This window comes from Acidovorax sp. FG48, assembly GCF_057809085.1.
Genome location: NZ_JBMDJH010000003.1, coordinates 57,672 through 169,885 on the forward strand (window position 1 = coordinate 57,672; position 112,214 = coordinate 169,885).

General features: G+C 62.1%; 109 protein-coding genes and 3 tRNA genes (2 of these 112 cut by a window edge). 83 read left to right on the forward strand and 29 right to left on the reverse strand.

Going from position 1 to position 112,214, the window contains the following annotated elements:
• The 9 genes from ACODSU_RS05125 to ACODSU_RS05165 all read left to right on the forward strand — a co-directional run.
• On the forward strand, positions 1-761 hold the final stretch of the coding sequence (locus tag ACODSU_RS05125) for an acyltransferase family protein (RefSeq protein ID WP_488840619.1). It extends 1,303 nt beyond the left edge of the window; only the last 761 of its 2,064 coding nucleotides appear in the window; its start codon lies off the left edge, out of view; it ends in the stop codon at positions 759-761.
• A gap of 32 nt (positions 762-793) precedes the next feature.
• Complete coding sequence (gene cysD / locus ACODSU_RS05130) at positions 794-1,684, forward strand: sulfate adenylyltransferase subunit CysD (RefSeq protein ID WP_488840621.1); 891 nt, start codon at positions 794-796, stop codon at positions 1,682-1,684.
• Entirely contained in the window at positions 1,684-3,558 is a 1,875-nt protein-coding gene (cysN, locus tag ACODSU_RS05135; RefSeq protein ID WP_488840622.1) for a sulfate adenylyltransferase subunit CysN, read from the forward strand. The genes cysD and cysN overlap by 1 nt, the downstream gene beginning before the upstream one ends.
• Before the next feature lie 163 nt (positions 3,559-3,721).
• Positions 3,722-5,119, forward strand: coding sequence for an FAD/NAD(P)-binding protein (locus tag ACODSU_RS05140; RefSeq protein WP_488840624.1), 1,398 nt, complete (start codon positions 3,722-3,724; stop codon positions 5,117-5,119).
• 164 nt (positions 5,120-5,283) lie between these two features.
• Positions 5,284-5,358: transfer RNA gene (locus tag ACODSU_RS05145), tRNA-Thr, on the forward strand.
• Between the two features lie 144 nt (positions 5,359-5,502).
• Positions 5,503-6,330, forward strand: a complete 828-nt coding sequence (locus ACODSU_RS05150; protein ID WP_488840626.1) for a SapC family protein — start codon at positions 5,503-5,505, stop codon at positions 6,328-6,330.
• 16 nt (positions 6,331-6,346) lie between these two features.
• Positions 6,347-6,850 carry a hypothetical protein gene (locus ACODSU_RS05155; RefSeq protein ID WP_488840628.1) on the forward strand — a complete coding sequence of 168 codons (504 nt, stop codon included), beginning with the start codon at positions 6,347-6,349 and terminating at the stop codon, positions 6,848-6,850.
• A 17-nt stretch (positions 6,851-6,867) separates the two neighbouring features.
• Positions 6,868-7,083, forward strand: coding sequence for a hypothetical protein (locus ACODSU_RS05160; protein ID WP_488840630.1), 216 nt, complete (start codon positions 6,868-6,870; stop codon positions 7,081-7,083).
• An 81-nt stretch (positions 7,084-7,164) separates the two neighbouring features.
• A complete protein-coding gene (locus ACODSU_RS05165; RefSeq protein ID WP_488840632.1) occupies positions 7,165-8,307 on the forward strand; it encodes a hypothetical protein in 1,143 nt (380 codons plus the stop codon).
• Positions 8,308-8,485: 178 nt separating this feature from the next.
• On the opposite strand, the gene ACODSU_RS05170 is transcribed toward ACODSU_RS05165, so the two are convergent.
• The 3 genes from ACODSU_RS05170 to argC form a co-directional block, all read right to left on the reverse strand.
• Positions 8,486-10,354, reverse strand: coding sequence for a glycosyltransferase (locus ACODSU_RS05170; RefSeq protein ID WP_488840634.1), 1,869 nt, complete (start codon positions 10,352-10,354; stop codon positions 8,486-8,488).
• A 17-nt stretch (positions 10,355-10,371) separates the two neighbouring features.
• A complete protein-coding gene (locus tag ACODSU_RS05175; RefSeq protein ID WP_488840636.1) occupies positions 10,372-12,366 on the reverse strand; it encodes a tetratricopeptide repeat protein in 1,995 nt (664 codons plus the stop codon).
• Between the two features lie 220 nt (positions 12,367-12,586).
• Complete coding sequence (argC, locus tag ACODSU_RS05180) at positions 12,587-13,522, reverse strand: N-acetyl-gamma-glutamyl-phosphate reductase (protein ID WP_488840638.1); 936 nt, start codon at positions 13,520-13,522, stop codon at positions 12,587-12,589.
• A 101-nt stretch (positions 13,523-13,623) separates the two neighbouring features.
• Here argC and ACODSU_RS05185 point away from each other — a divergent pair, with 101 nt between their 5' ends.
• Positions 13,624-14,511 carry a LysR family transcriptional regulator gene (locus tag ACODSU_RS05185; protein ID WP_488840640.1) on the forward strand — a complete coding sequence of 296 codons (888 nt, stop codon included), beginning with the start codon at positions 13,624-13,626 and terminating at the stop codon, positions 14,509-14,511.
• 46 nt (positions 14,512-14,557) lie between these two features.
• On the opposite strand, the gene petA (ACODSU_RS05190) is transcribed toward ACODSU_RS05185, so the two are convergent.
• Positions 14,558-15,184 carry a ubiquinol-cytochrome c reductase iron-sulfur subunit gene (gene petA / locus ACODSU_RS05190; protein WP_488840642.1) on the reverse strand — a complete coding sequence of 209 codons (627 nt, stop codon included), beginning with the start codon at positions 15,182-15,184 and terminating at the stop codon, positions 14,558-14,560.
• A 361-nt stretch (positions 15,185-15,545) separates the two neighbouring features.
• On the opposite strand from petA (ACODSU_RS05190), the gene ACODSU_RS05195 reads away from it, so the two are divergent.
• Positions 15,546-16,925, forward strand: coding sequence for a sigma-54 interaction domain-containing protein (locus ACODSU_RS05195; protein WP_488840644.1), 1,380 nt, complete (start codon positions 15,546-15,548; stop codon positions 16,923-16,925).
• An 89-nt stretch (positions 16,926-17,014) separates the two neighbouring features.
• On the opposite strand, the gene ACODSU_RS05200 is transcribed toward ACODSU_RS05195, so the two are convergent.
• The gene (locus ACODSU_RS05200) at positions 17,015-17,722 is read right to left on the reverse strand and encodes a TetR/AcrR family transcriptional regulator (RefSeq protein ID WP_015012630.1); all 708 of its coding nucleotides are present in this window, start codon (positions 17,720-17,722) and stop codon (positions 17,015-17,017) included.
• Between the two features lie 182 nt (positions 17,723-17,904).
• Between ACODSU_RS05200 and ACODSU_RS05205 the strand changes: the two genes are divergently transcribed.
• From ACODSU_RS05205 to ACODSU_RS05230, 6 genes are all read left to right on the forward strand, one after another.
• A complete protein-coding gene (locus ACODSU_RS05205; RefSeq protein WP_488840646.1) occupies positions 17,905-18,054 on the forward strand; it encodes a hypothetical protein in 150 nt (49 codons plus the stop codon).
• Positions 18,054-19,403: an NAD(P)-dependent oxidoreductase gene (locus ACODSU_RS05210; protein ID WP_488840648.1), complete on the forward strand. Its 1,350-nt coding sequence runs from the start codon at positions 18,054-18,056 to the stop codon at positions 19,401-19,403. The genes ACODSU_RS05205 and ACODSU_RS05210 overlap by 1 nt, the downstream gene beginning before the upstream one ends.
• A gap of 43 nt (positions 19,404-19,446) precedes the next feature.
• Positions 19,447-20,760, forward strand: a complete 1,314-nt coding sequence (gene preA / locus ACODSU_RS05215; protein ID WP_488840650.1) for an NAD-dependent dihydropyrimidine dehydrogenase subunit PreA — start codon at positions 19,447-19,449, stop codon at positions 20,758-20,760.
• Between the two features lie 221 nt (positions 20,761-20,981).
• The gene (locus tag ACODSU_RS05220) at positions 20,982-22,439 is read left to right on the forward strand and encodes an NCS1 family nucleobase:cation symporter-1 (protein WP_488840652.1); all 1,458 of its coding nucleotides are present in this window, start codon (positions 20,982-20,984) and stop codon (positions 22,437-22,439) included.
• 80 nt (positions 22,440-22,519) lie between these two features.
• On the forward strand, positions 22,520-23,971 hold the full coding sequence (gene hydA / locus ACODSU_RS05225; protein WP_488840654.1) for a dihydropyrimidinase: 1,452 nt from the start codon (positions 22,520-22,522) through the stop codon (positions 23,969-23,971).
• 26 nt (positions 23,972-23,997) lie between these two features.
• Entirely contained in the window at positions 23,998-25,254 is a 1,257-nt protein-coding gene (locus ACODSU_RS05230; protein ID WP_488840656.1) for a Zn-dependent hydrolase, read from the forward strand.
• A 76-nt stretch (positions 25,255-25,330) separates the two neighbouring features.
• Here the strand turns inward: ACODSU_RS05230 and ACODSU_RS05235 are convergent, their stop codons facing one another.
• From ACODSU_RS05235 to ACODSU_RS05250, 4 genes are all read right to left on the reverse strand, one after another.
• On the reverse strand, positions 25,331-26,368 hold the full coding sequence (locus tag ACODSU_RS05235; protein ID WP_488840658.1) for a bifunctional nicotinamide-nucleotide adenylyltransferase/Nudix hydroxylase: 1,038 nt from the start codon (positions 26,366-26,368) through the stop codon (positions 25,331-25,333).
• A 227-nt stretch (positions 26,369-26,595) separates the two neighbouring features.
• Positions 26,596-28,296 carry an NAD+ synthase gene (locus ACODSU_RS05240; RefSeq protein WP_488840659.1) on the reverse strand — a complete coding sequence of 567 codons (1,701 nt, stop codon included), beginning with the start codon at positions 28,294-28,296 and terminating at the stop codon, positions 26,596-26,598.
• Positions 28,297-28,439: 143 nt separating this feature from the next.
• Positions 28,440-29,639, reverse strand: a complete 1,200-nt coding sequence (gene pncB, locus ACODSU_RS05245; RefSeq protein ID WP_488840661.1) for a nicotinate phosphoribosyltransferase — start codon at positions 29,637-29,639, stop codon at positions 28,440-28,442.
• A gap of 45 nt (positions 29,640-29,684) precedes the next feature.
• On the reverse strand, positions 29,685-30,527 hold the full coding sequence (locus tag ACODSU_RS05250; protein ID WP_488840663.1) for a cysteine hydrolase family protein: 843 nt from the start codon (positions 30,525-30,527) through the stop codon (positions 29,685-29,687).
• A 174-nt stretch (positions 30,528-30,701) separates the two neighbouring features.
• Here ACODSU_RS05250 and ACODSU_RS05255 point away from each other — a divergent pair, with 174 nt between their 5' ends.
• Complete coding sequence (locus ACODSU_RS05255) at positions 30,702-31,379, forward strand: NUDIX hydrolase (RefSeq protein WP_488840665.1); 678 nt, start codon at positions 30,702-30,704, stop codon at positions 31,377-31,379.
• Positions 31,380-31,538: 159 nt separating this feature from the next.
• Positions 31,539-32,780: a diguanylate cyclase gene (locus ACODSU_RS05260; protein WP_015012641.1), complete on the forward strand. Its 1,242-nt coding sequence runs from the start codon at positions 31,539-31,541 to the stop codon at positions 32,778-32,780.
• A gap of 28 nt (positions 32,781-32,808) precedes the next feature.
• On the opposite strand, the gene ACODSU_RS05265 is transcribed toward ACODSU_RS05260, so the two are convergent.
• From ACODSU_RS05265 to metK, 3 genes are all read right to left on the reverse strand, one after another.
• Entirely contained in the window at positions 32,809-33,267 is a 459-nt protein-coding gene (locus ACODSU_RS05265) for a hemerythrin domain-containing protein (protein ID WP_110959763.1), read from the reverse strand.
• Between the two features lie 38 nt (positions 33,268-33,305).
• The gene (locus ACODSU_RS05270; protein ID WP_010462162.1) at positions 33,306-33,491 is read right to left on the reverse strand and encodes a DUF1328 domain-containing protein; all 186 of its coding nucleotides are present in this window, start codon (positions 33,489-33,491) and stop codon (positions 33,306-33,308) included.
• A gap of 402 nt (positions 33,492-33,893) precedes the next feature.
• Positions 33,894-35,075: a methionine adenosyltransferase gene (gene metK, locus ACODSU_RS05275; protein WP_488840667.1), complete on the reverse strand. Its 1,182-nt coding sequence runs from the start codon at positions 35,073-35,075 to the stop codon at positions 33,894-33,896.
• Positions 35,076-35,207: 132 nt separating this feature from the next.
• Between metK and ACODSU_RS05280 the strand changes: the two genes are divergently transcribed.
• Positions 35,208-36,071: a lysophospholipid acyltransferase family protein gene (locus tag ACODSU_RS05280; RefSeq protein WP_488840669.1), complete on the forward strand. Its 864-nt coding sequence runs from the start codon at positions 35,208-35,210 to the stop codon at positions 36,069-36,071.
• Positions 36,068-36,949 (forward strand): lysophospholipid acyltransferase family protein, encoded by an 882-nt coding sequence (locus tag ACODSU_RS05285; RefSeq protein WP_488840671.1) that lies wholly within the window; start codon positions 36,068-36,070, stop codon positions 36,947-36,949. The genes ACODSU_RS05280 and ACODSU_RS05285 overlap by 4 nt, the downstream gene beginning before the upstream one ends.
• 48 nt (positions 36,950-36,997) lie before the next feature.
• On the opposite strand, the gene ACODSU_RS05290 is transcribed toward ACODSU_RS05285, so the two are convergent.
• Together ACODSU_RS05290 and yihA are read right to left on the reverse strand one after the other, a co-directional pair.
• Entirely contained in the window at positions 36,998-37,906 is a 909-nt protein-coding gene (locus tag ACODSU_RS05290) for an alpha/beta fold hydrolase (RefSeq protein WP_488840673.1), read from the reverse strand.
• 50 nt (positions 37,907-37,956) lie between these two features.
• On the reverse strand, positions 37,957-38,712 hold the full coding sequence (gene yihA, locus ACODSU_RS05295; protein WP_056747236.1) for a ribosome biogenesis GTP-binding protein YihA/YsxC: 756 nt from the start codon (positions 38,710-38,712) through the stop codon (positions 37,957-37,959).
• Between the two features lie 72 nt (positions 38,713-38,784).
• Here yihA and ACODSU_RS05300 point away from each other — a divergent pair, with 72 nt between their 5' ends.
• The 5 genes from ACODSU_RS05300 (at position 38,785) to msrQ (ending at position 44,964) form a co-directional block, all read left to right on the forward strand.
• Positions 38,785-39,414 carry a c-type cytochrome gene (locus tag ACODSU_RS05300; protein ID WP_015012649.1) on the forward strand — a complete coding sequence of 210 codons (630 nt, stop codon included), beginning with the start codon at positions 38,785-38,787 and terminating at the stop codon, positions 39,412-39,414.
• 146 nt (positions 39,415-39,560) lie between these two features.
• Positions 39,561-41,714, forward strand: a complete 2,154-nt coding sequence (locus tag ACODSU_RS05305) for a cytochrome c biogenesis protein ResB (protein ID WP_488840676.1) — start codon at positions 39,561-39,563, stop codon at positions 41,712-41,714.
• Entirely contained in the window at positions 41,711-43,060 is a 1,350-nt protein-coding gene (gene ccsB, locus ACODSU_RS05310; RefSeq protein ID WP_110959757.1) for a c-type cytochrome biogenesis protein CcsB, read from the forward strand. The genes ACODSU_RS05305 and ccsB overlap by 4 nt, the downstream gene beginning before the upstream one ends.
• Positions 43,061-43,241: 181 nt before the next feature.
• Complete coding sequence (gene msrP, locus ACODSU_RS05315) at positions 43,242-44,246, forward strand: protein-methionine-sulfoxide reductase catalytic subunit MsrP (RefSeq protein ID WP_015012652.1); 1,005 nt, start codon at positions 43,242-43,244, stop codon at positions 44,244-44,246.
• 61 nt (positions 44,247-44,307) lie between these two features.
• Positions 44,308-44,964: a protein-methionine-sulfoxide reductase heme-binding subunit MsrQ gene (gene msrQ / locus ACODSU_RS05320; protein ID WP_488840679.1), complete on the forward strand. Its 657-nt coding sequence runs from the start codon at positions 44,308-44,310 to the stop codon at positions 44,962-44,964.
• 65 nt (positions 44,965-45,029) lie between these two features.
• On the opposite strand, the gene ACODSU_RS05325 is transcribed toward msrQ, so the two are convergent.
• Positions 45,030-45,857 carry an oxygen-binding di-iron domain-containing protein gene (locus tag ACODSU_RS05325; protein ID WP_015012654.1) on the reverse strand — a complete coding sequence of 276 codons (828 nt, stop codon included), beginning with the start codon at positions 45,855-45,857 and terminating at the stop codon, positions 45,030-45,032.
• Positions 45,858-45,972: 115 nt separating this feature from the next.
• A complete protein-coding gene (lptM, locus tag ACODSU_RS05330; RefSeq protein WP_110959755.1) occupies positions 45,973-46,179 on the reverse strand; it encodes an LPS translocon maturation chaperone LptM in 207 nt (68 codons plus the stop codon).
• 12 nt (positions 46,180-46,191) lie between these two features.
• On the opposite strand from lptM, the gene cyaY reads away from it, so the two are divergent.
• Positions 46,192-46,521, forward strand: a complete 330-nt coding sequence (gene cyaY, locus ACODSU_RS05335; protein WP_110959754.1) for an iron donor protein CyaY — start codon at positions 46,192-46,194, stop codon at positions 46,519-46,521.
• Between the two features lie 50 nt (positions 46,522-46,571).
• Here cyaY and ACODSU_RS05340 read toward each other — a convergent pair whose 3' ends face one another.
• Positions 46,572-48,968 (reverse strand): penicillin-binding protein 1A, encoded by a 2,397-nt coding sequence (locus tag ACODSU_RS05340; protein WP_488840682.1) that lies wholly within the window; start codon positions 48,966-48,968, stop codon positions 46,572-46,574.
• 267 nt (positions 48,969-49,235) lie between these two features.
• Here ACODSU_RS05340 and ACODSU_RS05345 point away from each other — a divergent pair, with 267 nt between their 5' ends.
• From ACODSU_RS05345 to hisD, 25 genes are all read left to right on the forward strand, one after another.
• On the forward strand, positions 49,236-50,315 hold the full coding sequence (locus ACODSU_RS05345; RefSeq protein WP_015012658.1) for a pilus assembly protein PilM: 1,080 nt from the start codon (positions 49,236-49,238) through the stop codon (positions 50,313-50,315).
• Positions 50,312-50,932, forward strand: a complete 621-nt coding sequence (locus tag ACODSU_RS05350) for a PilN domain-containing protein (protein WP_488840684.1) — start codon at positions 50,312-50,314, stop codon at positions 50,930-50,932. Before ACODSU_RS05345 ends, ACODSU_RS05350 begins: the two co-directional genes overlap by 4 nt.
• Position 50,933: 1 nt before the next feature.
• A complete protein-coding gene (locus ACODSU_RS05355; RefSeq protein WP_488840686.1) occupies positions 50,934-51,599 on the forward strand; it encodes a type IV pilus inner membrane component PilO in 666 nt (221 codons plus the stop codon).
• Positions 51,596-52,138, forward strand: a complete 543-nt coding sequence (locus ACODSU_RS05360; RefSeq protein WP_488840688.1) for a pilus assembly protein PilP — start codon at positions 51,596-51,598, stop codon at positions 52,136-52,138. The genes ACODSU_RS05355 and ACODSU_RS05360 overlap by 4 nt, the downstream gene beginning before the upstream one ends.
• Positions 52,135-54,273 (forward strand): type IV pilus secretin PilQ, encoded by a 2,139-nt coding sequence (locus ACODSU_RS05365; protein WP_488840689.1) that lies wholly within the window; start codon positions 52,135-52,137, stop codon positions 54,271-54,273. Before ACODSU_RS05360 ends, ACODSU_RS05365 begins: the two co-directional genes overlap by 4 nt.
• 21 nt (positions 54,274-54,294) lie before the next feature.
• Positions 54,295-55,827 (forward strand): putative Ig domain-containing protein, encoded by a 1,533-nt coding sequence (locus ACODSU_RS05370; RefSeq protein ID WP_488840691.1) that lies wholly within the window; start codon positions 54,295-54,297, stop codon positions 55,825-55,827.
• 295 nt (positions 55,828-56,122) lie between these two features.
• Positions 56,123-57,229, forward strand: a complete 1,107-nt coding sequence (gene aroB, locus ACODSU_RS05375) for a 3-dehydroquinate synthase (RefSeq protein WP_488840693.1) — start codon at positions 56,123-56,125, stop codon at positions 57,227-57,229.
• Between the two features lie 53 nt (positions 57,230-57,282).
• The gene (locus tag ACODSU_RS05380; protein ID WP_488840695.1) at positions 57,283-58,449 is read left to right on the forward strand and encodes a deoxyguanosinetriphosphate triphosphohydrolase; all 1,167 of its coding nucleotides are present in this window, start codon (positions 57,283-57,285) and stop codon (positions 58,447-58,449) included.
• A gap of 110 nt (positions 58,450-58,559) precedes the next feature.
• Positions 58,560-59,192: a DUF1415 domain-containing protein gene (locus tag ACODSU_RS05385; protein ID WP_488840697.1), complete on the forward strand. Its 633-nt coding sequence runs from the start codon at positions 58,560-58,562 to the stop codon at positions 59,190-59,192.
• Positions 59,189-60,160 (forward strand): class I SAM-dependent methyltransferase, encoded by a 972-nt coding sequence (locus ACODSU_RS05390; RefSeq protein ID WP_488840698.1) that lies wholly within the window; start codon positions 59,189-59,191, stop codon positions 60,158-60,160. The genes ACODSU_RS05385 and ACODSU_RS05390 overlap by 4 nt, the downstream gene beginning before the upstream one ends.
• Positions 60,161-60,302: 142 nt before the next feature.
• The gene (locus tag ACODSU_RS05395; RefSeq protein ID WP_488840699.1) at positions 60,303-61,010 is read left to right on the forward strand and encodes an REP-associated tyrosine transposase; all 708 of its coding nucleotides are present in this window, start codon (positions 60,303-60,305) and stop codon (positions 61,008-61,010) included.
• A 170-nt stretch (positions 61,011-61,180) separates the two neighbouring features.
• The gene (locus tag ACODSU_RS05400; RefSeq protein WP_488840701.1) at positions 61,181-65,914 is read left to right on the forward strand and encodes a glutamate synthase-related protein; all 4,734 of its coding nucleotides are present in this window, start codon (positions 61,181-61,183) and stop codon (positions 65,912-65,914) included.
• 48 nt (positions 65,915-65,962) lie between these two features.
• Entirely contained in the window at positions 65,963-67,441 is a 1,479-nt protein-coding gene (locus ACODSU_RS05405) for a glutamate synthase subunit beta (RefSeq protein WP_488840703.1), read from the forward strand.
• Positions 67,442-67,739: 298 nt separating this feature from the next.
• Positions 67,740-68,558, forward strand: a complete 819-nt coding sequence (locus tag ACODSU_RS05410; protein ID WP_488840705.1) for an ABC transporter ATP-binding protein — start codon at positions 67,740-67,742, stop codon at positions 68,556-68,558.
• On the forward strand, positions 68,555-69,337 hold the full coding sequence (gene mlaE / locus ACODSU_RS05415) for a lipid asymmetry maintenance ABC transporter permease subunit MlaE (RefSeq protein ID WP_060986013.1): 783 nt from the start codon (positions 68,555-68,557) through the stop codon (positions 69,335-69,337). Before ACODSU_RS05410 ends, mlaE begins: the two co-directional genes overlap by 4 nt.
• A 35-nt stretch (positions 69,338-69,372) precedes the next feature.
• Positions 69,373-69,861, forward strand: a complete 489-nt coding sequence (mlaD, locus tag ACODSU_RS05420) for an outer membrane lipid asymmetry maintenance protein MlaD (protein ID WP_056060215.1) — start codon at positions 69,373-69,375, stop codon at positions 69,859-69,861.
• Positions 69,861-70,655 carry an MlaA family lipoprotein gene (locus ACODSU_RS05425; RefSeq protein WP_488840708.1) on the forward strand — a complete coding sequence of 265 codons (795 nt, stop codon included), beginning with the start codon at positions 69,861-69,863 and terminating at the stop codon, positions 70,653-70,655. The genes mlaD and ACODSU_RS05425 overlap by 1 nt, the downstream gene beginning before the upstream one ends.
• A gap of 149 nt (positions 70,656-70,804) precedes the next feature.
• Positions 70,805-71,452, forward strand: a complete 648-nt coding sequence (locus ACODSU_RS05430; protein WP_110959739.1) for an MlaC/ttg2D family ABC transporter substrate-binding protein — start codon at positions 70,805-70,807, stop codon at positions 71,450-71,452.
• A 13-nt stretch (positions 71,453-71,465) separates the two neighbouring features.
• The gene (locus ACODSU_RS05435; RefSeq protein ID WP_209817653.1) at positions 71,466-71,738 is read left to right on the forward strand and encodes an STAS domain-containing protein; all 273 of its coding nucleotides are present in this window, start codon (positions 71,466-71,468) and stop codon (positions 71,736-71,738) included.
• Positions 71,739-71,873: 135 nt separating this feature from the next.
• Positions 71,874-72,812 (forward strand): ABC transporter ATP-binding protein, encoded by a 939-nt coding sequence (locus ACODSU_RS05440; RefSeq protein ID WP_488840710.1) that lies wholly within the window; start codon positions 71,874-71,876, stop codon positions 72,810-72,812.
• Positions 72,809-73,564 (forward strand): ABC transporter permease, encoded by a 756-nt coding sequence (locus ACODSU_RS05445; protein ID WP_056060224.1) that lies wholly within the window; start codon positions 72,809-72,811, stop codon positions 73,562-73,564. Before ACODSU_RS05440 ends, ACODSU_RS05445 begins: the two co-directional genes overlap by 4 nt.
• A 104-nt stretch (positions 73,565-73,668) precedes the next feature.
• Positions 73,669-73,911: a BolA family protein gene (locus tag ACODSU_RS05450; protein ID WP_146869876.1), complete on the forward strand. Its 243-nt coding sequence runs from the start codon at positions 73,669-73,671 to the stop codon at positions 73,909-73,911.
• 95 nt (positions 73,912-74,006) lie between these two features.
• Positions 74,007-75,281 carry a UDP-N-acetylglucosamine 1-carboxyvinyltransferase gene (gene murA / locus ACODSU_RS05455; RefSeq protein ID WP_488840713.1) on the forward strand — a complete coding sequence of 425 codons (1,275 nt, stop codon included), beginning with the start codon at positions 74,007-74,009 and terminating at the stop codon, positions 75,279-75,281.
• Entirely contained in the window at positions 75,278-75,937 is a 660-nt protein-coding gene (hisG, locus tag ACODSU_RS05460; RefSeq protein ID WP_233584296.1) for an ATP phosphoribosyltransferase, read from the forward strand. The genes murA and hisG overlap by 4 nt, the downstream gene beginning before the upstream one ends.
• Before the next feature lie 22 nt (positions 75,938-75,959).
• Positions 75,960-77,342: a histidinol dehydrogenase gene (hisD, locus tag ACODSU_RS05465; protein ID WP_488840715.1), complete on the forward strand. Its 1,383-nt coding sequence runs from the start codon at positions 75,960-75,962 to the stop codon at positions 77,340-77,342.
• Here the strand turns inward: hisD and ACODSU_RS05470 are convergent.
• Positions 77,329-77,760, reverse strand: coding sequence for a DUF2917 domain-containing protein (locus ACODSU_RS05470; RefSeq protein WP_488840717.1), 432 nt, complete (start codon positions 77,758-77,760; stop codon positions 77,329-77,331). The genes hisD and ACODSU_RS05470 overlap by 14 nt on opposite strands.
• A gap of 151 nt (positions 77,761-77,911) precedes the next feature.
• On the opposite strand from ACODSU_RS05470, the gene ACODSU_RS05475 reads away from it, so the two are divergent.
• The 16 genes from ACODSU_RS05475 (at position 77,912) to tatC (ending at position 88,978) form a co-directional block, all read left to right on the forward strand.
• The gene (locus ACODSU_RS05475; RefSeq protein WP_488840718.1) at positions 77,912-79,366 is read left to right on the forward strand and encodes an aminotransferase-like domain-containing protein; all 1,455 of its coding nucleotides are present in this window, start codon (positions 77,912-77,914) and stop codon (positions 79,364-79,366) included.
• Positions 79,367-79,420: 54 nt separating this feature from the next.
• Positions 79,421-79,645, forward strand: a complete 225-nt coding sequence (locus ACODSU_RS05480; RefSeq protein ID WP_015012682.1) for a hypothetical protein — start codon at positions 79,421-79,423, stop codon at positions 79,643-79,645.
• 14 nt (positions 79,646-79,659) lie between these two features.
• Complete coding sequence (locus ACODSU_RS05485; protein ID WP_056060234.1) at positions 79,660-80,112, forward strand: PIN domain-containing protein; 453 nt, start codon at positions 79,660-79,662, stop codon at positions 80,110-80,112.
• The gene (gene hisC, locus ACODSU_RS05490) at positions 80,109-81,230 is read left to right on the forward strand and encodes a histidinol-phosphate transaminase (RefSeq protein WP_488840719.1); all 1,122 of its coding nucleotides are present in this window, start codon (positions 80,109-80,111) and stop codon (positions 81,228-81,230) included. The genes ACODSU_RS05485 and hisC overlap by 4 nt, the downstream gene beginning before the upstream one ends.
• On the forward strand, positions 81,227-81,865 hold the full coding sequence (gene hisB, locus ACODSU_RS05495; RefSeq protein WP_015012685.1) for an imidazoleglycerol-phosphate dehydratase HisB: 639 nt from the start codon (positions 81,227-81,229) through the stop codon (positions 81,863-81,865). Before hisC ends, hisB begins: the two co-directional genes overlap by 4 nt.
• A gap of 51 nt (positions 81,866-81,916) precedes the next feature.
• Positions 81,917-82,594 carry an imidazole glycerol phosphate synthase subunit HisH gene (hisH, locus tag ACODSU_RS05500; RefSeq protein ID WP_110959731.1) on the forward strand — a complete coding sequence of 226 codons (678 nt, stop codon included), beginning with the start codon at positions 81,917-81,919 and terminating at the stop codon, positions 82,592-82,594.
• Positions 82,595-82,659: 65 nt separating this feature from the next.
• Positions 82,660-83,400 (forward strand): 1-(5-phosphoribosyl)-5-[(5-phosphoribosylamino)methylideneamino]imidazole-4-carboxamide isomerase, encoded by a 741-nt coding sequence (hisA, locus tag ACODSU_RS05505; RefSeq protein ID WP_015012687.1) that lies wholly within the window; start codon positions 82,660-82,662, stop codon positions 83,398-83,400.
• A gap of 123 nt (positions 83,401-83,523) precedes the next feature.
• Positions 83,524-84,324 carry an imidazole glycerol phosphate synthase subunit HisF gene (gene hisF / locus ACODSU_RS05510; RefSeq protein WP_260666393.1) on the forward strand — a complete coding sequence of 267 codons (801 nt, stop codon included), beginning with the start codon at positions 83,524-83,526 and terminating at the stop codon, positions 84,322-84,324.
• Positions 84,325-84,448: 124 nt separating this feature from the next.
• Positions 84,449-84,847 carry a phosphoribosyl-AMP cyclohydrolase gene (hisI, locus tag ACODSU_RS05515; protein WP_082522382.1) on the forward strand — a complete coding sequence of 133 codons (399 nt, stop codon included), beginning with the start codon at positions 84,449-84,451 and terminating at the stop codon, positions 84,845-84,847.
• Positions 84,848-84,867: 20 nt separating this feature from the next.
• A complete protein-coding gene (locus tag ACODSU_RS05520) occupies positions 84,868-85,242 on the forward strand; it encodes a phosphoribosyl-ATP diphosphatase (RefSeq protein ID WP_056062032.1) in 375 nt (124 codons plus the stop codon).
• On the forward strand, positions 85,239-85,625 hold the full coding sequence (locus tag ACODSU_RS05525; RefSeq protein WP_476018547.1) for a DUF4870 family protein: 387 nt from the start codon (positions 85,239-85,241) through the stop codon (positions 85,623-85,625). Before ACODSU_RS05520 ends, ACODSU_RS05525 begins: the two co-directional genes overlap by 4 nt.
• Positions 85,618-86,655 (forward strand): patatin-like phospholipase family protein, encoded by a 1,038-nt coding sequence (locus ACODSU_RS05530; RefSeq protein ID WP_488840722.1) that lies wholly within the window; start codon positions 85,618-85,620, stop codon positions 86,653-86,655. The genes ACODSU_RS05525 and ACODSU_RS05530 overlap by 8 nt, the downstream gene beginning before the upstream one ends.
• Before the next feature lie 236 nt (positions 86,656-86,891).
• Positions 86,892-87,248, forward strand: a complete 357-nt coding sequence (locus ACODSU_RS05535) for a histidine triad nucleotide-binding protein (RefSeq protein WP_015012693.1) — start codon at positions 86,892-86,894, stop codon at positions 87,246-87,248.
• 116 nt (positions 87,249-87,364) lie between these two features.
• Positions 87,365-87,607, forward strand: a complete 243-nt coding sequence (gene tatA, locus ACODSU_RS05540; protein WP_015012694.1) for a Sec-independent protein translocase subunit TatA — start codon at positions 87,365-87,367, stop codon at positions 87,605-87,607.
• Positions 87,608-87,659: 52 nt separating this feature from the next.
• On the forward strand, positions 87,660-88,124 hold the full coding sequence (tatB, locus tag ACODSU_RS05545) for a Sec-independent protein translocase protein TatB (RefSeq protein WP_015012695.1): 465 nt from the start codon (positions 87,660-87,662) through the stop codon (positions 88,122-88,124).
• A gap of 59 nt (positions 88,125-88,183) precedes the next feature.
• Positions 88,184-88,978, forward strand: coding sequence for a twin-arginine translocase subunit TatC (gene tatC / locus ACODSU_RS05550; protein ID WP_488840724.1), 795 nt, complete (start codon positions 88,184-88,186; stop codon positions 88,976-88,978).
• Between the two features lie 345 nt (positions 88,979-89,323).
• Here the strand turns inward: tatC and ACODSU_RS05555 are convergent, their stop codons facing one another.
• On the reverse strand, positions 89,324-90,472 hold the full coding sequence (locus tag ACODSU_RS05555; protein WP_295937688.1) for a trypsin-like peptidase domain-containing protein: 1,149 nt from the start codon (positions 90,470-90,472) through the stop codon (positions 89,324-89,326).
• Between the two features lie 136 nt (positions 90,473-90,608).
• Between ACODSU_RS05555 and ACODSU_RS05560 the strand changes: the two genes are divergently transcribed.
• Entirely contained in the window at positions 90,609-91,382 is a 774-nt protein-coding gene (locus tag ACODSU_RS05560; protein WP_488840726.1) for a Nif3-like dinuclear metal center hexameric protein, read from the forward strand.
• Positions 91,383-91,505: 123 nt separating this feature from the next.
• Positions 91,506-92,534, forward strand: a complete 1,029-nt coding sequence (pdxA, locus tag ACODSU_RS05565) for a 4-hydroxythreonine-4-phosphate dehydrogenase PdxA (protein WP_488840728.1) — start codon at positions 91,506-91,508, stop codon at positions 92,532-92,534.
• Between the two features lie 184 nt (positions 92,535-92,718).
• Here pdxA and mscL read toward each other — a convergent pair whose 3' ends face one another.
• On the reverse strand, positions 92,719-93,147 hold the full coding sequence (mscL, locus tag ACODSU_RS05570; RefSeq protein ID WP_422848825.1) for a large conductance mechanosensitive channel protein MscL: 429 nt from the start codon (positions 93,145-93,147) through the stop codon (positions 92,719-92,721).
• A gap of 145 nt (positions 93,148-93,292) precedes the next feature.
• Here mscL and petA (ACODSU_RS05575) point away from each other — a divergent pair, with 145 nt between their 5' ends.
• From petA (ACODSU_RS05575) to ACODSU_RS05600, 6 genes are all read left to right on the forward strand, one after another.
• On the forward strand, positions 93,293-93,892 hold the full coding sequence (gene petA, locus ACODSU_RS05575; protein WP_015012701.1) for a ubiquinol-cytochrome c reductase iron-sulfur subunit: 600 nt from the start codon (positions 93,293-93,295) through the stop codon (positions 93,890-93,892).
• Positions 93,893-93,903: 11 nt separating this feature from the next.
• Positions 93,904-95,319, forward strand: a complete 1,416-nt coding sequence (locus ACODSU_RS05580; protein WP_488840730.1) for a cytochrome b — start codon at positions 93,904-93,906, stop codon at positions 95,317-95,319.
• A 17-nt stretch (positions 95,320-95,336) separates the two neighbouring features.
• Positions 95,337-96,098 carry a cytochrome c1 gene (locus ACODSU_RS05585; protein WP_060987277.1) on the forward strand — a complete coding sequence of 254 codons (762 nt, stop codon included), beginning with the start codon at positions 95,337-95,339 and terminating at the stop codon, positions 96,096-96,098.
• 101 nt (positions 96,099-96,199) lie between these two features.
• On the forward strand, positions 96,200-96,811 hold the full coding sequence (locus ACODSU_RS05590) for a glutathione S-transferase N-terminal domain-containing protein (protein WP_005794209.1): 612 nt from the start codon (positions 96,200-96,202) through the stop codon (positions 96,809-96,811).
• Between the two features lie 52 nt (positions 96,812-96,863).
• Positions 96,864-97,400, forward strand: a complete 537-nt coding sequence (locus tag ACODSU_RS05595; RefSeq protein ID WP_488840732.1) for a ClpXP protease specificity-enhancing factor — start codon at positions 96,864-96,866, stop codon at positions 97,398-97,400.
• 48 nt (positions 97,401-97,448) lie between these two features.
• Positions 97,449-97,524 (forward strand) — tRNA-Thr (locus tag ACODSU_RS05600).
• A 39-nt stretch (positions 97,525-97,563) separates the two neighbouring features.
• Here ACODSU_RS05600 and ACODSU_RS05605 read toward each other — a convergent pair.
• Positions 97,564-97,863, reverse strand: a complete 300-nt coding sequence (locus ACODSU_RS05605) for a hypothetical protein (protein WP_015012705.1) — start codon at positions 97,861-97,863, stop codon at positions 97,564-97,566.
• 32 nt (positions 97,864-97,895) lie between these two features.
• Here ACODSU_RS05605 and ACODSU_RS05610 point away from each other — a divergent pair, with 32 nt between their 5' ends.
• The 5 genes from ACODSU_RS05610 to ACODSU_RS05630 all read left to right on the forward strand — a co-directional run bounded on the left by ACODSU_RS05610 (position 97,896) and on the right by ACODSU_RS05630 (position 104,481).
• Positions 97,896-98,879: a M23 family metallopeptidase gene (locus ACODSU_RS05610; protein ID WP_488840733.1), complete on the forward strand. Its 984-nt coding sequence runs from the start codon at positions 97,896-97,898 to the stop codon at positions 98,877-98,879.
• Between the two features lie 137 nt (positions 98,880-99,016).
• Positions 99,017-101,773 carry a preprotein translocase subunit SecA gene (gene secA / locus ACODSU_RS05615; RefSeq protein WP_015012707.1) on the forward strand — a complete coding sequence of 919 codons (2,757 nt, stop codon included), beginning with the start codon at positions 99,017-99,019 and terminating at the stop codon, positions 101,771-101,773.
• Positions 101,774-101,869: 96 nt separating this feature from the next.
• Positions 101,870-103,099 (forward strand): bifunctional glutamate N-acetyltransferase/amino-acid acetyltransferase ArgJ, encoded by a 1,230-nt coding sequence (argJ, locus tag ACODSU_RS05620; RefSeq protein WP_488840736.1) that lies wholly within the window; start codon positions 101,870-101,872, stop codon positions 103,097-103,099.
• A 61-nt stretch (positions 103,100-103,160) separates the two neighbouring features.
• On the forward strand, positions 103,161-104,033 hold the full coding sequence (locus tag ACODSU_RS05625) for an ATP-binding protein (protein ID WP_488840738.1): 873 nt from the start codon (positions 103,161-103,163) through the stop codon (positions 104,031-104,033).
• Positions 104,011-104,481, forward strand: coding sequence for an NUDIX domain-containing protein (locus ACODSU_RS05630; RefSeq protein ID WP_488841015.1), 471 nt, complete (start codon positions 104,011-104,013; stop codon positions 104,479-104,481). The genes ACODSU_RS05625 and ACODSU_RS05630 overlap by 23 nt, the downstream gene beginning before the upstream one ends.
• 117 nt (positions 104,482-104,598) lie before the next feature.
• Here ACODSU_RS05630 and ACODSU_RS05635 read toward each other — a convergent pair whose 3' ends face one another.
• From ACODSU_RS05635 to ACODSU_RS05670, 8 genes are all read right to left on the reverse strand, one after another.
• The gene (locus tag ACODSU_RS05635) at positions 104,599-104,817 is read right to left on the reverse strand and encodes a DNA gyrase inhibitor YacG (RefSeq protein ID WP_488840740.1); all 219 of its coding nucleotides are present in this window, start codon (positions 104,815-104,817) and stop codon (positions 104,599-104,601) included.
• Positions 104,818-104,912: 95 nt separating this feature from the next.
• Complete coding sequence (gene zapD, locus ACODSU_RS05640; RefSeq protein WP_488840742.1) at positions 104,913-105,668, reverse strand: cell division protein ZapD; 756 nt, start codon at positions 105,666-105,668, stop codon at positions 104,913-104,915.
• Between the two features lie 85 nt (positions 105,669-105,753).
• Positions 105,754-106,374 (reverse strand): dephospho-CoA kinase, encoded by a 621-nt coding sequence (gene coaE, locus ACODSU_RS05645; protein ID WP_488840744.1) that lies wholly within the window; start codon positions 106,372-106,374, stop codon positions 105,754-105,756.
• A 9-nt stretch (positions 106,375-106,383) separates the two neighbouring features.
• Positions 106,384-107,256: a prepilin peptidase gene (locus ACODSU_RS05650; protein ID WP_488840746.1), complete on the reverse strand. Its 873-nt coding sequence runs from the start codon at positions 107,254-107,256 to the stop codon at positions 106,384-106,386.
• Positions 107,256-108,476 carry a type II secretion system F family protein gene (locus ACODSU_RS05655; protein WP_488840748.1) on the reverse strand — a complete coding sequence of 407 codons (1,221 nt, stop codon included), beginning with the start codon at positions 108,474-108,476 and terminating at the stop codon, positions 107,256-107,258. The genes ACODSU_RS05650 and ACODSU_RS05655 overlap by 1 nt, the downstream gene beginning before the upstream one ends.
• Before the next feature lie 20 nt (positions 108,477-108,496).
• Entirely contained in the window at positions 108,497-110,236 is a 1,740-nt protein-coding gene (gene pilB / locus ACODSU_RS05660) for a type IV-A pilus assembly ATPase PilB (protein ID WP_488840750.1), read from the reverse strand.
• 134 nt (positions 110,237-110,370) lie between these two features.
• Positions 110,371-110,447, reverse strand: a tRNA-Pro gene (locus ACODSU_RS05665).
• A gap of 34 nt (positions 110,448-110,481) precedes the next feature.
• Positions 110,482-111,411 carry a polyprenyl synthetase family protein gene (locus tag ACODSU_RS05670; protein ID WP_488841017.1) on the reverse strand — a complete coding sequence of 310 codons (930 nt, stop codon included), beginning with the start codon at positions 111,409-111,411 and terminating at the stop codon, positions 110,482-110,484.
• A 235-nt stretch (positions 111,412-111,646) separates the two neighbouring features.
• Between ACODSU_RS05670 and rplU the strand changes: the two genes are divergently transcribed.
• On the forward strand, positions 111,647-111,958 hold the full coding sequence (gene rplU, locus ACODSU_RS05675; RefSeq protein WP_005794184.1) for a 50S ribosomal protein L21: 312 nt from the start codon (positions 111,647-111,649) through the stop codon (positions 111,956-111,958).
• A gap of 15 nt (positions 111,959-111,973) precedes the next feature.
• Positions 111,974-112,214, forward strand: the 5' portion of a protein-coding gene (gene rpmA / locus ACODSU_RS05680) for a 50S ribosomal protein L27 (RefSeq protein ID WP_005794180.1). Its footprint extends 17 nt past the window's final position; only the first 241 of its 258 coding nucleotides appear in the window; its start codon is at positions 111,974-111,976; the stop codon falls past the right edge of the window.

The following is a 112,214-nucleotide window of genomic DNA, read 5'->3' on the forward strand; positions in this document are numbered from 1 at the left end:
CTGGGTGTGCCAAGCAGCCGCAAGGCCCGGTCAAGACGATACATGCCGTGGGGGATTCGCATAACCTGGGGTACGCGGCGCTGTACAAATTGACCACGCTGTTCACTGGCTGGCGTGTGCTCAGCTACGACAACGGTGGTTGTCCCATGCTCAGCCTGCAGCCTCAACGTGAGAGCAGTGCGCACTGTCAAAACAGTCAGAAGAACACGCTCGCCGCCATTGGCAAAGAGTTCAGGCCCGGTGATGTGATTTTTCTGCCCTCATTGCGTTTGCCAAGATACGCTGACCAATGGGTCCGGTTTGCAGACGCTCATGTCGAAGAGGGCATCTTTGCTGAGTTGTCCGTCAAGGCAAGGGCGCAAGCTGTGCAGGACGGGGGTGCTTTGCTGAGCAGTTTTATTCAGCAAGGAGCCCACATTATTTTTGAGGCACCCAAGCCTATTTTCAAATCGCCCACCTACCGCTGTGCGGCGGCATATCAGTACGGCAATCCGATTTGCAAAGATGGACCTGATGTAGACCGCTCTGAGCAGTTGCGGTTACGTGCGCCGGTGGTGGCTGCTTTGTCGGATTTGGCGGCCAGTAACCCTGAAAAGATCAGCGTGTGGGACCCTTTTCCCGTATTGTGCCCCGTGGGTGCGGTGTGCAGCAGTTACCAAAATGGCAAGCCACTGTTCTTTGATGCAGATCACATCAGTGCCTATGGAAGCTTGCGGGTGGCCCCTTCTTTTATTGCACATTTGCAAAACATAAAAAATTAAGCCCGTCCAATTCGCAAGACGGTGCATAAAAAATGAATATGGATGCTCTGGAAGCCGAATCGATTGAAATCATCCGTGAAGCGGTAGCCACTGCCCGTAACCCGGTGATGATGTATTCCATTGGCAAAGACAGCTCGGTCATGCTGCACTTGGCGCGCAAGGCGTTTTACCCGGCGCAACCGCCATTTCCGCTCTTGCATGTAGATACACGGTGGAAGTTCCAGGCGATGTATGCACACCGCGACCGGATGGTGGCCCAAAGTGGCATGCGGCTGATCTCTCACACCAATCCAAAGGGGTTGGAGGATGGGGTTGGGCCGTTTAGCCACGGCAGCAACTACCACACCGATGTCATGAAAACCCAGGCGCTCAAACAGGCGCTGGACGCCCATGGCTTTGACGTTGTATTTGGCGGGGCCCGCCGGGATGAGGAGAAGTCTCGCGCCAAAGAGCGGGTGTTCAGTTTTCGCGCCCCCGGCCATCGGTGGGACCCCAAAGGGCAGCGTCCAGAGTTATGGAATCTCTACAACACCCGTATTCAAGCGGGTGAAACGATCCGTGTGTTTCCGCTGAGCAATTGGACTGAGCTCGATATCTGGCAGTACATATACCAAGAAGATATTCCCATCGTGCCTTTGTATCTTGCAGCCGTGCGCCCGGTCGTCAACAGGGGCGGGCAGTGGATCATGGTGGATGACGACCGTTTTCCTTTTGCACCTGGCGAGCAGGCTGAGTTGCGCCGTGTGCGGTTTCGCACATTGGGCTGCTGGCCACTGACAGCTGCCATAGAGAGCGACGCGGATACGTTGGAGGCGGTGATAGCCGAAACCTTCAACGCCCGCAGCTCTGAGCGCCAGGGTCGATTGATTGACACCGACACCCCAGGCTCGATGGAGAAGAAAAAGCAGGAGGGCTACTTCTGATGAGCAATTTGCAAGCCAAAGACGTCGCATCCTTTCTGAACGAGCAGCGCAATAAAGGGTTGCTGCGCTTCATTACCTGCGGCAGCGTGGATGATGGCAAGAGCACGCTGATTGGACGCCTGTTGTTCGAGAGCAAGGCGATCTTTGACGACCAGTTGGCCAGTCTGGAGAGTGATTCGCGCTTGTACGGTACCCAAGGCGAAAAAATGGACTTGGCGCTGCTGGTGGATGGTCTGCAGGCTGAGCGCGAACAAGGCATCACCATCGACGTGGCCTACCGGTTTTTTGCTACAGACCGTCGTCGCTTCATTGTGGCCGATACCCCTGGACACGAGCAGTACACCCGCAACATGGCTACAGGAGCTTCCACCGCAGATTTGGCCGTGATTCTGGTGGATGCACGCAAAGGGGTACTGACGCAGACCCGGCGACACAGCCGCATTGTGGCGCTGATGGGCATCCGCCATGTGGTGCTCGCGGTGAACAAGATGGACTTGGTGGGGTTTGATCCAGCTATCTTCGACTCGATTGTTCAAGACTACCAGGCATTCGCCCAGGGTTGTGGCCTTTCCAAAGTGCAGGCGATCCCACTATCGGGGCTGGACGGCGACAACGTGGTGCAGCGCAGCGAGCGTATGCCCTGGTACGAGGGGCCCAGTCTTATGGACCACCTGAATCAGGTCGAAATGGGCGATGCGCATGGCAGGCAGGCCTTTCGCCTGCCGGTGCAGTGGATCAATCGTCCCAACCTGGACTTTAGGGGTATTTGTGGCCGGGTGGCTCAAGGGCAGGTCTGTGTGGGAGACAGCTTGCGCGTGTTGCCCTCTGGCGTGCAGGCCCGGGTGAAGTCCCTGTTCGCTGGTTTTCAGGAGGTTGAGGCCAGTCAGAAGGGCGACGCGATCATGCTGACCCTGGAGAGTGAGGTCGATGTCAGCCGCGGCGATGTATTGGTCGCGGCAGAGGCACCAGCCGAAGTCGCCGACCAGTTTGTCGCGCGCTTGTTGTGGATGCATGAGCATGCCATGACTCCGGGCAGGCAGTACCTGATGAAGCTTGCTTGCAAAGAGGTCACTGCCACGGTCACTGAGATCAAGTACCGCGAGGATGTGAACACGGGAGCGCATTTGGCGGCCAAGACGCTGGGGCTCAACGAAATGGCGGTGGTCAATGTGTCGGTCAGCGCGCCCTTGGTCTTTGAGCCCTATGGCGTGAACCGCGTGTTGGGCAGTTTTATTCTGGTTGACAAGCTGAGCTTCGAGACGGTGGGCGCTGGCATGATTGATTTTGCCTTGCGCCGAGCCAGCAATATCCACTGGCAGGCCCTGGAGCTGAACCAGGAAACGCGTGCAGCACAAAAGCACCAAAGCCCGCGATGCATTTGGTTCACCGGTCTGTCAGGGTCGGGCAAGTCAACCCTGGCCAATTTGCTGGAGAAACGCCTGCATGCCGAGGGCCGACACACCTACTTGCTGGATGGCGACAACGTACGCCATGGTTTGAACCGTGACTTGGGTTTTACCGAAGCGGATCGAGTGGAGAACATTCGCCGTGTTGCCGAGGTTGCCAAACTCATGGTGGATGCCGGCCTGATTGTGCTGGTCAGTTTGATATCACCTTTCCGAAGTGAGCGACGCATGGCGCGAGAGCTGTTCGCCGATGGTGAATTCGTGGAAGTCTTTGTCGATACGTCGCTCGAAGAGTGCGAGAAGCGCGATGTAAAAGGCCTGTACGCCAAGGCGCGACAGGGCATGCTGAAGAACTTCACAGGGATCGACAGCCCTTACGAGGCGCCGGAGATGCCCGAGGTGAGACTCCGGACAGCTGATACACCCCCAGAGGCGTGCGTCGACCAAATCTTGAAAGCGCTCGCGTAGCATTACACGGAAGCCTAGGGGCGTAGCCAAAGGCTGCAGTGGCGTCGTCAGAAATGGCCAGAGCCGCTGGTGACAGGCCTGCTGTCTCAGGGTCTTATGGGGCAACGGTGCCGTACGCCTATCGAAAATCGATGCTCACTGCACTGCAGGAACAGGTTAATGAATGATTAAAAAAAGTCAGACGCCAGGACGATCGCGTTGGGTCGTCGTGGTCGGTGGTGGATGCAGCGGAGTGCTGACTACATTGCAATTGCTGCGCCAGGCGCATGGCAGTCATTGCGGGGTGGTCTTGGTCGAGTCGAGACCTCGGTTTGGACGGGGCCTGGCATACAGCATTTGGGACGACAGCATGCTGCTCAATGTGCCCGCAGGCAATATGAGTGCTCTTGCGGATGAGCCTAACCACTTCATGGAGTATTGCCGTGAGATGGACCCCAGTCTCAATGGGGGCTCGTTTGTCTCGCGGCGAATCTATGGCGACTATTTAGAGCATGTCCTGGCGACCACCGCCGCTTCTTCGTACGTGGAGTTGCGCAGGATTCGTGGGCAGGTGGTGAGAATCCAGTCCGCACCAGATCGCGGCGGCTTTGAAGTGACGTTGGCAGACGGTGCAATCGTGATGGCTGGCGACGTGATACTGGCCTGCGGATTCTTGGGCGCGCAAAAATTGCCGTTCGCCCAAGGGCTAGCTGAGTCCCTACGTTACATCGAAAATCCTTGGAATTTCCGGGCCATGGACGCAATCCCCCCCGGAGAGGCTGTGCTTGTCATTGGCACGGGCCACACTGCCATTGATGCCCTGTTTCGCTTGAGCAGTCTGGATGACAGCCGCGAAGTGATTTTGTTGTCGCGGCGTGGGTTGCTACCAAAATCGCATCGGATCTTGCCGCAGCCGCCGGCACATACCGATTTCCCTGCCTATTTGACGGGCGTGTCAGCGACAGCTCTCGGGTTGATGCGGGCACTTCGCGCCGAAGTGCGCAAGCGAGAATTCGCAGGGGGAAACTGGCGCGATGTGCTGAATGAATTGCGCCCCCACACGCGGTTGATTTGGGAGCGTTGGCCACAGGCCGAGCGGCGCAGGTTTCTGAGCAAAATCCGCCCATGGTGGGACATTCACCGTCACCGTTTGGCGCCGGCGGCGGCTGCACGACTGAAGTCCCAACTAAGCTCTGGACATACCCAGGTTCTGGCGGGGCAAATCATGCAAATGCGTCCGGAAGATAACGCAGTCGCAGTGACCATCCGCATGCGGAATTCAGGCGAGGTCAACTCGGTGCGAGTGGCGGCAGTGATCAATTGCACGGGGCCCGACTATGATATTGATCGCGCATCCTCCCCACTTGTGGCTCAGTTGCGTAGCGAGGGATATATTCAGTCGGACCCCCTACGCTTGGGGTTGGAGGTGGATATGGACTACCGGGTGATCGGGCAAGGCGGTCAGGCTATTGAAGGTCTTTACTACGTAGGTCCCATGCTGCGAGCTCGTTATTGGGAGGCCATTGCGGTGCCCGAATTGAGAGTGCATGCAAAGCAGCTGGTCAAGCGGCTTCTTTCGTAGACAACCTGCCTGCAAAGAGGGTTAAAACGCTGACATTGTGAACCTGGCTTCAGTCAAGCGAGGTCTCGCGACGTATGGACCCTGATCGGCATGGTGTGAGATAGGCAGAGCCCACATGGTTTGGCGATATAGTACGGCCCCTTAGAGCGTCAACGCGCTCACATGCCCATGTGGCTCAGTGGTAGAGCACTCCCTTGGTAAGGGAGAGGTCGCGGGTCCGATTCCCGCCATGGGCACCACATTCAGCGCACTCTGTCCACCGGGGCTGACTGTTTCGCTGAGTGCAGCCACCAAGCTGTTTCTGTGACCGCTGTCCTTGGGACATATGCAATCAACATGGGTTGGGCGCCTAGTGCGCAAGCCTTCTCCTTAGGTGATCTTTTATGTCTCTCTACCAGCCCGTTTCGTTGTCCACTCATGCGAATTTGCAATGGCAGCGCTACGCTACCTATGCATTTGCCAAGCAGGATGCGCTGGTTTCGCTGGTGGCGCAGGAGATGACCAGAGCATGCACATGTTTGCCGATAGCTTTCGCCCGAGAGGGCGATGGCTTTGTACCGGTGGCGGTGCAGGGTTTTCAGCCTGGACAGAATTTGTGGGTGACCCCCGATGGGCGCTGGCTGGCGCAATATGTGCCGGCTGCGTACCGCGGATATCCGTTTGCGCTGGCGCGTACCGAGCAAGACCAGTGGGCGCTGTGTGTAGACATGGACAGTGGTTTGGTGGGCCAATTCACGGTTGGGGCGAACGCTCAACCTTTTTTTGACAACCAGGGGCAGGCGACTGAGCCGGTGCAGGAAGTGTTAAGGTTTCTGCAGCAGGTACAGGCCCAGAGGCAGGCGACAGTGCAGGCGTGTGCAGCGTTGCAATCCGAAGGACTGATTGTGCCGTGGGCGATCGGTGTGCGGGATGGTGCACACGAGCGTGAAGTGCAGGGGCTGTGGCGGGTGGATGAGGCCCGGCTGGACGGACTGGATGCCGCTGCTTTGTTCCGGTTGCAGCAGGCGGGTGCACTGCCGGTTGCCTTCTGTCAGCGTATCTCCATGCAACATATAGCTGCGCTGGGGCCATTGGCACAATCGCATGCACAAGCGGCGGCAAAGGCGGTCCAGCCCGTGCAGCCGGGACAAACCATTCCTCAGTTGGCGGACGGCGCGGGGCTGGGCGGGCTGGGCGCGTTGGTTCAGGGCGATACCCTGCGCTTTAGCTGATCACTGGGTGAATGCGATGATGGGATTGCAGCGCATCACCACCGTTTACTGCGAGGAACAAGACCGGCTGCGCCTGTCGGGTGAACAGGCGAAAGGCCAGGTGATCGTGCTGTGGATGACGCAGAGGTTGGCCAACCGACTGGTGGCCCATCTGTGCGAAGTTGCGGGTGCTGGGGCTGCAGATTCACTGGCGTCTCAGCTGCAGCGGAGCTTTGAGTTGCAAGTGGCAGCGGCGTCATTGGTGGAGCAACCAGCTGTGCAGCTGACTTGCGATGCGGCTGAGGCCTTGGTGTACAGCTTAGATGTGACCAGCTCGCAATCAGGGGCGCGGCTTGTGTTCAAGGGGTCGAGTCGCGAAGTCTTGGCCGAGTTGAGTTTGTCTCATGTGCTGTTACAGCAGTGGCTGGGCATTGTGTACGGGCAGTACCGAAGCGCTCAGTGGCCCATGGATGTTTGGCCTGCCTGGGTAGAGGAAGCGCAGTCCCCCGCGCCTCGGCCCTCCGAAACAGTGTGGCATTGAGTAGTCGTGAGACCGATATGGATACGAATCATTTACCGATAACCGATGAAGAGCTCCAAGCGGATTTGGATGCCTTGCAGGCGGAGGCATTGGGCTGGCTGCCGCTGGGGGATGGCGCATACCTGCATGCAGGGGGCCTTGCCGCTACCCGTGATGATGGCGTGGTAGTCATCGACGTGGTGGGAGTGCCAACCTCCGCCATGGCAGAAATGACAGTGTTGCTTCTTACCTGATGGACCGGCTTTTTCGCATGGTCTGAACCGAGGAATATGCTGCACCGGAGTTGTCCTTGACGTCACATTCGAGCGCAGCGGATGCATATTGTGGACAGCCAGCTGCACTGGCCCCCTTTGCTGCTACCCAATGAGCCACGCATTTCCTTTCCTGCTCTGCAAGCTGCGTTAACAACCCGCTACTTACTACCGGTACTGGCCGAGGTGCATGCTTGTATGCTGGCAGTTCGCCTGCAGCTAGATCCAGTGCTTGAGCGCCAGCAGCCTTTCAAGCTCTGCAAACCCTATCCGCTGGGGCAATGCTTGGAAATTGCCCAAGCGGTAGAAGCACGGTTGCGCTCAGTGGATGTATCCGGCCTTTCGACACAAGCCGCAGCGGGTCTGCAGGCCATTCGCGCTTTTCAGCGTGCGGGCGGTGCATTTCGGCAGGTGTGGGGCGACCTGCGCGGGCAGTATTTTCAGAATGCGTTTCAGGTGGGCACCTTGTATGTTGACGTTGCTAACGACTCAGTGACCCCCTGCAAGCCTAAAGTTGAAATACTGTCTTTCAACGCAGCCCGATTTGTGCCTGTGCGTGACTTCGTGCACTTTCGGCGATTGGCAACTAGCTATTGGGGACATGAGGTATTTCCCAATCATGTGTTGCCTGAGTTGGCTCCTCACTGCCCGCTGATCCATGTCACGGCTTCAGGGAGTATTCAGCTGCATGACGCGACGCAATATATGCTGGCCATGACTCGTGCGCAGGGTTTTGTCCCTAGCGAGGCCGTTTTGTCTGAGGCACCCATGCCCGTTTGGTTGTTTGAGCGTGCGCGTGAGTTGCTCCAAGACGCCGGTTACCAGCCAGCTTCAAGCCCTGGGCAAGGCCGCACGCATGCACTGCAGCAGTGTCGTCGACAACGCGCCCGTCGTGTGCATCAGCAGCCACATCAGGTGGTACAAACTATCCAAGAGGTGGTCCGTATCAATCGCCATTTGGCCTGCGGGTCTACCCCGCCGTTACCACATCCGTCAAACTCACGAGAACTTGCCGTGCCCCATATCAAAATTGACAATATCGATTACGACCTAGACAGCTTGTCAGCCGAGGCCCGGGCGCAGCTGCAGAGTATCCAGTTTGTAGATCAGGAACTCGCACGATTGCACGCGCACGTCGCCGCTCTGCGAACGGCACGTAACCCCTATGTCAATGCGTTGAAGGCAGCGCTCTCCCACAACCAATGAGAGGCGATTCACCTCCATGGCTCAAAGCCAGCAAATGGGCGCCGCCAAAGGCAGCATGACGAATGCCCGCTACCAGGCGCGAGCGTCTCAGAGTCGGAGGCTGGAATCCGTTAGAGATAAGAGCCTTCAGCTAGCCTCAGGCCATTTGATTGCCAAAAGGTTACGCTAACCGTCGACATCAGACCGTGCGGCGTTTGCGTATCTCCCATCGCGCAAGGCATAGCAATGTGGTGGCGGCCATGTATTTGGCCACACTGAACCAAGAATTGAAGATGCGCGACTGTCCCACCTCGCGCAGATTCATGGACACAGGGACCTCGGCTATCCGTAGTCCGGCACGGCGCACCAGCAAAAGGGCTCCCAAGTCTTGATAGTCCAGCAAAGTGGCTTCGCGCGAGGCCAGCACTTCCATGACTTCACGGTTGTAGAGCCGAAAGCCAGAGGTCAGGTCGCGCAAGTCAAACCCGGCCAGGCGTCGAAACCAGTTCCACGCCATTTGCCGAAGGGGGCTCGCGCGCTCCGGAAATGCACCTACGACGAGGTCTGCGCTCGCACGTGCTTGAAGCAGCACCGGGATTTCGTCTACCTCGTGTTGACCATCTGCATCCATGGTGATAACCGCTTGATACCCCTGCCGTAGGGCATAAGAAATGCCTGCTTGCATCCCTCCCCAGGCGCCGATAGGCAGTACTGGGCTGAGAACATTTGCTCCAGATGCGCGTGCGATTTCGCCAGTGGTGTCGGTGCTTTGGTCATTAATGACCAAGATGTCATGCCAGCCTTGGCTGCGAAGCCGCTCCAAAAGAGCACCGATGGTGACAGCCTCATTACGAGCCGGTATCACAATGAGTACGTCTTTTTGTGAAGGGTTGGAGGGCAGGGCATCCGGTGCTGCCAGGACATATTGCGTAGACACGTATTTCGCGCAGGCCTCCATGGAGAAGTGGGTGCTCAGAGCCTTTTTGCCTGCGGCGCCCCACTGCTTGCGCAGAGCGGGGTGGCGTTGAGCGTAGTCAATCGCGTTTTTCCAGGCTGTCACGTCTTCGGCAGGTACTGTGATGCCCGCACCTGCGGTCTCGACCACCCATGGCATGCCAGAGCCTTCCAGGGCTGAAACAATGCAGGGCCGAGAGTGGTGCATTGCCTCCAGCAGTACCATTCCAAAGGCCTCTGTGCGCTCGCGCGACGCCAGGCAGAATAGGTCGCAGCTTTCAAGGAGTGCATGCTTCTCGGCATCATCCACATTTCCCAGCAGACGGATATTGGGGCCGGCACCTGAAGGCGTAACTTTGCTGATTAACCTTTGTAGTTCGTCGCGAAGTTCACCGTCGCCCACAATCAGTAACTGTACCTCCGGCAAGCCTGCCACCGCTCTGATCAGGGTGGCAAAGCCTTTGTAGTAGGCGAGCCTTCCAATGGACAGAATACGGAGCCCGTGGGGTTGCCAGCCGATGGTGGTCGTGGCTAGGGGCGCGCCATTGATGGGTATTGGTGGAGTGGAAGGGATGCTGGCTGTGTTGAGTCCAAGGGGGATAACCACGCACTGAGTCCGCCAGTCGTTCAGTGGTTCGCTGGCAATCAGGTAAGGCGGTGAAGTGACAATGATGCGTGCAGCCCGTGCCAGTACGGCCTGTTCGAAAGGGCGATATAGCCGGTATGCCAGTGAAACAGCAGTTTTGATTCGCGATGCCACAACATCTGAATGCCAATGTACGACCCAAGGTATTCCTCGTGCTTTTGCAAGAGTTAACACCCACAGGGCGGAGTTGTTAGGCATGTGCAGGTGCAGTACGTCAGGCTGATGGTTTTTGATAGCTCTCGCAATAGCGGAACGAAAGCCCAGCGCAATAGGTGCAAAAATGACCTGCCACTGGACTGGTACCCGTGTGATCCAGGATGGGTCTGAAGTCTGGGGAGTGCCATGCACAACAGCGGCTGCATCGATGCCCACGGCTCGCTGAGCATTGATGAGGTCCGCAAGAAACACTTCTATCCCCCCTCGGTGTGGCGGATAGAACTTACCGATGTGCAACACGCGCAAAGTCACGGGATATCTTGTAGGTACTATTTCTTGCCGGCAGAAATGACAGCGCGCATTTGCGTGTATTGCGGATTTTTGGGGTCAAGTTGAATGGCCCGATCCAAATCACTCAAACTTGCCTTCTGTTGACCCATGCGGTACTTGGCTATAGCCCGGCCGTAGTAAACAGGCGCTCCAGGATGAGAGGATAGTAACTGGTCAAAGACTTGAATAGCCGTTTCATTATCTCCTTTGCCCACCATCGCCATGCCCAGTCCAAGCCGCAGGCGAGGGTCATTGGGATTGGTCTGTAGAAGTGTTTTGAATCCCGTGATGGCTTCGTCATAACGCTGAGCTGCCATGGCAGTCTCGACCAACCGGATTCGTATCGTGGGCACCACGCCCCGCTGTAGGGGGTCTGCCTCGGCCTGGGTGAGTGCCACCCTGAAGCTTTCGAGGGCGGGTTCCAGTTGCCCTAACGCAGCCAGAGATTCAGCCTTATGGAAATACAATCCAGGCTGTGAATAACCCAGTGCTTCAGCGGCGTCAAAAGATCGCAGTGCCTCGACGTGGTTCTTCTTCAGTTGCAGAATTACCCCTGAGTTGAACCGAGCACCACTACCTAACTCTCCACGGTCATTTAGTGCAACCGCTGTTGCGATGTTGCGCTCAGCTTGGTCGATCAAGCCCTTGCGGATGTAATAAGCACCGAGGTTCAGGAAAGGACGACTCCGCCCCACTGCATTGGCAGGAGCCTGGAGGTTGGTCTTTTCAGCCGCGTCCGTCCAGGTGACCACCTCTTCACTGAGTGAGAGATTGCGCTCTATTGCCAGAGCACCTAACAACGTGCCTACAACGATTCCGAAAATATAGATTGCACGCGGTTGAAAGCCTGTGAGTGCAATCGCCAGCAATCCAGGAAGAGCAATGCCCCAGAGGTAGCTGCGGTACAGCACGAACGGATCTTGAACCCAAACGGTGGAGAACTCAGTGACAAACCAAAGTAGTGGGAGCAGTAGCAGCAGTGCCACCAAACTCAATACACCCGAGCGCCGTAACAGCAGCCAAATGGAGCCCACAAGCATCACCACGTAACCCAGGGCCCCCACGATATGCCATGACGAAAATAAGCCCATGGGGAATGCGGGCCGTACGTCAATGGACATCCAGCCGACATAAGGCACTATCCATAGCAACCCATAGGAAAAAAATAGCGCGGCTTGGTTGAGGATGCTCAGCGGGTAAATCTGATGCGTGATGCCAGGCTTCAGTGCTTCGAGTTGCTGTGCAAATGCCTGTGATTGCGCGTCGAACAGCTGTCCAATCACATCGCCGTAAAAATGCAGCATGGAGGTCACGGCAACGCACAAAACTGTCAAAGTGCAGGCCACCAATATTCCAATTTTTCTCCAGCTAGGGCGAGAAACGTGGATGTACAAGGGAATGGCCAAGCCGACTGTCATTACCGCATGTTCTTTGGATAGAACAGCAAGCAAATAGCTTAGTAGAGCGCCTGCGAACCAAGCTGGGCTTCGGGTTTGCAGTCCTCGCACGAACGCCCAGCAAGCCAGCAGGGCGAATAGCGTTGCCATGAGGATGGAGCGCTGAATGAGGTATCCAACTGCATAGACAGCCAAAGGATGTAGCGCGAACAGAGTAACTGCTACTCGCAATGCCGCACGTTGAGACGTTGCAAAGTGCGGCTGATCTTCAATGTCTTGCGGAAAACGAGTGCTGGCCATCAGCGCTTGCAGCAGCGCATAGAGTGCCGCCACGACACCCAGGTGCAGCGCTATGTTGACGATGCGCTGCTTCCACCAACCCGACCCCACAAGTTGCTCGATCCAAACGAAGCTCCCATAGGAGATCATGCGTTGCTTGATATCGAGCAGGTTGCCGTAGGTTCCAAAAATGGAGCCATCCGTGAGCCGTAGGTCGTCGAACACTAGCTCGTTACGCAGCCCAGGTAAGTAAACGGCCAGCACTGCCAACAACACAATCAAGGCGAAAAAATAAGGTGCTTTGCCGGACTTGGCCATGAAAGGATTTCAGGGAGGAGGTGGGGTGACGCCGTCCGAACAGACAGCCTGAGGCAATACCAGTGTAGCAGAGCAAAAAGTACGATGTATTGTGAAAAAGTGTTTAAAAACAGAGGGTTTGTTCAAGTGACCGATCGCGATAGCGATCTCCTTGCGCACCCCTGTCGAGGTGTTTGGTTACTCATGGACAGAGGGTTGGTGGTTGTATTGGCGGGTCGATTTATGTGCGGCGCGCCAGCATCAGATCCAGGTTCTGCACCGCCGCCCCCGAGGCGCCCTTGCCCAGGTTGTCAAACACGGCGATCAGCAGCACCTGGCCGTGGCGGGCGTTGCTGAACACCCCCAGTCGCAGCTGGTTGGTGCCGTTCAGGGCCTGTGGGTCCAGATGCTCGGCCGCTTCGGTGGCGGCGGGGGGCATCACCTCGACAAAAGGGGCGTCGGCATAGTGCTGCTGCAGGCAGGCGTGCAGGTGTTCGCCTTGTGTGCCCGGCGCGAGCTGCCGCAGATGCAGCCCGATGGTCAGCACGATGCCCTGGCGAAAGGCACCGTACGAGGGCAAGAAAAACGGGCGCTGCGACAGCCCTGCGTGTTGCGTGATCTCGGGCGTGTGTTTGTGCTCCAGCTGCAGCCCGTAGACCTGGAAGGCGGGCGCATGGGCTGCCTCGGGGCCTTCGTGCGCTTGCACGCGAGCACGCCCTCCGCCGGAGTAGCCCGACACCGCATGGATGTTGAGCGCATGGTCGGCGGGCAGCAAGCCTGCCTGCACCAGGGGCCGTAGCAGGGCGATAGCGCCTGTGGGGTAACAGCCGGGGTTGCTGACGCGTTGCGCGTTGGCGATGCGCGCGGCCTGCGCAGCATCCATCTCTGGAAAGCCATAGGCCCATTGCGCGTCCGTGCGGTGGGCCGAGCTGGCGTCGATCACGCGCACGGCGGGGTTGTGGATGGCGGCCACGGCTTCGCGGGCGGCAGCGTCGGGCAGGCACAGGATGGCGATGTCGCAGCTGTTGATGGCTTCGGCGCGGCGGGTGGGGTTCTTGCGGTCGGATTCGGGCAGTGTCAGCACCTGCAGGTCGGTGCGGCCGTGCAGGCGCTGGTGGATTTGCAGGCCGGTGGTGCCTTGGTCGCCGTCAATAAAAACAATGGGCTGGGTGGTCATGGTGTGGATTCCTGGCATGGGGGGATGTGGAATCTTCCGCGCCGGTCTAAACTTTGAAAAGTTGAATTTCACAAACTTCAAGATCAGTTCTACTGAACGTCATGCGCGAACTCAATCTCGACCGGCTGCGCACTCTGGTCACCATCGTTGATCTCGGGTCTTTTGCCGAAGCTGCCCGCACGCTGCACCTGGCGCCGCCCACGGTCAGCCTGCACATTGCGGACCTGGAGGCGTTGATTGGTGCGCCGTTGCTGGTGCGCAAGCGGGGCGAGGTGCGGCCTTCCGGCGCGGGGGAGGTGCTGGTGGAGCGAGCCCGGCGCCTGCTGGCCGATGCCGACGAGGCCATGGACCTGGTGCGGCGCCAGGTGCAGGGGCTGGAGGGGCGAGTGCGCCTGGGCGCGTCCACGGGCGCCATCGCGCACCTGCTGCCCCAGGCGCTGGAGGTGCTGGGCCAACACCACCCCGGCATCGACGTGCAGGTGGTGGTGCTCACGTCGCAGGAGACCGTGTCGCGGCTGGCCCTGGGTACGCTGGACGTGGGTCTGGTGGCCTTGCCCATGGCCGCGGTGCGCGGGGTGACGGTGATGCCCTGGCGGCGCGACCCGGTGATGGCGTTCGTCCCTTCGGCCTGGGCGGCGCCCCGCAGGGTCACGCCCCAGTGGCTGGCGGGGCAGCCGTTGATCCTGAATGACGACGGCACCAGCCTGTCGCGCCTGACGAGCGAATGGCTGGCCCTGGCGGGCGAGCAACCCAAGGCGCGCATCCAGCTCAACTACAACGATGCCATCAAGAGCCTGGTGGCTGCGGGCTATGGAGCCACGTTGCTGCCGCACGAGGCCTCCACCGCCACGCCGCTGGACCTGCGCATCCGCATGCTGCCGGTGCAGCCCCGGCTGTGGCGCCCCCTGGGCATTGCCCACCGCGCGGGTCCGGTGGAGCGCGCCACCCAGCATGTGCTGGATGTGCTGTGGCAGCAGAAGCAGGTCTGACGCGAAGCGCAACCGGCATTGCGCGGCCCCAGGCGGCTGCCATCGCTCAGGCCGCGTCGTCCCCGATGAGCAACCGGGTGTCAGACACATAGCGGTGCGGCGGTACCTCCAGGTTGGTGGGCGCGGGCTTGTTCTTGAAGACGCGGCCTGCCAGGTCGAAGGTGGAGCCATGGCAGGGGCAAAAGAAACCACCCTGCCATTGGTCGCCCACGCTGGGGTTGCTGGTGCCTGCAGACACGGCGGTGGGGGAGCAGCCGAGGTGCGTGCAGATACCCACCGTGACAAACACCTCAGGGCGGATGGAGCGTTGCGGGTTGCGGGCGTACTCGGGTTGCTGGTCCTTGCGCGAGGCCGGGTCGGCCAGCGCGGCGTCTTGCTGGGGCAGGGCGGCCAGCATTTCGGGTGTACGTCGCATGACCCACACGGGCTTGCCTCGCCATTCCACCGTCTTCACGCCACCGGGCGCCAGGTCGCTGATATCCACCTCCACACCGGCGCCCAGGGCCCGTGCACGTTCGCTGGGGGCCAGGCTGGACACCAGGGGCACGGCGACCCCCGCCGCCGCCGCGCAGCCCGTGGCCGCTGTCAGCAGCACCAGCTGCCGACGCTCTGCGGAGGGATCGCCGTCGGTGCCTGGAAGGGAGCCATTGGGTGTAGCGGGGAAGAGGGCCATGGGGCGCTTTCAGAGAGAGGTAGGACTGGCCGTGGCGCCGAGAGGGGGCTCGACGGGGTGACGGCCACCGCCCGCAACGCTGCGGGCGGCAATGCTTTACCGCAAACGACGTGCCATCACCCGCAAGACCGGCCTGCCATGACGCGTCCCGCATGAAAAGCCTTTGAATTCAACAGGTTGCGCGCGCATATCGTGTGAGCGGGCGCGCTGCAGGTCCGGCCCCAGCCGGATGGACTGCCACTCCGTCTGCCAAATTAACTGCCAACTGCCATCCATTGCAGTCCCCATGGCATAGATCAAAGGCCCGTCGGCGAAACCGGAGCACCGTCAGGGCCTTTGCCTGTACCGAGGTTTTTTTGCCATGCCCCGTCTTCCCACGCCGCCCGCCGAACTGGTGTCCTTTCTGGAGGGCCTGCCCGATCCACACATCCTGCTGGACGACCGCTATCGCATCTTGGCTGCGAATAGCGCCTATCGCCGCCAGTTCGGTGCAGCGGGCGGTATGGAAGGTGGTGCAGAGGGCAGCGTGGTGGGGCGCACCTGCCATGCCGTGTCCCACCATGCCAGCGTGCCGTGTGACCAGGCGGGCGAGTCCTGCCCACTCGCGCAGGCGCGCGCCTCGGGGCAACGCGAACGGGTGCTGCATGTGCACCACACCGCCCAGGGCGAGGAATATGTACAGATCGAGCTGGCGCCGCTGGTGGGTGAAGACGGCAACACGGGGTTCTTTGTCGAAAAGATGGTGCCTTTGCCGGTGGCGGCGCAGCCGGTGCCGTCCGCGCAGGGGCTCATCGGGCGTTCGCCCGCGTTCCAGAAGATGCTGGGGCTGGTGGCGCGGGTGGCACCTTCGCGGGCAGCGGTGTTGCTGCTGGGAGAGTCCGGCACGGGCAAGGAGCTGGTGGCCCATGCCGTGCACCAGGGCAGCCTGCGCGCGCGGCGTGCGCTGGTGCCTGTGGACTGCTCCAGCCTGCCCGAGGCGCTGTTCGAGTCCGAGCTGTTCGGGCATGAGAAAGGGGCGTTCACCGGTGCGGCCCAGGCCCGGCCGGGGCTGGTGGAGGCGGCCGACGGCGGCACGCTGTTTCTGGACGAAGTGGGCGACATTCCCCTGCCGCTGCAGGTCAAGCTGCTGCGCCTGCTGGAGACAGGCACCTACCGCCGCGTGGGCAGCACCGAGCTGCGGAATGCTGACCTGCGCGTGGTGTCCGCCACCCACCGTAACCTGCAGCACATGGTGGCCGCAGGGCGTTTTCGTGAAGACTTGTACTACCGCCTGAGCACTTTCCCAATCCACCTGCCACCGCTGCGCGAACGCCAGGGCGATACCGCCCTGCTGGCACGCGCGCTGCTGGTGCGTGTGGCGCCCCCGCCCCGGGCACTGCAGCTGTCTGGCGCTGCGCTGGCCTTACTGGAGACCCGCCCTTACCCCGGCAATGTGCGCGAACTGCGCAACCTGCTGGAGCGCACCGCCTTGCTGTGTGATGGCGACACCATCGGCGCGGAGCATGTGCAGCAAGCGCTTGCCTGCGGCCTGCCGCCGCTCGCGGGGGCAGTGGAGGAGGGGGCCGGGGAGCCGCGTGCATCGGCGGCGTTGGCCGGGTCGTCACGCCAGCGGCGGTTGCTGGACGACCAGGCCCTGCAACAGGCTCTGGCAACCCACCAGGGCAGTCGCGCGGCGCTGGCGCGGCAGCTGGGCATCAGCGAGCGATCGCTGTACCGGCGGCTGAAAGCCTTGGGCGTTTGACGCCCATAGATGAAGAAATCGGCCCCAGGCGCATAGCTTGATTGCGTCAGCAGCTATTGTTTATATAGCGTCTGGCGTGCCGTGCCTGCCTAGACCACCGCATCGGGCGCCAGCGCGCTCAGCACCATGCGCACGATCAGCTCTTCGGCCTTTTCGTAGTCGCGCTCGGTCAGTGCAGGCTTGCCCAGCAGCAGGGCGAACTGGGCCTCCTGCTCCGCATACGCCTGGGTCACGGACCAGATGATGAACATGAGGTGCGTGAAGTTGACCTTGGCAATGCGGCCCTCGCGCGCCCAGCGCTCGAAGGTGCGCACCTCGGTCTTGAGCAGCGGCGCCACGCGTTCGGTGATGGCCGTGCCATACCGTGGTGCACCCGCAATCACCTCTTTGGTGAATACCTTGGCGCCCTGGGGGCGCGTGCGCGAGTAGTGCAGCTTGGCGCGGATGTAACGCCGCAGCGCTTGCTGCGGGTCGTCGCTGTGCGACAGGTCTTCCATGCCCGCCAGCCACTGGGTGAGCACATCGTCCAGCACCCGCTGGTACAGCGCTTCTTTGCTCGGGAAGTAATACAGCAGGTTGTGGCGGCTGATGCCGATGGCGGCGGCAATGCTCTCCAGCGAGGCGCCCTCAAAACCGAATTGCGCAAACTGGTTCTCCGCCTCGGTGAGGATGCCCTGCTCCTTGAGCAAGCGCGATGCTGTGGGTGCGCGGGGCGCGGCCTCGTCAAGAGTAGGCGGGCGGGCCACCTTGCGGGGGCGGGGGGCGGGGTTGGCAGGGGACGGGCGGGCTGCAGTCATTGCACCATTGTGGAACAAGCCGGGGCCTGAAAACTGGCAATTGGCTGGCTGGAGGCTGGCACGCGGTTTGCTGTAGGGATTTTACCAATTGGTAAATTTTTACGGGTTGGTAAATTGACCCACAACGCAGGGCAACGCCGCAACAAAGCAGCGGGCACCTGCACCCCACAGCGAGGACCACGATGAAACCTCCGAAGTTTGCGGGTGCCAGCATTCACGCTGGTGCCGCATTGGTTGGCGCCACTGGCTGGCGCTCCAACGCTGCGCGGCGTGCGCTTGCACGCCCCCAGGGCGCCCAGACCCCCACCCTCACCCTCTCGGAGGAAACCTGATGGACACACCCGCAAGCCGTGCCTGCGGCATTCATGCCGCACGCCTCAACCTGGCCGACTACGCCGTCAACTTCGGCGACGCCCACCCGCCGCTCACCCGGGCGCAGGCGCTGATCGAGGCCGAACGCTGCTACTACTGCCACGACGCGCCCTGCGCCACGGCCTGCCCCACGGGCATCGACATTCCCTCGTTCATCCACCGCATTGCGCAGGACAACAACCGGGGCGCGGCCCGTGCCATCCTGGAGGCCAACCCGCTCGGCGGCATGTGCGCCCGCGTGTGCCCCACCGAGGTGCTGTGCGAGCAGGCCTGCGTGCGCAACACCAACGAAGACAAGCCCGTGGAGATCGGCTCGCTGCAGCGCTATGCGACTGACGCCTTCTTTGCCCAGCCCGGTGCTCCGCTGTTCCAGCGTGCAGCCGCCACCGGCAAGCGCGTGGCCGTGGTGGGCGCCGGGCCTGCGGGCCTGGCCTGTGCGCATGGCCTGGCCGTGCGCGGGCATGAGGTGGTGCTGTTCGAGGCGCGCCCCAAGCTCGGCGGCCTCAATGAATATGGCCTGGCCAGCTACAAGACCACGAACAATTTCGCGCAGAAGGAAGTGGAGTGGCTGCTGTCCATCGGTGGCATCGAGGTGCGCACCGGCCAGCAACTGGGCCGTGACATCACGCTCGACAGCCTGCTGGGCGCCTACGACGCCGTGTTCCTGGGCCTGGGCCTGCAGGGCGTGAACGCGCTGGGCGTGGCCGAACCCACGGCCACCGGCCTGCGCAATGCGGTGGACTTCATCGCCGAGCTGCGCCAGAGCCCCGACCTCTCCACCCTGCCCGTGGGCCGCCGCGTGGTGGTGATCGGCGGCGGCATGACGGCGGTGGACGCCGCTGTGCAGTCGCGCAAGCTGGGCGCGGAAGAGGTGACCATCGTCTACCGCCGAGGCGCCGAGGCCATGCCGGCATCGGCTGTGGAGCAGCAATGGGCGCAGACGAACGGCGTGACCATTCGCCACTGGGCCGCACCCAAGGAGGTGCTGAGCGAAAACGGCGCGGTGAAGGGCGTGCGCTTCGCGGCCACGGCGCTGAGTGGCGGCAAGCTGGTGGAAACCGGCGAGACCTTCACGCTCGATGCCGACATGGTGCTCAAGGCCATCGGCCAGACCTTTGTGGCCGAGCCCGTGGGCAACCGTATAGCGCTGGAGGGCGGGCGCATTGCCACCGATGCCGAAGGCCAGACCAGCCTGCCGCGTGTGTGGGCCGGTGGCGACTGCCGCGTGGGCGGCCGCGACCTCACGGTGGAGGCGGTGGAGCACGGCAAGGTGGCCGCTGTCTCCATCCACGCCGCACTGATGGCCTGAAGTGGCCTGATCCCCTTCACCCCAGTTTTCACGGGAGCACCCCATGGCAGACATTCGCAGCAATTTTCTGGGCATTCAAAGTCCCAACCCCTTCTGGCTGGCCTCCGCACCACCCACCGACAAAGAGATCAACGTCACCCGCGCCTTCGAGGCGGGCTGGGGCGGCGTGGTGTGGAAGACGCTGGGCGAAGACCCACCAGTGGTCAACGTCAACGGCCCGCGCTATTCCACGCTCATGTCGCAAGACCGCCGCGTGATCGGCCTGAACAACATCGAGCTCATCACCGACCGGCCGCTGCACACCAACCTGGAAGAAATCAAGCGCGTCAAACGCAACTGGCCCGACCGGGCCATGATCGTCTCGCTCATGGTGCCCTGCGTGGAAGAGAGCTGGAAGAACATCCTGCCGCTGGTGGAAGACACCGGTGCCGACGGCATTGAACTCAACTTCGGCTGCCCGCACGGCATGAGCGAACGCGGCATGGGCGCGGCCGTGGGCCAGGTGCCTGAATACATCCAGATGGTCACGGCCTGGTGCAAGCACTACAGCAAGCTGCCCGTGATCGTGAAGCTCACGCCCAACATCACCGATGTGCGCCAGCCCGCGCGTGCGGCCAAGGCGGGCGGAGCCGATGCTGTGTCGCTCATCAACACCATCAACTCCATCATGGGCGTGGACCTGGACCGCATGGTGATGAGCCCGAGCACCGATGGCTGGGGCTCGCACGGCGGCTACTGCGGCCCGGCCGTCAAGCCCATTGCGCTCAACATGGTGGCGGAGATTGCGCGCGACGCGCAGACCGCCGGTCTGCCCATCAGCGGCATTGGCGGTATCACCACCTGGCGCGATGCGGCCGAATACATCGCGCTGGGCTGCGGTACGGTGCAGGTGTGCACCGCCGCCATGGTCTATGGGTTCAAGATCGTGCAGGACATGTGCGATGGCCTGTCCAACTTCATGGACGAGCACGGCTACGCCACGCTCGACGACTTCAAGGGCCAGGCCGTGCCCACGGTGAAGGACTGGAAGAACCTCAACCTCAACCACATCGAAAAAGCCGTCATCAACCAGGACGCCTGCATCCAGTGCGGCCGCTGCCATGTGGTGTGCGAAGACACCTCGCACCAGGCCATCACCTTCACCAAAGAAGGCGGCGTGCGCAAGTTCGAGATCAACGAGGCCGAATGCGTGGGCTGCAACCTGTGCGTGTCGATCTGCCCCGTGCCCGAGTGCATCACCATGCGCGCGCTGGAGCCAGGCGAAGTCGATGTGCGCACGGGCAAAAAGGTGACGGGCGAATACGCCAACTGGACCACGCACCCCAACAACCCGCAGCGCGTGTCTGCAGCCGCTTGATATGTGCCCCTGCGTGCGTTTGCCACAGGCCCCGCAAGGCGTTGCGGCAGCACCCGTTGTGGTGCCGATTTGCAACGCATGCTGCACTGCATCTGGTGCAGTTCTTGCGTGATCTCTAGCATCGCTCGCTTCCCTTTGCCCGCCATCTGCCAGCGTGAGGGCGCTGGAACAGACAGCGGGTTGTGTGCAACCCCAACGACGTCTTTGACAGGAGTACAGGCATGACCAACAGTACCGGCAGCGCGGCCCATGTGGCGGGGCTGATGCCCGGCGATGCATCCAACACGCTCGCCAATGAAGATCTGCTCCCCACCACCGCCGCGCAGCGACACTGGACGTGGAAGGACTTTGCCGCACTCTGGGTGGGCATGGTCGTGTGCGTGCCCACCTACACCATGGCCAGCTCCATGCTGGACCAGGGCTTCACCTGGCAGATGGCGGTGTGGCTGGTGTTCCTGGCCAACTGCATCGTGCTGGTGCCCATGGTGCTCATAGGGCGCGTGGGGCCCAAGTATGGGGTGCCGTTCCCGGTGCTGGCGCGTGCATCGTTTGGCGTCAAGGGCGCCAACCTGCCCGCCGTGCTGCGCGGCCTGGTGGCGTGTGGCTGGTTCTCCATCAACTGCTACTTTGGCGCGCTGGCGCTGCATGGGTTCCTCAACATCCTGGGTATGAATCTGGCGGGACCGGCCGATGGACAGACCATCAGCACCTCGCAGTTCATGTGCTTCCTGGCGTTCTGGGCGGTGCACATCTGGTTCATCTGGAAGGGGCCGGAGTCCATCCGCATGCTGGAGGTGATTGCGGCGCCGCTGATGATCATTGCGTCCATCGCACTGGTTGTGGTGCTGATGATGAAGGTGCCCTCGGGCCAGCTCTTCAACCTGCCCGCCAAGGTGGTCGAGGGTGGCCCCAAGACCTGGGCGGCGCTGACCGGTCTGGTCGGCTTCTGGGCCACGCTGGCGCTCAACATTCCGGACTTCACCCGCTTTGCCAAGTCGCAGAAGGACCAGGTGGTGGGCCAGGCCATCGGCCTGCCCATTCCCATGGCACTGTTCTCCATGGTGGGCGTGATCGGCTTCTCTGCCTCGGCCATCCTGTACGGCAAGGCCCAGCTGTTCCCTGATGGTCTGCTCACGCAGATGGGTAGCGTGGCCGCAGGCCTGGGTCTGCTGGTGATCTTGCTCGCCAACCTCACGACCAACGTGGCTGCCAATCTGGTGTCACCGTCGTATGACTTCAGTCAGTGCGCGCCGTCCAAGATCAGCTTCCGCATGGGCGGCCTGATCGCTGCGGGCATCGGCCTGCTGTTCATGCCCTGGAAGCTGCTGGCCACCTCGGGCGGCTACCTGTTCACCTGGCTGGGCGGCTACGGCACGCTGCTGGGCGCCATCGCGGGCATCCTGCTGGTGGACTACTACCTGGTGCGCAAGAGCGAGCTGAAGGTGGACGACCTGTACCGCCGTGGCGGTGAATATGAGTACAGCAACGGCTGGAACCTGCAAGCCCTGATCGCGTTTGCACTGGGCGTGCTGCCCTGCCTGCCCGGCTACCTGGCCGTGTCGGGCGTGGTGGACAAGGCGGGCATGCCTGCCATCTGGCTGTCGTTGTTCGACTCGGGCTGGTTCTTCAGCCTGGCGGTGGCTGGCACCTACTACTACCTGACGGCCAAGAAGAAGTGATGCCCCGGACCCTGCCTGGGCCTGGTGCCAGTGCAGGGTCCCTTTTTTTGAATTGATCTGTATCCCTGAAGGAGACCCCCATGAGCCAAGCCCTTGTGATCCGCGGTGGCACCGTGGTCAACGCCGACCGTGAACAGCGCGCCGATGTGTTGTGCGTCAATGGCCGCATCGTGGCCGTGGGGGAGGACGCTGCGGCGCAGGCCCCTGCGGGTGCAGAGACGTTGGACGCCAGCGGCCAGTACGTGCTGCCCGGCGGCATCGACCCGCACACGCACATGCAGCTGCCGTTCATGGGCACCGTCACCATGGACGACTTCTTCACCGGCACGGCAGCCGCGCTGGCGGGCGGCACCACGAGCATCATCGACTTCGTGATCCCCGACCCACAGGAACCCATCCTGGACGCCTACCGCAAGTGGCGGGGCTGGGCCGAGAAGTCTGCGGCGGACTATTCCTTCCACGTCGCCATCACCTGGTGGAGCGAGCAGGTGCGCGCCGACATGGGCACGCTGGTGCAGGAAGAGGGCGTGAACAGCTTCAAGCACTTCATGGCCTACAAGAACGCCATCATGTGCGACGACGAAACCCTGGTGAACAGCTTCAAGCGCGCACTGGAGCTGGGCGCCATGCCCACGGTGCATGCCGAAAACGGCGAGCTGGTGTACCTGCTGCAGCAAGAGGTTGCCAAGATGGGCATCACCGGCCCCGAGGGCCACCCGCTGTCGCGCCCGCCCATGGTCGAGGCCGAGGCCGCCAACCGCGCCATCGCCATTGCCGACGTGCTGGGTGTGCCCATCTACGTGGTCCACGTGAGCTGCATGGAGTCGGCCGACGCCATTGCCCGCGCCCGCGCACGCGGCCAGCGCGTGTACGGCGAGGTGCTGGCGGGGCACCTGCTGGTGGACGACAGCGTGTACCGCGACCCCGATTTTGCCAAGGCCGCCGCCTACGTGATGAGCCCACCGTTCCGCCCCAAGGGCCACCAGGAGGCGCTGTGGCGCGGCCTGCAGTCGGGCCAGCTGCACACCACGGCGACGGACCACTGCACTTTCTGCGCCGCGCAAAAAGCCATGGGCAAAGAGAACTTCGCCAAGATCCCCAACGGCACGGGCGGCGTGGAAGAGCGCATGGCCGCGCTGTGGGATGGCGGCGTGAACACGGGGCGCCTCACGCCCAGCGAGTTCGTAGCGATCACCTCGGCCAACGCCGCCAAGCTGTTCAACATCTACCCCCGCAAGGGCTACATCGGCGAAGGTGCCGATGCCGACCTGGTGCTGTGGGACCCCCAAGGCACCAAGACCTTCTCTGCCAAGACCCAGTTCAGCAAGGGCGACTTCAACATCTTTGAAGGCCGCACCGTGCGCGGCGTCCCCAGCCACACCGTGAGCCAGGGCCGCGTGGTGTTTGCCAACGGCGACCTGCGGGCAGAGCAGGGCAAGGGCCGCTACATCAAGCGCCCGGCGTTTGGCGCCAACTTCCAGGCGGTGCAAAAGCGCGCGCAGGACCTGGCCCCCACGGCGGTGGCGCGCTGACCGCTGCAATGCATCTGGAGAACACCATGGATACCAAAGTCAAACCCAACATCGACAACCTGCGCATCAACGGCCAGCGCCTGTGGGACTCGCTCATGGAGCTGGCGCAGATCGGCGCCACCCCCAAGGGCGGCGTGTGCCGCTTGACCCTCACCGACCTGGACAAGCAGGGCCGTGACTTGGTGACCCGCTGGGCGCGCGAGGCAGGCATGACCGTCACCATCGACAAGATCGGCAACGGCTTCATGCGCCGCCCCGGCCGCAACAACAACCTGCCACCCATCATGACCGGCAGCCACATCGACACCCAGCCAACCGGCGGCAAGTTCGACGGCAACTACGGCGTGCTGGCCGGCATCGAGGTGGTGCGCACGCTCAACGACCACGGCATCGAAACCGAAGCCCCCATCGAAGTCGCCTTCTGGACCAACGAAGAAGGATCGCGCTTTGTGCCCGTGATGATGGGCTCGGGCGTGTTTGCCAAAGCCTTCACGCTGGAGCACGCCTACGCCGCCACCGACACCGAAGGCAAGACGGTGAAGGGCGAACTCGAGCGCATCGGCTACATCGGCGACCAGGAGCCGGGCGACCACCCCATCGGCGCGTACTTTGAAACCCACATCGAACAAGGCCCGGTGCTGGAAGACAACGACAAGACCATCGGCGTGGTCAGCGGGGTGCTGGGCATCCGCTGGTTCGACTGCACCGTCACCGGCATGGAAGCCCACGCAGGCCCCACGCCCATGGCCTTGCGCAAGGACGCCATGCTGGCCGCCACGCGCATCATGCAAGACGTGGTGGCAGCAGCCCACCGCCACCCGCCGCATGGCCGGGGCACTGTGGGCATGGTGCAGGTGTTTCCCAACAGTCGCAACGTGATTCCGGGCCGGGTCAAGTTCAGCATTGACCTGCGCAACAGCACGGACGAACTGGTGGACGCCATGGCCGCCGAGGTCAAGGCCTTTGCCGACCAGGTGGCGAAGGAACATGGCGTGCAGGTGCACATCGAGATGGTCTCGAGCTACCCTGCGCAGCTCTTCCAGCCCGAGTGCGTGGAGGCCGTGGGTCGCGCTGCGGCCAAGCTGGGCTACAGCCACATGCCCGCTGTCTCGGGCGCCGGGCACGATGCGGTGTACATGGCCAAGCTCGCACCCAGCGGCATGATCTTCATCCCCTGCAAGGACGGCATCAGCCACAACGAGATCGAGGACGCCAAGCCCGAGCACATCGAGGCGGGGTGCAACGTGCTGCTGCATGCCATGCTGGAGCGCGCAGGGACGTAGTGCTATAGAAAATATAGCTTTTGGGCATGATTCTGTGGCGCTTGCACCCGTTTTTCTACCAAACGGGTGGAGCGGGTCAGTCCAGCTTCGTCAGCCCCAGAAAGTGGTCCAGCATGTGGAAGTGGTCTTCAAAGAATTCCTCTTCCATGCCGGCCAGCTGGTCAATGCGTGTCCACTGCACCAGCGCCGCATCGTCGTCGGCCTGCACCACCGGGAAGGGCGCATCGCCCAGGTCGAAGTAGTGTGCATGTGTGATGGTGCGGCCGCGCTGGCTGCGGTCGGGGTGGTCGAACACGGCCACCGACTGCAGCGCGGCGCGCATGGTGGCCTCGGGCAGGTGACAGTGGGTTTCTTCCACCAGCTCGCGCAGGCAGGACTGCCACACGGTTTCGCGCTGCTCGATGAAGCCCCCGGGCACAGCCAGCTGGCCTTTGCCGGGCGCGTGGGCGCGGCGGATGAGCAGCACCTGGTCCTGGCAGCGCAGCACGGCGTCTACCGTCACGAACACAGGCGGGTAGGGCGCGGCAGACCAGGCCTGGCGGTAGCCGCGCAGCATGCGCCATTCCTCCTGCAACGCGGCGTAGTGCGGCGTGTGCACAAAGGCCTGCAGCTGGGCCATCGTGCTCGCCGGGATTTGCGCGGCCAGCGGCGCCAGGGCTTGGTCCACCGTGTCGGCCGTGGCGCCAAAGTAGGCGTCGCGGATGGTGGTGGCGTCCATGCTGCCCTGGCGGGGCAGGTCGATCAGCGCCCAGCTGGGGAAGGCGCGCAGGTAGCTGCTGGTCGCGTCCTTGAAATGGCCCACCAGCCCGATGCGGTCGCCGGGCTGCGTGTGCCGCGCCACGCTGCGGCGCACGGCCTGCACCCACACGGCTTCGTTGTAATAGTCGCGCACGGGCAGCACGCGCATACGGTTGCGGTCGGCCGGGGGCAGTGCATCACGCAGCATGGCCTCGCGCTCTGCCCAGGTGAAGGGGTTCTTGGGCGAGCGGGCCTGCCAGGCCGAGCCCACCACCACGATGACCTGGGGCGCCATGCGCAGGGCCTCGTGCAGCAGGGCAAGGTGGCCGCTGTGCACGGGTTCAAAGCGGCCGATGAGGAGGGCGGTGTCGTACATGGGTCTCCAAAATTTTGAGGTTTTTGGCCTCTTGCGCTCGTCCATCATGCGCTTATAGCTACGATTTTAGTAGTGATTCCCTTTGGGGAATGGGCCGCGCCGCTGGGTACCGGCGCGGCCCTCGCCAGCGGACGCCGCGCAAGGGCCGCCCCGCCGCGCTGGCGTCGTCCCCGTTCCCACGCGCAGCGTGAGAGAAGGGGGAAGCCGCGAAGCGGCTCAGGGGGTTGTCACACATACTTTGCGGCGATGGGCATCTGCCGGCCGCTGCCAAATGCGCGCGGCCGCACGCGCAGGATGGGCGGGGCCTGGCGGCGTTTGTATTCATTGCGCGCCACCATCATGCGCACGCGCTGCACCAGGGCGCGGCCTGCGCCGTCGGTCTGCAGCTGCGCCACGAACGCCTGTGCGGCGGCCAGTTCGGGGGCCGACAGGCGCTCGCCTTCGATGAGCAGCTTGAGCACTTCGTCCAGCACGGGGTAGGGCGGCAGGCTGTCCACATCGCGCTGGCCCGGGGCCAGTTCGGCCGACGGTTCCTTATCAATGATGGCCTGCGGGATCAGTTCGCGCCCCGCTTGTTCGTTGACATGGCGCGACAGCGCAAATACCTCGGTCTTGTACAGGTCGCCAATCAGCCCCAGGCCGCCGTTGGTGTCGCCATACAGCGTGCAGTAGCCCACCGAGATTTCGCTCTTGTTGCCCGTGGTCAGCAGCAGGTGGCCGAAGGCGTTGGAGTATTCCATCAGCACGGTGCCACGGATGCGGGCCTGCAGGTTTTCGAGCGGGAGGCCCTGCAGCGGCTCGCCGAAGCTGCCCTCGAACTGCTTTGCGTAGCCTGCTACCAGCTCGGCAATCGGGTGGGTGTGAAACTGCACGCCCAGGTTCTGGCACAGCGCCACCGAGTCATCGACCGAGCCGCTGCTGGAGTAGCGCGAGGGCATGGTCACGCCCACCACGTTCTCAGGTCCGAGTGCCTGCGCAGCCAATGCCAGCGTGAGTGCGCTGTCGATGCCGCCCGAGCTGCCCACCACCACCTGCCTGAAGCCGCAGCGCCGTGCGTAGTCCTTGAGGCCCAGCAGGATCTGCTGGCGGTAGAACTCCATGGTGGGCAGGCCTTCGGCGGGCACCTGCGCTGGCGCCTGGCCATCGGCGGTGAGGAAGTGGCCGTTGTCAAACCGCAGTGTGCGCAGGTCCTCCACAAAACGCGGTGCCTCGAACACGATGCCTGCCTCGGGTTCGGCCGCGAACGATGCGCCGTCGTACACCACCTGGTCGTGGCCGCCAACCTGGTTCACATACAGGATGGGCAGACCGTGGCGGCGCGACGAGCCGCCAAAGATCTGGTGCCGCTGCTCGCGCTTGCCCACGTGGCTGGGGCTGGCGTTGATGCTGATGACCAGGTCGGGCGCAGCATCGCGCAGGCGCTCGAAGGGGTTGGTGGCGTAGTCGGCACCGTGGTCGTTCCAGCCGTCTTCGCACACCAGCAGGCCCACCTGCGTGCCGCCAATGCGCAGCACCTTGGCCACGTCCGGGCCGGGTTCAAAGTGGCGGCGTTCGTCGAAGATGTTGTAGGTGGGCAGCAGCTGCTTGGCATATTGCAGGCGCACGGTGCCGCCTTGCAGCACCAGCAGGCTGTTGTGCAGGCGCTTTCCCGGGCCTGTGGCGGGCGTGGGCGCGCTCACCACCCAGTGCAGCGCGGGCAGCTCGGCCGATGCCTGCTGCAGCGCCGCCAGGCCGTCCTGCACGCGTTGCAGGAAAGGCGGCTCGTCCAGCATGTCGCCGGGGTAGTAGCCACACAGCGCGAGCTCGCTGAACACGATGAGGTCGGAATGCTCGCGGGCGGCCTGCTGGGCGGCTGCCACCATGCGGGCCACGTTGCCCTCGATGTCGCCAACGGTGAAATTCAATTGGGCGATGGTGATGCAGAGCATGTTTCTTTTTCCTTGAATGCTTCAGGGCGCGTCGGAGTGGCTGAAAAGCTCAGCGAAGCGGTCCTGGCTAGGCGTTCAGTCGCAGACAGTACCGGAGGTACGGCAAGGCTGAACAACGACGCCAGGAGAGTTTTCTCAGCCACTCAGCCCCCAACGTTGAAGACTTGGCGCAAGTACGCGAGGTAGGTTTCATCGTCGCACAGCGTCTTGCCCGGCGTGTCCGACAGCTTGGCCACCGGCTGCCCGTTGGCGCGCACCAGCTTCATCACGATGTTGAGCGGCTTCATCTCCGGTGCATCCCCCATGTCGTTGGTGAGGTGGGTGCCGATGCCAAAACCCAGCTGCGTGCGGTCGCCAAAGTGCCGGTACAGCGCCAGCGCCTTGGTCAGCGTGAGGCCGTCGGAGAACACCAGCCGCTTGGTGTGCGCGTCTATGCGCAGCTTGGCGTAGTGGGCCAGCGCCTTTTCGCCCCAGGCCACCGGGTCGCCCGAGTCGTGCCGCAGGCCGTCGAACAGCTTGGCGAAGTACAGGTCGAAGTCGGCCAGGAAGGCGTCCATGCCCACGGTGTCGGTCAGTGCAATGCCCAGGTCGCCCCGGTATTCCTGCACCCAGTCTTCGAGCGCCGCCTTTTGAAAGTCGCGCAAGCGCACGCCCAGCGCCTGGTAGCTCTGCAGGTATTCGTGCGCCATGGTGCCGATGGGTACCAGACCCAGGTCGCGCGCCAGCAGCACGTTACTGGTGCCCTTGAACCACTGCGGCGTCTGCGTGGCAAAGGTCTGCACCACCTCGCGCTGCCAGGCACCGCTGTAGCGGCGGCGCAGACCAAAGTCGAACAGCTCGAAGGGGTGGCGCAATGTGGCCTGCTGCGCCAGGTCCTGCAGCTGCTGCACCTTGACCGCCAGCCGCTCGCGGCCGCTGGCGAGGGCGGCGTTGGCGTTGAAGCGGTGGAAGTACAGCTCGTTCACGATGGCCAGCACGAAAATCTCAAAGCCCATCACATGCACCTGCGGACCCTGGGCCACGATGTGCAGCTTGTCACCCTCGGCCCAGGCGCGGATGAAGCTGCGCTGGAACTGGAAGATGCGCAGAAAGTCGATGAAGTCGCTCTTGATGAACCGCAGGCCGCGCAGGTAGGCAAGCTCGTCTTCGCTGAAGCGCAGGGTGCACAGGTGGTCCAGCGCGGCATTCACTTCGGGCAACAGCTCGGCCAGCGGGTAGATGGGCTGGTTGCGGCAGACGAAGCGGTATTCGCTCTGCGTCTGTGGATGCCGGTGCAGCAGCGCCTGCCACATGGTGAACTTGTAGAGGTCGGTATCGAGCAGGCTGGTGATGACGGTGGCCATGATTTGCTCCTGAATGGATAGCTGCCGGGGTAGTAAGTAAAAGCGCTACAGGCTGATTTCGCTCATGGATGCCAGTTGCGCACCGGCCTTGCGCATCCCGTCCAGAAACGCCTGGTGCTGCGCTTCAAATCCCGCCACGGGGCTCATGCCGTCCGTTAGCAGCACGATGCGGCTGGCCTGCCAGCCGGGCACCAGGCGGGGCAGGTGCTGCACGATGTACTCGGTGGTCGAGCGCACGCAGTGGCTGCTGGCCTCGCCCGCAATCAACAGCACATCGGCCTGGCCCAGCGACTGCAGCAGGACGGTGTTGAGTGCGGTGCTGGTGTCGTCCGCATCGGGCACCTCGGCCTCGATGGCGCTGTAGTGCTCCGTCCAGGGGTTGGTGCCCTTGAACACATTGCGCACCGCGCGCTGGCGCTGCAGCTGCCAGTCGCCACAGGCGGCCAGCACATCGGCGTGGATGCCGTGGCCCCAGCTGCCCACCTCGCAGTGCACGGGCCAGACCATGAGCGTGTAGCGGCCCTGGGCTTCGAGTGCGTCCAGGTAGGCCAGCGTGCGGGGCAGGGCGGCCACATCGCGCGGCGCGAAGTGGCCTGCACGCACCTGGGCAGCGGTGATGGGAGTGAAGGGCGCCACCTCTGCCCCCGCGCCGGTCTGCCAGAAGCCGGGGTGGGCGATGTCGAAGCGCTGGTGCGAATCGAGCGTGACGGTGATGGCGTCGAGCTGATGGCCCTGGGTGCGAATGAAGGCCGCCAGGCGCTGCATGTCGGCGTGGGCGCCCGCCACGGGCAGGCTGGGCGCGTTGCCTGGGGGACAGTGGCTGGCGGGCAGGTCGCAGAAATCGTTTTGGGGGTCGATCACCAAAAGCTGGGTGGTACGCGTGGCCATGGTCTTTCTCCTTCGCTGTGGCTGCAGTGTAGTTTTGTTAGATTAATTTTGCAACTAAGTAAATTGAAAGCCGATGTTTCCGATGAGAACCGGAATGGCTGATTCGAGACGCTTTCCTGTGGATTGGCTTGGTGGTAGCCTTGTTCGTTCAAAGTTGCAATGAACTAAAGCCCCGTGACCTCCGAGAACATTCCCGCCGTGATCTGCACCGTGGATGTGGTGCTGCTCACTCTGGAGCAATCCACGCTGAAGGTGGCCCTGGTGCGCCGCGAGCGTGAGCCTTTCGCCCAGGCGCTGGCGCTGCCCGGCGGCTACATCCATGCGCAGGACGATGTGGACGCCCAGGCCAGCGCCGTGCGGGTGTTGCGGGACAAGGCTGGGCTCGAAAGCCCGTACCTGGAGCAATTGGCCACCTTCACCGGTGCGGTGCGCGATCCGCGCGGCTGGTCGGTGGCGGTGACCTATTGCGCCCTGGTGCCCGCCACCGTGCTGGCGCAGGCTGCGGGGCGGGTGGAGCTGGTGGCGGTGGATGCACTTCCGCCGCTGCCCTTCGACCACCGGCAGATCATCGACACCGCCGCATTGCGCGTGCGCAGCAAAAGCCAGTATTCGTCGCTGCCCGTGCACCTGTGCGCCGAGCCGTTCACGCTGCCGCAGTTGCAGGCGGTGTACGAAGCGGTGCTGGGCGAGCCGGTCAACAAGGTGAGCTTTCGCCGCAAGGTGGACGAGCTGGCCATGCTGGAGCCCGTGCCCGGCGCGCTGCAGACGGGCGGCGCCCACCGGCCCGCGCAGCTGTACCGGGTGCGCCCGGCCTATCGGCGGCAGCTGTCGCTCAGTGCCAGGGGGTTGTAGCGCGGCCTCCTCGCGCACAAAACATTGGACCGCCGCGCCCAAATCTGGCACAAACGCAAACTTTGTGTTCCACGAACGGTGGTCGCGCGCGGTCGGGTGCTCCGGCGCCAGGACTGCCTCATTGAAATACCGGCCCTGCGCCGGACCTGAGGGAGAACCATGTCTTTGCGGCTCAAATTCAACCTGGTGCTGGCGGGCGTGCTGCTGCTGGCGGTGCTGGGCGCGGGCGCGTATGTGCACCGCTTCCTGCAGCAGTCGGCCATTGAGGAGGTGCAGCACAACTCGCAGATCATGATGCACGCCGCCATGGCCATCCGCGACTACACCACCGAGCTGGTCAAGCCGCACCTGGATGTGACGCTGGCCGAGAAATTCCTGCCGCAGACCGTGCCCGCTTATGCCGCCACCGAAACGCTGCGTCGGCTGCAGAACCGGTTTCCTGGCTATGAGTACAAGGAAGCGGTGCTCAACCCCACCAACCTGCGAGACCGCGCCAACGAATGGGAGGAGCGCATCATCAGTGACTTCCGCGAAGGCCGCGCCGACCTCAAGAAAGAAGTGACGGGCGAGGTGGGCGAGGGCATGCACCGTGCGATGTATGTGGCGCGCCCCATCACCATCAAGCAACCCCAGTGCATGGCCTGCCACAGCACGCCCGCCGTGGCGCCCCCCACCATGCTGAAGGTCTATGGCGACAAGAACGGTTTTGGCTGGGGCATGAACGAAACCGTGGGCATCCAGGTGGTGAAGGTGCCGATGTACTTTCCTCTGGAGAAAGCGCGCCAGACCTTCAACACCGTGATGGCAGCGCTGGTGGGCAGCTTTGTGCTGTTGTTTGTCGGCCTGAACCTGTCGCTGTCGTCGCTGGTGATCGAGCCCATGGCGCGGCTGAACAGCAAGCTGGAAGACCTGGCCACCAAGGACTTCCTGACCGACCTGGTCAACCGCCGCCGGTTCTTCGAACGGCTGGAGGCCGACATGGCCGAGACGCGGGTCAAGAAGAGCCAGCTGTCGGTCGTCATGTTCGACATCGACTTTTTCAAGCGCATCAACGACACCTTCGGGCATGACTCGGGCGATGTAGTGCTGAAGAACACGGCGCTGCGCGTGCGCGAACTGCTGCGCTCGTCCGACTGCGCCGCGCGCTTCGGGGGCGAGGAGTTCATCATCCTGCTCAAGGAAACCCCGGTGGATGCCGCCATGGCCATGGCCGAGGCGGTGCGGGCCCGTATCGCGGGTGTGCCGTTCGACGCCGTGGGCCATGTGAGCGCCAGCTTTGGTGTGGCCACCTGGGACCACAAGGAAGACAGCCACGCCCTGATCAAGCGTGCGGATACGGCGCTTTACAAAGCCAAGTCCAGCGGTCGCAACTGCGTGGTGCAGGCCGAAGACGCTGCCTGATTTGCGGGCGCTGGACGTTAGTTAGGCGTCAGGCCGTCGCGGCCAGGGCTTCTTCGTAGTCCGCCCGGTAGTCAGCAGCCAGCGCGGTTTTCTGCTTTTCCGTCAGCAGTTTGCCCGCCATCTGGAAGAAGCGGTGTTCTTCTTCTTTCAGGTGGTGCTCTACCTTCTCGGCCAGCTTCTTGGCCAGGGGTAGCCATGCAGGGCTGGAGGGCTCGGTGTCTTCGAGCGACTCCACCAGCTCATCGATCTGGTGGTGCTCGGAAATGGCGTGGCGCGACAGATCAATGCCTGCGTCGTGCGCCATCAGCGGGATGTAGAAGTGGCGGTCCTCCGCCTGGGCGTGGGCGGCGAGCTCCTTCTTGAGCCGATCGAACAGATCGCGCCGCTCGGGCGTGTCGCCGCTGGTGTTGGTGAGTGCGCTGTACAGCGCGCGCTGGCGCTCGTGGCTTTCGCGCAGGGCTTCGAAGATGTTGGTGGTATCAGTCATGGTGGGCTGTGCAGTGGTGTGGAGGGCGGCGCGTGGCCTTACTTGAGCACCTTGCGGGCGGCGCCCACGCCGATGGCGGCGAGCACCACAAACACCACAGCGATCACCAGGAACAGCACAAACAGCACCTTGGCGATGCCCGCCGCGCCTGCGGCCACCCCGCTGAAACCCAGGGCCCCTGCCACAAGGGAAATCAGGGCAAAAATGATGGCGTACTTCAGCATGGTGGTCGCTCCTTGCAGTGGATGTTGAGGCAGCGCGGGGCTGCGGAGGGTGTGCAGGAACGATACCGATGGGCGGTAGAGTGCGCCGTCAGCGCAGGCGGGCGGCAGGTGTAGGAGAGTGCCGCTGGCGGGCTGCGGTGAGGCGCCAAAAGAAAAGCCGCAACGCGGGGCGTTGCGGCTTGGGGGGCGGGGCGGCTCTGACTGTGTTCTGGTCTGCGCTCACATCGCTGGCGCGATATGAACTCCGCCGAAGACCGATACCGCGCTGTCAGCGCGGCGGGCTTACAGCCCGGCTGCTGTCCGCAGGGTCGCAGCTTTATCGGTCTTTTGGCCCGCGCTCACATTGCTGCGCGATATGAGCTTCGTCCACGTTCGGAAAGCCGCGCGTGCCGCGCGGCGGGCTTACAGCCCGGCTGCTGCCCGCAAGGCCGCAGCTTTATCGGTCTTCTCCCAGCTGAACTCAGGTTCTTCACGGCCGAAGTGGCCGTAGGCTGCGGTCTTTTCGTAAATCGGGCGCAGCAGGTCCAGCATCTGGATGATGCCCTTGGGGCGCAGGTCGAAGTGTGCGCGCACCAGCTTGGCGATCTGGTCGTCGGGGATGACGCCCGTGCCTTCGGTGTAGACCGTGATGTTCATCGGCTCGGCCACGCCAATCGCGTAGGCCACCTGGATCTGGCACTGGCGGGCCAGTCCAGCGGCCACGATGTTCTTGGCCACGTAGCGGGCAGCGTAGGCGGCCGAGCGGTCCACCTTCGTTGGGTCCTTGCCGCTGAACGCGCCGCCGCCGTGGGGGCAGGCGCCGCCGTAGGTGTCCACAATGATCTTGCGACCGGTCAGGCCGCAGTCGCCTTGTGGGCCGCCGATGACGAAGCGGCCGGTGGGGTTGATCAGGTAGCGCGTGTCCTGTATCCATTCCTTGGGCAGCACGGGCTTGATGATCTCTTCGATGATGGCTTCCGTGAACGAGGCCTTCATCTTGGTTTGCGTTTCGCTCTGGTCAGGGTGGTGCTGGGTGGAGAGCACCACGGTGTCGATGCTGTGGGGCTTGCCGTCCACGTAGCGCATCGTGACCTGCGACTTGGCGTCGGGGCGCAGGAAGGGCAGACGGCCGTCCTTGCGCAGCTGGGCCTGGCGCTCCACGAGGCGGTGGGCGTAGTAGATGGGCGCGGGCATCAGCTCGGGCGTTTCATCGCAGGCGTAGCCGAACATCAGGCCCTGGTCGCCAGCACCGGTGTTCAGGTGGTCGTCGCTCGCGTGGTCCACGCCCTGGGCGATGTCGTTGCTCTGCTTGTCATAGGCCACGAGCACGGCGCAACCACGATAGTCGATGCCGTAGTCGGTGTTGTCGTAGCCGATGCGCTTGATGGTGTCGCGCGCTACCTGGATGTAGTCCACATGCGCGTTGGTGGTGATTTCGCCCGCCAGCACCACGAGGCCGGTGTTGGTCAGCGTTTCAGCGGCGACACGGCTGCGGGGGTCTTGTTTGAAGATCGCATCGAGAATCGCGTCCGAGATCTGATCGGCCACTTTGTCGGGGTGGCCTTCGGAGACGGATTCCGAGGTAAAGAGAAAGTCGTTCGCCATTTGAATAAACTCCTGTGTTCCGGCATTTGGGGCGTTGCCCTCACCCCGAAGGAGATCTGGCGAACGCTTTAGCAGATTTTTTTAACGTCGCCCTGCAAGTTGCTCATTTAACTCAGCGACCCCTTTATTTTAATGCCAGTCGTCTTTCGATTCTTTTCCGTATTTCCGCTGTGGTTGCTGCACGTCATGGGCGCGGCCATGGGCTGGGTGGCGTTTGTGGCGTCTCCCACCTACCGGCGCCGGTTTCTCGCTAACTCGGCACTGGCGGGCTATGCGTTTGGCGATGTGCGCGCTGCCGTGGCCCATGCGGGCCGCATGGTGGCCGAACTGCCACGCCTGTGGATGCGCGCGACGATGCCCTGCGCACTCACGGGCGAGGCCTGTGTGGAACAGGCCTACGCCGCCGGCCGCGGCATTGTGTTTCTGACCCCACACCAGGGGTGCTTTGAGCTGTCGGCCCAGGCCGCCGCACGCCGCTGGAGCGCGGAGCGTGGCCCCATCACCGTGCTGTACCGCCCGGCACGCCAGGCCTGGCTGGCCAAGGTGATGGAGACCGCCCGCAATCGCCCCGGCATGCTGGCCGTGCCCACCACGCTGGCGGGTGTGCGCCAGATGATCAAAGCCCTGCGCCGGGGCGAGGCCGTGGGCCTGCTGCCTGACCAGGTGCCGCCCGAGGGGCAGGGCCAGTGGGCACCTTTTTTTGGGCGCGACGCTTACACCATGACCCTGGCCGTGCGCCTGGCGCAACAGACCGGCGCGACCGTGGTGCTGGCGCGTTGCGAGCGTCTGTCCTGGGGGCGTGGCTACGTCACGCATTTCGAGCCCTTGCCCCAGCCGCTGTCCGACCAGATGGACCAGGCCGTGCTGCAGATCAACCAGGCCATGGAACATCTCATCCGCCAATGCCCCGAGCAATACCTGTGGGGCTATGGCCGCTACAAGCAGCCGCGTGGCGAGGCTGCTCCGGTGGAGCCTGCCGCAGGGGGCGCAGCATGAAGGGCCTCACAGGGCGTTTGGGCGTGGGGTTCATGCGGGTGCTGGCGCTGCTGCCGCTGCCGGTGTTGCGCGGCATGGGCTGGCTGCTGGGGCAGGTGGCGTTTGTGCTGGTGGCGCCCCGCCGCAAGGTGGCACTGCGCAATCTGGCGCTGTGTTTTCCTGAGTGGACCGAAGCGCGCTGCCGCGCCGTGGCGCGGGCCAGTTTTGTCGCGTTTTGCCAGACCTGGCTGGACCGCAGCTGGCTCTGGGCCGCGCCGCGTTCGGTGGTGGAGCGGCGTGTGCGCCTGACGGGAGCGGTGCACGAGCTGGAGGGCGACACGCCCACCATTTTGTTTGCGCCGCATTTCTACGGCATGGACGCGGGGGGGCTGGCCTTGCCGCTGCGCAGCAGCCGTGCTTTCACCTCCATCTTTGCCACCCACCCCGATCCAGCGGTGGATGCCTGGTTCATGGCGGGGCGCCAGCGCTTTGGCGATGTGCGCATGCTCAACCGTTCGGACGGCGTCAAACCCATCATTGCCAGCTTGCGCAAAGGGGGCTTGCTGTACCTGCTGCCCGACATGGACTACGGCCGCAACGATTCGGTGTTTGTGCCGTTCTATGGCGTGACGGCGGCCACCATTCCGTCGCTGTCTCGGTTTGCGCGGCTGGGCCGCGCCAAGGTGGTGGGCGTGTATTCGCGCATGACGCCCACCGGGTACGTGGCCGAGGTTTCGCCCGCCTGGTCCAACTATCCCACCGACGATGCCGAGGCCGACACGGCCCGTATGAACCGCGAACTGCAGGCCGTGATCGACACCATGCCCGAGCAGTACTACTGGGTGCACAAACGCTTCAAGACCCGCCCGGAGGGCGAGCCCTCCGTGTATTCCCGCTGAAATATCAGCAAAAATGGCTTGATGCGCTAGTGCATCATGCGCTGATAGCTATTGTTTGGATAGCAAAAAACGCTGGAGCTCCACGGCCACGCGCTCAGGGTGCTCGTGTACGACCCAGTGTGATGCCTGCTCCACCTGCTGCACCTGCAGCCGGGGAATCCAGCCGGGCAGGCCGCCGAGCAGGCCGGGCAGCAGGGCCGGGTCGTCCATGCCCCAGAGCACCAGCGTGGGCACGTCCACCGTCAACATCGACTCGGGCAGGGTGACGGCCTGGGCGCCCGGGTCGCCCTCGCGCGGCGGGCGGATGGGGCTGGCGCGGTAGTAGTTGCAGGCACCCTGCAGGCCTTGCTGCCACAAGGCCCGGTACTGGGCGCGCACCTCGTCGGTCAGCCATGCGGGGGCGCTGCCGTCCGGGGCGTTGAAAAAGGCGAACAGGCGGCGGAAGTCGTCTTCGGCCAGCAGGGCCTCGGCATCAGGCCTGCACAAGAAATGCATGTACTGGCTGCCCGCCTGCTGCGCAGCGTTGTGCGACAGCTCGCGCACAAACGCGCCGGGGTGGGGCGAGTTGATGATGGCCAGGCGCTTCATCAGCTGGGGCTGCTGGTTGGCCAGGTTCCACGCCACGGCGCCGCCCCAGTCATGCGCAATCAGGCATTCCAGCGCGCTGCCGGGGCATTCGTGGGCGATGAGGGCCACCAGGTCCTGCACCAGGTGCTTGGCGCGGTACGCGTCTACCGCCTGCGGGCTGCTGGACGGGCCAAACCCGCGCAGGTAGGGCGCCACGCAGCGGTAGCCGCCGTTTTCGGGGCGGGCAAAGTGCAGCAGGAGTTCGTCCCAGATGAAGGCCCCCTCGGGGAACCCGTGCAGGAACAGCAGCACCGGGCGCCCGGGGATGCCGCTCACGCGGCAGTGCAGGGTGATTCCGTGGGGGAGGTCAACAGGGCAATCTTGGATCATGGCGCTATGCATTCTGTAGCTGCCAGCGCATGAATCGATTGCGCTTGCGGCTAGTTGGGCTCGGATTCGCTGGTGGGCGAAGGCTGTGCGGGGCTGCTGCTGTCCGCAGCCGCAGGGGGCTCTTCGGCGAGGGGCTTCACCGGGTGCGCCCACTGCCACAGCAACTGGGCGACTTCATCCACCCCTTGCTTTTTGAGAGCCGAGAACATCTTCACCTCGCCACCGCCGGCGTGCAGTCGCGTAATCGACAGCACCTTGGCCTGTTCGGCGCGCGTGAGCTTGTCGGCCTTGGTCAGCACGATGAGGAACTTGAGCCCTTCTTCCACGCGGGGGCGCACCACTTCGAGCAACGCCTCGTCCAGCTCGGTCAGGCCCAGGCGCGGGTCGCACAGCAGCACGATGCCGGTGAGACCAGGGCGGCTGACTAGGTAGTTCACCATCACCTGCTGCCAGCGCACCTTGTCCGAGCGCGACACGGCCGCGTAGCCATAGCCGGGCAAGTCGGCCAGTACGGCGTCCATCACCCCCTGTTTGCCCAGCGAGAACAAATTGATGTGCTGGGTGCGCCCTGGCTTTTTGGACGCAAACGCCAGCTGCTTTTGCTGGGTGAGGGTGTTGATGCAGGTGGATTTGCCCGCGTTGGAACGGCCCACGAAAGCGATTTCGGGTACGTCGATGGGCGGCAGGTGGTGCAGCTGCGCCGCCGTGGTGAGGAACCGGGCGGTGTGCATCCAGCCCATGGCGATTTTGGCGTCAGGTGCGGGCGGGAGAGAGCCAGCAACTGGCGCAGAGGGGGGTGTCGTCATGGGGAGTTGGGAGAGAAAGAACCATCATTGTAGAATCGCGAGGTTTTGCGCACATAAACACACACCCTCGATATGAAGTTGCTCGCCTCATTGCTGACGGCTGCCGCACTGGCAGCACCTGTTTTTTCGGCCTTTGCAGCGGGTGACGCACCCAAAGCGGCCAAGCCGGATCTCGTCAAGGGCGAGGCCAGCTTCACTGCGGTGTGTGCGGCCTGCCACGGCGCAGACGGCAATTCGGCCATCGCGGCCAATCCCAAGCTGTCGCAGCAACACCCCGAATACTTGGTCAAGCAGCTGCAGGAATTCAAGTCCGGCAAGCGCAACAACGCCATCATGAAGGGCTTTGCTACGGCCCTGTCGGATGACGACATGCGCAATATCGCCTACTGGCTCACGTCCAAGCCCGCCAAGGCCGGCTTTGCCAAGGACAAGGACCTGGTGGCCATGGGTGAACGCATCTACCGCGGCGGCATTGCCGACCGCCAGATCGCCGCGTGCGCTGGCTGCCATAGCCCCAATGGCGCTGGCATCCCTGCGCAGTACCCCCGCCTGTCGGGCCAGCACGCCGACTACACGGTGTCGCAGCTGAACATGTTCCGTGACGGCTCGCGCGCCAACAGCATCCAGATGACCCAGGTCGCCGCCAAGCTCAACGACAAGGAAATCAAGGCCGTGGCGGACTACATCGCCGGCCTGCGTTGAGTGATTGCTTGATATTTGTCATGCCCCGGCCTGATTGACCGGGCGGCACGGAACCTACCGCCAATAACAACCCCAAAAAGGGCGGGTCCATCGCAGCGATGGTCCCGCCCTTTTTCTTTCGCGCTTCGCAGACACCGCACCCACCCATGTCCGACAACACCCAGGGCCTTCGCATGAAGTCCGGCTCCCAGGCCTTGCGCGCCGGGGTCGAGCTGCTGTCTTCGATGCGGTTCGCCATCTCGCTGCTGACGGTGATCTGCATCGCCTCGGTCATCGGCACGGTGCTCAAGCAGCACGAACCTTCGGCCAACTACGTCAACCAGTTCGGACCGTTCTGGGCCGAGTTGTTTGGCGCCATCCAGCTCAACGCGGTGTACAGCGCCTGGTGGTTCCTGCTGATCCTGGCGTTCCTAGTGATCAGCACCTCGCTGTGCATTGCCCGCAACACGCCCAAGATCCTCACCGACCTCAAGGTCTACAAAGAGAACATCCGCGAGCAAAGCCTGAAGGCGTTTCACCACAAGGCTGAGGCTGCGCTCAGCGACTCTGCCGAGGCCGAGGCACGTCGCATTGGCACGCTGCTGGCGGGTGGCGGATGGAAGGTGCGCCTGCAGCAGCGCGACACTGCCGCCGGCCCAGGCACCGGCTGGATGGTGGCGGCCAAGGCGGGGGCGGCCAACAAGATCGGCTACATCGCGGCGCACAGCGCCATCGTGCTGGTGTGTGTGGGTGGCCTGCTGGACGGCGACCTCATCGTGCGGGCGCAGATGCTGCTGGGGGGCAAGTCGGTCTACACCGGGGGCGGACTGATCGCCGATGTGAAGCCCGAGCACCGCCTGTCCGAGCGCAACCCCACCTTCCGGGGCAACCTGCTCGTGGCCGAGGGCACGCAGTCGAGCACGGCCATCCTGAGCCAGTCCGACGGTGTGCTGCTGCAGGACCTGCCGTTTGCGATCGAGCTCAAGAAGTTCATCGTGGAGCACTACTCCACGGGCATGCCCAAGCTGTTCGCCAGCGAAATCATCATCCACGACAAGGCCACGGGCGAGAAGACGCCTGCACGCGTCGAGGTGAACCACCCGGCCAGCTACAAGGGCATCGAGATCTACCAGTCGAGCTTTGACGACGGCGGCTCGCACCTCAAGCTGCGCGCCGTACCCATGGTGGCGGGGGCCAAGCCTTTCGATGTCGAAGGGGTGGTGGGCAACTCCACGCAGCTCACCAACAAGGGCGGTGGCCCTGGCAGCGATACGCTGACGCTGGAGTTCACGGCGCTGCGCACCATCAACGTCGAGAACTTTGGTGGCGCTGGCCCGGGTGGCAGTGGCGCCGACGTGCGCAAGGTGGACCTGCGCGAATCGGTGGAGTCGCGCCTGGGCGCCGCCAACAAGACCGTCACCAAGAAAGAACTGCGCAACGTCGGCCCCAGCGTGAGCTATAAGCTGCGTGATGCTGCCGGCCAGGCGCGGGAGTTCCACAACTACATGCTGCCGGTGGACACCGGCGATGGCGTGCCAGTGTTCCTGCTGGGGGTGCGCGAGTCCCCGGCAGAGCCCTTCCGCTACCTGCGGGTGCCGGCGGATGACAAGGGCAGCATGGACGGTTTCATGCGCATGAAGGCCGCCCTGGCCGACCCCCAGGCCCGGGAGCAGGCGGTACGCCGCTACGTGTCCCAGGCCATGGATGCCTCGCGCCCCGACCTGGCCGAGCAACTGCAGCAGTCTGCCGTGCGCGCGCTGGCGTTGTTCGCAGGGCGTGGCGTGGTCGATGGCAAGCCCACGGGCGGGCTGCAGGCCATCTCGGACTTCATGGAAGCCAATGTGCCAGAGGCGGAGCGTGCGCGCGCAGGCGAGGTGCTGGTGCGCATCCTGAACGGCACGCTGTTCGAGCTGGCCCAGTTGACCCGCCAGCGTGAGGGCCTGCCGCCGCTGCCGCAGGACAATCAGACCCGGGGTTTCATGACCCAGGCCGTGCTCTCCCTCAGCGATGCGCAGATCTACCCAGCGCCGCTAGCGTTTGAACTTAAGGACTTCACCCAGGTCCAGGCCAGCGTGTTCCAGGTGGCGCGAGCCCCTGGCAAGAATGTTGTCTATCTGGGCTGCGCCTTGCTGATCCTGGGCGTTTTTGCCATGCTCTACGTGCGCGAGCGGCGCGTGTGGGTCTGGGTGGCCCCGCAGGATGGCCGTACCCACGCCACCATGGCCCTGTCCACCAACCGCAAGACCATGGACGGCGACCAGGAGTTTGTCCAGCTCGCACAAAAACTGATCGGGGCATCGCCCCGCGAAGGCACCGCATGAACACCGCGACTTCTACCTCGACCGCTACCACGATCACCCTGAACGAGGGGTTCTTCTCGCGCCGCAACTGGTTGGACTGGCTGTTTGCCGCCATCGTGGCCGTGGGCGGGCTGTATGCGCTGCAGCGCTACGGCGCCTTCATGGATGTCTATGAAAAGGGCATTTTGCTGGGAGCCATCCCGTGCACCATCTGGCTGGGCTGGTTCTGGCGCCCGCTGCGCGTGCTGATGCTGGTGGTGGCGGCCGTAGCGCTCATGGCCATTGGCCTGTACCAGCAAGACGGGGCGGGCAGCCTGGCGCGGGCGGACACGGTGTTCGGCCTCAAGTATTTCCTGTCCAGCCAGTCGGCCATCCTGTGGATGAGCATGCTGTTTTTCATCAGCACGGCGTTTTACTGGGTGGGCATGTTTGCGCGCGGTGAAGGCAAGACGATGAGCATGCTGGGCTCGCGCATTGCCTGGGTGGCGGTGGCGATGGCGCTCATCGGCACGCTGGTGCGCTGGTACGAAAGCTACCTGATCGGCCCGGACATCGGCCACATCCCGGTCAGCAACCTCTACGAAGTGTTCGTTCTGTTTTGCTGGATGACGGCCGCGTTCTATCTGTACTACGAGCAGCAGTACGACACGCGCGCGCTGGGTGGTTTTGTGATGCTGGTGGTCAGTGCTGCCGTGGGCTTTTTGCTCTGGTACACCGTGGTGCGCGAGGCGCATGAGATCCAGCCGCTGGTCCCCGCGCTCAAGAGCTGGTGGATGAAGCTGCACGTGCCCGCTAATTTCATCGGTTATGGCACGTTTGCGCTGTCGGCCATGGTGGCGTTTGCCTACCTGATCAAGCAGCAGGCCACCGAAACCCGCTGGTACAAGCTGGCGCCACTGTGGCTGCTGGGCGTGGTGCTGTGTTTCGAGCCCATCGTGTTCCGCCAGGGCGCGACGGAAAACGGCGGCAGTTACTGGATGGTGTACTTTGGCATTTCGGCCTTCATCGTTGCGGGCATTCTGCTGGGCCGCAAGCGCATCGCGGCGCGCCTGCCCTCGTTCGAGATCCTGGACGACGTGATGTACAAGTCCATCGCCGTGGGCTTTGCCTTCTTCACCATCGCCACGGTGTTGGGCGCGCTGTGGGCGGCAGAGGCCTGGGGCGGCTACTGGAGCTGGGACCCCAAGGAAACCTGGGCCCTGATCGTCTGGCTCAACTACGCGGCCTGGCTGCACATGCGGCTCATGAAGGGCCTGCGCGGCACAGTGTCCGCCTGGTGGGCGCTGGTGGGGCTGGCAGTGACGACCTTCGCGTTCCTGGGCGTCAACATGTTCCTGAGCGGCCTGCACAGCTACGGCACGCTCTGAGAGGGCGAGCGCTGTTGACGATCCCTGCCAGATCGTCAACGGGCGCGGCGTGCATGTCGGGCATTTGCAGGTGCACAGCAACTATTGCGTCTTCGGTGTAACCTGAGTGGTCCAGGGAACGAACTAACAGTTGTTCTGCTCTACCGCTGCAGCTGTTTCCCCCTAAATGACCGGAGCCACCATGCTGATCCCCTCACGCGATTCGGGTTTCAACCACCCGTACTCCTCCGAAATCACCCCCCGCTCGGTCTACGAAGACCGTCGCCAGATGCTCAAGCTGATGGCGGGCGGCGCTGCCGGTGCCGCCATGGCCGCATGGGCGGGCCGGGAGGCCCTGGCGCAGCAGGTGGCGGTCACGCGCCCTGGCAAGCTGGCGCCTCTGGCGGGGGCCAAGTCGGCAGTAGCGGGTGCCGTCTCCATGGAGAAGCTCACGGACTACAAGGACGCGAGCACCTACAACAATTTCTACGAATTTGGCACCGACAAGGCCGACCCCGCCCGCAATGCGCACACTCTCAAGACCAGCCCGTGGACGGTGGAGGTTGAGGGCCTGGTTAAGAAGCCCGGCAAGTACGGCATTGAAGACCTGATCAAGCTGAGCGCGCAGGAAGAACGCATTTACAGACTGCGCTGCGTCGAAGGCTGGTCCATGGTCATCCCGTGGGTGGGGTACTCGCTGGCTGAGCTGATCAAGCGGGTGGAGCCCCAGGGCAGCGCCAAGTACGTGGAGTTTGTGACCCTGGCCGACAAGGCCACCATGCCCTTCGTGGGCTCGCGCGTGCTAGACTGGCCTTATGTGGAAGGCCTGCGCATGGACGAGGCCATGCACCCGCTGACCTTGCTGGCCTTCGGCATGTACGGCGAAGTGCTGCCCAACCAGAACGGCGCCCCGGTGCGTCTGGTGGTGCCATGGAAGTACGGCTTCAAGAGCGCCAAGAGCATCGTGAAGATCCGCTTTGTCGAAAAGGAGCCAGGCACCGCGTGGAACAAGGCGGCCCAGCAGGAGTACGGGTTCTATTCCAACGTGAACCCCAATGTGGACCACCCCCGCTGGAGCCAGGCGACCGAGCGGCGTATTGGTGAAGACGGCTTGTTTGCCAAGAAGCGCAAGACCTTGATGTTCAACGGCTACGAAGCCCAGGTCGGCCAGCTCTACGCGGGCATGGACCTCAAGAAGTTCTACTGATCTCCCGGGCCTCGCCGCCTTCCTGGGCAGTGTGCGAGGCCACGGTGGTTCTTGAATCGCGATGCGAAAACTATTGCTCCACCCCGCCGCCAAACCGGTGGTGTTTGTGTTGTGCCTGTTGCCGCTGGCATGGCTGGTCTACGCGGCGGTGGCGAACCAGCTGGGCGCCAACCCTGCAGAGGCGTTGATCCGCGCCACTGGTGACTGGACGCTGCGGGCGCTTTGCCTGGTGCTGGCGATCACTCCACTGCGCGTCATTACCGCCACCCCGCAACTGGCGCGGTTTCGGCGCATGCTGGGTTTGTTTGTGTTCTTTTACGGAGTGCTGCACCTGCTGAGCTACAGCTGGTTCGACATGGGTTTCGACATCCCGGACATCCTGCACGACATCGCCAAGCGGCCCTTCATCCTGGTGGGCACATTGGCCCTGGTGTTGCTGGCCCTGTTGGCTGCGACGTCGTTCAATCGCGCGATCAAGGCCTTGGGCGGCAAGCGCTGGCAGGCGCTGCACCGCACTGTCTATGCCGTGGCCGGGCTGGCGGTGCTGCATTTCTTCTGGATGCGTGCGGGCAAGAACAATTTTGGTGAAGTGACCATCTATGCCGCCATCCTCGGCGCGCTGCTGGGCTGGCGACTTTGGCACCGACTGCAAAAGCGGTCGGCTGCACCGGCCGGTTCAGCGGCAAGACGGACAGCCGCTGGATCTCCGGGACGTTAAATGCTATTAAATTTATAGCTTCTTGGGCATGTAGTTGTAGCGCTTGCAGTCGATTTGACCAACATTCACCCATTGACTGCCCGCAGCGCAGGGCGCATCTGCCGGGTCACAGGGTCGATGTACGCGGTGGGAATCTGGTAGGCGCGATCATCGAACAGGTCGATGCCGCACATCAGGTTCTCGATCCATTCAAAGAAGTCGCTAATGGCTTCCTTGCCCATGATCGGGGCACCATGCTGCGGCACGATCATGGCAATGTCGAGCTGCCGTGCCATGCGTGCCCACAGGCGCAGGATTTTGTTGGACACCATGTAGCGGCGGTGGAACCCCTCCATGCGCGGAATGTGCGCCTTGAGGTCAGTCACCGGCACACGGGCCTCGGCCCCTGACATCATGGACACCCCCAGGTCGCCCGTGAACAGGATGCGGCTGACCGGGTCGTAGAAGTGGAAGTTGCCCTCGGAGTGCATGAAGTGCGCAGGCAGCAACACCAGCTCATGGCGCCCCAGAGGCAGGTGGCCGCCACCGTCGGGCACTCCGATCACGCGGTTTTCGGTCTTGCCCACCTTGGTGAAGTGCGGTGCAAAGCGCTCCCACACACGTGAGATCACCAGGTTGGCCTTGGTGCTGGTCATCCAGCGGTCCAGCGAGGCGATGATGTCCGGGTCTGCGTGCGAGGCGATCAGGTACGACAGCTTGTGCGGCGGGAAATGCTTTGTCATTCCCATGAACAGCTCGTTGAACGCGAGGTTGCCGCCCGGGTCGATGATGGCGCCGGTGTCGTCGTCCACGATCAGGAACTGATTGGCCTGCACGGCCTGCCCATCCTCCTCAATGAGGTCGGTGAACATCAGGCAAGCATGATTTTTGTCGCGGTAGAGTTCCAGGGCCATGGCCATCCTGCGGTGCAATAAAGCGCAGACTGTACGAGTACCCCTAAGCTTTGTGCTTGATGGAAATCAAGCGAAACCGCATTGCCTGGCCATTCTGCGCAGGCGATCGAATGCTTCAGCGTGGCTGCGAGGCGCTGGCCGCAGGCGACGGCGCAGTGTTGGTGTCGTTGCCCGGCGTGAGTGTTTGCGGCAGCGTGGCACGCTGGCTCGCTGCAGGGCCGGTCGGCAGATACAACGGCCCCCGCTGACCACAACCGAAGAGGGCTGCCGCACTGGCAGCAAGGACAAGCGTCCTGACTAGAATTTGGGGAGCTTTCAACATGCGCAAATTGTAATGACCGACCTCGAATTCATGGACCACGCCGAACAACTGCTGCTTGCCGTCGAGCGCAGTTGTGATCGCATCAACGACACCTCGGATGCCGATGTGGACAGCCAGCGCTCGGGGGGCATGGTGACCTTGACCTTTCCCAATCGCAGCCAGATCGTGATCAATCTGCAAAAGCCGCTGCACGAGGTGTGGATGGCGGCCCGATCGGGCGGCTACCACTACCGTTTTGATGGCAGCCACTGGCAGGACACCAAAGGCGCGGGGGAGTTTTTTGCGTGCCTCACGCGCGACGCGTCACAGCAGTCCGGCATGTCGCTGCAGTTTTCTGCGTGACGGTTTTCGCCCCGCCAGCCTAAGGGGCTGGTGCTGGGGCGTTGGGGCGATCAGTTACGGAACAAGTCCAGGATGCGACTGCGCTCTTCAGAAGGCGGAGGCGCCTGGGGGGCTACCGCCGGAGATACGGATCGGTCTTCCACCACCCCCACGCTCGAAACACCCGCGTTGCGAGCGTATTCCTCGTAGAACCACTCGCCGCCCACATTCACGACACCGGGCGGCACCGTGGGCTCCATCACCGGCACACCCTTGAGCGCGCGCTCCATGAAGCTGATCCACACCGGCAGGCTCAGCCCGCCCCCGGTTTCCCGGCTGCCCAGATTGCGCGGCGTGTCATAGCCAATCCAGGTCACGGCCGCGATGGTGGGCTGGAACCCGGCAAACCACGCGTCCACCGAATCATTGGTGGTGCCGGTTTTGCCATACAGATCGGGACGCTTCAGGGTGGCCTGAGCACGCGCTGCGGTACCGGTGCGGGTTACTTCCTGCAACAGGCTGCTCATGACATAGGCGTTGCGCGCATCAATGGCACGTGGCTGTTCACTCAACGCGGGGGGGGTGATCTCTGAAATCACCCGGCCCTTGTGGTCGGTGACCTTGGCGATCAGCCAAGGATTGATGCGGTACCCGCCGTTGGCGAACACCGAATACGCAGAGGCCATTTGCAGAGGCGTCACTGAGCCTGCACCCAGCGCCATGGTCAGGTAGGCGGGGTGTTTCTCGGGGTCGAATCCAAACCGTCCCACCCATTCCTGTGCCGTCTTGGGGCCTACGGCCTGCAGGATCCGGATGGAGATCATGTTCTTGGACTTCGCCAAGCCGGTGCGCATGCTCATGGGGCCGTCGTACTTGCCGTCGTAGTTCTTGGGCTCCCAGGGTTGGCCGCCGGTGACACCCGCATCGAAGAACAGCGGGGCGTCGTTGATCACAGTGGTGGGGGTGAAGCCTTTTTCGAGCGCCGCCGAGTAAATGAAGGGCTTGAAGCTGGAGCCCGGCTGGCGCCAGGCCTGCGCCGCGTGGTTGAACTTGTTTTTGTCGAAGTCGAAGCCACCCACCAGTGCACGAATGGAGCCGTTACGCGGGTCCAGAGCCACAAAAGCGCCTTCCACTTCGGGCAGCTGTGTAATTTCCCAGGCGCCCTTGGGTGTCTTGACCACACGGATCACAGCCCCACGCCGTATCTTGATATTGGGAGGGGCCTTGTCGCTGAGGCCGGATTGCGCAGGCTTCAGTCCATCGCCTGTGATCTCGACCGAATCCCCGTTGGCACGGGCGGCCAGGATGCGTTTGGCGGATGCCTCCAGCACCACCGCGGAGAGCACGTCGCCGTTGTCCGGGTGGTTGGCCAGTGCGTCATCAATGGCGTCTTCCACCTCCTGGGCGCTGGCAGGCAGCGCCACAAACTTTTCGGGCCCCCGGTACTGCTGGCGCCGTTCGTAGTCCATGATCCCACGCCGCAAGGCGACATAGGCCGCCTCTTGTTCTGCAGCATTGAGGGTGGTGTACACATTGAGACCGCGTGTGTAGGCCTCGTTGCCATACTGGGCAAAGATCAGCTGGCGGGCCATTTCCGCCACGTATTCAGCGTGGATGCGTGTGTTGTCGGGCCCCGTGCGGATTTTCAGTTCTTCTTTCTTGGCTTGCTCTGCTTGTTGTGCAGTGATGAAGCCGTTTTCTTCCATCCGCTCGATGATGTACTGCTGACGAGCGCGGGCACGTTTCGGATTGCTGATGGGGTTGTAGGCAGACGGAGCCTTGGGCAAACCGGCAAGCATCGCAGCTTCAGCGATCGAAACAGATTTGAGCGGTTTACCAAAATAAGCTTCGGAGGCAGCCGCAAAACCGTAAGCACGATTGCCGAGGAAAATCTGATTCATGTAAATCTCAAGAATCTGATCCTTGGTCAGCAAATGCTCCAATTTGAAGGTTAGTAAGATTTCGTAAATTTTGCGAGTAAATGTTTTTTCTGAAGACAGATAAACATTGCGTGCCACCTGCATGGTGATCGTGGAAGCGCCTTGGCTTTTTACTCGCCCCAAGTTGGCGAGACCCGCACGCAGAACACCTTTGTAGTCCACTCCACCATGCTGAAAGAAACGGGCATCTTCAATCGCCAAAACGGCGTCTTTCATGACCTGCGGAATCTCGCCGATGGGTGTGAGGTTGCGACGCTCTTCGCCAAACTCGCCCAGCAAGGCTCCTTCCGCTGAGTACACCCGCAGCGGCAGTTTGGGACGGTAGTCCGCCAAGTCAGAAATGTCTGGTAGGTTGGGGTAGGCCACCGACAGCGCCACAGCAATTGTGAGCGCCAGGCCCACGGCTGCGGCTGCCGCCAGTCCTGTGATCCAAAGGGTGATACGAACCAACCAGCGAAGCCAACTGGGGCGGGTGCGAACAGGAGAGGAGTCCGGCTTGTCGGAGGACTTCGAAGGGGAGGGCGGCATATCGCTCCGATGGGGTAAGACCGCCCATTATAAAAATGTCCACCGCTGGGGCTCGAAATCCAATTTCGTACTTGGCAAGGTGCCGCCGAAAGGCTTCCGGTAGTGGCCGAGCGGTATTGCAGCGCCCAAAAATTTCGTCTGCTTTTGGCAACGCTCTTCTGACGTTACAGGGGGAAAAATCTTTGCTGGAGAACTATCTTACTGATAGCATTCATGTGAAGTGTTAAGTTTTGTTGCCTCATTTTGGCAAGTTACAGGGGACCAATCTTGATCTCAATGGGGTCTTTGTTCAATCGCCAGTCTGCTCCGCTGCTGGGAATCGACATCAGCTCCTCCAGTGTCAAGCTGGTGGAGTTGGGGCGCGATAAGGCGGGTAGTCTGGTCCTAGAGCGTTGCGCGATCGAGCCACTGGAGCGGGGCTGGATCACCGATGGCAACATCGAAAAGTTTGACGAAGTGGCGGACGCATTGCGTCGCTTGGTCAAGAAGAGCGGCACTCGAACCAAAAACGTGGCGCTTGCGCTGCCCCCTTCCGCAGTGATCACCAAGAAGATCACGCTGCCAGGTGGCATGACGGAGCAGGAGCTTGAGGTCCAGGTGGAATCCGAGGCCAACCAGTACATCCCGTTTTCGCTCGACGAGGTGAGCTTGGATTTTTGCGTTATCGGGCCCAGTAAAAACGCGCCAGGGGATGTTGACGTTCTGATTGCCGCTTCCCGGCGTGAAAAAGTCCAAGACCGGCAGGGTTTGGCTGAGGCCGCTGGGTTGAAGCCCGTGGTGGTCGATATTGAATCCCATGCATCACGACTGGCTGCTGGGCGCCTCATTGAAGCGCTGCCGAACAAAGGCGTGGACGCGATGGTGGCCCTTTTCGAGGTGGGAGCCCTGACGACCAGCATGCAGGTGATCCGGAACGAAGAGGTTCTGTATGACCGCGACCAAGCCTTTGGTGGCGCCCAACTTACTCAGTTGATTGTTCGCCAATATGGCTTCTCGGTTGAAGAAGCCGAGAGCAAAAAGCGCAGCGGTGATTTGCCGGAAGACTATCAATCAGCGGTCCTCCGTCCTTTTGTTGACAGCATGGCCCAAGAGATTGGTCGCGCCCTGCAGTTCTTCTTCACCAGCACGCCGCACAACCGTGTCGACCACATCATGTTGGCGGGGGGCTCAGCCCCGCTGCCAGGTCTTACAGAGGCTGTCACTCAGCAAACTGGCTTTGCATGCAGCGCTGTCAATCCTTTTGATGGCATGGAAATCGGAAGTTCCGTGCGACTGAAAAAAATGGTGCGTGAAGCGCCGTCCTACTTGACCTCTTGCGGTCTCGCTATGCGGAGGTTTCTGCAGTGATTCTTATCAATTTGTTACCTCATCGCGAGGAGGCTCGTAAGCGTCGCAAGGAAGCGTTCCAGGCGACGATGTTTGCGTCGTTTCTGTTGGGTCTCGCTGTTGCTGGAGCCATCTACTGGTGGTTTCAGATCATGATAACGGACCAGCAGAATAAGAATACCTTTCTCCAGCAAGAGATCAAGGTGCTGGAAGGACAAATCAAGGAAATTGCGTCCATAGAGGATGAGATTGCTTCCTTGCGCGCACGCCAAAAAGCTGTCGAAGATCTGCAGTCAGATCGCAATTTGCCTGTTCACTTGCTCACCGAATTGGTTAAGCAATTACCTGATGGTGTATACGTCACCGCAATAAAGCAAGTTGGACAAACGATAACGATGCAAGGGATGGCCCAATCTAATGAGCGCGTTTCAGAGTTGCTGCGTAACTTGGCTAGTAATACGCCATGGCTTGCTAAACCGGAGTTGACGGAAATTACAGCAAGCACGGTAGCTTTGAGTCAGAGGGACCAGCGGAGAGTTTCTTCCTTTAACTTGAGGTTTCAGCTGGTCCGTGCAAGCGACGCTCAAAAAATCATAGAGGCAGCAAATGCCACCGCTTCGTCGCCAGGAGGTAAGTGACATGGCGAAGTCAAAAGAAAAATCGATCAGCACGGTTGAGCGTCTCGAAGCCATTCAGCGACAGTTTAAAAATTTAGACACAAAGGATCCCTCAGCTTGGCCGGTATTGCCCAAGGTTATCCTATGTGTTTTTATCGCTGCTGCAGTCGCGATCGTTGCTTGGTTTGCTTTTTTGCAGGACTATGAAGTGCAACTGGAAGAGGAGCGTAGCAAAGAACTAGTTTTGCGGACTGACTATCAAAAGAAGCTTGTAAAAGCTGTAAGTTTGGACGCGTTGAAGAAACAGCGCGAGCAAATACAGCAGTATGTTATTCAACTTGAAAAGCAGCTTCCTAGTAAAGCCGAAATGGCGGCGCTACTTTCTGATATCAATCAGTCGGGTTTGGGGAGAAGCCTGCAGTTCGAACTTTTTCGCCCTGGTCAAGTTGTCGTGAAAGACTACTATGCTGAGTTGCCTATAACGATACGAGTGACTGGGAAGTATCACGATATCGGTGCATTTGCTTCAGACATTGCGCATTTGTCGCGTATTGTTACCCTGAACAATATGGCAATTATTCCGAGCGCTCGCGATGTATTAACCATGGACGCAACCGCGCGAACCTTTCGATATCTGGATCCTGACGAAATACAGGCTCAGAAAAAGGCCGGGAGTGTCAAACAATGAAAGCTAGTATTCGGATACTCCTTGTTCTTGGCGCATTAGTTCTGTCCGGCTGTGGATCGTCGGGAGAGGATGAGTTGAGGGTTTGGATGGCTGAGCAGAGGGCTAGTACCAAACCCAACGTTCAGCCTTTGACGGAGCCAAAAAAATTCTTTCCAGAACCTTATGTGCAAGATGGCACTGTCGAACCGTTTAATCAAGGTAAGCTAACTCAGGCATTGAAACGAGATTCCAATCAAGTGGCTTCAAACGCTGCGCTGATTGCTCCAGAGATGAGCCGTCGCAAAGATCCGTTGGAAGCCTTTCCCATTGATGCAATCGCAATGGTAGGAAGCTTGAATAAGTCAGGAGCTCCAACTGCACTAGTTAAAGTTGACAATTTAATTTACCAAGTCAAGGTTGGAAATTATTTGGGTCAAAATTACGGAAAGATTATTAAAATTACCGAAAATGCAATCCAGTTGCGCGAAATTGTGCAGGATGCAACTGGGGATTGGATAGAGCGTTCAGTGTCGCTTGATTTGCAAGAGGGCAAAAAATGAAACAATATAGTGGCCATTTATTAAATTACTGCCGTAGCGCTGCTTTTGGCGTTTCAATGTTTTTTGCATCCTTTAGCGTCCTTGCTGGGGGATCTATTAATGCCATTTCTGCTAGTGTCCAAGCTGGTGTTGAGACGCTAAAGATTGATTTTTCCGACCCACCCTTGGTGGCGCCTACAGGGTTTGCTACGCAATCCCCTGCTCGAATAGCCTTGGATTTTCAAGGGATTGCCAATTTATCGGGAAAAACAACGCACGAAATTAATCTTGGTAATCTAAAATCTGTAAATGTGGTTCAGGCAGGTGATCGGTCGCGTATTGTTTTGAACTTGAAGCTGCCAGCAGCTTACAAGATCGATCTCTCGGGGAAGTCTCTATTTCTCTCCTTGGATTCTGTGGCATCTGGGACTGCTATGCTGCCGTCGCAGCCTGTTGCGTTTTCAGAAAGTCAGAACAGCGATGTACTGCCCCTGAAGGATATAGATTTTCGTCGCGGTGCTGACGGTGCTGGTAGAGTGGTTGTTAATCTTGGCAGTAACCAAGTAGGCGTTGATCTGCAGCAACAAGCTAAAGGCATTACTGTGGAATTCATGCGCTCATCTCTGCCTGAAGGATTGCGCCGGCGTTTGGATGTCACGGACTTTGGCACCCCTATTCAGACAGTAACTACAAGTCAGGCTGGCGAGCGTGTTCGGATGCTCATCGAGTCTAGTGGTGATTGGGAGCATAGTGCGTATCAAAGCGATAATCAATTTGTAGTTGAAGTTCGACAGAAAAAAATCGACTTGAGTAAACTGACTCAAGGTCCAGGGTATTCTGGGGAAAAATTATCGTTGAATTTTCAGAACATTGAGGTGAGATCGCTTCTTCAAGTGATTGCTGACTTCACAAACTTTAATATCGTTACGTCTGACACTGTGACTGGTGCTTTGACTTTGCGGCTTAAAGATGTTCCGTGGGATCAAGCACTCCAAATCATAATGGATGCCAAAGGTCTTGGTATGCGGAAAACAGGTTCTGTCCTTTGGATTGCGCCTAAAGACGAAATAGATGCAAGGACGAAGAAAGATTTTGAAGCTGCACAAGCCATTCAGAAGCTTGAGCCTCTGAAGACTCAGGCTTTTCAGTTAAATTATGCGAAGGCCACCGATATTGTCACACAGCTAACAACAAGTGTTGGTTCTACAGGAACAGCTGTTACTACTCGGTTTCTGTCTGAGCGTGGGAGTGCGATATCAGAGCCACGCACGAACCAGATTTTCGTAACCGACACGCCAAGCAAACTTGAAGAGGTTCGTTTGCTGCTGGCTAGTTTGGATGTGGCGGTTCGGCAGGTCTTGATCGAGGCACGTATTGTTGAAGCCCGTGATACTTTTGGCCGATCATTGGGTGTTCGACTTGGGGCAACTGATCTGAGGGCGAATCGCGGCGGTGATGGGGGCTATAGCATCGGTGGAGCCAACCGCGTAGCGTTCGGTACATCCTACAGTGACGCTGTTGCTTCTAGTGGTGCTGGTGGAACAACGAATACAAGCGGTAGTTTTGTTAATCTACCGGCTAGCTTGTCTAATGTCAGCAGTGTGGGTAATTTCGCGCTTTCTATTTTTAATTCGGCTGCGAACAGATTTTTGACCCTGGAGCTGTCTGCAATGGAGGCAGATGGGAAAGGTCGTGTAATTTCAAGCCCTCGTATTATTACGGCAGATCAAACTAAAGCACTTATTGAACAGGGTACCGAATATCCTTACGCTGTGACTGCTCCGAATGGTGCAACGACACTTGCGTTCAAAAAGGCCGTTCTTAAACTGGAAGTTACTCCCCAGATAACTCCAGAGGGGAACATCATTCTCGATTTGGATGTTAATAAAGATAGTCGCGGAGAGACCACAACGCAAGGTGTCGCCATTGATACCAAGCATGTCAAAACTCAGATTTTGATAGAAAATGGTGGAACGGTAGTTATCGGGGGTATTTTCGAGATGGAGGAAACTAATCAAGAAAATAAAATTCCTGTGCTTGGCGATGTGCCTGTGGTTGGTAATTTGTTTAAAAACAGAACAAGAGAATCTACCAAGCGAGAAATGCTTATTTTTATTACGCCCAAGGTAATTAGCGAGCGTACTGCGTCCAAATAAATTTAGAAAGCAAGGAAGAAAATGTTGAAACAATTCAAATATTTGCCAATTGCATTGTCAGTGGCGCTGACAGCTTGCGGCGGAGGTGGCGGAAGCGCTGGTGAGACGCAAGAGGCATACACCATTACGCTCCGTGCGGATAAAACCAAATTGCCGTTAAACATTTCTGGCATTCGACCAGGAACAGGTGTATATCGGCCTTATACCACCACCCTGTACGTGGAAGCGAAAAAAGGTGGGGCTCCTATTCCTGGTGGGGAAGATATATTTGCATGTAACCTTGCCGCTGGTTTGGACTCTGGCGCACTTTATTATCTCGATGGTAAGTCTGAGCATGAAGTCGAGGTAGATGACGGTAATGGTGGGAAAATTAAGGTTCCTGGTGCTTACCGCAGTGTGACTTTGGGTTCGAACTCTGGTGGAAATTCATTTCACTTTCACTCGGATGATCAAGCAGGTACAGCGCGTATCGTGTGTTCCGTCACTGATCCGCGTGACAAACAGCAGAAATCAGCCAGCGTCGAGATTTCGGTTGGCGGAGCCACCGGCCAACCTGCAAGCGTCCGTCTTGAGGCCACAGTTCCTGGATATTTGGGCACCAAAAACAACCCGAACAGTCTGTTGACACAGATGGCGGTTCAGGCATTTGTGCTCGACGATGCTAATCAACCAGCCACGAGCATTTCCGGGGGGAATGTTCAAGTGCGTATTCTTCCCGGCACTGAGGCGGCTGCGGGGGCGCGATTGGTATCCGGCGCACAGAGTGGGAGTGTTTTGCAATTGCCCTCTATTGGCGGTGTGGCAATGTTCTCGTTGTTGAGTGGTGCCGAAACTGGTCAGATTTTCTTGGAATTGACCACGGACCGCTTTGATAACAACGTGAGTAACGGTATCGCCGACCCTATTACGGCGGTCTATCCAATTTCTGTTTTGCAAGCTTTGACTGCGCCACCTGCGTTTGCGGGAGCAGATTTGGGTGATGTGACGAAGGAGGTTCCTTTCACATCGCTGCTGTCGGTTAGTGGTGGTTTGCCGCCTTATACCTGGTCTGCCACAGGTTTGCCTGCGGGGTTGAGTTTGGATGCCAGCACTGGCTTGATCAGTGGTAAGCCTAGTAAGGATGCACAGGAGCGTGAGTATCGAGCAACAGTTACTGTGACCGACAAGAACAAGCTCACGGCCACGGGTGTAGTCAGGCTCAATTTGGTCGGCGGTCTGCCGGAAGACTTTGCTATCAATGAGTGCAAATCTACTGAGGTTTGCAAATTGGCTGATGCTCCCGTCGGAGTCAATTTTTCTTACTCTTTTGTAGCTAGTACTGCTGGTATTACGTGGAAGTTCGCCGGTTTACCAGGCTGGTTGACCAGTGGTACAACCGATTCCGCAGGTGTGCTGAACGGTGTGCCGAAGGTCGCGAACTGTGGAAGTCATGAGTTCTTGGTTACCGCCACCAAAGGCACGGCTTCTGTTACACGCAGATTCAAAATTGATGTGGTGACTGGTACGCCACCACAGGGCGGGGATCCTGCAGAGTACCGCTGCCCTTCTCGTTAATTGCGCCGCATTGGGGCGTGACCCAAGCGCCCCTCATGTTGCGTAACGCAGATCCCCGGCATGCCGGGGATTTTTGTTTTTGCATAACACCGCGTTCCGTTTCGGGACACCTGGCTAAACCAAAGTTGTTCGCTAGCGGTTTTTTTGTTTGCTGGCAGGCGCTTAGGAGGCAATGACCGCAACGGCGTTCATGGCTTCGGCATGCGAATGAGTGTGCTGATTTCCGATTGCGCAAACCAGGCACAATATCGGCTTGCCACCTCCGGCATTTATCCTAATCCAGCCATTCGAGCCTATGCTCCAGCCTCCCCAAGAAGTCTCCATCGAACTCGGCGACCGTAGCTACCATATCGCCATTCGCGCAGGACTCATCTCCGTGCCTTCGACGTACGCGGCTGCGCCCCCGGCAAGTGCAGCCTTGATTGTCACCAATACGACCATCGGTCCGCTCTACTCCGCCCAGCTTCGGGCGGCGCTGGAGGGGCGGTATGGGCAGATCCATGAAGTCCTGCTGCCCGACGGCGAAGAACACAAAAACTGGCAAACGCTCCAATTGATCTTCGACGCACTCCTCTCTAACGGTTGCGACCGCAAAACCGTACTGTTTGCGCTCGGCGGAGGAGTGGTGGGTGACATGACGGGTTTTGCCGCAGCCAGCTACATGCGGGGCGTGCCCTTTGTGCAGGTGCCCACGACCTTGCTCGCGCAGGTCGATTCGTCGGTGGGGGGCAAGACGGCCATCAATCATCCGCTGGGCAAGAACATGATCGGTGCCTTCTACCAGCCGCAGCTGGTGGTGTGCGACCTCGATGTTCTGGGCACCCTGCCTGCGCGAGAGTTCCGCGCAGGGCTGGCCGAGGTGATCAAGTACGGGCCGATTGCTGATATGGCGTTTTTCGAATGGCTCGAAACGAACATCGATGCCCTGATGGCGCGGGACCGGGCCGCATTGGCGCATGCGGTCCGCCGCAGCTGCGAGATCAAGGCGCAGGTGGTTGGGGCGGATGAGCGCGAGTCCGGTCTCCGGGCAGTCTTGAATTTTGGCCACACCTTTGGCCACGCCATCGAAGCAGGCATGGGTTACGGTGCCTGGCTGCATGGTGAGGGGGTGGGCGCGGGCATGGTGATGGCCGCCGAGCTGTCCCGCCGCCTTGGGCTGGTTGACGAGACCTTTGTGCGCAGGCTCAAAGCGCTGATCGAGCGCGCGGGCTTGCCCGTGCGCGGCGCGGTGATCGACGCCAATGACAATGCGGGCCGCTACCTGCAGCTCATGCGGCTGGACAAAAAGGCCGAAGGTGGGGAAATCCGCTTTGTGGTGATCGATGGGCCGGGCTCGGCTGCGATGCGGCCGGCCCCTGACGACCTCGTGCGGTCAGTGATCGATGATTGCTGTGCTCCTTGATTGATAGCTGCTGGCGCTTGTCTATTAAGCGCTAGAGTCCAATATTGCCCTTAATGTCTGACCTTGCTCCTTATGCGTGCCATCCGGCTCGCTCGTTGGGCCGTCGTTATGCGGAAGCGCCGGCGCCGACCCGTACCGAGTTTCAGCGTGACAGGGACCGGATCGTGCATTCGACGGCGTTTCGCCGATTGGTCTACAAGACGCAGGTTTTTCTCAACCACGAGGGTGATCTTTTCCGGACGCGCCTGACCCATTCGCTCGAGGTGGCGCAGCTGGGGCGCTCCATTGCGCGGTCACTGCGCATCAATGAAGACCTTGTTGAGGCGATTTCACTCGCGCACGACCTGGGGCACACGCCGTTCGGCCATGCGGGGCAGGATGCACTCAATAGCTGCATGGCAGAACACGGTGGCTTTGAGCACAACCTGCAGAGCCTGCGCGTGGTCGACAAGCTGGAAGAGCGCTACCCGCAGTACGACGGACTGAACCTGACGTTTGAGACGCGGGAAGGCGTTCTGAAGCATTGCTCCAAGCGCAACGCCCAGTTGCTCGAAGAGGCCGAGCCCGGCGGCGTAGGGGGACGCTTCCTGCGTCGAGAGCAACCCAGTCTGGAAGCGCAGTTGTGCAATCTTGCGGATGAGATTTCCTACAACGCCCACGATATTGATGACGGCGTCCGATCGGGGCTCATCACCTTGGCGCAGTTGCGCGACGTTTCCTTGTTCGATCAGTTCCGCGCGGCGGCTCAGGCAGAGCATCCGCAACTGGCGGGTGGGGCGTTGCAGCGAAGGCTCTTGTACGAGGCTATCCGGCGTATGCTCAGCGCGCAGGTCTATGACGTCATCGACGCCACTCGGGCTGCGTTGGCGCAGCATGCCCCCGCCGATGTCGACGCGGTGCGCCGGGCGCTGCCGCTGGTCATGTTTGGCGAGGTGATGCGCGAACGGTCGCAGGAGCTCAAGCAATTTCTTTTCAAAAACTTGTATCGCCATCCGCGCGTCATGGAAACCACCGCCCGCGCGCAGGAAGTGGTTCGCGACCTGTTCGCGGCCTATATCGAATCGCCACAGGAAATGAATGCGGGCTTTGCCGAGCAGGCCGCCGCGGCAGATGCGGCGCCGGTGCGCGCGCGCGCGGTGGCGGACTTCATTGCCGGGATGACGGACCGCTTTGCAATGCGGGAACACGAACGCCTGACGGGGCGGCGTTCATTCGATTGAGCCGACGCACGCCCTCGTCCCATCGAGGTCCGATCCAGTTCACCCCCTCACACGGCGCAACTTAAAATTCTGTGCTTGTTTCGCGCATTGCGTCGCGGCCCCATTCAATGATGACCACTCAACCCTTTACTGCCCCGGCCAGCGCATCTGAAGAGTCTGCGGAGCCTTATGTGCGCGACACGGTGCATTGGCTGGAGCGCGCGGTGATTGGACTTAACCTGTGCCCGTTTGCCAAGGCTGTGCATGTGAAGGGGCAGATTCACTATGCAGTGACGCTGGCCGACGACCCTGCGCAGGTGCTGGACGTACTGCGCAGCGAGCTCTCGGCCTTGGCATTGGCGGCGCCTGAGCAACGCGACACCACCTTGCTGGTCGTGCCGCGCTGCCTGACCAACTTCATCGATTTCAACGATTTTCTGGACACAGCCGAGGCCTTGCTGGACGAACTGGACCTGGTGGGCACGCTGCAGATTGCGAGCTTTCACCCGCGGTACCAGTTTGCGGGCACTGCCGAAGATGACGTGACCAACTGCACCAACCGATCCCCTTATCCCACCCTGCACCTCCTGCGCGAGGAGAGCATTGATCGGGCCGTAGAAGTCTTTCCGGAGGCGGAGACCATCTATGAGCGCAACATGGAAGTGCTGCGCCGGTTGGGACTTGCAGGATGGAAGGCTCTCGAGGTGAGGGCAGGCGGGGCGCGCATATTTGCGCCCAACAAGGGTGAGGCGCCGCAGGCATGAAGAAAGCCCACGCGACCCAGGCAGCCACCGCGCGGCTGGCGGCCAAGACTCAGGCCGGCTCGCCAGGTCCGAAGGGAGGTGGCAGCAGCACGTCTCGCGCTTCTAATGAGGTGTTGTCCGAGCTACGGCCCGGGCAGTCGGTAGAGTTGCTCCAAGAGTTGCACATCCTGACGCGCGAAGGGCGCCTGAACCAGGACTCGCGCCGCAAGCTCAAGCAGGTGTATCACCTGTTCAATTTCATCGAGCCCTTGCTGACAGAGCTATCTGTGCAAGGTAGTGGGCCCACGCTGGCGGACCACGGTGCGGGCAAATCCTATTTGGGTTTCATCCTGTACGACCTGTATTTCAAGGCGCTGGGTCATGGGCATATCTACGGGGTGGAGACACGGGCGGAGCTGGTAGAAAAGTCGCGCGCGCTCGCGCAAAGGCTTCATTTCGAGCGCATGTCGTTCCTGAATCTGTCGGTGGCTGAATCGGCCGACGCTCGGGAGTTGCCCGACCAGATTGATGTGGTCACCGCATTGCACGCTTGCGACACCGCTACTGACGACGCCATCGCATTTGGTTTACAAAAGAAGGCCCGGGCCATGATTCTGGTGCCTTGCTGCCAAGCCGAAATGGCGGCCTGCCTGCGCCAAGGTAAGGCCTTGCAGCTGGCGCGTACTCCCCTGGCGGAGCTGTGGCGCCACCCGCTGCATACCCGCGAACTGGGCAGCCAAGTGACCAATGTGCTGCGCTGCCTGTACCTGGAGGCCAGCGGCTACCAGGTCACTGTGACCGAGTTGGTAGGCTGGGAGCACAGCATGAAAAATGAACTCATCATTGCGCGTTACACCGGCCAGAAAAAGCGCAGTGCGGCCGAGCGGTTGCGGGCGCTCCTTGCCGAATTTGGTTTGGAGCAAGCCATGGGAGCACGCTTTGGCGTGGATGCGGTGACAGGTCTGGAAAGCAACCCGGCCTCCCTCTGACAGCACCCACACAGCGAGCCAGCCCGGTTCTGCAGCAGGCGGGTGCTTTCCTTGGGCAAGTGTGGATGCTGTGTGTTGCCACATCCCATTCAAATAAGGGACAGGTCTATGATCGCGGGCATCCTATCTCTGACTCAAAACCATGGCTCGCCTGCCACGACTGACCCTGCCAGGTCATCTGCACCACGTCATCCTGAGGGGTAACAACCGCCAACCCATCTTCCACGGCGCTGAAGATTTCGAGGCACTGCTGACGCTGTTGAAAGAGGGCGCAGCCAATGAGACAGTGGCGGTCCATGCCTATGTGCTGATGGACAACCATTTTCACTTGCTCGTCACTCCGACGACGCAAGACGGCCTTCCCCGGATGATGCAGGCGGTGGGCCGGCGGTATGTGCAGTATTTCAATCGCCGACACGCCCGTACGGGCACCCTCTGGGAGGGGCGGTACCGGTCCACGGTACTGCAGCCGGAACGGTATTTGCTGGCATGCATGGTGTATCTGGATCTCAACCCTGTGCGGGCCGGGTTGGTGCAGCAACCTGCGGACTACGCCTGGTCCAGCCATGCGCATTGGGTGGGCTTGCGAAACGACCGGTGGTTGGCACCACATGCGCTGTACTGGGCTTTGGGCAATACCCCGTTTGCGCGGGAGGCGGCGTACGCAGCGCTGGTTCAGGCTGGTTTGGGGGCGGCGATGCACGCGTCGCTGACCGATTCGGCACTCAGCGGGTGGGCATTGGGTGATGCGGAGTTCCTGGAGGAGCTTCAGCAGCAAACGCCGCGCCGTGTGACCCGGGGGACGCCTGGCAGGCCGCGAAGTGTCAAAAAAATGGATAAAGAAGGTTGATGCGCCGGTCTTATATATCTTGAATGCTATCATTTTTGATATGTCCCCAATAATTTCCCTGCCGTGAATGGTTTTCTATAAATAAGAATCCGACCCCAATTAATTTGCTTGCCAAAATATGCTGCAATGCACTAATCTCGGCTCCCCTGCGAAAAATATAGGAGTGCGCCATGACCACGGCTGCCGAGATCCAGCATCTGCAACAACACGGTTTGTATTCATCGGGTAACGAACACGACGCCTGTGGCCTCGGTTTTGTGGCCCACATCAAGGGCATCAAGCGCCACGACATCGTGACGCAGGCTCTGAAGATTCTGGAAAACATCGACCACCGTGGTGCGGTGGGTGCTGACCCGCTGATGGGCGACGGCGCCGGCATCCTGATCCAGATCCCTGACGCGCTGTACCGGGAAGAAATGGCCAAGCAAGGCGTGACATTGCCTGCGGCCGGTGAATACGGCGTGGGCATGATCTTCCTGCCCAAGGAGCACGCTTCGCGCCTGGCCTGTGAGCAGGAGATGGAGCGCGCCATCAAGGCCGAAGGCCAGGTGCTGCTGGGCTGGCGCGACGTGCCGGTCAATGTGGACATGCCCATGTCTCCCACCGTGCGCAAGAAGGAGCCCATCCTGCGTCAGGTGTTCATCGGCCGTGGCAACGACGTGATCGTGCAGGACGCGCTGGAGCGCAAGCTGTACGTGATCCGCAAGACGGCCAGCGCCAACATCCAGGCCCTCAAGCTCAAGCACAGCAAGGAATACTACGTACCAAGCATGTCCAGCCGCACGGTGGTGTACAAGGGCCTGCTGCTGGCCGACCAGGTGGGTGTGTACTACAAGGATCTGTCGGACGAGCGCTGCGTCTCGGCCATCGGCCTGGTGCACCAGCGTTTTTCCACCAACACCTTCCCCGAGTGGCCGCTGGCCCACCCCTACCGTTATGTGGCGCACAACGGTGAAATCAACACCGTCAAGGGCAACTACAACTGGATGAAGGCCCGAGAGGGCGTGATGGCATCGCCCGTGCTGGCTGCGGACCTGCAAAAGCTCTACCCCATCAGCTTTGCCGACCAGTCCGACACCGCTACGTTCGACAACTGCCTGGAACTGCTGACCATGGCGGGCTACCCCATCAGCCAGGCCGTGATGATGATGATCCCAGAGCCCTGGGAGCAGCACACCACTATGGACGAGCGCCGCCGTGCTTTCTATGAATACCACGCCGCCATGCTGGAGCCTTGGGACGGCCCGGCCTCCATCGTGTTCACCGATGGCCGCCAGATCGGCGCCACGCTGGACCGCAACGGCCTTCGCCCCTCGCGCTACTGCATCACCGATGACGACCTGGTCATCATGGGTTCCGAGTCGGGTGTGCTGCCCGTGCCCGAGAACAAGATCGTGCGCAAGTGGCGCCTGCAGCCCGGCAAGATGTTCCTGATCGACCTGGAACAGGGCCGCATGATCGACGACGACGAGTTGAAAGCCAACATCGTCAACACCAAGCCCTACAAGCAGTGGATTGAAAACCTGCGCATCAAGCTCGACAGCATCGAAACCGGTGCCCAGGCAGCTGCGCCCCAGGCCGCTGACCTGCCTTTGCTGGACCGCCAACAGGCCTTTGGCTACACGCAGGAAGACATCAAGTTCCTGATGGCGCCCATGGCCAAGAACGGCGAAGAAGGCATCGGCTCCATGGGCAATGACAGCCCGTTGGCCGTGCTCTCGGGCAAGAACAAGCCGCTGTACAACTACTTCAAGCAGCTGTTCGCACAGGTGACCAACCCGCCGATCGACCCGATCCGCGAGGCCATCGTGATGTCGCTCAACAGCTTCATCGGCCCCAAGCCCAACCTGCTGGACATCAACCAGGTCAACCCGCCGATGCGGCTCGAAGTGAGCCAGCCGGTGCTTGACTTCGCCGACATGGCCAAGCTGCGCGACATCGAGAAGTACACGCAAGGCAAGTTCAAGAGTGCGACCATCGACATCACCTACCCGCTGAGCTGGGGCCGTGAGGGCGTGGAAGCCAAGCTGGCCTCGCTGTGCGCGCAGGCTGTGGACGCCATCAAGGGCGGTGCCAACATCCTCATCATCAGCGACCGTGCCGTGAGCGCCACGCAGGTGGCCATCCCCGCGCTGCTGGCGCTGTCGGCCATCCATCAGCACCTGGTGGGCGCAGGCCTGCGCACCACGGCCGGCCTGGTGGTCGAAACGGGTACCGCGCGCGAGGTGCACCACTTCGCCGTGCTGGCTGGCTACGGCGCCGAGGCTGTGCACCCGTACCTGGCCATGGAAACCCTGGCCGAAATGCACAAGGACCTGGGCGGCGACCTGTCGGCCGACAAGGCCATCTACAACTACGTCAAGGCCATCGGCAAGGGCCTGTCCAAGATCATGTCCAAGATGGGCGTGAGCACCTACATGAGCTACTGCGGGGCGCAGTTGTTCGAGGCCATCGGCCTGAACACTGAGACCGTGGCCAAGTACTTCACCGGCACCGCCAGCCGCGTGGAAGGCATCGGCGTGTTCGAGATCGCTGAAGAAGCCATCCGCATGCACAAGGCCGCGTTTGGTGACGACCCTGTGCTCGAAACCATGCTGGATGCCGGTGGTGAATACGCCTGGCGCGCCCGTGGTGAAGACCACATGTGGACGCCTGACGCGATTGCCAAGCTGCAGCACAGCACGCGTGCCAACAACTGGAACACGTACAAGGAATACGCCCAGATCATCAACGATCAGAGCAAGCGCCACATGACGCTGCGCGGCTTGTTCGAGTTCAAGATCGACCCGTCCAAGGCAATCTCAATCGACGAGGTCGAGCCCGCCAAGGAAATCGTCAAGCGTTTCGCTACGGGCGCCATGTCGCTCGGCTCCATCTCCACCGAGGCGCACGCCACACTGGCGGTGGCCATGAACCGCATTGGCGGCAAGAGCAACACCGGTGAAGGTGGCGAGGACGCGGCACGCTACCGCAGCGAACTCAAGGGCATCCCGATCAAGAAGGGCGACACCCTGAAGAGCGTGATCGGCGCCGAGAACGTCGAGGTCGATCTGCCCCTGCAGGACGGCGATTCGCTGCGCAGCCGCATCAAGCAGGTGGCGTCGGGCCGCTTCGGCGTGACGGCGGAGTACCTGTCGTCCGCCGATCAGATCCAGATCAAGATGGCCCAGGGCGCCAAGCCCGGCGAAGGTGGTCAGCTGCCTGGCGGCAAGGTCTCCAACTACATCGGCAAGCTGCGCCACAGCGTGCCCGGTGTGGGTCTGATCTCGCCCCCTCCGCACCACGACATCTATTCCATCGAGGACTTGGCCCAGCTGATCCACGATCTGAAGAATGTCGCACCGCACGCAGGCATCAGCGTCAAGCTGGTATCCGAAGTGGGCGTGGGCACCATCGCCGCAGGCGTGGCCAAGTGCAAGAGCGACCACGTCGTGATCGCCGGCCATGACGGCGGCACGGGCGCATCGCCCTGGTCGTCCATCAAGCATGCAGGCGGTCCGTGGGAAATCGGCCTGGCCGAAACCCAGCAGACCCTGGTGCTGAACCGCCTGCGCGGCCGCATTCGTGTGCAGGCCGACGGCCAGATGAAGACGGGCCGTGACGTCGCCATCGGCGCGCTGCTGGGCGCGGACGAATTCGGCTTCGCTACCGCTCCGCTGGTGGTCGAGGGCTGCATCATGATGCGCAAGTGCCACCTGAACACTTGCCCCGTGGGCGTGGCCACGCAAGACCCCGAGCTGCGCAAGAAGTTCTCGGGCAAGCCTGAGCACGTGGTCAACTACTTCTTCTTCATCGCCGAAGAAGTGCGCCAGATCATGGCCCAGCTGGGCATCCGCAAGTTCGACGACCTGATCGGCCGCACCGACCTGCTCGACATGCGCCAGGGCCTGGAACACTGGAAGGCACGCGGCCTGGACTTCAGCCGCCTGTTCGCTCAGCCCAACGTGCCCGCCGACGTGCCGCGCTTCCATGTGGACGTGCAGGACCACAACATCGAGCACACGCTGGACCGCAAGCTCATCGAGCGCAGCAAGCCCGCCATCGAAAAGGGCGAGCGCGTGCAGTTCATCGAAGTGGCGCGCAACGTGAACCGTTCGGTCGGCGCGATGCTGTCCGGCGCGGTCACCCGTGTGCACCCCGAGGGCCTGCCAGACGACACCATCCGCATCCAGCTGGAAGGTACGGGCGGCCAGTCGTTCGGGGCGTTCCTGACGCGCGGCATCACGCTGTACCTGATTGGCGATGCCAACGACTACACCGGCAAGGGCCTGTCGGGCGGCCGCGTGATCGTGCGTCCCAGCATCGACTTCCGGGGTGAGGCCGTGCGCAACACCATCGTGGGCAACACCGTGATGTACGGTGCCACCACCGGTGAGGCCTTCTTCAGTGGCGTGGCTGGCGAGCGCTTTGCCGTGCGTCTGTCGGGTGCCACGGCTGTTGTTGAAGGCACAGGCGACCATGGCTGCGAGTACATGACCGGCGGTACCGTCGTCGTGCTCGGCAAGACAGGCCGCAACTTCGCGGCCGGTATGAGCGGCGGCGTGGCCTACGTCTATGACGAAGATGGCCAGTTCGACACGCGCTGCAACCTGTCGATGGTGACGCTGGAGCGCATCCTGCCCGCCACTGAGCAGGAGGCCACCGTGCCCCGCTCGATCTGGCACAACGGCCAGACGGACGAGGCTCAGCTCAAGAAGCTGTTGGAAGACCACAACCGCTGGACGGGCAGCAAGCGCGCCCGCGAGCTGCTGGACAACTGGGCCGCTTCGCGCAGCAAGTTCGTCAAGGTCTTCCCGACCGAGTACAAGCGTGCGTTGGCTGAAATTTATGAACGAAAAGTGCTGGAGGAGTCCGCTACACCAGCGGTAGCTGCTACCAAAAATGAAGTGGCTCCCGCCAAGTAAGGCGGCGCCATCCCCCTTCGCACAGCATTCATAGACAAGGACATCGTCATGGGAAAAACTACCGGCTTCATGGAATACGAGCGCATCGAAGAGGGCTACAAGCCCGTGCCCGAGCGCCTGAAGCACTACAAGGAATTTGTCATCGGCCTCGACGAAAGCCAGGCCAAGGTGCAAGGCGCGCGCTGCATGGACTGCGGCACGCCGTTCTGCAACAACGGCTGCCCGGTGAACAACATCATTCCGGACTTCAACGACCTCGTGTACCACGCGGACTGGAAGAGCGCGATCGAGGTGCTGCACAGCACCAACAACTTCCCCGAGTTCACCGGCCGCATCTGCCCCGCGCCTTGCGAGGCAGCCTGCGTGCTCAATGTGAACGACGACGCCGTGGGCATCAAGTCCATCGAGCACGCGATCATCGACCGCGCCTGGGAAGAGGGCTGGGTGAAGCCCCGTCCCGCCAAGCACCAAACGGGCAAGATGGTTGCCGTGGTGGGCTCTGGCCCCGCAGGCCTGGCCGCTGCCCAGCAACTGGCCCGCGCAGGCCACAGCGTCACGCTGTTTGAAAAGAACGACCGCGTGGGCGGCCTGCTGCGCTACGGCATCCCCGACTTCAAGATGGAGAAGTCGCACATTGACCGCCGCGTGAAGCAGCTCGAAGCCGAAGGCGTAGTCATCCGCACCAGCGTGTTCGTGGGCGCTGCCAAGGACGGTCTGGGCAAGGACTCCAAGGTCACCAACTGGGCCAAGGAAACCATCACGCCCGAGCAGTTGAACAAAGAGTTCGACGCCGTGCTGCTGACCGGTGGCGCCGAGCAATCGCGCGATCTACCCGTGCCTGGCCGCGAGCTCGATGGCATTCACTTCGCCATGGAGTTCCTGCCCCAGCAGAACAAGGTCAACGCGGGCGACAAGCTCAAGGGCCAGATCACGGCGACGGGCAAGCACGTCATTGTGATCGGTGGCGGCGACACCGGCAGCGACTGCGTGGGCACCAGCAACCGCCATGGTGCGGCCAGCGTCACCCAGTTCGAGGTGATGCCCCAGCCCCCCGAAGTGGAAAACCGCCCCCTGACCTGGCCATACTGGCCACTGAAGCTGCGCACCAGCTCCAGCCACGAAGAAGGCTGCGTGCGTGAGTTTGCGATCTCCACCAAGGAGTTCGTCGGCGAAAAGGGCAAGGTCAAGGGCCTGACCACCGTGCAGGTCGAGTTCAAGGACGGCAAGCTGGTCGAGATCCCCGGCACCGAGAAGCACTACCAGGCCGACCTGGTGCTGCTGGCCATGGGCTTCGTGAGCCCGGTGGCCCCAGTGCTGGACGCGTTTGGCGTGGAGAAGGACGCCCGCGGCAATGCCCGCGCCACGACCGACTTTGACGGTGGCTACGCCACCAACGTGCCCAAGGTCTTTGCGGCCGGCGACATCCGTCGCGGCCAGTCGCTGGTGGTCTGGGCCATCCGCGAAGGCCGCCAGGCTGCGCGCGCTGTGGACGAGTTCCTCATGGGTTATTCGGACCTGCCACGCTGATCCTGCGCATTGCGCACCCTCACGGTCACGGCGCCTTCGGGCGCCGTTTGTATTGGTGGGGCTTGGCTTCAAGCTGTGGCAATGACCGGGCGTCAGCCTTCTGGAGGCTTTGTTGGCACAATCAGGGGTTCTGTCAATCCGGGCTTGCCTCGGTCCCAAGGGGTGGGGCTCTGCCTGTTGTGCTTTTCTTTACAAACATACGTGAATGTATGTTTGTGTCTTCAGCTACCATCTGCGCTCCGTTTTTCGGGGGCGGGTGGTGTTTTGGCAGGCCCGAATTCCGATCACTCCTTCTTGCATGGCCGAGTCCTCCTTTCTTGCCGAGTTGCGCCACGTCACCTTTTCGTACGGTGACCGCGTGATCCTGCGCGACGTGACGCTGGCGGTTCCGCGCGGCAAGGTCACGGCGCTGATGGGGGCATCGGGGGGGGGCAAAACCACCGTGCTGCGCTTGATCGGAGGGCAGCACAAGGCCCAGAGCGGCCAGGTGCTGGTCAACGGTCAGGACGTGGGGCGCATGGACGTGCAGGCTTTGTACGCCGCGCGCCGGCGCATGGGCATGCTGTTCCAGTTCGGGGCCCTGTTTACCGACCTCAGCGTGTTTGAGAACGTGGCGTTTCCGCTGCGTGAGCACACCGATTTGTCCGAAGACCTGATTCGCGATGTCGTGCTGATGAAGCTGCACGCGGTGGGTCTGCGGGGAGCCCGTGACCTGATGCCCAGCCAGATCTCGGGCGGCATGGCGCGCCGCGTGGCGCTGGCCCGTGCGATCGTGCTGGACCCGGAGCTGGTCATGTACGACGAGCCCTTTGCGGGCCTGGACCCGATTTCACTGGGCACGGCGGCGCAGCTGATTCGCCAGCTCAACGACGCCATGGGGCTCACCAGCATCGTCGTGTCGCATGACCTGGAAGAGACCTTCCGCCTGGCGGACCACGTGATCATCCTGGGCGAAGGCGTGGTGGCAGCCCAAGGCACGCCCGAAGAGGTGCTTGCCAGCCGCGATCCGCTGGTGCACCAATTTGTGAATGCCCTGCCTGCAGGGCCTGTGCCGTTCCATTACCCCGGCCCGGCCGTAGCGGAGGATTTTGGACCAGTGGGAGGGCGTGCGCTATGAGCTGGTACAAGCCCTCCGACGTTGGCTTTGCGGTGCGCCACAAGCTCGCCGATATCGGTATGGGCGCACGGCTCTTCGGGCGGCTGGTGCGGTTGCTGGGTGCCACGTTTCTGCGGCCCGCGCTGGTGCGCGACCAAGTGCATTTTCTGGGCAACTATTCGTTGGCCATCATCGCCGTGTCGGGCCTGTTCGTCGGGTTTGTGCTGGGCTTGCAGGGCTACTACACGCTGCAGCGGTACGGCTCGTCCGAGGCGCTGGGCCTGCTGGTGGCCTTGAGCCTGGTGCGCGAGCTGGGGCCTGTGGTCACGGCGCTGTTGTTTGCGGGACGCGCGGGCACGTCGCTCACGGCCGAAATCGGCCTGATGCGCGCGGGTGAGCAGCTCAGCGCCATGGAGATGATGGCGGTGGACCCGGTGCAGCGCATCCTGGCGCCCCGCTTCTGGGCCGGCGTGATCACCATGCCGCTGCTGGCGGCGGTGTTCAGTGCGGTGGGCATCATCGGCGGCTGGATCGTCGGGGTACTCATGATCGGCATCGACCCCGGCGCGTTCTGGAGCCAGATGCAGGGCGGGGTGGATGTCTGGAAGGACCTGGGCAACGGCGTGCTCAAGAGTGTGGTCTTTGGCTTCACGGTAACTTTTGTGGCGCTGCTGCAGGGCTACGCCGCCAAACCCACCCCCGAAGGGGTGTCGCGCGCCACCACGCGCACCGTGGTCATGGCGTCTTTGGCGGTGCTGGCACTGGACTTCGTGCTCACTGCGCTGATGTTCAGTATCTGACGCTGGCGGTGCTGGCAGTTCTAGGAATCAAAGGTATGCAACGTTCCAAAAACGATCTGTGGGTAGGGCTCTTCGTGATGCTGGGCGCGGTGGCACTGGTGTTCCTGGCGCTGCAGTCGGCCAACCTGCTGAGCCTTCAATTCCACTCGGGCTACCGTGTGACCGCCAAGTTCGACAACATCGGCGGCCTCAAGCCCCAGGCAGCAGTGCGCAGCGCCGGGGTGGTGGTGGGGCGCGTGGAGTCCATCACCTTTGACGACAAGACCTTCCAAGCGCGCGTCACGCTGGCCATGGAGGACCGTTACGCGTTCCCCAAGGACAGCTCCCTCAAGATCCTGACCAGCGGCCTGCTGGGTGAGCAGTACATCGGGATCGAGGCCGGTGCCGACGAAAAAAACCTGGCAGCGGGCGACACGATCACATCCACCCAGTCGGCAGTGGTGCTTGAGAACCTCATCGGACAATTTCTTTACAGCAAAGCCGAAGACGGCGCAAAACCTGCAGGGACAGGTGGCAAAAAATGATGCATTCACTTCTTACATTCCGCGCCAGCATCGCTGGCGACAGGTGGTCCGTTTCCCGCCTGGCGACTAGCCTGGCGCTGCTGCTGGGGACCATGCTGCTCACCGGGTGCGCTACGGTGGCCAACCCTGACCCCCGCGACCCGCTGGAGTCTTACAACCGCAGCATGACCAACTTCAATGAACAGGTCGATGCCATGGTGCTCAAGCCTGTGGCGACGGCCTACAAGGAGGTCACGCCCGCAACGGTACGCACGGGCGTCAGCAATTTCTTCGGGAACCTGGGCGACGTCTGGTCGTTTGTGAACAACGTGCTGCAGCTGCGCGGTGAAGCCGCTGCGTCCAGCTTCATGCGGGTCAATGTGAACACGTTCATGGGCCTGGGTGGTTTGCTGGACATCGCCAGCGAGCTGGGCATCGACCGCTACAAGCAGGACTTCGGCCTGACCCTGGGGCGCTGGGGCGTGGGTACTGGCCCCTATCTGGTGCTGCCCATCCTGGGGCCTTCCACCGTGCGCGACACGTTCGCGCTGCCGGTGGACATGAAGGGCAATGTGGTGAGCTACGTGGACCCGGTCTCTGCCCGCAACTCGTTGTATGCCCTGCGCGTGGTGGACACGCGGGCCAACCTGCTGCGCGCCAGCTCGGTGCTCGACAGTGCCGCTCTGGACAAGTACAGCTTTACGCGTGACGTGTACCTGCAAGTGCGCAGCCATGCCGGTGAGGCACAGAATGCAGAAGGCAAGGACGACGGCGGCGCCAGCAACGGCGTGCTGCCGGAAGAGCCTCCCCGCTGATGGCCTGCCGCGCGGGGCACCATGCTCCGCCCTGGGCCTGGCCCTGTTGCACTTGCTTGCAACCCGCAACCGCTGCGACGTATGCCATTGGGCCAGCACCTCCACAATGATTTGACGGGCACAAGCCCGCACCGATGAAAGCCGAGAAGATGATGAACCGACGTTCCCTGGGCCGTGTTGCCCTTTGCATTGCAGCCAGTGCCGCGTTCAGCCTGCCACTGTCCGCTTTGGCGGCCGACGAGGCACCCGACGCGCTGATCAAGCGGCTGTCCGCCGATGTGCTCAATACGGTGAAGTCCGACAAGGCCATCCAGGCCGGAGACCTGAGCAAGGTGATTGCGTTGGTCGATAAAACGGTGATGCCCAACGTCAACTTCCGCCGCATGACGGCCGCTGCCGTTGGCCCGGGCTGGCGCCAGGCCACGCCCGAGCAGCAAAAGCGGCTGCAGGAAGAGTTCAAGATCCTGCTGGTGCGCACCTATGCCGGTGCGCTGGCCCAGGTCAATGACCAGACCATCCAGGTCAAGCCCCTGCGCGCTGCCGCCGAAGACAAGGACGTACTGGTCCGCACCGAAATCGTGGGCCGGGGCGACCCCATCCAGCTCGACTACCGCCTCGAAAAGACTCCCGGCGATGGCGCAGGCTGGAAGATCTACAACCTGAATGTGCTCGGCGTCTGGCTGGTAGAAACCTACCGAGGCCAGTTCGCGCAGGAGATCAATGCCAAGGGCATTGAAGGCCTGATCGACACCCTGGCCGCCCGCAACAAGACCAATGCGGGCACTGCCAAGGGCTGACAGCCCCCTCGCCATGCTGGTGCTGCCTCCCGAACTCACCCACCGTCAGGCCACCGCCTGCCTGCACATGCTCAAGCAGGGCCTGCGGGTGCACCGCGACAGCACGGTGGTGGTGGATGCCCATGCGCTGACGGTGTTCGATACCTCGGCCCTCGCCGTGCTGCTCGAATGCCGGCGCGAAGCTTTGTCCGAGGGCAAGCACTTTGCCGTGCAAGGCATGCCCGCTGGTCTGGCGGGCATGGCTGGGTTGTATGGGGTGGATGCGCTGCTGGTCGCCGCACCTTGATACGAAATAACTTTCATGGTCCCGGGTGGCTTTGCCCACCCAAGCCATGAAACTGAGGGCCCCCAGCGCCCGCCAGGGGCCATTGAAGCGGCCGCCCCGCCTGCAAAGGGCTGAGGCCTTAAAATCGAAAGCTTCATGCCCGCAGTCTCCTTCCAAGCCATCTCCAAGACCTTTGCCACGCCCAAAGGTCCTTTTCAGGCACTGAACCAGGTCAACCTGGACATTGAGGAGGGCGAGTTCTTCGGGCTCCTCGGCCCCAACGGTGCCGGCAAAACCACTCTGATCAGCATCCTGGCCGGCCTGGCGCGTGCCACCAGCGGCTGCGTGCTGGTGCAGGGCAGCGACGTGCAGGCCCAGTACGCCGACGCCCGCCGCAAGCTGGGCATCGTGCCTCAAGAGCTGGTGTTCGACCCCTTCTTCAACGTGCGCGAGGCGCTGCGTATCCAGTCGGGCTACTTCGGCGTGAAGAACAATGACGCCTGGATCGACGAGCTCCTCGAAAATCTGGGCCTGGCCGACAAGGCCAACGCCAACATGCGCCAGCTGTCGGGTGGCATGAAGCGCCGCGTGCTGGTGGCGCAGGCGCTGGTGCACAAGCCGCCCATCATCGTGCTCGACGAGCCCACGGCCGGTGTGGACGTGGAACTGCGCCAGACCCTGTGGCACTTCATCGCCCGCCTGAACAAGGAGGGGCACACCGTGCTGCTCACCACCCACTACCTCGAAGAAGCCGAAGCCCTGTGCGGCCGCATCGCCATGCTCAAGGCCGGGCAGGTGGTGGCGCTCAACCGCACCAGCGAGCTGCTCAAGGCCGCCTCGGGCAGCGTGCTGCAGTTCAAGACCGATACGGCCCTGCCGCCCGCGCTGGCTGCCGTGGCGCGGGTCACCGGCCGCATCGTCCAGTTGCCCGCTCACGACGCGGCAGAGATTGAAAACCACCTGGCTGCCTTGCGCGTGGCCGGGGTCGAGGTGCAGGACATGGAGATTCGCCGGCCTGATCTGGAGGATGTGTTCCTGCAGGTGATGTCTGGCACATCGGCGTCCAACATTCCGCTGGAAGGGGTGGCGCTATGACCGGCTGGCAGACCCTGTTCTACAAAGAGGTTCTGCGCTTCTGGAAAGTAAGCTTCCAGACTGTCGCAGCTCCCGTGCTCACGGCGGTGCTGTACCTGCTGATCTTTGGCCACGTGCTCGAAGACCATGTGAAGGTCTACGACCGCATCAGCTACACGGCCTTCCTGGTGCCGGGCCTCGTGATGATGAGCGTGCTGCAGAACGCGTTCGCCAACAGCTCGTCCAGCATCATCCAGAGCAAGATCATGGGCAGCCTGGTGTTTGTGCTACTCACGCCGCTGTCGCACTGGGCATGGTTCTGCGCGTACGTGGGCTCGTCCATCGTGCGTGGGCTGGTGGTGGGCCTGGGCGTGTTCATCGTCACGCTGGCGTTTGCCCGGCCCGAGTTTGCGGCGCCGCTGTGGATTCTGGCCTTTGCGCTGCTGGGCGCGGCGCTGCTGGCCACGCTGGGGCTGATCGCGGGGCTCTGGGCCGACAAGTTCGACCAGATGGCCGCGTTCCAGAACTTCATCATCGTGCCGATGACCTTCCTGTCGGGCGTGTTCTATTCGATCCAGTCGCTGCCTCCGTTCTGGCAGGCCGTGAGCCACCTCAACCCGTTCTTCTACATGATCGACGGCTTCCGCTACGGCTTCTTCGGCCAGAGCGACACCTCGCCCTGGCTCAGCCTGGGCATCGTGGGCATCGCCTGGCTGGCCGTCAGCGCCCTGGCCGTGCACCTGCTGCGCACGGGCTACAAAATCCGTAACTGACATGACTGACGCAAAACAAGGTTCAGGCAAGCGCTCCCCTCCAGGGCGAGGCGGTTGTTGCATCCCGATTTGCGTCAGTTCTCATTGATTCCGAGCGCCCCACCATGACCGCTGACCAACTCAAAGACATCATCACCGCTGGCCTGGCCTGCGAACACATCACGCTCGAAGGCGACGGCCGCCACTGGTACGCGACCATTGTCTCGGCCGAGTTTGAGGGCAAGCGCGCCATCCAGCGCCACCAGCGCGTGTACGCCACGCTGGGCGCGAAAATGCACACCGACGAGGTGCATGCGCTGTCGATGAAAACCTTCACACCGGCTGAATGGGCCGCCCAGGCGCCATAGCACCTGCGCACCCACTGGCACTCACGTTTTGATAGCTGCTGGCGCATATTCCACTAGCGCAAGTGGCACTTTTGACCCCTATTTGGTGATTTGAGATGGACAAACTCCTGATTCGCGGCGGACGCAGCTTGCAAGGCGAGGTGCTGGTCTCCGGCGCCAAGAACGCCGCCTTGCCGGAGTTGTGCGCTGCCCTGCTCACGGCCGAGCCCGTGACGCTGCTCAACGTGCCCCAGCTGCAGGACGTGAGCACCATGCTCAAGCTGATCCGCAACATGGGCGTGGCCGCGGAGCGGGCTGACGACGGCACCGTGCGCATCAACGCCAGTGCGCTGAGCACGCCCGAGGCGCCCTACGAGCTGGTCAAGACCATGCGCGCCTCCGTGCTGGCGCTGGGCCCGCTGCTGGCGCGCTTTGGCGAGGCCACGGTGTCGCTGCCCGGCGGCTGCGCCATCGGCTCGCGCCCGGTGGACCAGCACATCAAGGGCCTGGCCGCCATGGGCGCCGAGATCGTGGTCGAACACGGCTACATGATCGCCAAGCTGCCCGCAGGCTGGAAGCGCCTGAAGGGCGCGCGCATCACCACCGACATGGTCACGGTGACGGGCACCGAGAACTTCCTCATGGCCGCCGCGCTGGCCGAGGGCGAGACGGTGCTGGAAAACGCCGCGCAAGAGCCCGAGATTTCGGACCTGGCCGAGATGCTGATCGCCATGGGCGCGAAGATCGAAGGCCACGGCACCAGCCGCATCCGCATCCAGGGCGTGCACCAACTGCACGGCTGCACCCACCGCGTGGTGGCAGACCGCATTGAAGCAGGCACCTTCTTGTGCGCCGTGGCCGCCACGGGCGGTGATGTGGTGCTGCGTCATGGCCGTGCCGACCACCTCGACGCCGTGATTGAAAAGCTGCGCGAGGCCGGTGCAACCGTGCAAGCCGTCGAGGGCGGCATCCGCGTGCAAAGCGCAGGCGGTGCCACGCTCAAGGCCCAGGGCTTTCGCACCACCGAATACCCCGGATTTCCCACCGACATGCAGGCCCAGTTCATGGCGCTCAACTGCATTGCCCAGGGCACGGCCACGGTGACCGAGACGATTTTTGAAAACCGTTTCATGCACGTCAACGAGCTGGTTCGCCTGGGCGCCAAAATCCAGGTGGATGGCAAGGTGGCTGTGATCGAGGGAGTGCCCCGCCTGTCCGGCGCCACCGTGATGGCCACCGACCTGCGTGCATCGGCCAGCCTCGTCATTGCCGGCCTGGTGGCCGACGGCGAAACCGTGGTGGACCGCATCTACCACCTGGACCGCGGCTACGACTGCATGGAAGCCAAACTGCGCGGCATTGGCGCCGACATCGAACGAGTAAAAGCATGAGCAGCAACATGATCACCCTGGCGCTTTCCAAGGGCCGCATCTTTGACGAAACCCTGCCGCTGCTGGCCGCTGCAGGCATCGAGGTGCTCGAAGACCCCGAAAAATCGCGCAAGCTCATCCTGCCCACCAACCAGCCCAACGTGCGCGTGGTGCTGGTGCGCGCCACCGACGTGCCCACCTACGTGGAGTACGGCGGCGCCGACATCGGCGTGACCGGCAAGGACACCCTGATCGAGCATGGCGGTCAGGGCCTGTACCAGCCGCTGGACCTGCGCATTGCCAAGTGCCGCGTGAGCGTGGCCGTGCGCAACGACTTCGACTACGCCCAGGCCGTCAAGCAGGGCTCGCGCCTCAAGGTCGCCACCAAGTACACCGGCATTGCGCGCGACTTCTTTGCCAGCAAGGGCGTGCACGTGGACATGGTCAAGCTCTACGGCAGCATGGAGCTGGCGCCGCTCACCGGCCTGGCCGATGCCATCGTGGACCTGGTCTCCACCGGCAACACCCTCAAGGCCAACAACCTCATCGAAGTCGAGCGCATCATGGACATCAGCTCCTATCTGGTCGTGAACCAGGCCGCGCTCAAGCTCAAGCAGGCGCCGCTGCGCCGCATCATCGATGCGTTTGCCTCGGCCATACCGGCTGAAAAAAACTGACCCACCTCCAACGACTGACACTATGACTTTGGTAGCTGCTCCCGCCCGTCTGTCCACCACTGCGGCCACTTTTGAGGCTGATTTTGCAGCCCGCCTGCATTGGTCTGCCGACACCGACGCGGCCATCGAGCAGCGCGTGGCCGACATCCTGGCCGACGTGCAAAAGCGCGGTGACGCCGCCGTGCTGGAGTACACCGCCCGCTTCGATGGCCTCAGCGCCTCCAATATGGCTGCGCTGGAGTTGACGCAAGCCGACTTCAAGGCCGCGTTCGACGCCATCCCGCAGGCCCAGCGCGACGCCCTGCAGGCCGCCGCCAAGCGCGTGCGCAGCTACCACGAGGCGCAGAAAAAGGCCTCGGGTGAGAGCTGGAGCTACCGCGACGAAGACGGCACGCTGCTGGGCCAGAAGGTCACGCCACTGGACCGCGTGGGCATCTACGTGCCCGGCGGCAAGGCCGCGTATCCGTCCAGCCTGCTGATGAACGCCATCCCGGCCCACGTGGCGGGCGTGCAGGAAATCATCATGGTCGTGCCTACCCCCGTGCGCGGCAGCGTGGCCACGGGCGGAACGGGCGAGGGCACCTCCACCAAGGGCGAGCGCAACGAGCTGGTGCTGGCCGCCGCCTACGTGGCGGGCGTCACCCGCGCGTTCACCATCGGCGGTGCGCAGGCCGTGGCAGCATTGGCCTACGGTACGGCGACCGTGCCCAAGGTGGACAAGATCACCGGGCCCGGCAATGCCTATGTGGCCAGCGCCAAGAAGCGCGTGTTCGGTACCGTGGGCATCGACATGATTGCGGGCCCGAGCGAAATCCTGGTGTTGGCCGATGGAACCACGCCCCCCGACTGGGTGGCGATGGATCTCTTCAGCCAGGCCGAACACGACGAACTGGCCCAGAGCATCCTGCTGTGCCCCGACGCCGCCTATCTCGACGCCGTGCAGCGCGAGATCGACCGCCTGCTGCCCACCATGCCGCGTGCCGAGATCATCGCCAAGAGCCTGACTGGCCGGGGCGCACTGATCCTGACGAAGGACATGGAAGAAGCCTGTGCGATCAGCAACCGCATTGCGCCGGAACACCTGGAAGTGAGCAGCACCGACCCGCACCGCTGGGAGCCGCTGCTGCGCCACGCGGGTGCGATCTTCCTCGGTGCCTACACGAGCGAATCCCTGGGCGACTACTGCGCCGGCCCCAACCACGTGCTGCCCACCAGCGGCACCGCACGCTTCTCGTCACCCCTGGGCGTGTACGACTTCCAGAAGCGCAGCAGCCTCATCGAGGTGAGCGAGGCCGGTGCCCAGGTGCTGGGCACCATCGCCGCCGAGCTGGCTTATGGCGAGGGCCTGCAGGCCCACGCGCAAGCCGCCGAGATGCGGCTGACCACGCCCGTCAAGCCGCGCTGATCGCGCTCCGGGGCAGGGTGCCCTGCGTGGGGGCTGTTGTCCTGGGCTGAGGGGTTGCGGCCGGCGCGGAGGCTATAGAGGGCGCAGGCGGATACGCGGCGCCTTCCACGGCCCGGTGCTGCGCCCAGCTCAGCCTTGCAGGCCGGTGGCCTTCGGCGCTGACGCGCAGCCGCACCGGTCCGGCGAACGACAGGCGCTGCCTAGCCTCCAGAAAATAATCCTCCAGCAGACCATCACAGGTCACCCAGACGCGGCCCTGTTCGACTTCGAGCAGGGCGATGTCGCCCGCGCGGAAGTCCAGCACCTGGACGGCCTGTAGTGGCGGCAGAGGCTGGCGTTTCCATTGCAGGGTGAGGGGCACCGCAGGCTGAGTGGGCAGCGTGGGCGACGGTGGGGTGGGGGTGTGCAGCGTTTTCATGCCTTCACTGTGCGGCCAGCTGCCGTGGGCCACCAGCCACAGGCACGAGCGATCTGGCCCAGTACAGAACAGTGAACCAGCCCATCTGTACTGTACGCACTGGGTCGTTTCTGTACTGTCTGTTGGCCAAGGTACCAGTACAGAATGCAGCATGGCCACCGATGACGCACCCCCGCTGTACCTGCAACTCGCCGAGCAGCTCGCGCAGCTGATCCGCAACGGCACCATGGCGCGTGGCGAAAAGCTGCCCTCGGTGCGCGAGCTGGCGCGCCAGCACGGCGTGGCGCAGACCACGGTGGTGCAGGCCTACCACTGGCTCGAAGATGCGCGCCTGATCACCGCGCGCCCGCGCTCCGGCTTTTTTGTGGCGGCGCGGCCGGTAAGTCTGCCCGAGCCCAGCACGCCACGCCCCATGCGCCGGCCGCGTGAGGTGTCGGTGGACTGGCTGGGCCAGCGCATCCTGGGGCGCAAACAGCCGGTCGACATCATTTCGTACAGCAGCGGCACGCCCGGCCCCGAGCTGTTCAACCCCGACCGCGTGCGCCGCGCCGTGGTGCGTGCCGCGCAGCGCCACCGCAACCTGCTGTGCACCTACCCCGGTTCGTCGGGCCACGAGGATGCGCGCCGCGCCCTGGCGCGCTACGCCGTCAGCCTGGGCTGCAGTCTGGACCCTGAGAACATCGTGATCACCGGGGGCTGCATGGACAGCATTGCGCTGTGCCTGCGCGCGGTGACGCAGCCGGGCGACGTGGTGGCGCTGGAGTCGCCCACGCATTTTTCGTTTCTGGAGGTGCTGCAGGGCCTGCACCTCAAGGCGCTGGAGATTCCCACCCACCCGCGCCACGGCCTGTCGCTCGATGCGCTGCAGCTGGCGCTGGACACCCAGCCGGTCAAGGCCGTGATGGTGGTGCCCACGCTCAGCAACCCGCTGGGCAGCTGCATGCCGCAGGCCGAGCGCAAGCGCCTGGTGCAGATGGCGGCGCGGCACGACATGGCGGTGATCGAGGACGCGATCTACAACGACCTGGTCGAGGTGGACGAGATGCGCCGCACTGTCAAGTCGTACGACACCACCGGTCATGTGATGCTGTGCGACTCGTTCTCCAAGACGCTGGCGCCGGGTCTGCGCCTGGGCTGGCTGGAGGCTGGGCGCTGGGCCGACAAGCTGCGCGCCATCAAGGACCTGCAGGCCGGCGGCCAGTCCGCCGTGCTGGAGCTGGCCCTGGCCGATCTCATCACCCAGGCGGGCCACGCCGCCGCCATGCGCCAGCTGCGCGCGGCCGTGGCGGCGCGCATGGACGAGGTGCGCCATGTGATTGCCGCGCACTTCCCGCAGGGTACCCGCGTGAGTGACCCGCCCGGCGGCCTGCTGCTGTGGCTGGAGCTGCCGCGCGCGCTCGATTCGGTGCAACTGCACGAGGCCTGCCTGGCCCAGCAGATCCTGATCGCACCCGGCACGGTGTTCAGTGCCAGCGGACGGTTTCGCAACTGCCTGCGCATCGGCGTGGGAGGCGACTGGACGCCCGCCCACCTGGAGGCGCTGCGCACCGTGGGTGACATGGCGTGCCAGATGCTGCAAAGCGGGGCGTCGCGCAAGGCGGCATGAAGTTAAAAACAACACGAAGTTCGTGGAGCACGAAGTTCGTGTAATATTTGATCCATGAAAAATATCACCGTGACCATGGACGACACCGTTGCCGAATGGGTGCGCGTGGAAGCCGCCAAGCGCGGCAGCAGCGTGTCGCGCCTGCTCGGTGAATGGCTGGCCGAAAAGATGCGCCAGGAGGACGCCTACGCCCAGGCTATGCGCGAGGCGTTGGGGTTCGAGAGCTGGGGCGCGTCTAGCGGGCCTTATGTGCCGCGCGAAACCCTGTTTCTGCGCTGAACGGGGCAGACCACATGGCCACCGTCCCCATCTTTGTCGATACCGAAATCCTGCTCGCCAGCGTGGACGACCGCGATGCCGAGCGCCAGGCGCGGGCGCGCGAATGGATCAGCTTTTGCTGGCAGACGCGCAGCGGCCGCATCAGCTCGCAGGTGCTCAACGAGTTGTACAACCAGGCCATCCAGCGTTTTGACGGCCCCCATGTGCTGCAGCAGGTGCGCGCCCAGGTGCGCCGCCTGCGCGTGTGGCTGCCGCCGCACCTGGACTCGTACACGGTGGATGGCGCCTGGGACCTGCAGGACCGCTACCGCCTGGGCTACTGGGATGCGCTCATCCTCTCGTCCGCCCACCAGCAGGGCTGCCGCTACCTGCTGACCGAGGCGCTGCCGCACGACCAGCCGATGGACGCCGTGCGCCCCATCAACCCTTTTCTTGTCACCCCCAACGAACTGGACACCACCGAATGACTACTCCCGCGTCGTCCCCCCTCCAGGCCCTGGCCCGCATCCGCCCCGACGTGCGCGCCATGCACTCTTATGTTGTGCAGCCCTCCACCGGCATGCTCAAGATGGACGCGATGGAGAACCCCTTCCGCCTGCCCGCACACCTGCAGGCCGCGCTGGGCCAGCGCCTGGGTTCGGTGGCACTCAACCGCTACCCCGGCGACCGCATTGCTGACCTGAAGGTGGCCCTGGCACAGTACGCGGGCATGCCCGAGGGCTACGGCATCGTGCTGGGAAACGGCTCGGACGAACTCATCACCCTGCTGGCGCTGGCCTGCGCACAGCCAGGCACGGGCCAGCGCGCCACCATGCTGGCGCCCATGCCCGGCTTTGTGATGTACCCGCTGTCGGCGCAGCTCCAGGGCCTGGACTTTGTCGGCGTGCCGCTCACGCCCGACTTTGAACTGGACGAGCCCGCCATGCTGGCCGCCATCGCGCAGCACCAGCCCGCCATCACCTACATCGCCTACCCCAACAACCCCACGGCCACGCTGTGGGACGAAGGCGCCGTGCAGCGCATCATCGACGCCGCAGGTGCGCAGGGCGGCATCGTGGTCATGGACGAGGCCTACCAGCCTTTTGCCAGCCGCACCTGGATCGACCGCATGCGCGCCGAGCCCGCGCGCAATGCGCACGTGCTGCTCATGCGCACGCTCAGCAAGTTTGGCCTCGCAGGTGTGCGCCTGGGCTACCTCATCGGGCCCGCCGCATTGGTGAGCGAGATCGACAAGGTGCGCCCGCCCTACAACGTGAGCGTGCTCAACTGCGAAGCCGCGCTGTTTGCACTGGAACATGCCGAGGTTTTCGCTGCCCAGGCCGCTGAAATCCGTGCCGAGCGCACCACACTCATCGCCGCGCTGCGCCAGATGCCCGGGGTCGAAAAGTGCTGGGACAGCGAGGCCAACATGGTGCTGATCCGTGTGGCGGATTCCGCCAAGGCCTACGAGGGCATGAAAAACCGCAAGGTGCTGGTCAAGAACGTTTCTACAATGCACCCATTGCTGGCCAACTGCCTGCGCCTGACGGTAGGCAATGCCGAAGACAACGCGCAGATGCTGGCCGCACTCCAAGCCTCCCTATGACTTCCTCCGCACTCGTACCTTCCGCCCCATCGGCCGACCCGATGGCCGACCGCATTGCCGAGGTCAGCCGCAACACCGCCGAGACGCGCATCAGCGTGCGCATCAACCTCGACGGCACCGGCCAGGCCAAGCTGCACACCGGCATCGGCTTCTTCGACCACATGCTCGACCAGATCGCCCGCCACGGGCTGATCGACCTCGACATCGACTGCGAAGGCGACCTGCACATCGACGGCCACCACACGGTGGAAGACGTGGGCATCACCTTGGGCCAGGCCTTTGCGCGCGCCGTGGGCGACAAGAAAGGCATTCGCCGCTACGGCCATGCCTACGTGCCACTGGATGAAGCGCTGTCGCGCGTGGTGGTCGATTTTTCGGGCCGCCCCGGGCTGCACATGGACGTGAAGTTCACGGCCGGGAGCATCGGCCAGCTCGACACGCAACTGGTGTTCGAGTTCTTCCAGGGCTTTGTGAACCACGCGGGCGTGACGCTGCACATCGACAACCTCAAGGGCGTCAACGCACACCACCAGTGCGAGACCATCTTCAAGGCGTTCGGGCGCACGCTCCGTGCGGCGCTGGAGCGCGATCCGCGCTCGGCCGGTGTCATCCCCTCCACCAAGGGCTCTCTGTGAATTTTTCAGCCAAATCGGGCGCAAGCGCTTGATTTGTATGCGCTAGCAGCTATGAATATGGAAGCAAAAACAGTGGCGGTCGTGGACTATGGCATGGGCAACCTGCGCTCCGTGTCGCAGGCCGTGCAGGCCGCCGCCGAGGGCACGGGCTGGACCGTGGTCGTCACCCAGCGCCCCGAAGACGTGCGCGCCGCCCAGCGCATCGTGCTGCCAGGGCAGGGCGCCATGCCCGACTGCATGCGCGAGCTGCGGGAGTCCGGCCTGCAGGAATCGGTGCTCGAAGCCGCTGCCAGCAAGCCGATGTTTGGCGTGTGCGTGGGCATGCAGATGCTGCTGGACCACAGCGCCGAGGGTGATACACCCGGGCTGGGCCTGATCCCCGGCGACGTGCTCAAGTTCGACCTGGCAGGCCGCACCCAGCCCGATGGCAGCCGCTTCAAGGTGCCCCAGATGGGCTGGAACCAGGTGCGGCAGATGCCCCACGCCCACCACGGCGGCGGCGTGCACCCGGTGTGGGCCGGTGTGCCCGACAACAGTTACTTCTACTTCGTGCACAGTTTCTACGCTGTGCCGCAAAATCCTGCCCATTGCGCCGGGCAGGCCGACTACGGCGGTTTGTTTGCTGCCGCGGTTGCACGCGATAATATTTTTGCCACCCAGTTTCACCCGGAGAAGAGCGCGGAGCACGGCCTGGCCCTGTACCGCAATTTTCTGCACTGGAATCCCTGATCCCTTAACCCCCACCCGTTCGGGCCGAGCTGCGTCTCGCCCTTTTTCACCCGAACTTCACCACCATGCTGCTCATCCCCGCCATCGACCTCAAAGACGGCCACTGCGTACGCCTCAAGCAAGGCGATATGGACCAATCCACCACCTTTGGTGAAGACCCCGCCGCCATGGCGCGCAAGTGGGTGGATGCCGGCGCGCGCCGCCTGCACCTGGTGGACTTGAACGGTGCGTTTGCGGGCGTGCCCAAGAACTACAGCGCCATCAAGTCCATCCTGAAAGAGGTGGGCGACGACATTCCCGTGCAGCTGGGCGGCGGCATCCGTGACCTGGACACCATCGAAAAATACATCGACGGCGGCCTGCGCTACGTGATCATCGGCACGGCAGCCGTGAAGAACCCCGGCTTCCTGAAAGACGCGTGCAGCGCCTTCGGCGGCCACATCATCGTGGGGCTCGACGCCAAGGACGGCAAGGTGGCCACCGACGGCTGGAGCAAGCTCACCGGCCACGAGGTCGTGGACTTGGCCAAGAAGTTCGAGGACTGGGGCGTCGAATCCATCATCTACACCGACATCGGCCGCGACGGCATGCTGTCGGGCATCAACATCGACGCCACCGTCAAACTGGCCCAGGCGCTGACCATTCCCGTAATCGCCTCGGGCGGCCTGTCGAACATGGCGGACATCGAGCAGCTGTGCGCGGTGGAAGACGAGGGCGTGGAAGGCGTGATCTGCGGCCGCGCCATCTACAGCGGCGACCTGGACTTCGCTGCAGCGCAAGCGCGTGCCGACGAACTGAACGGCTGAAACCGATCACCCCCTGAGCGGCTTCGCCGCTTCCCCCAGGGGACGACGCCAGTGGCCTGGCGAAGCCAGTTCCACGGCGTCTGCTGGCCTCGGTAGCGCCAAATCAACGAATCGCTCACTGACATGCTCGCAAAACGAATCATTCCCTGCCTTGACGTCACCGGAGGCCGTGTGGTCAAGGGCGTCAATTTCGTCGAGCTGCGCGACGCAGGCGACCCGGTCGAAATTGCCGCGCGCTACAACGCGCAAGGCGCTGACGAGCTCACCTTCCTCGATATCACCGCCACCAGCGATGGCCGTGACCTCATCCTGCACATCATCGAGGCCGTGGCCAGCCAGGTGTTCATTCCGCTCACCGTGGGTGGTGGCGTGCGCACCGTGGACGATGTGCGCCGCCTGCTCAATGCCGGCGCGGACAAGACCAGCTTCAACTCGGCCGCCATTGCCAACCCCGACGTGATCAACGCCGTGTCGGCCAAGTACGGCGCGCAGTGCATTGTGGTGGCCATCGACGCCAAGCGCCGCTCGGCCGAGGACGCGCTGCGCCTGGGTGCCAACGGTCAGCCCGTGGGTGCAGGCTGGGATGTGTACAGCCACGGGGGCCGCAAGAACACCGGCCTGGACGCCATTGCCTGGGCCACCGAGATGGCGCAGCGCGGTGCGGGCGAGATCCTGCTGACCAGCATGGACCGCGACGGCACCAAGGCGGGTTTTGACCTGGAACTGACCCGCGCCGTGAGCGATGCGGTCAGCGTGCCTGTGATCGCCTCGGGCGGCGTGGGCAACCTCGACCACCTGGCCGACGGCATCCAGACCGGCGGTGCCGACGCGGTGCTGGCCGCCAGCATCTTCCACTACGGCGAATACACCGTGGGCCAGGCCAAGCAGCGCATGGCCGAGCGGGGCATCCCCGTGCGGATGTGATCGGCATTTACTCCTGATTTGATAGCTTCTGGCGCATGTAATACCTGCGCTTGCGGCCAAGAACACCTGAAAAACGTGGATGCGCGCCTTGGCGGGCACGGGCGCGCCACCCGGATCACCGACAATGGCTCCCATGAACTGGCTCAATGAAGTGAAATGGGATGCGCAGGGCCTGGTGCCCGTGATTGCGCAAGAGCAGGGCACGGGCGACGTGCTGATGTTTGCGTGGATGAACCGCGAGGCCCTGGCGAAGACCGCTGAGCTGGGCCGCGCCGTGTACTTCAGCCGCTCGCGCAAGAAGCTGTGGTTCAAGGGCGAAGAGTCCGGCCACGTGCAGACCGTGCACGAAATCCGCCTGGACTGCGACAACGACGTGGTGCTGCTCAAGGTCACCCAGCAGGGCCACGAGCCCGGCATCGCCTGCCACACGGGCCGCCACAGCTGCTTTTTCAGCGTGCTCAAGGACGGTGCCTGGCACGCGGTCGATCCGGTCTTGAAAGACCCCGAATCCATCTACAAGTAATGGCAATGGACGACAAGACCATGAGTTCCCACGATTCCCTGGCGCGTCTGGCCGCCGTCATCGAAAGCCGCAAGCCCGCCAACGGTGGCGACCCGGCCACCAGCTACGTGTCGCGCCTGCTGCACAAGGGGCCGGATTCCTTCCTGAAGAAGATCGGTGAAGAAGCCACCGAGGTGGTGATGGCCGCGAAGGACGTGGACCACGGCGCCGACAAGTCCAAGATCGTCTACGAAGTGGCCGACCTGTGGTTCCACACCATGGTGGCGCTGGCCCATTACGGCCTCACGCCCGCCGACGTGGTGGCCGAGCTGGAGCGCCGCGAAGGCACCAGCGGCATCGAGGAAAAGGCCCTGCGCAAGGTGGCGGAACGCGCTGCCGAAGAAGGTACACCGTGAGCGACATCATCGACGTGCAGACCAGCGAGCAGAAGGCCGAAGACCTCAAGGCCATCGGCTGGGTCAGCTATGTGCTGCACCTGATTGTGGCGCTGGGGGCGGTCATCCCGGGCGCACAGCCTGGCGCTGCGCTGCTGATCGTGGCGCTGGTGATCGACCTGGTGAAAAAAGGCGATGCCGAAGGCACCTGGCAGGCCAACCATTTCTCGTGGCGCATCCGCACGGTGATCTGGGCGGGCGTGCTTTACATCGTCACCGCGCCGCTGTGGCTGCTGTTCTTCCTGCCCGGCTGGATCGCCTGGGGCCTGATCTCCATCTGGTTCCTCTACCGCATCGTGCGCGGCATGGTCGCCATGAACAAGAGCCAGGCCGTGGATGCATGAGGCAACCCGTCCCCGCCCGCGTCTGAACCTGGCGCTGCAGGGCGGCGGTTCGCACGGCGCGCTCACCTGGGGCGTGCTCGACGCGCTGCTGGAGGACGGCCAGTGGCAGTTCGATGGTGTCAGTGGCACCAGCGCAGGCGCCATGAACGCCGTGGCCCTGGCGCACGGATTTGCGCAGGCCGCGCAGCAGCACAAGAACCCCGAAGACGCCCACCTCGCAGGCTGCGCCCTGGCCCGCGAATCGCTCACCCGGCTGTGGGAAGGGGTCGGGGCGCTGGGCAGCCTGACCTGGGGAACGCCGCTGTCCGCCGCCAACCCGCTGGTGGGCATGATGTCGCAGTGGTTCTCGCCTTACCAGACCAATCCGCTGGGCATAAACCCCTTGCGCAAGCTGCTGGAGCGCGAGGTGGACTTCAGCCTGCTGTGCTCCGTCCGCACCGGTGTGGTCGGCCCCAAGGTGTTTGTGTGTGCGACCAATGTGCGCACCGGCCGGGGCGAGATTTTCTTTGGGCCCCGGCTCAGTGCCGACGCAGTGATGGCATCGGCCTGCCTGCCCATGCTGTTCAAGGCGGTCGAGATCGAGGGCGAGGCGTACTGGGACGGCGGTTATTCGGGCAACCCCGCGCTGCACCCGCTGATCTACCAGACCGAGACTTCGGACATCCTGCTCGTGCAGATCAACCCCGTCGAGCACCTGGACGTGCCCAGCAGTGCCTCCGAGATCATGGAGCGCATGAACGAAGTCACCTTCAACGCCAGCCTGTTGGCCGAGCTGCGCGCCATCGAGTTCGTGCGCCGCCTGCTCGCCGAGGGCAAGCTCGATGCCCGCCGCTATAAAAGCGTGCGCATGCACCGCATCGATGGTGGCTCGGTGCTGGCGCCCTTCGGCGCCGACAGCAAGCTGCGCGCGGACCTGGCCTTTGTGCGCAAGCTGTTTGCGCTGGGCCGCACAGCAGGGCAGGAGTGGCTGCACGCACACCGCAAGGATGTGGGCGTGCGCCCCAGCATCAAGATCGCTGACAATGCCTAGGGATGTCCTGCATAACTCCCTGCGGTCTGTGATAGCGCGGTCTCGGGCGGTCCGCTGCGTTGCTTTTCTTGCCAATAGCCGGGCTATTGGCTGTAGAAAGACGCCTTGCGGCCCATCCCGATCCGCACTACCACCGACTCGCGAGGGTTATGCAGGACATCCCTCGCCCGCGCGCGAGGCACCCTCAGGGTTGATCCGCGCCTGTACCCCTGATTCCTTTTGCTCCGATCCCTCCCATGCACGATCCGAACTGCCTTTTCTGCAAAATCATCGCGGGCCAGATTCCGTCCAAGAAGGTCTATGAGGACGAAGAAATCTTCGCCTTCCACGACATCCACCCGTGGGCGCCGGTGCACTTTTTGATGGTGCCCAAACTGCATATCCCTTCCATGGCACAGGTCACCCCGGAGCATGCCGGCGTGCTGGGGCGCATGATGGCGCTGGCGCCGAAGCTGGCGCTGGAGCAGGGCTGCAACCCGTATCCGGATGGTGGCTTTCGCGTCGTGGTAAACACGGGGCTTGAAGGTGGGCAGGAAATCCACCACCTGCATATCCATGTGATGGGCGGACCCCGCCCGTGGCTCAAAGGCTGAACCAGGCTGAACCAGGCTGACGATCGGGGCAGATACAGCGGTGCCGGCATGTCCCGGCATTGAACTCCTGTCACGCCCCCCGTCTAAAATGATTGCAATTCGTTAGGAGATATTTCATGGGCTCTTTTTCCATCTGGCACTGGCTGATCGTGCTGTTGATCGTTGTGATGGTGTTCGGTACCAAGAAGCTCAAGAACATGGGCTCCGACCTGGGCGGCGCCGTGAAGGGCTTCAAGGACGGCATGAAGGACGGCGCTTCGGACGCCCCCGCTGCTGCCACGCCCCCCGCTGGCCAGGTGGCCAACAGCCAGGCTGCCGACAAGACCACCATCGATGTCGAAGCCAAGCAAAAGAGCTGAGCGGGTGCCATCGACCTGCAGCCTTTGCCTGCCTTGTACGGGCGCCTGATCCATGATTGATATTGGTCTGTCCAAAATGGCGCTGATCGGTGCCGTGGCGTTGATCGTCATCGGCCCCGAAAAGCTGCCCCGCGTGGCCCGCACCGTCGGCACCTTGCTGGGCAAGGCGCAGCGCTATGTCTCCGATGTGAAGGCGGAGGTCAACCGGTCCATGGAGCTCGATGAGCTCAAGAAGATGAAGGACACGGTGGAGAACGCCGCGCGCGACGTGCACAACACCATCCAGACCAGCGCCAGCGAGTTCGAGAAGGACTGGAACGAGGCCATCGATTCCAGTAGCAACGCTGATCTGCGCGAGCAGGCGGCCGTGGTGCCTGCCTACAAGCACCCTGGCAAGAACTGGCGCCTCAAGCGCGGCGCGGTGCCCCAGTGGTACAAGGCGCGCAGCGGTGTGCGCACCAAGGCACAGTCTGGCGCAGCCCGTGTAGCACGCTACCGCCCCCAAAAATTCCACTGACGCAGCCTGCCGCGCCCCCTGCGCTGCATGGGCGGCCTTGACGCCCACGAAAACCCACCATGTCCGAAACCCCCAACAAAGAAGACGAACTGGCCGGCTCCGAGCAGCCGTTCGTACAGCACCTCATGGAGCTGCGCGACCGCCTGGTCAAGGCCATGATCGCTATCGCCATCGCGGCGGCGATCCTGTTCTTCTTCCCGGGCCCCGGCGCGCTGTACGACTTTCTGGCCGCCCCCCTGGTGGCTCATCTGCCCAAGGGAGCCACGCTGATCGCCACCTCGGTGATCTCGCCCTTCATGGTGCCGCTCAAGATCTTGCTGATGTCGGCATTCCTGCTGGCGCTGCCCTTTGTGCTGTGGCAGATCTGGGCTTTTGTGGCGCCCGGCCTGTATTCGCACGAGAAGAAGCTGGTGCTGCCGCTGGTGATTTCCAGCACGCTGCTGTTCTTCGTGGGAGTGGCGTTTTGCTACTACCTGGTGTTCGGTCAGGTGTTTGCGTTCATCCAGAGCTTTGCCCCCAAGAGCATCACGGCCGCACCTGACATCGAGGCCTACCTGAGTTTTGTGCTGTCCATGTTCCTGGCGTTCGGCATGGCCTTTGAGGTGCCGATTGCCGTGGTGGTGCTGGCGCGCATGGGCATCGTCAGCGTGCAGAAGCTGCGCGAGTTTCGCGGCTATTTCATCGTGCTGGCCTTTGTGGTGGCCGCCGTCGTGACCCCGCCCGATGTGGTGTCGCAGCTGTCGCTGGCCGTGCCGATGTGCCTGCTGTACGAGGTGGGCATCTGGGCCGCACAGATCTTCATCAAGCACACCCAGACGCCCGAAGAGCCTGGCGAATCCGCTTCCGCATCCTGACCCTCTGGCCTCGCAAGGGGCGGGGCCGTGACGAAGGTATGCGCAGATCACGTCTCTGGGGCTTCGCCCAGGCTGTGAAAGCGAATATTCAATAAAAACAGCTGCAAGCGCCAGTGCTATATGCGCTTGCAGCTATCATTTTCATAGTGCTGCGTGGAGTTGGCTGCACACGCGTTGGCGTGACATGCGCCATCCAATCCCTTCCTGCCGGCCCGTGCTTCATTCCCGCCTGAGCTTGCACCAGGGCCATCGAGGCTGTCGCCCTTCGCCGACCCAGTCCCACGCTCCGCTGCGTTGACGGGCCGTACCCGGCGTTGGTGATTCCTATCTGGGCCTGCGAGGACGTCAGCGCCTCACATTGCGCTGGGGCCGGGGGCGCACGCCCGGGTTGATGCTCAGCTCCACCCGCTTGTCGGCCCGTTGCACATCAAACGCCGCCGCCTGGCCGGGCTTGAGCGCTGCCACAGCGGTCAGCAGCTGCGACACGTTGCTCACAGCCTTGCCATCCACCTGCACGATCACGTCGCCGGGCCGCATGCCGGCCTGGGCGGCGGGGCCATCCTGCAGCACACCGGTGATGATCACGCCCTCGATGGCCTTTTTCACGCCAAAGGTTTCTGCCAGTTCGGGCGAGAGTTCGTTGGGCTCCACGCCGATCCAGCCGCGCGTGACCTGGCCGTCCTTCACGATGCCATCGAGCACCATGCGGGCTGTGGACACGGGGATCGCAAAGCCGATGCCCATGCTGCCGCCGGAGCGCGAGTAGATCGCGGTGTTGATGCCCATGAGGTTGCCGTTCACATCGACCAGCGCGCCGCCCGAATTGCCGGGGTTGATGGCCGCGTCGGTCTGGATGAAGTTCTCGAAGGTGTTGATGCCCAGCTGGCTGCGGCCCAGCGCGCTCACGATGCCGCTGGTCACGGTCTGGCCCACGCCGAAGGGGTTGCCGATGGCCAGCACCTGGTCGCCCACGTCCAGGGCGTCGGAGTTGCCCAGCACGATGACGGGCAGCTTGTCCAGTTCGATCTTGAGGATGGCCAGGTCGGTGTCGGGGTCGGTGCCGATCACGCGCGCACGGGCGCGGCGGCTGTCGGTCAGGGTCACCTCGATCTCGTCCGCGCCTTCGACCACATGGTTGTTGGTCAGGATGTAGCCCTCGGGGCTCACGATCACGCCGCTGCCCAGGCCCGCCTGCGCCTGGCTGCCCTGGTCGCCAAAGAAGAACTGGAACCAGGGGTCGTTGCTGCGCGGGTGGCGCACTTCCTTGCTGGTGTTGATGCTGACCACGGCCGGTGCCGCCTTGCGCGCCGCGCCGCTGAAGCTGCCCGCTGCGGGCTGGGAGGGCGGCGTGGCGGGCGCCTCCAGCAGCGCAATGCCCGCCCCGGAGCGCGTGGTGCCCCGGCCCAGCCATTCAGGCTGGAGCGTGGCGACAACAAAGTAGGCCGCAACGAGGACCGTCACGGACTGGGAAAACAGCAGCCAGAGTCGCTTCATGAAAGGTGCTTACCGGTGGTGGTACAGGGTGGCGATGGAGGCGGGCCCCGCAGATTCTCCTGGGCGGCCCGGTGTATTCCTCCAGTGCGGGATTGTCTCCCAATGTGGGGTGCGGACGGCGCGCCACAATAGCGGCATGAGCATTCACCGCAGTCAACTTTTGCAGGCGTTTGATAGCCTGCTGCAACCCGAGCGCTTCAAGGACTACGGCCCGAACGGCCTGCAGGTCGAGGGCAAGGCCGAGATCCAGCGCGTGGTGAGCGGCGTCACCGCCAGCCGTGCCCTGATCGAGGCGGCCATTGCAGCGCAGGCCGACGCCATCTTTGTGCACCACGGCCTGTTCTGGCGCGGGCAGGACGGCCGCATCACGGGCTGGATGAAGCAGCGGCTGCAGCTGCTGCTGGCGCACGACATCAACCTGTTTGCCTACCACCTGCCGCTCGATGCCCATGCCGAACTGGGCAACAACGCGCAGCTGGGCCGGGTGCTGGGTTTTGCTGCCGATGCGCGGTTTGGCGAGCAGGATCTGGGCTTTGCGGCGCCCGCGGCGTTCGACAATGTCCAGGCCGTGGCCGACCATGTGGCCCAGGCGCTCGGCCGCCCCGTGACCCTGGTGTCGCCGGGTGAGGTGGGCGGTGGTGCCGCTGCACGGCGCCCAGTGCGCCGCGTGGCGTGGTGCACGGGCGGCGCGCAGGGGTATTTCGAGTCGGCCATTGCGGCGGGGGCGGATGTTTTCATTACCGGCGAAATCTCCGAGCCCCAGGCGCATCTGGCGCGCGAGACGGGCGTGGGCTTCATAGCCGCCGGGCACCATGCCACGGAGCGCTACGGCGCCCCCGCTGTGGCGGCCCATGTGGCGGACCAGTGCGGGCTGAGCCACCAGTTCATCGAGATCGACAACCCCGCCTAGCCCACGGCGAAAAACCGCACAACAAGGCGTCGCATTGTCAGGTTGTGTGGTTTATTTGCTCACTTATTAATCGCTAATGGCGCTTGATCAACTGGCGCTAGAGGCACTTTTGGCTTCAAACCCATGCAACCCATCGCCATCACCCAGGGAGACCCCGCCGGCATCGGCCCCGAGATCGTGGCCAAGGCTTTTCGGGATGCGCCCGATGCGCTGCGCCATTGTTTTGTCGTCGGTGATGTGGCCACTGTGCGCCGCGCTGCGGGCGTCATCACACGCCCCGGCGTGCCCGGTGTCCCTGTGGCGCAGATCGGGGCACCGGGCGACGCGGCGGACGTTCCGCCCCGCTGCATCCCCGTGCTGCAACTGCCCGGTATCCCGGGGCCCCAGCCTTGGGGCGAGATCAGCGCCGCCGCAGGCCGTGCCGCAGCGGACAGCGTGGTCTGGGCCGCGCGTGCCGCGTTGCATGGGGAGGTGGCGGCGCTGGTGACGGCACCGTTGCACAAGGAGGCGCTGTCCGCAGCCGGGGTGGACTTTCCAGGGCACACAGAGCTGTTGCAGGCAGAGGCCGCCGCGCACCAGGGCGTGCCGCTGGCCCAGATGCCGGTGCGCATGATGCTGGCCAATGACGAGCTGCGCACCGTGCTCGTCAGCATTCATGTGTCGCTGCGCGACGCGATTGCCGCGGTCACGCAGGACAACGTGCTGCAGACGCTGCGCATCACCCACGCGGCCCTGCAGCGCAGCCTGGGCCGCGTGCCGCGCATCGGTGTGGCGGGGCTCAATCCCCATGCGGGCGAGGGCGGGTTGTTCGGCCGTGAGGAACTGGAGGTGATCGCTCCGGCCATTGCCGCCGCGCGTGGCGCGGGGCTGGACGTGCACGGCCCCTTTGCGCCCGACACGGTGTTCATGCGCGCTCGCAGCACGCCGCAGCGCGCGGGCGAGTTCGACGTGGTGATTGCCATGTACCACGACCAGGGCCTGATCCCGGTGAAGTACCTGGGGGTGGAAAAGGGCGTGAACGTGACGCTGGGTTTGCCTCTGGTGCGCACCAGCCCCGACCATGGCACTGCGTTTGATATTGCGGGGCAGGGCATTGCAGACGCCTCCAGCCTGATCGAGGCGGTGCGCATGGCAAGGGCGCTGTGTGGGTGATGTCGGCCGCCGAGGCCTTTCAGCCCGGCGCTGATCGAAATCAAACGAACGGCTGAAAAAGTGGGTGCCTGCCCGGGCGCGGCAGTGCCTCAAGCTATCCGGAAAAACCAACGCCACCGGTGGCTGGTCGTGACAGCGCAGCGGTGGCGTGGTGTGCGGCCGCAAGGGCCGCTTGCCCAAGGGTCTACTTCTTCAGGCTGTCGCGGATTTCGCGCAGCAGCACGATGTCTTCGGGGGGCGCCACCGGTGCGGCGGGGGCGGGAGGGACTTCGCGCTTGAGGCGATTGATCTGCTTGATCATCATGAAGATGATGAACGCCAGGATCACAAAGTTGACCGCCACAGTCAGGAAGTTGCCATAGGCAAACACGGGTACGCCCGCTTTTTTCAGGGCATCGAGCGTGGTGCCCGTGCCCGGGGGCACGTTGCCCAGCACGATGAACAGGTTGGAGAAATCGAGCTTGCCAAAGACCAGCCCCACCACGGGCATGATCAGGTCCGCTACCACCGAATCCACGATCTTGCCAAAGGCACCGCCAATGATGACGCCCACCGCGAGGTCAATCACATTGCCCTTGACCGCGAACTCCCTGAACTCTTGCATCATCCCCATGTGGTTTCTCCTTGTAAAACGGTGATAGGCGAGTATTGCCCGGTTCGCCCCTCTGTCAAGGCAGCAAACCACTTGGAAATAACCATTTTCACTCCGCTACAATTCGCGGTTGACCCCAATCTAGCGATGTTCATCGAGGATCCCCATGAGTGACACTCCAATCGACTCCAGCAAGCGGACGTGGATCATCACGTCAGCATGTGCTGGTGCGGTGGGCGGCGTGGCAACCGCCGTTCCTTTCGTGAGTACTTTCCAGCCCTCAGAGCGTGCCAAGGCCGCTGGTGCTGCAGTCGAGGTGGATATCTCCGCCCTCAAACCTGGAGAAAAGGTCACTGTGGAGTGGCGCGGCAAGCCCGTCTGGATCATCAAGCGCACGCCCGAGCAACTGGCAGAGCTGCCCAAGCTCGACGGCCAGCTCGCCGATCCCAAGTCGGAGCGCAAGCCCTCCGAACTCACGCCCGAGTACGCCCGCAACGAGGCGCGTTCGATCAAGCCAGAAATTTTTGTGGGTGTGGGCATCTGCTCGCACTTGGGTTGCTCGCCCTCCGACAAGTTCCAGCCCGGTGCACAGCCTTCGCTGCCCGATGACTGGAAGGGCGGCTTCCTGTGCCCCTGCCATGGCTCCACGTTCGACATGGCGGGCCGCGTCTTCAAGAACAAGCCAGCCCCCGACAACCTCGAGGTGCCTCCGCACATGTACCTGTCCGATACGCGCCTGCTGATCGGTGAAGACAAGAAGGCTTGACGGAGAACGACATGGCCCACGAATTCAAAGAAATCTCGCCGAACGCCTCCGCAGGCGCCAAGGTCGCCAACTGGTTCGAGAACCGGTTCCCGACGGCCTTCGACGCCTACAAGGTCCACATGTCGGAGTACTACGCTCCGAAGAACTTCAACTTCTGGTACATCTTCGGCTCGCTCGCGCTGGTCGTGCTGGTGATCCAGATTGTGACCGGCATCTTCCTGGTCATGCACTACAAGCCGGACGCCAATCTGGCGTTTGCCTCGGTCGAATACATCATGCGCGATGTGCCCTGGGGCTGGCTGATCCGCTACATGCACTCCACGGGCGCCTCGGCGTTCTTCGTGGTGGTGTATCTGCACATGTTCCGTGGTCTCATCTACGGCAGCTACCGCAAGCCGCGGGAGCTGGTTTGGATCTTCGGCTGTGCGATCTTCCTGTGCCTGATGGCCGAAGCCTTCATGGGTTACCTGCTGCCCTGGGGCCAGATGTCCTACTGGGGCGCCCAGGTGATCGTGAACCTGTTTGCCGCCATTCCCTTCATCGGTCCGGACCTGGCCCTGCTGATCCGTGGCGACTACGTGGTGGGCGACGCGACGCTGAACCGCTTCTTCAGCTTCCACGTGATTGCCGTGCCCCTGGTGCTGCTGGGCCTGGTGGTCGCGCACTTGCTGGCGCTGCACGACGTGGGCTCGAACAACCCCGATGGTGTGGAAATCAAGGGTCCCAAGGCTCCCAAGGATGCCAACGGCAAGCCACTCGATGGCGTGCCCTTCCACCCCTACTACACGGTGCATGACATCTTCGCGCTGAGCATGTTCCTGATGGCATTCACGGCTGTGGTGTTCTTCGCCCCCGAGTTCGGTGGCTACTTCCTCGAATACAACAACTTCATCCCTGCGGATCCGCTCAAGACCCCGGCCCACATTGCCCCGGTCTGGTACTTCACGCCGTTCTATTCGATGCTGCGTGCCATCACCACCGAGATGATGTACGTGCTCGTGTTGTGCGTGGTCGCTGGCGCCGGTTTTGGCGTGCTCAAGGCCAAGCTGCCCAGCTTTGTGAAGGCGGGTATCGCCGGTGCGGCCGTGGTGGTCATCGCCATGATGCTGTCCATCGATGCCAAGTTCTGGGGCGTGGTGGTGATGGGTGGCGCTGTGATCATCCTGTTCTTCCTGCCCTGGCTGGATCACAGCCCCGTCAAGTCGATCCGCTACCGCCCTGACTGGCACAAGTACCTCTACGGCGTGTTCGTGATCATCTTCCTGATCCTGGGCTACCTGGGTGTGCAGCCACCATCGCCGATCGGCGAGCGGGTGTCGCAAGTCGGAACGCTGTTCTACTTCGGCTTCTTCCTGCTGATGCCCTGGTGGAGCCGCATCGGTGAAACCAAGCCCGTGCCTGACCGCGTGACCTTTGTGGCGCACTGAGCCTGGAGATAACAACAATGAAGAAAATCATCCTCACGTTGATTGCCGCTGTGGGTCTGGTCACCGGTGCTGCCCATGCAGCAGGCGCTGACACCATCGCCTGGGACAAGGCGCCCAACAAGACCAACGATCTGGCCTCGCTGCAAAACGGCGCCAAGATCTTCGTCAACTACTGCCTCAGCTGCCACTCTGCTGCGTTCATGCGGTTCAACCGCCTGCGCGACATTGGCCTGACGGAGCAGCAGATCAAGGACAACCTGCTGTTCACCACCGACAAGGTGGGCGAAACCATGAAGGCGTCGATCGACCCGAAGCAGGCCAAGGAATGGTTTGGCGCCAACCCGCCCGACCTCACCGTGATCGCACGTTCGCGTGCAGGCCACGGCGGTACGGGGGCTGACTATCTGTACACCTTCCTGCGTACCTTCTACCGCGACGACACCAAGGCCACGGGCTGGAACAACCTGGCTTTCCCCAGCGTGGGCATGCCCCATGTGCTGTGGCAAATGCAAGGCGAACGTCGCCCCGTGTTTGAAGAGCACGAGAGCCATGGCCACAAGACCCAGGTGTTCAAGGGCTGGGAGCAGATCACTCCCGGCACGATGACGCCGCTGCAGTTCGACCAGAACATTGGCGACTTGGTGAACTACCTGCAGTGGATGGGTGAGCCCGCGCAAAACATCCGGTGGCGCGTCGGCGTCTGGGTGCTGATTTTCCTGGGCGTGTTCACCGTCATCGCTTGGCGCCTGAACGCCGCGTTCTGGAAGGACGTCAAGTAAACGCCAGATCCATCCCCAGCACCCTGCGGGGTGCCATTGGATTTATTGCAGAGTGGGCGCTTTTGGCGTCCCACTCTTTTGATTTTTAGGAGCCTCCCACCATGATGGTGCTTTATTCGGGTACGACCTGTCCCTTCTCCCACCGCTGCCGCTTTGTCCTGTTTGAAAAGGGCATGGACTTTGAAATCCGCGATGTGGACCTGTACAACAAGCCCGAAGACATCAGCGTGATGAACCCGTACGGCCAGGTGCCCATCCTGGTCGAGCGCGACCTGATCCTGTACGAGTCGAACATCATCAATGAGTACATCGATGAGCGTTTTCCTCACCCCCAACTGATGCCCGGTGACCCGGTGGACCGCGCCCGCGTGCGCCTGTTCCTGCTCAACTTCGAGAAGGAACTGTTCGTGCATGTGAACACGCTCGAGTCGCGCGCCACCAAGGGCAATGAAAAGGCGCTGGAAAAGGCCCGCGCGCACATTCGCGACCGCCTGACGCAGCTGGCCCCCGTGTTCCTCAAGAACAAGTACATGCTGGGCGACAACTTCTCGATGCTGGACGTGGCCATTGCACCGCTGCTGTGGCGCCTCGACTACTACGGCATTGACCTGTCCAAGAATGCGGCCCCGCTGCTCAAGTACGCAGAGCGCATCTTCTCGCGCCCGGCCTACATCGAAGCGCTGACGCCGTCCGAAAAGGTCATGCGCAAGTAAGCAGCGGCCTGCAGACTTCACTTCTTCCATCGCAGCCGTAACAACGCCATCCATGACCGCACAGGAATCGACCTCCACGCGCCCCTATCTCATTCGTGCACTCTACGAATGGTGTACCGACAACGGGCTGACGCCTTATGTGGCGGTTCGTGTGGATGATTCCGTGCAGGTGCCGCGCGAGTATGTGAAGGACGGTGAAATCGTTCTGAACATCAGCTTTGATGCCACCAGCGCGTTGCAGCTGGGCAATGAATTCATCGAATTCAAAGCCCGATTTGGCGGCAAGCCCCGCGAAATCCTGGTGCCCGTGGGCCGTGTGATTGCCATCTATGCCCGCGAGAACGGTCAAGGCATGGCGTTTCCACCCCCGGTGGATCTGCTGTCTTCTGCTGAAGGGGCTCCGGCAGCACTGTCTGCGGCGGGGGCTCCTGCTGCCGCGCCAGCGGAGGAGGCGTCGGCCGCAGCTGCTGAAGATCGCGTTGTGCAACTGGTGGGGGTGGAAGACGGTCACAAGGACGATGGGGGCGATGCGCCCCGGCCTCCGCCTTCTCAGGGTGGCGCGCGTCCCTCGCTGAAGCGCATCAAATAACGCGTTTTCAAATTTCGGGCGGTTTTTACAGGATAAAATATCGCCTTCGCCGGTTTAGCTCAGTTGGTAGAGCACCCGCCTTGTAAGCGGTAGGTCGTCAGTTCGATTCCGACAACCGGCACCATCTCTCTTCTTTTCGCATTCCCTGGCCCGACGCTTGCCGTCAGGTTTGAACTTTCAGGCGAATCGCGTTAACCTCCCACCCCCGACTGCGCAGATGCGCCTGCAAAGCAGGCAGCAGTTGGCGTATTTTTGCCGCCGCAGCGTTGCTCTTTACCAGCAGGCACCAGCTGTCCCCGTCGATGGGACCCGCCTGAACTGCGGGGCGCAGCGCGGCGGGGATCAGCAATTCAATGGCCTTGAGCCGATCACTGGAGTCGCGTGTCAGCGCTGTGAGCCTGGCCAGCGTGGGGGATTCCTCACTGGCCTGCTGCAGGGTGACGGCGTAGTGGCGGCGATTCATGGCGTAGCGTCTTCGGGCGTGGAGTATGGACAGTGCATTTGATTATCACGGACGCCAGGCTGGCGCGCAGCCGGGCCATTCATTTGTCTGGCACACGCCTATTACTGGCAGGGCTTGCGGTATCGCTTTGCTTGATGGTGGTGGCGGCAGGGCTGTACCACTGGGTGTTTCTGAAGGGCGCGCGCGAGGGTTGGCCCATTGTGGGCTCGCTGGTGCGTCTGGTGGTCAAGGACGAGTTCGCGGAGCGTGACCGTTTCATGCGTGCCAACCTGGACGCTATGGCCCGGCGTGTGGGTGAAATGCAGGCGCGCATGGTGCAGCTGGAGTCCCTGGGGGACCGTGTGCTGGGCTTGGCAGGCATGGCGCCTGCGGACATCCCGAAGCAGGATGCGCGCGGAGGTGCCTTGGTGAGTGCTCGCAATCTGTCGATGGAAGAGCTGCAGGCCACGCTGGATGATCTGGAACGCATGACCAATCAGCGTGTGGATCTGATGACAGTGCTGGAGTCCCGTCTGTTTGATCAGCACATTCGCAAGAAGATGATCCCGACCCACGCGCCTGTCACGGGGCGCGTGGCAGGTTCTGGATTTGGCTGGCGGGTCGATCCCATCACGGGGCAGTCGGCCTTGCACACGGGGCTGGATTTCCAAGCAGATACCGGCACGCCCATCCTGGCGGCGGCCGGGGGCGTGGTCGTGACCCAGGAATACCACTCTGCCTACGGCAACATGATCGAGGTAGACCATGGCAACCAGCTGGTGACACGCTACGCCCATGCCTCGCGCGTCCTGGTCAAACAAGGCGATATCGTGCGTCGCGGGCAAAAGATTGCAGAGATTGGCACCACCGGTCGCTCCACGGGCCCCCATCTGCACTTTGAGGTGCTGGTGCAGGGGGTTTTCCAGGATCCTCAGAAGTTTCTGAATGCGGGCGGTACAGCCACCGGGGCGCAGGTCGCCGCCGTTCAGCCCTCCCCGCTGGCGGGACAGCCGGCTACCCCGGCAACGGGCAGGTAAAATCGCGGGTCCGGCGTTCTCTGCCCGCCGTTGCAATGCTTGCAATACCGGTCGCAGGACCCATCTGAACTCAATTCATCTTAGGGATTTCGGTCGCCTGACGCGCTGATGGCAGCGGGACAGGCGGTCCTGTTCGCATGGCCACCAACTTCCTCACCAAAATATTCGGCAGCCGCAATGACCGGCTTCTCAAGCAGTACCGCAAGACGGTGAACCGCATCAATGCGATGGAGCCCGAGTACGAGAAGCTGTCGGACGAGCAGCTCCGGGCCAAGACGCAGGAGTTCAAGGACCGCGTGGCCAAAGGCGAGTCGCTGGACAGCATCCTTCCCGAAGCGTTTGCCGTGGTGCGCGAGGGCTCCAAGCGCATCATGAAGATGCGGCACTTTGATGTGCAGCTGCTGGGCGGCATGGCGCTGCACTTCGGCAAGATCGCCGAAATGCGCACCGGCGAAGGCAAGACCCTGACGGCCACACTGCCGGTGTACCTCAATGCCCTCTCGGGCAAGGGCGTGCACGTGGTGACTGTGAATGACTACCTCGCCAATCGCGACGCGCAGTGGATGGGGCGCCTGTACAACTTCCTGGGTCTCACGGTGGGCATCAACCTGCCCAACATGCCCCGTGAAGAAAAGCAGGCGGCGTACCGGGCCGACATCACCTACGGCACCAACAACGAATACGGCTTTGACTACCTGCGTGACAACATGGTCTACGAGGCGCAGGACCGCGTTCAGCAGGGCCTGAACTTCGCCATCGTGGACGAGGTGGACTCCATCCTGATCGATGAGGCCCGCACGCCGCTCATCATCAGCGGTCAGGCCGAAGACCACACGGCGATGTACATCGCCATGAACAAGGTGGTGCCCCTGTTGGTGCGCCAAGAGGGCGAAGCCGACCCCCGCACGGGTGAGGGCGTGACCAAGCCCGGCGACTTCACGCTGGACGAAAAAACCCATCAGGTGTTCCTGACCGAGCAAGGCCACGAGACGGCCGAACGCATTCTGGCGTCCCACGGCCTGATCGCCGAAGGCGCGTCGGTGTACGACCCGGCCAACATCACGCTGATGCACCACCTGTATGCGGCGCTGCGGGCCAACCACCTGTACCACCGCGATCAGCACTACGTGGTGCAAAACGGCGAGATCGTCATCGTGGACGAGTTCACCGGCCGCCTGATGTCGGGCCGCCGCTGGAGCGAAGGCCTGCACCAGGCCGTGGAAGCCAAGGAAGGGGTGAACATCCAGGCCGAGAACCAGACGCTGGCCTCCATCACCTTCCAGAACTATTTCCGCCTGTACAGCAAGCTCGCTGGCATGACGGGCACAGCCGACACCGAAGCCTATGAGTTCCAGGAAATCTATGGCCTGGAAACCATGGTCATTCCGCCCAACCGGCCCAGCAAGCGCGACGACCAGCTGGACCGCGTGTACAAGACCACGCGTGAGAAGTACGAAGCTGCGATCAAGGACATCCGCGAATGCCACGAGCGCGGCCAGCCCGTGTTGGTGGGCACGACGTCGATCGAGAACTCCGAAATCATCGACCAGCTTCTGAACAAGGAAGGCCTGCCCCACCAGGTGCTCAATGCCAAGCAGCACGCCCGTGAGGCCGACATCGTGGCCCAGGCGGGTCGTGAGGGCATGATCACCATCGCCACCAACATGGCCGGCCGTGGTACCGACATCGTGCTGGGCGGCAACATCGAGAAGGATGTGGCAGCCATCGAAGCCGACGAATCCCTGTCCGAGTCGGAGCGCGCCGCCAAGGTGGCCGCGCTGCGCGAGCAGTGGAAGGTGGACCACGAGAAGGTCAAGGCCTTGGGAGGCCTGCGCATCATCGCCACTGAACGCCATGAGTCGCGCCGCATCGACAACCAGCTGCGTGGCCGTTCGGGCCGCCAGGGCGACCCAGGTTCGTCGCGTTTCTACCTGAGCCTGGACGACTCGCTCATGCGCATCTTCGCGGGCGACCGCGTCAAGGCGATCATGGACCGCCTGAAGATGCCCGATGGCGAAGCCATTGAAGCGGGCATCGTGACCCGTAGCATCGAGTCGGCCCAGCGCAAGGTGGAGGCCCGCAACTTCGACATCCGCAAGCAATTGTTGGAATACGACGATGTGGCCAACGACCAGCGCAAGGTGATCTACCAGCAGCGCAACGACATTCTGGACGCGACGGACCTTTCGGACGTGATCGCCGCCATGCGCGAAGACTGCATGACCGATCTGGTGCGTCAGTATGTGCCTGCCGAATCGGTGGAAGAGCAGTGGGATCTGGCTGCGCTGGAGAAGGCGCTTGCAGAAGAATGGCAGGTATCGATTGCGCTGCAGCAGGAAGTGCAGGGCGCCAATGCGATCACCGACGATGAAATCCTGGACAAGGTCTTGCAGGCAGCACATGCGGCCTTCAATGCCAAGGTCGAGCAGGTGGGCCGCGAGAACTTCACGCAGTTTGAGCGTGTGGTGTTGCTCCAGAACTTTGACTCCAACTGGCGCGATCATTTGAGCGCCCTCGACTACCTGCGCCAGGGCATTCACCTGCGCGGCTATGCGCAAAAGCAGCCCAAGCAGGAGTACAAGCGCGAGGCCTTCGAGCTGTTCCGCCAGCTCATCGACCAGGTCAAGAACGAGGTCACCAAGATCCTCATGACCGTGCAGGTGCAGTCGCAGGCGCAACTCGACCAGGCTGCGCAGGACATGGAGCAGCGCGCCGAAAGCATTGCCAACGTGACCTACACCGCACCCACCGAAACCGGCGAGGTGGAAACCACGGTGGATGCACAGACCGTGGCCCAGCAAGCGGTGCCTGAAGGCATGCGCGTGGGCCGCAACGACCCCTGCCCTTGCGGCAGTGGCAAGAAGTACAAGCAGTGCCACGGCAAACTGGCTTGATTTCCTGATCCAGACAACACGGGCTTCGGCCCGTGTTTTCATTGGCGCGCCACGGTTTTCCGGATAATCGGCCGCAGTTTTTTGAGAAAGACCCCCATGCCCGTCAATCTAGTCGCCCCCGTTGCTGCCGATCTGCACCCCATCGCCGGTGTGCGCATCGGTGTTGCCGAAGCCGGTGTCCGCAAGGCCCACCGCAAGGACCTCACCGTGTTCCTGCTGGACGAGGGCGCCAGCGTGGCGGGCGTGTTCACGCAGAACCGCTTTTGCGCAGCGCCGGTGCAGATCAGCCGCGAGCACTTGAGCAGCGGCCAGCCCATTCGCGCCATGGTCATCAACACGGGCAACGCCAATGCAGGTACCGGGGCTGACGGCCTGGCGCGTGCGCGCGCCACCTGCATTGCGCTCGCTCGTCAGCTGAGTGTGGCGCCCGAGCAGATCCTGCCGTTCTCGACCGGCGTGATCATGGAGCCGCTGCCCAACGACCGCATCGAAGCGGGACTGCCCACCGCCATCGCCGATGCGCAGCCCGGCCATTGGGCCCGTGCTGCCGAGGGCATCATGACCACCGACACACTGCCCAAGGCGTTCTCTGCGCAGGTGCAGATCGGTGGCGCCACAGTGTCCATCACGGGCATCAGCAAGGGCGCGGGCATGATCCGCCCCAACATGGCCACCATGTTGGGCTTCCTGGCCACGGACGCTTGCGTGGCGCCCGCCGTCATGCAGCAACTGGCGCGTGAACTGGCGGACGGCTCCTTCAACCGCGTCACCATCGACGGCGACACATCGACGAATGACTCCTTCGTGGTCGTTGCCACCAACAAGGCAGCGCATGCGCCCGTGACCTCGCTGGACAGCGCGGAAGGCCAGGCCCTGAAGGCCGCGATGCTTTCGGTGTCGCAAAAGCTGGCGCAGGCCATCGTGCGCGATGGCGAGGGGGCGACCAAGTTCATCACGGTGCGGGTTGAGGGTGGCAAGACCGGTGAGGAGTGCCGCAAGGTGGCCTACGCCATTGCCCATTCGCCACTGGTCAAGACGGCCTTTTTTGCCAGCGACCCGAACCTGGGCCGCATCCTGGCGGCCGTGGGCTACGCTGGCATTGACGACCTGGACCAGACCGGCATCGACCTGTACCTGGACGATGTGCATGTGGCGCTGCAAGGGGGGCGCAACCCCGCCTATCGCGAAGAAGACGGCCAGCGCGTGATGAAGCAGAGCGAGATCACCGTGAGGGTGCTGCTGGGACGTGGAACCGCAGCAGACACGGTGTGGACCTGCGACTTCAGCCACGAGTACGTGACCATCAACGCAGACTACCGCTCGTGAGCTGGGTTTGCTATCTTTGTGATAGCTGTTGAGGCATATTCCACTAGCGCATGTGGCCACAATGAACGAAAAATTTGAACGCTTGATCGAGCGTGCCGAGCAGCTCATCGCCCGCATCGAGTCGGTGCTGCCCCAGCCGCTGGGAGCACCCGACTGGTCCACATCCATTGCCTGGCGCTACCGCAAGCGCAGCAGTGGGCATGGCACGCTGGAGCCCGTGCGCCATGTGGGCGCGATGCGGCTGGCAGACCTCAAAGAAATCGATCCGCAAAAGGAAAAGATCGAGCGCAACACCCAGCAGTTTGTGCAGGGTAAGCCCGCCAACAATGTGCTGCTGACCGGTGCCCGTGGTACCGGCAAGTCGTCGCTGATCAAGGCCTGCTTGAACGCTTACGCAGCCGAAGGCCTGCGCCTGATCGAGGTGGACAAGGCCGACCTGACCGACCTGCCGGACATCGTGGATGTGGTGTCTGACCGGCCCGAGAAATTCATCGTCTTCTGCGACGACCTGAGCTTTGAGGACGGCGAACCAGGCTACAAGGCGCTCAAGTCGATCTTGGACGGCTCGGTGGCGGCGGCCACTCCCAATGTGCTGATCTACGCCACGAGTAACCGGCGCCACCTGCTGCCGGAGTACATGGCCGACAACCTCACCTACACCCACACCGAAGACGGTGAGGTGCACCCGGGCGAGGTGGTGGAAGAGAAGATTTCGCTGTCCGAGCGCTTCGGCCTGTGGGTCAGTTTCTACCCGTTCAGCCAGCAGGAGTACCTGACCATCGTGGCGCAGTGGCTATCGTCGTTCGGCGTGCCCGCGCAGGCCATTGAGGAGGCGCGGCCTGAGGCGCTGGTCTGGGCGCTGGAGCGTGGCTCGCGCAGCGGCCGCGTGGCGTACCAGTTTGCGCGCGACTATGCGGGGCGCCATGGTGGCTGAAAATATCGCCCCTCATGGCACGCCAGCCGTTGCCGAACGCAAACACACCGAAGTGGCTGTCGGCATCCTGCTGCGCGATGATGGCGCGATGCTGCTGTCCACCCGCCCGCCGGGCAAGCCCTACGCGGGGTACTGGGAGTTTCCGGGCGGCAAGCTCGAAGCGGGTGAGACGGTGGAGCAGGCCCTGCGCCGCGAACTGATCGAGGAGCTGGGCGTGGCCATCGGTCCGGCCAGTGTCTGGAAAGTGACCGAACACGATTACCCCCATGCGCTGGTTCGCCTGCACTGGTGCAAGGTCTGGGAATGGACCGGCGAGTTCGAGATGCGCGAAGGCCAGTCCATGGCCTGGCAGCAAATGCCTATTACGGTGTCTCCCGTGCTGCCGGGTGCCTATCCGGTGCTGCAATGGCTGGCTGAGGAACGGGGTTTGCACTCTGCGGTGGAGTGAGATCCCCACCTGTATGGGACTGATTTACTATTGAATTAGTAGCTTCTCAGGCATGCAGTACTGGCGCTTCCGCTGGTTTTTGACGAAATGGCTCCTGGAAGGAGCCTGTGATCGTGGTCAATGCTGCTGGCGCGGGTCGCCATGGGGGGCGTCGTCTGGCGGTGCTTCGGTGGGCATGCGAAAGCTTTCGCTGGCCCATGCACCGAGGTCTAACTGTTTGCAGCGCTCACTGCAAAAAGGGCGGTACACGTTCGCGGGGCTGTACACGCTATCGCCGCCGCAGCTGGGGCAGGTGACGATGCGCGCCTGCGAGGAGGGGGCTGGGGAGTGGGGCATCCTGGGGTGATCCTCTTGCTCAAATCGGCCGGCCTGATCTTCTGCGGGCCTCGGCGCGATGCAGTCTCTGGGCTTGGGCTAGGGTTTGCTAAGGCCTATGCGCACAGGGTCAGTTCAAATGCTGCGTCTTCGTTGCAGGCGTGCAAGCGCCCATCAGGTTCCAGCCGCATGAGCCGCACCGAGACAATCAAGCGGTTGCCACTGATTTCCGGGATCAGGTTCAGCGCCGGGTCGATGCGAAGTCGCAGCAGCTGGAAGGTGCGGCCCTGGGGCAGGTTTTGCTGAAACTGCCCACGTTCGGCAGCCACCTTTTGGGGCACGCCTGAATCGCGCAGGAGCTTGAGCAACACATAGATCGACTCGGCAAGGGGGGCCAGGGTGGAGGCCCACTCTTCCAGCGCCTGCTGGCGCACTGCGGGAGTATGGTGCTGCCACGCGTAATAGGCGGGCAGGTCAAAGCCGCAGGTCCCACCCGGAATGCCGATGCGGCTGCGGATGCTCATCAGCCAGTCGTTTTCTGTCAGCGCATGGCCCGACTTGCCGCTTTGGGTGTTGAGCGCCACAAAGCACCGGTCCAACTGGCTGATAACCGCGTCGAGCGCCGCTTCTGAAATGGAGGGGTTGCCCCGGTAGGCGTCGAGCTGGTGCTTGTGTTTTTCGATGTCCTTGAGCACATCCGACTTCAGATCGGCCCGGGCGGCCACGTCCATGATCTCGAAGATCGTGACCAGGGCGAAGTGGTGATCCAGCGCGTGGGGCCGGGGGATCAATTCCCCCAAGCGGCGGAACAGCTGCTCCAGCCGCAGGTAGGTTCTGAGACGCTCGTTAAAGGGGTATTCGTAAAGGATCACGCTGGCGGGTTCCTAGAGGCGCAGGCAGTATTCTGACGCCGGTGGCGCACGGCATGGGGCGAAAGCACAAACGGTTTCGTGCGCATCATAGCCCGAACAGTGTGGCCACTTGCCGTACCTCGGCCTGCAACTGCTCCAGTGTGCAGTGTGCGTCGTTGGCAATCAGCACATCGGCCACCGCCCTGCGCGCTGAGCGCGTGGCTTGTGAGGCAATGATTCCCTGTACGGTTTCAGCGGACAGACCGCTGCGCCGCACGACCCGAGTGATCTGGGTCTGTTCTGTGCAGTCCACCACAACCACTGCGTCAAGCTGGCGAGCCCATCGCCCGGACTCTGTGAGCAGTGGGATGTCGTGCACGATCAATCCGGCGCCAGCCTGCAAGGCATGCTCAATCCGTTGCTCGCTGTGCAGGGCCACCAAAGGGTGCACGATGGCCTCCAGCTGGCTACGGGCCTCCGGTTGGCTGAAGGCCAGTTGCCGCATGCGCGCGCGGTCCAACGCTCCCGATGCATCGACATACGCGTCACCGAAGGTACTTTGGATGGCTGACATGGCCGCGCCCCCGGGCCCGGTCACTTCCCGAGAAATCTGGTCGGCATCAATCAGGGCAGCGCCAAGGGCTGCCAGCATTTGACCCACGGTGCTCTTGCCACTGCCAATGCCGCCTGTCAGTCCCACGCGCAAGGGCTGTCGGGAGGTTGCCATGGAGGTCTGTCAGAGTCCGAAGAGCCCGAGCACCGTACCCAGAATGGCGTTGGGCCCAAACACCATCGCGGTGAGCCCTGCGCCGACCAGAAAGGGGCCGAATGGGATGTAGCCACCTTCACGCAAGCTGCTGAAAATCTTCATGGCGATCCCGATGATGGCGCCAATGACCGAAGACATCAGAATAATGGGCACCAGGGCCTGCCAGCCGAACCAGGCCCCCAAAGCCGCAAACAGCTTGAAGTCTCCGTAGCCCATCCCTTCCTTGCCGGTGGCCAGCTTGAATCCCCAATACACCAGCCAGAGCGATAGGTATCCTGCTGCTGCACCCATGACCGAGGCAAACAACGGCACATTCGTCCATTGCAGGGCCGACGCCAGCAACCCTGCCCAGAGCAAGGGCAGGGTAATGTCATCTGGCAAGAGTGTGGTGTCCCAGTCAATGAACGCCAAAGCCACCAGGGCGGCCGAAAAGCCGCACCATGCCAACCCAGCAGGTGTCGCGCCCCAGCGGTGGATACAGAAAAAGAACAGCGCCCCCGTCGCCAACTCGACCAGCGGGTAGCGGGGGCTGATGCGCGTCTTGCAGGACAAGCAACGTCCGCGCAAGAACAGGTAACTCAAAACCGGAATGTTTTCATGCCACCGCACCACATGCCCACAAGCTGGGCAGCGGGACCGAGGCGTCATGAGGTTGAAGGTGGGCTGCGTATCCTCGGGCGGCTCTTTGCCCTGGTTGGATGCCTCGGCCTGCGCCAGCTCTGCCGCCCATTGCCTTTCCATCATTTTGGGAAGGCGGTAGATCACCACATTGAGAAAACTACCGAAAAGCAAACCAATCACGCCGCCAATAGCGGCATCCAACCATGCTTCCAGCACCATCACACAACCTGACCGAGCTTGAAGATGGGGAGGTACATCGACACCACGATACCGCCGATGAGTGTGCCCAGAAACACGATGATGATGGGTTCCATCAGGCTGGAAAGGCCTGCGACCATGTCGTCCACTTCGGCTTCATAGAAGTCTGCGGCCTTGCCGAGCATATGGTCGATGGAGCCGGATTCTTCACCGATGGCGCACATCTGTAGCACCATGGACGGAAAGATATTTGCATTTCCCATGGCTGCGGTGAGGCTAGTGCCTGTGGAGACTTCTTGTTGAATCTTGTCCGTGGCCATGGCGTACACCGAGTTGCCCGCAGCTCCCCCTACCGAATCGAGCGCCTCAACCAGTGGTACTCCGGCGGCGAACATGGTGGCCAGGGTTCGAGTCCAGCGGGCAACGCAGGATTTATCGATCAACTCCCCAAAAACAGGAACTCGGAGCAGAAGCCTGTCCATAAACATCTGCATTTTTTCATTACGACGCCATGCTTGCATAAAAAAGAAAAAACTCCCGCCGATAACTCCGAAAATTAACCACCACCATTTGACGAATATCTCACTGATCGCCATGACAAACAGGGTGGGCGCTGGCAGATCTGCGCCGAATGAGGTAAAAACCTCTTTGAATGCAGGAATTACGAAAATCATGATAACCGTCACAACCACGAATGCAACGATAATCACCGAGGAGGGGTACATCAGCGCTGATTTAATTTTTGATTTAATCGCTTCCGTTTTCTCCATGTACGTGGCCAAGCGATCTAGCAGGGCTTCCAAAATGCCTGCAGCTTCACCGGCTTCTACCAAATTACAATATAAACTATCAAAGTACATCGGGTACTTTCTAAAAGCACCATTGAGCGATGTTCCGGTCTCAATATCTGAACGGACATCGTTAAGCAGTTTGGTAACGCTCGCGTTGGTATTGCCGCGACCTACAATGTCGAAAGCCTGCAAAAGTGGTACACCAGCCTTCATCATTGTTGCCAACTGGCGTGTGAACAGCGCGATATCCTTCGGCTTGATCTTTTTGCCTGAGCGCATGCGGCGCTTTTTAATTTTGGTGGGGAAAACCCCTTGGCGACGCAAGGTCGCTTGCACTTGGTTTTCTCCGGCCGCACGGATTTCTCCTCGCACTATCTTTCCGTTGCGGTCCTTGCCCTCCCACTCGAAGACAAAATCTTTAATATCTCTAGCTGATGCTGCGGTAGCCATGGTGCCCTCGTCCTCGAATATTATTCGTTGGTCACAGCCAGCACTTCTTCCAGCGAAGTGAGGCCTAATTTGGCCTTGTAGAGCCCCGATTCGCGCAGCGACCGAACACCCTCGGCACGGGCCTGCTCAGCGATCTCCAATGCACTCCCATCACGGAGGATGATGCGTTGGATCTCTTCGGAAATAGGCATCACCTGATAGATGCCGAGTCGCCCTTTGTAGCCATTGTTGCAGGCCGAGCAACCTACAGGGCGGTAGGTGACCCAAGAACCATCAATCTCGTGTTCTTCGTACCCCGCATCCACTAAAGCCTCATGGGGGATGTCCGCCGGCACCTTGCACACTGGACACAACCGGCGGGCCAGACGCTGCGCTGTAATCAGAATCACGCTGGATGCAATATTGAATGGCGCTATCCCCATGTTACGCATGCGTGTGAGTGTGGTAGGTGCGTCGTTTGTGTGAAGGGTAGAAAGCACCAAGTGGCCCGTCTGCGCTGCTTTGATGGAAATATCTGCAGTCTCTAGATCTCGAATTTCACCCACCATGATGATGTCGGGATCTTGGCGCAGAAATGATTTCAATGCCACGGCAAAGGTCAGTCCCGCCTTCTCATTCACATTGACCTGGTTAACGCCAGGCAAGTTGATTTCAGAAGGGTCTTCGGCGGTCGCAATATTGACGCCAGGTTTGTTCAGCAGATTTAAACAGGTGTAGAGAGACACCGTTTTACCAGAGCCTGTAGGCCCTGTGACTAAAATCATTCCATAGGGACGACCGATAGCTTGAAGCAATCGCTCCTTCTCGACCGGCTCATAGCCAAGTGCATCGATCCCCAGTTTTGCACTGCTCGGATCCAAAATACGGATCACAATCTTTTCACCAAACAAGGTTGGTAAGGTGCTCACCCGAAAGTCGATCACCCGATCCGGTCCCACCTTGAGTTTCATGCGGCCATCTTGGGGCACACGCTTCTCGGAAATGTCCAGTCGCGATATAACCTTGATACGTGACGCTAGTTTGTCTTTAATTGCAATCGGCGGAGAGGCAATTTCGCGCAATTCTCCGTCGATGCGAAAGCGAACGCGGTATTGATGCTCATAAGGCTCAAAATGTAAATCCGAGGCTCGCATATTGAATGCATCGAGCAACATTTTGTGTAGGAACTTGACAATAGGCGCGTCTTCAACTTCTGTGGCGCCAGTATCCGCTTCTTCAGGCGCATCTTCGATGGCAACGTCATCAAAAGCGAAATCACCTCCACCACTCACGAGCGTATCCATAGATTCGCTGGTAGATTTGGTGGTTGCTTCTACCAATCGGCTGAGCTTGTCATACTCCGCAATAATCCAGTCCACTCCCATTTGGGTAGTGAACTTGATTTTTTCTGCAGCTTCTTGGTCCGTTGGGTCGGCCGTAGCAACAATCAGTCGATTATTTCGTTTGCTCAGAACCACCACGCGATATGCCTGGCATATCTTGTTATCCAGCAGTTCCTTTGGCAAGCGCAATGGATCAATGGCGTCCAGATCGAGCAAAGGTGCGCCAAAGACCGCCGACACCGTATGCGCGAGATCCGCTGCAGAAACAGCGCCCGAACCCGTCAGTTCAGCAATGAAACTGGTCCGGCTGATTTGTGATTTTTTGTAAATGTCTTCCGCTGACTTTTGGGTCAATTTGCCGGCGGACATCAGGGCACGGCCAAGCCCAGGCAGAGCGACTGCGGAAGCTTCTTTGAGGGCAGTATCAACAGCGGCCATGTAACCGGAAATGAGTTAGGTGTGGAAAAGAAACCATCCTATCATCACCGATCAACCACAGGCTGTACAGCGGCGCATATTGGCAACGGCGCCACAAACCAAGGCTTGGGCTCGTGAACGCGCAGTGTTTTTTTTGGTCGGGGTGAGAGGATTCGAACCTCCGGCCTCTACGTCCCGAACGTAGCGCTCTACCAGGCTAAGCTACACCCCGCACATTGCGTTTGCAAATGAATTGAATGCCTATTTCAATTCCGCCGCTCAAGCAGTTGCGAGGCTAATTCTAGCAAACCCTCTGAGTAGGCATTGGCTGGTAAACGTCGGGCGGCGGCCATGGCGCGGTGTGCTTCTGCGAACGCTGCGGCGCGCGTAACGTCCAAGGCGCCGGTCTGGCGGACAATGCTCACGATCTCTGCCAGTTGTTCGGTTGAACCTTGTTCGATGGCGTTGCGAACCACTTCCGCTTGACTAGAAGTCCCCCGCTCCATGGCGGCGATCAGCGGGAGTGTGGATTTGCCTTCGCGCAAGTCATCCCCGAGATTTTTGCCCATTTCTGCGGCGTCGCCGTCGTAATCCAGCACGTCGTCAATGATCTGGAACGCGGTGCCCAGTGCCTGTCCATAAGTTGCGCATGCTTCTTCCACGTCGGGTGGGCTGTTGGCAAGGATGGCGCCCAGACGGGCGCTGGCTTCGAACAGCTTGGCCGTTTTGGATCGGATGACGCGCAGGTAGCCCGCCTCGTCCAGCGATGCATCGTGCATGTTCATGAGCTGGAGCACTTCGCCTTCGGCAATCACGTTCGTGGCTTCGGAGAGGATTTCCATGATGCGCATGCTTCCGGCTTCGACCATCATCTGGAATGACCGGGTGTGCAGAAAGTCCCCGACGAGGACGCTGGCAGGGTTGCCAAAGGTTTCGTTCGCTGTAGGGCGGCCGCGGCGCAAGGTGGATGCGTCCACCACATCGTCATGCAGCAACGTCGCTGTGTGTATCAGTTCGACCACCGCAGCCAGGCTGTGCCGATGGGCGCCACGGTAACCTAAGGCTCCGCATACCATCAGTAGTAGGGCGGGGCGTAGGCGCTTGCCGCCCGCAGCGATGATGTACTGCGAAATCTGGGCCACCAGGGGCACGCTGGATGTCAGTCGCTGACCGATGACCTTGTCAACCTCGTGCATGTCTTGTGCAACGAGCGCGAGGGGGGAAGCTGCGGGGGCGGTATGGTCAGTCAAGATGATGGTCACAGAAAGTGCCGGAATTATAGGAAGGCGCGCCGCGCCGACCGTAAGTCCATCGGCATTTGACGCCCGCCATGCCGAGTGGTGCGATAGGGTCTGGTCAAACGTCTGGAGAAGCGCTATACTCGCGGGCTCTGCGGAAATTCGTCTGCAGAACTCAAATCAAGAGGTCAACATGTACGCGGTCATAAAAACCGGCGGCAAGCAGTATCGCGTTGCTTCCGGCGAAAAAATTAAAGTAGAACAGATTGCTGCGGACGTAGGCCAGGAAATTGTGATCGACCAAGTTCTGGCAGTCGGCAACGGCGCTGAGCTGAAGGTTGGTACACCCCTGGTGTCCGGCGCAACCGTGAAAGCCACCGTCGTGGCCCACGGCAAGCACGACAAAGTGCACATCTTCAAGATGCGCCGTCGCAAGCACTATCAAAAACGCCAAGGCCATCGCCAGCAGTTCACTGAGCTGCAAATCGGTGCGATTGCTGCTTAATCGAAGGAGCTAGTCATGGCACAGAAAAAAGGCGGCGGCTCTACGCGAAACGGGCGCGACTCCAAGCCAAAGATGCTGGGTGTCAAGGCGTTCGGTGGTGAATTGATCAGCGCAGGTTCTATCATCGTGCGCCAGCGTGGCACGCGTTTCCACCCCGGCACCAACGTCGGTGTGGGCAAGGATCACACTCTGTTTGCCCTGGTGGACGGCCACGTGTCGTTTGGTACCAAGGGTGCATTGTCCAAGTCCACGGTCA

Bases quoted from the DNA above. Each gene is read 5' to 3' on its own strand.
- cysD (WP_488840621.1), top strand. From the start codon at position 794: ATGAATATGGATGCTCTGGAAGCCGAATCGATTGAAATCATCCGTGAA.
- cysN (WP_488840622.1), top strand. From the start codon at position 1,684: ATGAGCAATTTGCAAGCCAAAGACGTCGCATCCTTTCTGAACGAGCAG.
- ACODSU_RS05140 (WP_488840624.1), top strand. From the start codon at position 3,722: ATGATTAAAAAAAGTCAGACGCCAGGACGATCGCGTTGGGTCGTCGTG.
- ACODSU_RS05150 (WP_488840626.1), top strand. From the start codon at position 5,503: ATGTCTCTCTACCAGCCCGTTTCGTTGTCCACTCATGCGAATTTGCAA.
- ACODSU_RS05155 (WP_488840628.1), top strand. From the start codon at position 6,347: ATGATGGGATTGCAGCGCATCACCACCGTTTACTGCGAGGAACAAGAC.
- ACODSU_RS05160 (WP_488840630.1), top strand. From the start codon at position 6,868: ATGGATACGAATCATTTACCGATAACCGATGAAGAGCTCCAAGCGGAT.
- ACODSU_RS05165 (WP_488840632.1), top strand. From the start codon at position 7,165: ATGCATATTGTGGACAGCCAGCTGCACTGGCCCCCTTTGCTGCTACCC.
- ACODSU_RS05175 (WP_488840636.1), bottom strand. From the start codon at position 12,366: ATGGCCAAGTCCGGCAAAGCACCTTATTTTTTCGCCTTGATTGTGTTG.
- argC (WP_488840638.1), bottom strand. From the start codon at position 13,522: ATGACCACCCAGCCCATTGTTTTTATTGACGGCGACCAAGGCACCACC.
- ACODSU_RS05185 (WP_488840640.1), top strand. From the start codon at position 13,624: ATGCGCGAACTCAATCTCGACCGGCTGCGCACTCTGGTCACCATCGTT.
- petA (WP_488840642.1), bottom strand. From the start codon at position 15,184: ATGGCCCTCTTCCCCGCTACACCCAATGGCTCCCTTCCAGGCACCGAC.
- ACODSU_RS05195 (WP_488840644.1), top strand. From the start codon at position 15,546: ATGCCCCGTCTTCCCACGCCGCCCGCCGAACTGGTGTCCTTTCTGGAG.
- ACODSU_RS05200 (WP_015012630.1), bottom strand. From the start codon at position 17,722: ATGACTGCAGCCCGCCCGTCCCCTGCCAACCCCGCCCCCCGCCCCCGC.
- ACODSU_RS05205 (WP_488840646.1), top strand. From the start codon at position 17,905: ATGAAACCTCCGAAGTTTGCGGGTGCCAGCATTCACGCTGGTGCCGCA.
- ACODSU_RS05210 (WP_488840648.1), top strand. From the start codon at position 18,054: ATGGACACACCCGCAAGCCGTGCCTGCGGCATTCATGCCGCACGCCTC.
- preA (WP_488840650.1), top strand. From the start codon at position 19,447: ATGGCAGACATTCGCAGCAATTTTCTGGGCATTCAAAGTCCCAACCCC.
- ACODSU_RS05220 (WP_488840652.1), top strand. From the start codon at position 20,982: ATGACCAACAGTACCGGCAGCGCGGCCCATGTGGCGGGGCTGATGCCC.
- hydA (WP_488840654.1), top strand. From the start codon at position 22,520: ATGAGCCAAGCCCTTGTGATCCGCGGTGGCACCGTGGTCAACGCCGAC.
- ACODSU_RS05230 (WP_488840656.1), top strand. From the start codon at position 23,998: ATGGATACCAAAGTCAAACCCAACATCGACAACCTGCGCATCAACGGC.
- ACODSU_RS05235 (WP_488840658.1), bottom strand. From the start codon at position 26,368: ATGTACGACACCGCCCTCCTCATCGGCCGCTTTGAACCCGTGCACAGC.
- ACODSU_RS05240 (WP_488840659.1), bottom strand. From the start codon at position 28,296: ATGCTCTGCATCACCATCGCCCAATTGAATTTCACCGTTGGCGACATC.
- pncB (WP_488840661.1), bottom strand. From the start codon at position 29,639: ATGGCCACCGTCATCACCAGCCTGCTCGATACCGACCTCTACAAGTTC.
- ACODSU_RS05250 (WP_488840663.1), bottom strand. From the start codon at position 30,527: ATGGCCACGCGTACCACCCAGCTTTTGGTGATCGACCCCCAAAACGAT.
- ACODSU_RS05260 (WP_015012641.1), top strand. From the start codon at position 31,539: ATGTCTTTGCGGCTCAAATTCAACCTGGTGCTGGCGGGCGTGCTGCTG.
- ACODSU_RS05265 (WP_110959763.1), bottom strand. From the start codon at position 33,267: ATGACTGATACCACCAACATCTTCGAAGCCCTGCGCGAAAGCCACGAG.
- ACODSU_RS05270 (WP_010462162.1), bottom strand. From the start codon at position 33,491: ATGCTGAAGTACGCCATCATTTTTGCCCTGATTTCCCTTGTGGCAGGG.
- metK (WP_488840667.1), bottom strand. From the start codon at position 35,075: ATGGCGAACGACTTTCTCTTTACCTCGGAATCCGTCTCCGAAGGCCAC.
- ACODSU_RS05280 (WP_488840669.1), top strand. From the start codon at position 35,208: ATGCCAGTCGTCTTTCGATTCTTTTCCGTATTTCCGCTGTGGTTGCTG.
- ACODSU_RS05285 (WP_488840671.1), top strand. From the start codon at position 36,068: ATGAAGGGCCTCACAGGGCGTTTGGGCGTGGGGTTCATGCGGGTGCTG.
- ACODSU_RS05290 (WP_488840673.1), bottom strand. From the start codon at position 37,906: ATGATCCAAGATTGCCCTGTTGACCTCCCCCACGGAATCACCCTGCAC.
- yihA (WP_056747236.1), bottom strand. From the start codon at position 38,712: ATGACGACACCCCCCTCTGCGCCAGTTGCTGGCTCTCTCCCGCCCGCA.
- ACODSU_RS05300 (WP_015012649.1), top strand. From the start codon at position 38,785: ATGAAGTTGCTCGCCTCATTGCTGACGGCTGCCGCACTGGCAGCACCT.
- ACODSU_RS05305 (WP_488840676.1), top strand. From the start codon at position 39,561: ATGTCCGACAACACCCAGGGCCTTCGCATGAAGTCCGGCTCCCAGGCC.
- ccsB (WP_110959757.1), top strand. From the start codon at position 41,711: ATGAACACCGCGACTTCTACCTCGACCGCTACCACGATCACCCTGAAC.
- msrP (WP_015012652.1), top strand. From the start codon at position 43,242: ATGCTGATCCCCTCACGCGATTCGGGTTTCAACCACCCGTACTCCTCC.
- msrQ (WP_488840679.1), top strand. From the start codon at position 44,308: ATGCGAAAACTATTGCTCCACCCCGCCGCCAAACCGGTGGTGTTTGTG.
- ACODSU_RS05325 (WP_015012654.1), bottom strand. From the start codon at position 45,857: ATGGCCCTGGAACTCTACCGCGACAAAAATCATGCTTGCCTGATGTTC.
- lptM (WP_110959755.1), bottom strand. From the start codon at position 46,179: ATGTTGAAAGCTCCCCAAATTCTAGTCAGGACGCTTGTCCTTGCTGCC.
- cyaY (WP_110959754.1), top strand. From the start codon at position 46,192: ATGACCGACCTCGAATTCATGGACCACGCCGAACAACTGCTGCTTGCC.
- ACODSU_RS05340 (WP_488840682.1), bottom strand. From the start codon at position 48,968: ATGCCGCCCTCCCCTTCGAAGTCCTCCGACAAGCCGGACTCCTCTCCT.
- ACODSU_RS05355 (WP_488840686.1), top strand. From the start codon at position 50,934: ATGGCGAAGTCAAAAGAAAAATCGATCAGCACGGTTGAGCGTCTCGAA.
- ACODSU_RS05360 (WP_488840688.1), top strand. From the start codon at position 51,596: ATGAAAGCTAGTATTCGGATACTCCTTGTTCTTGGCGCATTAGTTCTG.
- ACODSU_RS05365 (WP_488840689.1), top strand. From the start codon at position 52,135: ATGAAACAATATAGTGGCCATTTATTAAATTACTGCCGTAGCGCTGCT.
- ACODSU_RS05370 (WP_488840691.1), top strand. From the start codon at position 54,295: ATGTTGAAACAATTCAAATATTTGCCAATTGCATTGTCAGTGGCGCTG.
- aroB (WP_488840693.1), top strand. From the start codon at position 56,123: ATGCTCCAGCCTCCCCAAGAAGTCTCCATCGAACTCGGCGACCGTAGC.
- ACODSU_RS05380 (WP_488840695.1), top strand. From the start codon at position 57,283: ATGTCTGACCTTGCTCCTTATGCGTGCCATCCGGCTCGCTCGTTGGGC.
- ACODSU_RS05385 (WP_488840697.1), top strand. From the start codon at position 58,560: ATGACCACTCAACCCTTTACTGCCCCGGCCAGCGCATCTGAAGAGTCT.
- ACODSU_RS05390 (WP_488840698.1), top strand. From the start codon at position 59,189: ATGAAGAAAGCCCACGCGACCCAGGCAGCCACCGCGCGGCTGGCGGCC.
- ACODSU_RS05395 (WP_488840699.1), top strand. From the start codon at position 60,303: ATGGCTCGCCTGCCACGACTGACCCTGCCAGGTCATCTGCACCACGTC.
- ACODSU_RS05400 (WP_488840701.1), top strand. From the start codon at position 61,181: ATGACCACGGCTGCCGAGATCCAGCATCTGCAACAACACGGTTTGTAT.
- ACODSU_RS05405 (WP_488840703.1), top strand. From the start codon at position 65,963: ATGGGAAAAACTACCGGCTTCATGGAATACGAGCGCATCGAAGAGGGC.
- ACODSU_RS05410 (WP_488840705.1), top strand. From the start codon at position 67,740: ATGGCCGAGTCCTCCTTTCTTGCCGAGTTGCGCCACGTCACCTTTTCG.
- mlaE (WP_060986013.1), top strand. From the start codon at position 68,555: ATGAGCTGGTACAAGCCCTCCGACGTTGGCTTTGCGGTGCGCCACAAG.
- mlaD (WP_056060215.1), top strand. From the start codon at position 69,373: ATGCAACGTTCCAAAAACGATCTGTGGGTAGGGCTCTTCGTGATGCTG.
- ACODSU_RS05425 (WP_488840708.1), top strand. From the start codon at position 69,861: ATGCATTCACTTCTTACATTCCGCGCCAGCATCGCTGGCGACAGGTGG.
- ACODSU_RS05430 (WP_110959739.1), top strand. From the start codon at position 70,805: ATGATGAACCGACGTTCCCTGGGCCGTGTTGCCCTTTGCATTGCAGCC.
- ACODSU_RS05435 (WP_209817653.1), top strand. From the start codon at position 71,466: ATGCTGGTGCTGCCTCCCGAACTCACCCACCGTCAGGCCACCGCCTGC.
- ACODSU_RS05440 (WP_488840710.1), top strand. From the start codon at position 71,874: ATGCCCGCAGTCTCCTTCCAAGCCATCTCCAAGACCTTTGCCACGCCC.
- ACODSU_RS05445 (WP_056060224.1), top strand. From the start codon at position 72,809: ATGACCGGCTGGCAGACCCTGTTCTACAAAGAGGTTCTGCGCTTCTGG.
- ACODSU_RS05450 (WP_146869876.1), top strand. From the start codon at position 73,669: ATGACCGCTGACCAACTCAAAGACATCATCACCGCTGGCCTGGCCTGC.
- murA (WP_488840713.1), top strand. From the start codon at position 74,007: ATGGACAAACTCCTGATTCGCGGCGGACGCAGCTTGCAAGGCGAGGTG.
- hisG (WP_233584296.1), top strand. From the start codon at position 75,278: ATGAGCAGCAACATGATCACCCTGGCGCTTTCCAAGGGCCGCATCTTT.
- hisD (WP_488840715.1), top strand. From the start codon at position 75,960: ATGACTTTGGTAGCTGCTCCCGCCCGTCTGTCCACCACTGCGGCCACT.
- ACODSU_RS05470 (WP_488840717.1), bottom strand. From the start codon at position 77,760: ATGAAAACGCTGCACACCCCCACCCCACCGTCGCCCACGCTGCCCACT.
- ACODSU_RS05475 (WP_488840718.1), top strand. From the start codon at position 77,912: ATGGCCACCGATGACGCACCCCCGCTGTACCTGCAACTCGCCGAGCAG.
- ACODSU_RS05480 (WP_015012682.1), top strand. From the start codon at position 79,421: ATGAAAAATATCACCGTGACCATGGACGACACCGTTGCCGAATGGGTG.
- ACODSU_RS05485 (WP_056060234.1), top strand. From the start codon at position 79,660: ATGGCCACCGTCCCCATCTTTGTCGATACCGAAATCCTGCTCGCCAGC.
- hisC (WP_488840719.1), top strand. From the start codon at position 80,109: ATGACTACTCCCGCGTCGTCCCCCCTCCAGGCCCTGGCCCGCATCCGC.
- hisB (WP_015012685.1), top strand. From the start codon at position 81,227: ATGACTTCCTCCGCACTCGTACCTTCCGCCCCATCGGCCGACCCGATG.
- hisH (WP_110959731.1), top strand. From the start codon at position 81,917: ATGAATATGGAAGCAAAAACAGTGGCGGTCGTGGACTATGGCATGGGC.
- hisA (WP_015012687.1), top strand. From the start codon at position 82,660: ATGCTGCTCATCCCCGCCATCGACCTCAAAGACGGCCACTGCGTACGC.
- hisF (WP_260666393.1), top strand. From the start codon at position 83,524: ATGCTCGCAAAACGAATCATTCCCTGCCTTGACGTCACCGGAGGCCGT.
- hisI (WP_082522382.1), top strand. From the start codon at position 84,449: ATGGCTCCCATGAACTGGCTCAATGAAGTGAAATGGGATGCGCAGGGC.
- ACODSU_RS05520 (WP_056062032.1), top strand. From the start codon at position 84,868: ATGAGTTCCCACGATTCCCTGGCGCGTCTGGCCGCCGTCATCGAAAGC.
- ACODSU_RS05530 (WP_488840722.1), top strand. From the start codon at position 85,618: ATGCATGAGGCAACCCGTCCCCGCCCGCGTCTGAACCTGGCGCTGCAG.
- ACODSU_RS05535 (WP_015012693.1), top strand. From the start codon at position 86,892: ATGCACGATCCGAACTGCCTTTTCTGCAAAATCATCGCGGGCCAGATT.
- tatA (WP_015012694.1), top strand. From the start codon at position 87,365: ATGGGCTCTTTTTCCATCTGGCACTGGCTGATCGTGCTGTTGATCGTT.
- tatB (WP_015012695.1), top strand. From the start codon at position 87,660: ATGATTGATATTGGTCTGTCCAAAATGGCGCTGATCGGTGCCGTGGCG.
- tatC (WP_488840724.1), top strand. From the start codon at position 88,184: ATGTCCGAAACCCCCAACAAAGAAGACGAACTGGCCGGCTCCGAGCAG.
- ACODSU_RS05555 (WP_295937688.1), bottom strand. From the start codon at position 90,472: ATGAAGCGACTCTGGCTGCTGTTTTCCCAGTCCGTGACGGTCCTCGTT.
- ACODSU_RS05560 (WP_488840726.1), top strand. From the start codon at position 90,609: ATGAGCATTCACCGCAGTCAACTTTTGCAGGCGTTTGATAGCCTGCTG.
- pdxA (WP_488840728.1), top strand. From the start codon at position 91,506: ATGCAACCCATCGCCATCACCCAGGGAGACCCCGCCGGCATCGGCCCC.
- mscL (WP_422848825.1), bottom strand. From the start codon at position 93,147: ATGGGGATGATGCAAGAGTTCAGGGAGTTCGCGGTCAAGGGCAATGTG.
- petA (WP_015012701.1), top strand. From the start codon at position 93,293: ATGAGTGACACTCCAATCGACTCCAGCAAGCGGACGTGGATCATCACG.
- ACODSU_RS05580 (WP_488840730.1), top strand. From the start codon at position 93,904: ATGGCCCACGAATTCAAAGAAATCTCGCCGAACGCCTCCGCAGGCGCC.
- ACODSU_RS05585 (WP_060987277.1), top strand. From the start codon at position 95,337: ATGAAGAAAATCATCCTCACGTTGATTGCCGCTGTGGGTCTGGTCACC.
- ACODSU_RS05590 (WP_005794209.1), top strand. From the start codon at position 96,200: ATGATGGTGCTTTATTCGGGTACGACCTGTCCCTTCTCCCACCGCTGC.
- ACODSU_RS05595 (WP_488840732.1), top strand. From the start codon at position 96,864: ATGACCGCACAGGAATCGACCTCCACGCGCCCCTATCTCATTCGTGCA.
- ACODSU_RS05605 (WP_015012705.1), bottom strand. From the start codon at position 97,863: ATGAATCGCCGCCACTACGCCGTCACCCTGCAGCAGGCCAGTGAGGAA.
- secA (WP_015012707.1), top strand. From the start codon at position 99,017: ATGGCCACCAACTTCCTCACCAAAATATTCGGCAGCCGCAATGACCGG.
- argJ (WP_488840736.1), top strand. From the start codon at position 101,870: ATGCCCGTCAATCTAGTCGCCCCCGTTGCTGCCGATCTGCACCCCATC.
- ACODSU_RS05625 (WP_488840738.1), top strand. From the start codon at position 103,161: ATGAACGAAAAATTTGAACGCTTGATCGAGCGTGCCGAGCAGCTCATC.
- ACODSU_RS05630 (WP_488841015.1), top strand. From the start codon at position 104,011: ATGCGGGGCGCCATGGTGGCTGAAAATATCGCCCCTCATGGCACGCCA.
- ACODSU_RS05635 (WP_488840740.1), bottom strand. From the start codon at position 104,817: ATGCCCCACTCCCCAGCCCCCTCCTCGCAGGCGCGCATCGTCACCTGC.
- coaE (WP_488840744.1), bottom strand. From the start codon at position 106,374: ATGGCAACCTCCCGACAGCCCTTGCGCGTGGGACTGACAGGCGGCATT.
- ACODSU_RS05650 (WP_488840746.1), bottom strand. From the start codon at position 107,256: ATGGTGCTGGAAGCATGGTTGGATGCCGCTATTGGCGGCGTGATTGGT.
- ACODSU_RS05655 (WP_488840748.1), bottom strand. From the start codon at position 108,476: ATGGCTACCGCAGCATCAGCTAGAGATATTAAAGATTTTGTCTTCGAG.
- pilB (WP_488840750.1), bottom strand. From the start codon at position 110,236: ATGGCCGCTGTTGATACTGCCCTCAAAGAAGCTTCCGCAGTCGCTCTG.
- ACODSU_RS05670 (WP_488841017.1), bottom strand. From the start codon at position 111,411: ATGCACGAGGTTGACAAGGTCATCGGTCAGCGACTGACATCCAGCGTG.
- rplU (WP_005794184.1), top strand. From the start codon at position 111,647: ATGTACGCGGTCATAAAAACCGGCGGCAAGCAGTATCGCGTTGCTTCC.